This window comes from Candidatus Phytoplasma rubi (assembly GCF_026821955.1).
Classification (GTDB): domain Bacteria; phylum Bacillota_I; class Bacilli_A; order Acholeplasmatales; family Acholeplasmataceae; genus Phytoplasma; species Phytoplasma vitis.
In genome coordinates this window covers 1-115,343 of sequence record NZ_CP114006.1, presented here as the reverse complement: position 1 = coordinate 115,343, position 115,343 = coordinate 1, and the positions used below count along the sequence as shown (strand labels likewise).

110 protein-coding genes, 1 tRNA gene and 8 pseudogenes (1 of these 119 running past the window's edge) are annotated in these 115,343 nt (G+C 22.1%); 64 read left to right on the top strand and 55 right to left on the bottom strand.

The window, feature by feature from the left end:
* The 16 genes from RS022_RS00590 to RS022_RS00515 form a co-directional block, all read left to right on the top strand.
* Positions 1-282, top strand: partial view of a tRNA (adenine(22)-N(1))-methyltransferase TrmK gene (locus RS022_RS00590; protein WP_268849980.1) — the 3' portion only. It extends 162 nt beyond the left edge of the window; the window shows 282 of its 444 coding nt (coding positions 163-444); its start codon lies off the left edge, out of view; the stop codon is at positions 280-282.
* Positions 283-355: 73 nt separating this feature from the next.
* Positions 356-432, top strand: a tRNA-Arg gene (locus tag RS022_RS00585).
* 145 nt (positions 433-577) lie between these two features.
* On the top strand, positions 578-778 hold the full coding sequence (rpmF, locus tag RS022_RS00580) for a 50S ribosomal protein L32 (RefSeq protein ID WP_268849979.1): 201 nt from the start codon (positions 578-580) through the stop codon (positions 776-778).
* Positions 779-835: 57 nt separating this feature from the next.
* Entirely contained in the window at positions 836-3,469 is a 2,634-nt protein-coding gene (gene alaS, locus RS022_RS00575; RefSeq protein WP_478210013.1) for an alanine--tRNA ligase, read from the top strand.
* Positions 3,460-3,915 carry a Holliday junction resolvase RuvX gene (gene ruvX, locus RS022_RS00570; protein ID WP_420885781.1) on the top strand — a complete coding sequence of 152 codons (456 nt, stop codon included), beginning with the start codon at positions 3,460-3,462 and terminating at the stop codon, positions 3,913-3,915. The genes alaS and ruvX overlap by 10 nt, the downstream gene beginning before the upstream one ends.
* A gap of 14 nt (positions 3,916-3,929) precedes the next feature.
* Positions 3,930-4,514, top strand: coding sequence for an O-methyltransferase (locus RS022_RS00565; RefSeq protein ID WP_268849976.1), 585 nt, complete (start codon positions 3,930-3,932; stop codon positions 4,512-4,514).
* A gap of 25 nt (positions 4,515-4,539) precedes the next feature.
* Positions 4,540-5,019 (top strand): transcription elongation factor GreA, encoded by a 480-nt coding sequence (gene greA / locus RS022_RS00560; protein WP_268849975.1) that lies wholly within the window; start codon positions 4,540-4,542, stop codon positions 5,017-5,019.
* 1 nt (position 5,020) lies between these two features.
* Positions 5,021-5,581: a YqeG family HAD IIIA-type phosphatase gene (locus RS022_RS00555; RefSeq protein WP_268849974.1), complete on the top strand. Its 561-nt coding sequence runs from the start codon at positions 5,021-5,023 to the stop codon at positions 5,579-5,581.
* Between the two features lie 12 nt (positions 5,582-5,593).
* The gene (yqeK, locus tag RS022_RS00550; protein WP_268849973.1) at positions 5,594-6,181 is read left to right on the top strand and encodes a bis(5'-nucleosyl)-tetraphosphatase (symmetrical) YqeK; all 588 of its coding nucleotides are present in this window, start codon (positions 5,594-5,596) and stop codon (positions 6,179-6,181) included.
* Between the two features lie 6 nt (positions 6,182-6,187).
* Positions 6,188-6,748: a 16S rRNA (guanine(966)-N(2))-methyltransferase RsmD gene (gene rsmD / locus RS022_RS00545; protein ID WP_268849972.1), complete on the top strand. Its 561-nt coding sequence runs from the start codon at positions 6,188-6,190 to the stop codon at positions 6,746-6,748.
* 108 nt (positions 6,749-6,856) lie between these two features.
* Positions 6,857-7,063 (top strand): YneF family protein, encoded by a 207-nt coding sequence (locus RS022_RS00540; protein WP_268849971.1) that lies wholly within the window; start codon positions 6,857-6,859, stop codon positions 7,061-7,063.
* Positions 7,064-7,077: 14 nt separating this feature from the next.
* Positions 7,078-7,419: a hypothetical protein gene (locus RS022_RS00535; protein ID WP_268849970.1), complete on the top strand. Its 342-nt coding sequence runs from the start codon at positions 7,078-7,080 to the stop codon at positions 7,417-7,419.
* 53 nt (positions 7,420-7,472) lie between these two features.
* Entirely contained in the window at positions 7,473-7,892 is a 420-nt protein-coding gene (locus RS022_RS00530) for an OsmC family protein (protein ID WP_268849969.1), read from the top strand.
* A 1,491-nt stretch (positions 7,893-9,383) separates the two neighbouring features.
* Complete coding sequence (locus tag RS022_RS00525) at positions 9,384-10,577, top strand: aminotransferase class V-fold PLP-dependent enzyme (RefSeq protein WP_268849968.1); 1,194 nt, start codon at positions 9,384-9,386, stop codon at positions 10,575-10,577.
* Between the two features lie 1,155 nt (positions 10,578-11,732).
* The gene (locus RS022_RS00520) at positions 11,733-11,903 is read left to right on the top strand and encodes a hypothetical protein (RefSeq protein WP_268849967.1); all 171 of its coding nucleotides are present in this window, start codon (positions 11,733-11,735) and stop codon (positions 11,901-11,903) included.
* 156 nt (positions 11,904-12,059) lie between these two features.
* Positions 12,060-12,659: a hypothetical protein gene (locus tag RS022_RS00515; protein ID WP_268849966.1), complete on the top strand. Its 600-nt coding sequence runs from the start codon at positions 12,060-12,062 to the stop codon at positions 12,657-12,659.
* Positions 12,660-12,952: 293 nt separating this feature from the next.
* On the opposite strand, the gene RS022_RS00510 is transcribed toward RS022_RS00515, so the two are convergent.
* The 29 genes and pseudogenes from RS022_RS00510 to RS022_RS00370 form a co-directional block, all read right to left on the bottom strand.
* The gene (locus tag RS022_RS00510) at positions 12,953-13,891 is read right to left on the bottom strand and encodes an IS3 family transposase (RefSeq protein WP_268849965.1); all 939 of its coding nucleotides are present in this window, start codon (positions 13,889-13,891) and stop codon (positions 12,953-12,955) included.
* 486 nt (positions 13,892-14,377) lie between these two features.
* Positions 14,378-15,007: a phase variable surface lipoprotein gene (locus tag RS022_RS00505; protein WP_268849964.1), complete on the bottom strand. Its 630-nt coding sequence runs from the start codon at positions 15,005-15,007 to the stop codon at positions 14,378-14,380.
* A gap of 142 nt (positions 15,008-15,149) precedes the next feature.
* Positions 15,150-15,491, bottom strand: coding sequence for a toprim domain-containing protein (locus RS022_RS00500; RefSeq protein ID WP_268849963.1), 342 nt, complete (start codon positions 15,489-15,491; stop codon positions 15,150-15,152).
* 152 nt (positions 15,492-15,643) lie between these two features.
* Positions 15,644-15,919, bottom strand: a complete 276-nt coding sequence (locus tag RS022_RS00495; protein WP_268850224.1) for a hypothetical protein — start codon at positions 15,917-15,919, stop codon at positions 15,644-15,646.
* Between the two features lie 5 nt (positions 15,920-15,924).
* Entirely contained in the window at positions 15,925-16,470 is a 546-nt protein-coding gene (locus tag RS022_RS00490) for a CHC2 zinc finger domain-containing protein (RefSeq protein WP_268849962.1), read from the bottom strand.
* An 11-nt stretch (positions 16,471-16,481) separates the two neighbouring features.
* A pseudogene (locus tag RS022_RS00485) lies at positions 16,482-17,975 on the bottom strand (replicative DNA helicase).
* Positions 17,976-17,992: 17 nt separating this feature from the next.
* Positions 17,993-18,598, bottom strand: a complete 606-nt coding sequence (locus RS022_RS00480) for a hypothetical protein (RefSeq protein ID WP_268849961.1) — start codon at positions 18,596-18,598, stop codon at positions 17,993-17,995.
* A gap of 171 nt (positions 18,599-18,769) precedes the next feature.
* On the bottom strand, positions 18,770-19,378 hold the full coding sequence (gene tmk / locus RS022_RS00475; RefSeq protein WP_268849960.1) for a dTMP kinase: 609 nt from the start codon (positions 19,376-19,378) through the stop codon (positions 18,770-18,772).
* A gap of 37 nt (positions 19,379-19,415) precedes the next feature.
* Positions 19,416-19,694 carry a DUF2963 domain-containing protein gene (locus RS022_RS00470; protein WP_420885780.1) on the bottom strand — a complete coding sequence of 93 codons (279 nt, stop codon included), beginning with the start codon at positions 19,692-19,694 and terminating at the stop codon, positions 19,416-19,418.
* Between the two features lie 162 nt (positions 19,695-19,856).
* A complete protein-coding gene (locus tag RS022_RS00465; protein WP_268849959.1) occupies positions 19,857-20,498 on the bottom strand; it encodes a YqaJ viral recombinase family nuclease in 642 nt (213 codons plus the stop codon).
* 5 nt (positions 20,499-20,503) lie between these two features.
* Positions 20,504-20,752 (bottom strand): hypothetical protein, encoded by a 249-nt coding sequence (locus RS022_RS00460; RefSeq protein WP_268849958.1) that lies wholly within the window; start codon positions 20,750-20,752, stop codon positions 20,504-20,506.
* Positions 20,736-20,954: a hypothetical protein gene (locus tag RS022_RS00455; RefSeq protein ID WP_268849695.1), complete on the bottom strand. Its 219-nt coding sequence runs from the start codon at positions 20,952-20,954 to the stop codon at positions 20,736-20,738. The genes RS022_RS00460 and RS022_RS00455 overlap by 17 nt, the downstream gene beginning before the upstream one ends.
* Before the next feature lie 103 nt (positions 20,955-21,057).
* Complete coding sequence (locus RS022_RS00450) at positions 21,058-21,390, bottom strand: SVM family protein (RefSeq protein WP_268849957.1); 333 nt, start codon at positions 21,388-21,390, stop codon at positions 21,058-21,060.
* A gap of 17 nt (positions 21,391-21,407) precedes the next feature.
* Positions 21,408-21,650 (bottom strand): hypothetical protein, encoded by a 243-nt coding sequence (locus RS022_RS00445; RefSeq protein WP_268849956.1) that lies wholly within the window; start codon positions 21,648-21,650, stop codon positions 21,408-21,410.
* Positions 21,651-21,721: 71 nt separating this feature from the next.
* Positions 21,722-22,567 carry an SVM family protein gene (locus RS022_RS00440; protein WP_268849955.1) on the bottom strand — a complete coding sequence of 282 codons (846 nt, stop codon included), beginning with the start codon at positions 22,565-22,567 and terminating at the stop codon, positions 21,722-21,724.
* Positions 22,568-22,622: 55 nt separating this feature from the next.
* On the bottom strand, positions 22,623-23,189 hold the full coding sequence (locus RS022_RS00435; RefSeq protein ID WP_268849954.1) for an SVM family protein: 567 nt from the start codon (positions 23,187-23,189) through the stop codon (positions 22,623-22,625).
* Between the two features lie 34 nt (positions 23,190-23,223).
* Entirely contained in the window at positions 23,224-23,934 is a 711-nt protein-coding gene (locus RS022_RS00430) for an effector (RefSeq protein ID WP_268849953.1), read from the bottom strand.
* 66 nt (positions 23,935-24,000) lie between these two features.
* Positions 24,001-24,348 carry a chromosome partitioning protein ParA gene (locus RS022_RS00425; RefSeq protein ID WP_268849952.1) on the bottom strand — a complete coding sequence of 116 codons (348 nt, stop codon included), beginning with the start codon at positions 24,346-24,348 and terminating at the stop codon, positions 24,001-24,003.
* Positions 24,323-25,081, bottom strand: coding sequence for a coiled-coil domain-containing protein (locus RS022_RS00420; RefSeq protein WP_268849951.1), 759 nt, complete (start codon positions 25,079-25,081; stop codon positions 24,323-24,325). Before RS022_RS00420 ends, RS022_RS00425 begins: the two co-directional genes overlap by 26 nt.
* Before the next feature lie 40 nt (positions 25,082-25,121).
* Positions 25,122-25,967: a hypothetical protein gene (locus RS022_RS00415; protein ID WP_268849950.1), complete on the bottom strand. Its 846-nt coding sequence runs from the start codon at positions 25,965-25,967 to the stop codon at positions 25,122-25,124.
* A gap of 6 nt (positions 25,968-25,973) precedes the next feature.
* Positions 25,974-26,210 (bottom strand): hypothetical protein, encoded by a 237-nt coding sequence (locus RS022_RS00410; RefSeq protein ID WP_268849949.1) that lies wholly within the window; start codon positions 26,208-26,210, stop codon positions 25,974-25,976.
* Positions 26,211-26,306: 96 nt separating this feature from the next.
* Positions 26,307-27,183, bottom strand: a pseudogene (locus tag RS022_RS00405) (hypothetical protein).
* Positions 27,184-27,450: 267 nt separating this feature from the next.
* Positions 27,451-27,870, bottom strand: a pseudogene (locus RS022_RS00400) (AAA family ATPase); the annotation flags it as partial.
* Between the two features lie 804 nt (positions 27,871-28,674).
* The gene (locus tag RS022_RS00395; RefSeq protein WP_268849948.1) at positions 28,675-28,965 is read right to left on the bottom strand and encodes an HU family DNA-binding protein; all 291 of its coding nucleotides are present in this window, start codon (positions 28,963-28,965) and stop codon (positions 28,675-28,677) included.
* Complete coding sequence (locus tag RS022_RS00390; protein ID WP_268849947.1) at positions 28,943-29,077, bottom strand: hypothetical protein; 135 nt, start codon at positions 29,075-29,077, stop codon at positions 28,943-28,945. The genes RS022_RS00395 and RS022_RS00390 overlap by 23 nt, the downstream gene beginning before the upstream one ends.
* A gap of 115 nt (positions 29,078-29,192) precedes the next feature.
* A pseudogene (locus tag RS022_RS00385) lies at positions 29,193-30,023 on the bottom strand (DNA adenine methylase).
* Complete coding sequence (locus tag RS022_RS00380) at positions 29,998-30,192, bottom strand: hypothetical protein (RefSeq protein WP_268849946.1); 195 nt, start codon at positions 30,190-30,192, stop codon at positions 29,998-30,000. The pseudogene RS022_RS00385 and the gene RS022_RS00380 overlap by 26 nt, the downstream one beginning before the upstream one ends.
* Positions 30,193-30,407: 215 nt before the next feature.
* Entirely contained in the window at positions 30,408-30,752 is a 345-nt protein-coding gene (locus RS022_RS00375) for a single-stranded DNA-binding protein (protein ID WP_268849945.1), read from the bottom strand.
* 224 nt (positions 30,753-30,976) lie between these two features.
* The gene (locus tag RS022_RS00370; protein WP_268849944.1) at positions 30,977-31,603 is read right to left on the bottom strand and encodes a sigma-70 family RNA polymerase sigma factor; all 627 of its coding nucleotides are present in this window, start codon (positions 31,601-31,603) and stop codon (positions 30,977-30,979) included.
* Positions 31,604-31,869: 266 nt separating this feature from the next.
* Between RS022_RS00370 and RS022_RS00365 the strand changes: the two genes are divergently transcribed.
* From RS022_RS00365 to RS022_RS00340, 6 genes and pseudogenes are all read left to right on the top strand, one after another.
* The gene (locus RS022_RS00365) at positions 31,870-32,055 is read left to right on the top strand and encodes a hypothetical protein (protein WP_268849943.1); all 186 of its coding nucleotides are present in this window, start codon (positions 31,870-31,872) and stop codon (positions 32,053-32,055) included.
* Positions 32,056-32,168: 113 nt separating this feature from the next.
* Positions 32,169-32,441: a helix-turn-helix domain-containing protein gene (locus RS022_RS00360; RefSeq protein WP_268849942.1), complete on the top strand. Its 273-nt coding sequence runs from the start codon at positions 32,169-32,171 to the stop codon at positions 32,439-32,441.
* Positions 32,437-33,387, top strand: coding sequence for an IS3 family transposase (locus RS022_RS00355; protein WP_308738529.1), 951 nt, complete (start codon positions 32,437-32,439; stop codon positions 33,385-33,387). Before RS022_RS00360 ends, RS022_RS00355 begins: the two co-directional genes overlap by 5 nt.
* A gap of 1,271 nt (positions 33,388-34,658) precedes the next feature.
* A complete protein-coding gene (locus RS022_RS00350) occupies positions 34,659-35,255 on the top strand; it encodes a DNA adenine methylase (RefSeq protein WP_334199454.1) in 597 nt (198 codons plus the stop codon).
* Between the two features lie 249 nt (positions 35,256-35,504).
* Complete coding sequence (locus RS022_RS00345; RefSeq protein ID WP_268849941.1) at positions 35,505-35,630, top strand: hypothetical protein; 126 nt, start codon at positions 35,505-35,507, stop codon at positions 35,628-35,630.
* A pseudogene (locus tag RS022_RS00340) lies at positions 35,623-35,914 on the top strand (HU family DNA-binding protein). The gene RS022_RS00345 and the pseudogene RS022_RS00340 overlap by 8 nt, the downstream one beginning before the upstream one ends.
* A gap of 445 nt (positions 35,915-36,359) precedes the next feature.
* On the opposite strand, the gene RS022_RS00335 reads toward RS022_RS00340, so the two are convergent.
* Positions 36,360-36,737, bottom strand: coding sequence for a hypothetical protein (locus RS022_RS00335; RefSeq protein ID WP_268849940.1), 378 nt, complete (start codon positions 36,735-36,737; stop codon positions 36,360-36,362).
* 329 nt (positions 36,738-37,066) lie between these two features.
* Here RS022_RS00335 and RS022_RS00330 point away from each other — a divergent pair, with 329 nt between their 5' ends.
* Positions 37,067-37,309 carry an HU family DNA-binding protein gene (locus tag RS022_RS00330; RefSeq protein WP_268850220.1) on the top strand — a complete coding sequence of 81 codons (243 nt, stop codon included), beginning with the start codon at positions 37,067-37,069 and terminating at the stop codon, positions 37,307-37,309.
* A 1,174-nt stretch (positions 37,310-38,483) separates the two neighbouring features.
* Here RS022_RS00330 and RS022_RS00325 read toward each other — a convergent pair.
* The 6 genes from RS022_RS00325 to RS022_RS00300 form a co-directional block, all read right to left on the bottom strand.
* A complete protein-coding gene (locus tag RS022_RS00325) occupies positions 38,484-39,299 on the bottom strand; it encodes an ATP-binding protein (protein ID WP_268849939.1) in 816 nt (271 codons plus the stop codon).
* 17 nt (positions 39,300-39,316) lie between these two features.
* Entirely contained in the window at positions 39,317-40,507 is a 1,191-nt protein-coding gene (locus RS022_RS00320) for a DnaD domain protein (protein WP_268849938.1), read from the bottom strand.
* A gap of 30 nt (positions 40,508-40,537) precedes the next feature.
* Positions 40,538-41,374, bottom strand: a complete 837-nt coding sequence (mutM, locus tag RS022_RS00315) for a DNA-formamidopyrimidine glycosylase (protein WP_268849937.1) — start codon at positions 41,372-41,374, stop codon at positions 40,538-40,540.
* Positions 41,375-41,479: 105 nt separating this feature from the next.
* The gene (locus RS022_RS00310) at positions 41,480-41,812 is read right to left on the bottom strand and encodes a hypothetical protein (RefSeq protein ID WP_268849936.1); all 333 of its coding nucleotides are present in this window, start codon (positions 41,810-41,812) and stop codon (positions 41,480-41,482) included.
* Between the two features lie 116 nt (positions 41,813-41,928).
* Positions 41,929-43,623 carry a ribonuclease J gene (locus RS022_RS00305; protein ID WP_268849935.1) on the bottom strand — a complete coding sequence of 565 codons (1,695 nt, stop codon included), beginning with the start codon at positions 43,621-43,623 and terminating at the stop codon, positions 41,929-41,931.
* Positions 43,624-43,666: 43 nt separating this feature from the next.
* Positions 43,667-45,349 carry a ribonuclease J gene (locus tag RS022_RS00300; RefSeq protein ID WP_268849934.1) on the bottom strand — a complete coding sequence of 561 codons (1,683 nt, stop codon included), beginning with the start codon at positions 45,347-45,349 and terminating at the stop codon, positions 43,667-43,669.
* Between the two features lie 111 nt (positions 45,350-45,460).
* Between RS022_RS00300 and RS022_RS00295 the strand changes: the two genes are divergently transcribed.
* Positions 45,461-46,012, top strand: coding sequence for a Holliday junction resolvase RecU (locus tag RS022_RS00295; RefSeq protein WP_268849933.1), 552 nt, complete (start codon positions 45,461-45,463; stop codon positions 46,010-46,012).
* Between the two features lie 21 nt (positions 46,013-46,033).
* Here RS022_RS00295 and RS022_RS00290 read toward each other — a convergent pair whose 3' ends face one another.
* Positions 46,034-46,675, bottom strand: a complete 642-nt coding sequence (locus RS022_RS00290) for a hypothetical protein (RefSeq protein WP_268849932.1) — start codon at positions 46,673-46,675, stop codon at positions 46,034-46,036.
* A 2,236-nt stretch (positions 46,676-48,911) separates the two neighbouring features.
* Between RS022_RS00290 and asnS the strand changes: the two genes are divergently transcribed.
* From asnS to RS022_RS00245, 9 genes are all read left to right on the top strand, one after another.
* On the top strand, positions 48,912-50,303 hold the full coding sequence (gene asnS / locus RS022_RS00285; protein WP_268849931.1) for an asparagine--tRNA ligase: 1,392 nt from the start codon (positions 48,912-48,914) through the stop codon (positions 50,301-50,303).
* 31 nt (positions 50,304-50,334) lie between these two features.
* Positions 50,335-51,429, top strand: a complete 1,095-nt coding sequence (locus RS022_RS00280; protein ID WP_268849930.1) for an ABC transporter ATP-binding protein — start codon at positions 50,335-50,337, stop codon at positions 51,427-51,429.
* Complete coding sequence (locus tag RS022_RS00275) at positions 51,430-52,356, top strand: carbohydrate ABC transporter permease (protein ID WP_268849929.1); 927 nt, start codon at positions 51,430-51,432, stop codon at positions 52,354-52,356.
* Positions 52,357-52,377: 21 nt separating this feature from the next.
* Positions 52,378-53,292: a carbohydrate ABC transporter permease gene (locus RS022_RS00270; protein WP_268849928.1), complete on the top strand. Its 915-nt coding sequence runs from the start codon at positions 52,378-52,380 to the stop codon at positions 53,290-53,292.
* Entirely contained in the window at positions 53,276-54,790 is a 1,515-nt protein-coding gene (locus tag RS022_RS00265) for an extracellular solute-binding protein (RefSeq protein ID WP_268849927.1), read from the top strand. Before RS022_RS00270 ends, RS022_RS00265 begins: the two co-directional genes overlap by 17 nt.
* Before the next feature lie 117 nt (positions 54,791-54,907).
* Positions 54,908-55,855, top strand: a complete 948-nt coding sequence (locus RS022_RS00260) for a DHH family phosphoesterase (protein ID WP_268849926.1) — start codon at positions 54,908-54,910, stop codon at positions 55,853-55,855.
* Between the two features lie 41 nt (positions 55,856-55,896).
* Entirely contained in the window at positions 55,897-57,270 is a 1,374-nt protein-coding gene (gene mnmE, locus RS022_RS00255) for a tRNA uridine-5-carboxymethylaminomethyl(34) synthesis GTPase MnmE (RefSeq protein WP_268849925.1), read from the top strand.
* A gap of 125 nt (positions 57,271-57,395) precedes the next feature.
* Positions 57,396-59,327: a threonine--tRNA ligase gene (gene thrS / locus RS022_RS00250; protein WP_268849924.1), complete on the top strand. Its 1,932-nt coding sequence runs from the start codon at positions 57,396-57,398 to the stop codon at positions 59,325-59,327.
* A 172-nt stretch (positions 59,328-59,499) separates the two neighbouring features.
* Positions 59,500-60,102, top strand: a complete 603-nt coding sequence (locus RS022_RS00245; protein ID WP_268849923.1) for a nitroreductase family protein — start codon at positions 59,500-59,502, stop codon at positions 60,100-60,102.
* Between the two features lie 103 nt (positions 60,103-60,205).
* On the opposite strand, the gene RS022_RS00240 is transcribed toward RS022_RS00245, so the two are convergent.
* The 6 genes from RS022_RS00240 to hrcA all read right to left on the bottom strand — a co-directional run bounded on the left by RS022_RS00240 (position 60,206) and on the right by hrcA (position 69,168).
* On the bottom strand, positions 60,206-61,924 hold the full coding sequence (locus tag RS022_RS00240) for an ABC transporter ATP-binding protein (RefSeq protein WP_268849922.1): 1,719 nt from the start codon (positions 61,922-61,924) through the stop codon (positions 60,206-60,208).
* Between the two features lie 1,001 nt (positions 61,925-62,925).
* A complete protein-coding gene (locus tag RS022_RS00235; protein WP_268849921.1) occupies positions 62,926-63,915 on the bottom strand; it encodes a lipoate--protein ligase in 990 nt (329 codons plus the stop codon).
* Positions 63,916-64,018: 103 nt separating this feature from the next.
* A complete protein-coding gene (dnaJ, locus tag RS022_RS00230) occupies positions 64,019-65,137 on the bottom strand; it encodes a molecular chaperone DnaJ (RefSeq protein ID WP_268849920.1) in 1,119 nt (372 codons plus the stop codon).
* Between the two features lie 97 nt (positions 65,138-65,234).
* On the bottom strand, positions 65,235-67,109 hold the full coding sequence (dnaK, locus tag RS022_RS00225; RefSeq protein WP_268849919.1) for a molecular chaperone DnaK: 1,875 nt from the start codon (positions 67,107-67,109) through the stop codon (positions 65,235-65,237).
* The gene (locus RS022_RS00220) at positions 67,096-68,115 is read right to left on the bottom strand and encodes a nucleotide exchange factor GrpE (protein ID WP_268849918.1); all 1,020 of its coding nucleotides are present in this window, start codon (positions 68,113-68,115) and stop codon (positions 67,096-67,098) included. The genes dnaK and RS022_RS00220 overlap by 14 nt, the downstream gene beginning before the upstream one ends.
* Before the next feature lie 27 nt (positions 68,116-68,142).
* Positions 68,143-69,168: a heat-inducible transcriptional repressor HrcA gene (hrcA, locus tag RS022_RS00215; protein ID WP_268849917.1), complete on the bottom strand. Its 1,026-nt coding sequence runs from the start codon at positions 69,166-69,168 to the stop codon at positions 68,143-68,145.
* 333 nt (positions 69,169-69,501) lie between these two features.
* Between hrcA and RS022_RS00210 the strand changes: the two genes are divergently transcribed.
* Complete coding sequence (locus tag RS022_RS00210) at positions 69,502-72,267, top strand: S1 family peptidase (RefSeq protein ID WP_268849916.1); 2,766 nt, start codon at positions 69,502-69,504, stop codon at positions 72,265-72,267.
* Positions 72,268-72,592: 325 nt separating this feature from the next.
* Here RS022_RS00210 and RS022_RS00205 read toward each other — a convergent pair whose 3' ends face one another.
* A complete protein-coding gene (locus tag RS022_RS00205) occupies positions 72,593-73,309 on the bottom strand; it encodes a hypothetical protein (RefSeq protein ID WP_268849915.1) in 717 nt (238 codons plus the stop codon).
* A 1,205-nt stretch (positions 73,310-74,514) separates the two neighbouring features.
* Here RS022_RS00205 and ychF point away from each other — a divergent pair.
* Genes ychF through holA form a run of 5 tightly spaced genes read left to right on the top strand, consistent with a single transcriptional unit; the run spans position 74,515 to position 81,220 of the window.
* Positions 74,515-75,618, top strand: a complete 1,104-nt coding sequence (ychF, locus tag RS022_RS00200) for a redox-regulated ATPase YchF (protein WP_268849914.1) — start codon at positions 74,515-74,517, stop codon at positions 75,616-75,618.
* A gap of 54 nt (positions 75,619-75,672) precedes the next feature.
* Complete coding sequence (gene ileS / locus RS022_RS00195; RefSeq protein ID WP_268849913.1) at positions 75,673-78,429, top strand: isoleucine--tRNA ligase; 2,757 nt, start codon at positions 75,673-75,675, stop codon at positions 78,427-78,429.
* A gap of 35 nt (positions 78,430-78,464) precedes the next feature.
* Positions 78,465-79,247, top strand: coding sequence for a YitT family protein (locus RS022_RS00190; RefSeq protein WP_268849912.1), 783 nt, complete (start codon positions 78,465-78,467; stop codon positions 79,245-79,247).
* Between the two features lie 35 nt (positions 79,248-79,282).
* On the top strand, positions 79,283-80,191 hold the full coding sequence (locus RS022_RS00185; protein WP_268849911.1) for a tyrosine recombinase: 909 nt from the start codon (positions 79,283-79,285) through the stop codon (positions 80,189-80,191).
* Between the two features lie 42 nt (positions 80,192-80,233).
* Positions 80,234-81,220 (top strand): DNA polymerase III subunit delta, encoded by a 987-nt coding sequence (holA, locus tag RS022_RS00180; RefSeq protein ID WP_268849910.1) that lies wholly within the window; start codon positions 80,234-80,236, stop codon positions 81,218-81,220.
* Here holA and RS022_RS00175 read toward each other — a convergent pair.
* The 7 genes from RS022_RS00175 to rpsF form a co-directional block, all read right to left on the bottom strand.
* Positions 81,210-81,761: an L-threonylcarbamoyladenylate synthase gene (locus tag RS022_RS00175; protein WP_268849909.1), complete on the bottom strand. Its 552-nt coding sequence runs from the start codon at positions 81,759-81,761 to the stop codon at positions 81,210-81,212. The two genes, holA and RS022_RS00175, sit on opposite strands and share 11 nt — an antisense overlap.
* On the bottom strand, positions 81,748-82,824 hold the full coding sequence (locus tag RS022_RS00170; RefSeq protein ID WP_268849908.1) for a PCRF domain-containing protein: 1,077 nt from the start codon (positions 82,822-82,824) through the stop codon (positions 81,748-81,750). The genes RS022_RS00175 and RS022_RS00170 overlap by 14 nt, the downstream gene beginning before the upstream one ends.
* 48 nt (positions 82,825-82,872) lie before the next feature.
* Complete coding sequence (gene dnaB, locus RS022_RS00165) at positions 82,873-84,219, bottom strand: replicative DNA helicase (RefSeq protein WP_268849907.1); 1,347 nt, start codon at positions 84,217-84,219, stop codon at positions 82,873-82,875.
* Positions 84,220-84,243: 24 nt separating this feature from the next.
* Positions 84,244-86,757 (bottom strand): 50S ribosomal protein L9, encoded by a 2,514-nt coding sequence (rplI, locus tag RS022_RS00160; RefSeq protein WP_268849906.1) that lies wholly within the window; start codon positions 86,755-86,757, stop codon positions 84,244-84,246.
* Between the two features lie 203 nt (positions 86,758-86,960).
* A complete protein-coding gene (gene rpsR / locus RS022_RS00155; RefSeq protein ID WP_268849905.1) occupies positions 86,961-87,200 on the bottom strand; it encodes a 30S ribosomal protein S18 in 240 nt (79 codons plus the stop codon).
* A gap of 62 nt (positions 87,201-87,262) precedes the next feature.
* Positions 87,263-87,679 (bottom strand): single-stranded DNA-binding protein, encoded by a 417-nt coding sequence (locus RS022_RS00150; protein ID WP_268849904.1) that lies wholly within the window; start codon positions 87,677-87,679, stop codon positions 87,263-87,265.
* Positions 87,679-87,969, bottom strand: a complete 291-nt coding sequence (rpsF, locus tag RS022_RS00145; protein WP_268849903.1) for a 30S ribosomal protein S6 — start codon at positions 87,967-87,969, stop codon at positions 87,679-87,681. The genes RS022_RS00150 and rpsF overlap by 1 nt, the downstream gene beginning before the upstream one ends.
* 711 nt (positions 87,970-88,680) lie before the next feature.
* On the opposite strand from rpsF, the gene RS022_RS00140 reads away from it, so the two are divergent.
* The 25 genes and pseudogenes from RS022_RS00140 to RS022_RS00025 all read left to right on the top strand — a co-directional run bounded on the left by RS022_RS00140 (position 88,681) and on the right by RS022_RS00025 (position 110,506).
* Positions 88,681-89,544, top strand: a complete 864-nt coding sequence (locus RS022_RS00140; RefSeq protein WP_268849902.1) for a YitT family protein — start codon at positions 88,681-88,683, stop codon at positions 89,542-89,544.
* Between the two features lie 39 nt (positions 89,545-89,583).
* Positions 89,584-90,306, top strand: a complete 723-nt coding sequence (locus RS022_RS00135; RefSeq protein WP_268849901.1) for a TrmH family RNA methyltransferase — start codon at positions 89,584-89,586, stop codon at positions 90,304-90,306.
* A 902-nt stretch (positions 90,307-91,208) separates the two neighbouring features.
* Positions 91,209-92,387 carry an NAD(P)-dependent malic enzyme gene (locus tag RS022_RS00130; RefSeq protein ID WP_268849900.1) on the top strand — a complete coding sequence of 393 codons (1,179 nt, stop codon included), beginning with the start codon at positions 91,209-91,211 and terminating at the stop codon, positions 92,385-92,387.
* A 1,269-nt stretch (positions 92,388-93,656) separates the two neighbouring features.
* Positions 93,657-93,845, top strand: a complete 189-nt coding sequence (locus RS022_RS00125) for a hypothetical protein (protein WP_268849899.1) — start codon at positions 93,657-93,659, stop codon at positions 93,843-93,845.
* Positions 93,846-94,321: 476 nt separating this feature from the next.
* On the top strand, positions 94,322-94,927 hold the full coding sequence (locus RS022_RS00120; RefSeq protein ID WP_268849898.1) for a sigma-70 family RNA polymerase sigma factor: 606 nt from the start codon (positions 94,322-94,324) through the stop codon (positions 94,925-94,927).
* Positions 94,928-95,311: 384 nt separating this feature from the next.
* Positions 95,312-95,641 (top strand): single-stranded DNA-binding protein, encoded by a 330-nt coding sequence (locus RS022_RS00115; RefSeq protein ID WP_268849897.1) that lies wholly within the window; start codon positions 95,312-95,314, stop codon positions 95,639-95,641.
* Between the two features lie 34 nt (positions 95,642-95,675).
* Positions 95,676-95,966: an HU family DNA-binding protein gene (locus RS022_RS00110; protein ID WP_268849896.1), complete on the top strand. Its 291-nt coding sequence runs from the start codon at positions 95,676-95,678 to the stop codon at positions 95,964-95,966.
* A gap of 15 nt (positions 95,967-95,981) precedes the next feature.
* Positions 95,982-96,116, top strand: a complete 135-nt coding sequence (locus RS022_RS00105; protein ID WP_268849702.1) for a hypothetical protein — start codon at positions 95,982-95,984, stop codon at positions 96,114-96,116.
* 30 nt (positions 96,117-96,146) lie between these two features.
* Positions 96,147-96,416 (top strand): hypothetical protein, encoded by a 270-nt coding sequence (locus tag RS022_RS00100; protein ID WP_268849701.1) that lies wholly within the window; start codon positions 96,147-96,149, stop codon positions 96,414-96,416.
* A 2-nt stretch (positions 96,417-96,418) separates the two neighbouring features.
* Positions 96,419-97,018, top strand: a complete 600-nt coding sequence (locus tag RS022_RS00095) for a hypothetical protein (protein WP_268849895.1) — start codon at positions 96,419-96,421, stop codon at positions 97,016-97,018.
* A 100-nt stretch (positions 97,019-97,118) separates the two neighbouring features.
* Positions 97,119-98,296: pseudogene (locus tag RS022_RS00090) on the top strand (AAA family ATPase).
* 2 nt (positions 98,297-98,298) lie between these two features.
* Entirely contained in the window at positions 98,299-99,915 is a 1,617-nt protein-coding gene (locus tag RS022_RS00085; protein ID WP_268849894.1) for a DNA double-strand break repair protein Rad50, read from the top strand.
* A gap of 99 nt (positions 99,916-100,014) precedes the next feature.
* Positions 100,015-100,881 (top strand): coiled-coil domain-containing protein, encoded by an 867-nt coding sequence (locus RS022_RS00080; RefSeq protein ID WP_268849893.1) that lies wholly within the window; start codon positions 100,015-100,017, stop codon positions 100,879-100,881.
* 14 nt (positions 100,882-100,895) lie between these two features.
* The gene (locus tag RS022_RS00075) at positions 100,896-101,045 is read left to right on the top strand and encodes an SVM family protein (protein ID WP_268849892.1); all 150 of its coding nucleotides are present in this window, start codon (positions 100,896-100,898) and stop codon (positions 101,043-101,045) included.
* Between the two features lie 607 nt (positions 101,046-101,652).
* Positions 101,653-102,891 carry a hypothetical protein gene (locus tag RS022_RS00070; RefSeq protein ID WP_308738520.1) on the top strand — a complete coding sequence of 413 codons (1,239 nt, stop codon included), beginning with the start codon at positions 101,653-101,655 and terminating at the stop codon, positions 102,889-102,891.
* A gap of 76 nt (positions 102,892-102,967) precedes the next feature.
* Positions 102,968-103,186 carry a hypothetical protein gene (locus RS022_RS00065; protein WP_268849695.1) on the top strand — a complete coding sequence of 73 codons (219 nt, stop codon included), beginning with the start codon at positions 102,968-102,970 and terminating at the stop codon, positions 103,184-103,186.
* Positions 103,170-103,418, top strand: coding sequence for a hypothetical protein (locus RS022_RS00060; protein ID WP_268849891.1), 249 nt, complete (start codon positions 103,170-103,172; stop codon positions 103,416-103,418). The genes RS022_RS00065 and RS022_RS00060 overlap by 17 nt, the downstream gene beginning before the upstream one ends.
* A 5-nt stretch (positions 103,419-103,423) precedes the next feature.
* A complete protein-coding gene (locus tag RS022_RS04210) occupies positions 103,424-103,549 on the top strand; it encodes a hypothetical protein (RefSeq protein WP_420885764.1) in 126 nt (41 codons plus the stop codon).
* Positions 103,550-103,616: 67 nt separating this feature from the next.
* On the top strand, positions 103,617-103,910 hold the full coding sequence (locus RS022_RS04205; RefSeq protein ID WP_420885763.1) for a hypothetical protein: 294 nt from the start codon (positions 103,617-103,619) through the stop codon (positions 103,908-103,910).
* 516 nt (positions 103,911-104,426) lie between these two features.
* Positions 104,427-104,777, top strand: a complete 351-nt coding sequence (locus RS022_RS00050; RefSeq protein ID WP_268849890.1) for a nucleoside/nucleotide kinase family protein — start codon at positions 104,427-104,429, stop codon at positions 104,775-104,777.
* Positions 104,778-104,946: 169 nt separating this feature from the next.
* Positions 104,947-105,556 (top strand): annotated as a pseudogene (locus tag RS022_RS00045) (hypothetical protein).
* A gap of 16 nt (positions 105,557-105,572) precedes the next feature.
* On the top strand, positions 105,573-107,072 hold the full coding sequence (locus tag RS022_RS00040) for a replicative DNA helicase (RefSeq protein ID WP_268849889.1): 1,500 nt from the start codon (positions 105,573-105,575) through the stop codon (positions 107,070-107,072).
* 12 nt (positions 107,073-107,084) lie between these two features.
* Positions 107,085-108,416: pseudogene (locus RS022_RS00035) on the top strand (toprim domain-containing protein).
* A gap of 80 nt (positions 108,417-108,496) precedes the next feature.
* Positions 108,497-109,123, top strand: a complete 627-nt coding sequence (locus tag RS022_RS00030; RefSeq protein WP_268849888.1) for a phase variable surface lipoprotein — start codon at positions 108,497-108,499, stop codon at positions 109,121-109,123.
* A gap of 444 nt (positions 109,124-109,567) precedes the next feature.
* Complete coding sequence (locus RS022_RS00025) at positions 109,568-110,506, top strand: IS3 family transposase (RefSeq protein ID WP_268849887.1); 939 nt, start codon at positions 109,568-109,570, stop codon at positions 110,504-110,506.
* Positions 110,507-110,846: 340 nt separating this feature from the next.
* Here RS022_RS00025 and trpS read toward each other — a convergent pair whose 3' ends face one another.
* The 4 genes from trpS to dnaA are packed head-to-tail and all read right to left on the bottom strand — an operon-like array spanning position 110,847 to position 115,293.
* A complete protein-coding gene (gene trpS / locus RS022_RS00020; protein WP_420885762.1) occupies positions 110,847-111,863 on the bottom strand; it encodes a tryptophan--tRNA ligase in 1,017 nt (338 codons plus the stop codon).
* Between the two features lie 35 nt (positions 111,864-111,898).
* Positions 111,899-112,708: a hypothetical protein gene (locus tag RS022_RS00015; protein WP_268849886.1), complete on the bottom strand. Its 810-nt coding sequence runs from the start codon at positions 112,706-112,708 to the stop codon at positions 111,899-111,901.
* Positions 112,709-112,746: 38 nt separating this feature from the next.
* Positions 112,747-113,883 (bottom strand): DNA polymerase III subunit beta, encoded by a 1,137-nt coding sequence (gene dnaN / locus RS022_RS00010; protein WP_268849885.1) that lies wholly within the window; start codon positions 113,881-113,883, stop codon positions 112,747-112,749.
* 39 nt (positions 113,884-113,922) lie between these two features.
* Positions 113,923-115,293, bottom strand: coding sequence for a chromosomal replication initiator protein DnaA (dnaA, locus tag RS022_RS00005; RefSeq protein ID WP_268849884.1), 1,371 nt, complete (start codon positions 115,291-115,293; stop codon positions 113,923-113,925).
* Between the last annotated feature and the right edge of the window lie 50 nt (positions 115,294-115,343).

The following is a 115,343-nucleotide window of genomic DNA, read 5'->3' as shown; positions in this document are numbered from 1 at the left end:
CAAAATTTAAAAAATTATCCTGTTAAATTTTATTTAAGTGATGGTTTTGATAAAATAAACGATGATTTTGATTTAGCTTTAATTTGTGGCATGGGTCCGCATACTATTTCACAAATTTTACAAAGATCACCTTATAAAAAAAAATATTTTTTATTAGGCTGTCAAGGAAAAATTAATTATTTAATTGATTGGTTAAATAATAATAATTTTGATATTTTAGAATATTATAATTTTTATGATAAATTGAGCTATATTTTTTTAAAAGTTTTTCAAAAAGAATAAAAAAATCATTTTTAGTAATAATAAATGAAAAAAATAAAATTTTAAAGTATAATATAAGTTGATTTCATAAAAAGTTTGAGTAGCTCAGCTGGATAGAGCAACGGCCTTCTAAGCCGTCGGTCAGGGGTTCGAATCCCTTCTCAAACGCCATTATTTTAATTTTAATATAAAATTATTTATTTTTTAATATTGAATAGGAAAATTTAAAAAAGATCTTTTATTATCAAATAAATATTTTGTTAATATTTTGCGAAAAATTTTTATTTGATAATAAAAAAATAGGAGATATAAAAACATGGCTGTCCCTTTTAGAAGAACAGGTAAAACTGCAAAAAGAAAAAGACGTACACATAAAAAATTAAATAAACCTAACTTAATTATTTGCCCTGATACTAAGAATTTTACTTTATCACATCGTTTAACTGCGAATAGCTCTCATTATAAAGGCGAATTTATTTTAATTAAAAATAAAAAGAAACAAAAAGAAGTAGAATAAAGATATATTTTTTTATTGAAAAAAACATTATATAAAGGAAATTATGAAATGAAAAAAATGACTACCAATGAAATTAGAAAAATGTGGTTAGATTTTTTTGTTGAAAAAGGGCATCATTTAGAAAATTCATCTTCTTTAATTCCTGAATTTTCAGATCCTAGTTTATTATGGGTTAATGCGGGAGTAGTTCCTTTTAAAAAATATTTCGATGGTTCTGAAAAAGCTTTTTATCCTAAAATAGTTAGTATTCAAAAATGTTTAAGAACAAATGATATTGAAAATGTAGGCAAAAATTCTATTCATCATACTTTTTTTGAAATGTTAGGTAATTTTTCGATAAGTAATTATTTTAAAAAAGAAGCGATAGATTTGGCTTACGAATTATTGATATCTAATAAGTGGTTTGCTTTTCCGAAGGATCGTTTATATATTACTTATTTTTATCAAGATCAAGCTACATATGATTTATGGTTAAAAAAGGGAATCGATTCAGATCATTTAATTCCTTTAAAAGATAATTTTTGGGAAATAAGTGAAGGACCTTGTGGTCCTTGTACTGAGATTTTTTTTGATCGTGGAGTTGAGTATGACCGAAGAGATTTAGAATTACTTTACGAAGATATTTCTAATGATCGATTTTTAGAAATTTGGAATATAGTTTTTTCAGAATATAATAGTGAATCTGGGAAAAATAGAGAAGAATATCTTGAATTACCAAGCAAAAATATCGATACTGGTGCAGGATTGGAACGTTTAGCTTGTATTTTTCAAAACAAAAAAACTAGTTTTGAAACAGATCTTTTTTTTCCTATTATTCAAAAAATTAGTTTTTTAATTAAAGTTAAATATTCAAAAAAAAAAAAAACTTTTCGAATTATCGCTGACCATATCAAAACTTTAGTTTTTGGAATTGGGGATGGAGTTTTATTTGCTAATGAAGGTCGAGGATATATTTTAAAAAAACTTTTAAGAAGAGGTTTTACTAAAGGAAAAACATTAGGTTTTCAAAAACCTTTTTTATTTAAATTAGTTTCTGTTGTTATTGATATAATGAAAGAATTTTATCCTTATTTAATTGATAAAAAAGAAATTATTGAAAATATTATTAAAAAAGAAGAAGAAAAATTTGTATTTAATTTAAATAAAGGTCAAAAATTATTTTTCCAATTAGTTCAAAATAATATTCTTTCAGGAGAGAATTTTTTTAAACTTTATGATACTTATGGTTTGCCTACGGATATTATATATGAATATGCGAAGCAAAATAATATTCATATAGATGAACAAAAATTCCAAATTTATTTAGAAGAACAAAAAAAATTATCTCGTGGCGCCCAAAATAATAAATATAGTATGAATAAACAAAATGATCTTTTTTTAAAATTTAATGAAAAAAATGAATTTGTAGGTTACAATAAATTTTCGATTAAAACAAAAGTTTTAAAAGTTTTTGATGAAGGTATTGTTTTAAAAGAAACACCTTTTTATCCTGAAATGGGCGGTCAAATTTATGATATAGGAATAATTGATGATTTAGAAGTAGTTAAGGTTACTAAATTACCAAATCAACAAATTATTCATCAATTAGATCGTTCAATTACTCCATTAATAAATTTTTTCACCGAAGGAAAAGAAGTTACAGCTTCTATTGATACCTTACAAAGAAAAAAAACTTCTTATAATCATACAGCTACTCATCTTTTATATGATTCTTTAAAATTAATTTTAGGAGAACATGTTAAACAAAGAGGTTCTAGCTTAAATTCTAATTATTTGAGATTTGATTTTAATCATTTTCAAAATTTATCTTTTGAAAATTTAATAAAAATAGAAAACAAAGTTAATGAATGGATTCATCAAAAACATCCAGTTATTATCGAAGAAACATCTTTATTAGAGGCTAAAAAAAGAAAAATTCAATTTTTAGAAAATACCAATTATCAAGATAAAGCCCGAATAGTTAAAATTGGTGATTTTTCAATTCAACTATGTGGTGGAACGCATGCGAATAACACAAGTGATTTAAAAAAATTTGCTATTGTCAATTATAAAATCATTGGATCTGGAATTTATAGAATAGAAGCAGTTACTGATTCTAATGTTTTTTATACTTTAAATAAAAAAATAGAACCTTTTATCTTAGAAGAAAAAAAAATTTTTTCTAAAATAGAAGAAATACATAAAGATATTTATTTAGAAGAATTTTTATCAAAAATAAAAAAAATTGCTATTCAAAAAAATTATAAAGACAGTTATGCTTATATTCAAAATTATAAAAATTATTTACAAGTTGTAAGAAAAGAATTCAGTGAATTTAAAAAACAAATTTTAAAAAAAAGAAATGAACAAATTATAAAAAAATATAAAAAATTTATTCCTGACAAAATCGAGCCTTATTTAATGATTGTTGTTGATAACTATCATGATGAACTAACAAATAATGAATTAAAAGTATTATTAGATCATCTATTTAACATATTAAAAGTAGATTTTTTATGCTTATGTAAAAAAAAATTAGATCAAGTTTTTATTTTATGCAAAAGTAAAATAATTAATGTTGATAATTTTATTCAAAAAGTTGTTAAAAAAATGAATGGTAAAGGTGGAGGAAATAAAAATTTTGGGCAATTAACTATTTATGAAGTAAATAGATTTATTGAATTTGAAAATAATTGGAAAGTATTTTTATGACAAAAGAAAATGTTTTTTTAGGTTTAGATTTAGGAGAAAAAACCTTGGGTATTTCTATATCTGAATCTGGTATTATTGTTAATAATTTAAAAACAATTTTTTTTCGTAATAATCAATATCAAGAATTAATTGAACCTTTAAAAACAATTATTGAAAATTTTAAAGTTACCACAATAATTTTAGGTTATCCAAAACATATGAATAATGATGTAGGAATTAAAGCTCAAATTAGCATTGATTTTTCTAAAAGAATTAAAAAAAATTTCTCTTCTGTAGAAGTCATTTTATGGGATGAACGTTTATCTACTCAGCAATCATATCAAATATGTCGTTTAAATAATCATAATAAGAAAAAAATAAAAAACTTAAAGGATAAAATATCAGCAGGTATCATTTTACAAAATTTTTTAAATTATCATAATAATAAGTTGCTAAATAATAGTTAGAAGATTTTTATATTATGAAAAATGAAAAAGAAAAATTTTTGAAAAATATTAAAACATATGCTTTAGAAAATAATATTCCTATTATTCATGATGAAACTCTTATATTTTTACAAGATATAATTAAAAAAAATAATTTAATTAATATTTTAGAAATAGGAACTGCTATTGGTTATAGCGCTCTCGCTATGAATAATTACCAAAATAATATCCAAACCATAGAAAGAGATTATAATAAATATAAAATAGCTTTAGATTTTTTTCATGAAAAAAAATTTAATATCGAATTTATTTGGTCAGAAGCTCTTTTTTATCAACCTAATAAAAAATATGATTTAATTTTTATTGATGCTGCTAAAGTTCAATATCAAAAATTATTTGAAAAATATAATATTTTTTTAAATAAAAATAAATTTATTATATGTGATAATTTAAATTTTCATAATTTAGATATTAATAATCCTAAACTTTCGAGAAGTACTAAACGTTTAATTCAAAAAATGAATTATTTTAAATTTTTTTTAAAGAATAATTATTTTTTTGAAACAACTTTTTTAAATATAGGAGATGGCATTAGTATTTCACGTAAAAAAATATTATAAAAAATTCAATAAGGAAACAAATAAAATGAATAAAAATAAAAAAAATTATGAATTAACACAATCAGGAGTAGATGAATTAAAAGCAGAATTAGAACATCTTATAAATGTTAAAAGACATGAAAATTTAGAATCTCTTAAAGAAGCTAGAGAACAAGGTGATTTAAGCGAAAACGCTGATTATAACGCAGCTCGTGATGAACAAGCTTTTATAGAATCTCGTATTTTAGAAATTCAAAATATTTTAAAAAATGTTAAAATTATTAATACTTATAGTACAAATAAAGAAATTAATATTGGTAAAACAGTTACATTACAATTTTTAGATAGCATGACAGAAAAAACTTTACATTTAGTAGGTGTTTTAGAAGTTAATCCTTTTAAGAATAAAATTTCTATCGAATCTCCGATAGGCCAAAGTATTCAAGGTTATCAAGAAGGAGACCAAGTTTTAGTTAAAACAGAACTAGGAAAAAGTTTTAAAGTAAATATTTTAAAGGTTAAATAAAATGATAACTAAACATAAATATTTACCTCGTTTTTATTATGAATCTGTTTTTGATATTCCTTATGATAATTTTTTTTCTAAAGATAAAATTAAAGTATTGTTTTTTGATTTAGATAATACTTTATTAAGTCCTCAAGAAAATAAATTAAATTTAAATATTCGAAAATTATTAAAAAGATTAAATAAACGTTTTAAAATTGTAATTATTTCAAATGCTTCATTTAAAAAAGTTCATTATATAGCGAAAAAAAATAATTTAGATTATATATATTTAAATATTTATCACAAAAAACCTTCTATATGGGGTTTTAAAAAAGCATTAAAATTATTCAATTTTCGTTCCGAGGAAATTATGATGATAGGTGATCAATTAAGAACTGATATCGCAGGAGCTAACAAGATGAATATTATTTCTGTTTTAGTAAAACCTTTAAATAGAAAATATGAATCTTTTATAACTAAATTAATTCGTTTTTTAATAGAAAAACCTTTTATTAAAAAGATAAAAAAAATTAATTTACAAGAATATCAAAAAAAATTTCAGAATTTTATTAAATCATAAAAATTAATTATCATGAATCAATTAATAAAACAAATTTTAAAAAAATTAAAAGAAAAATTTAAAAATGATGACAAAAGATTTAATCATATTTTAAGTGTTTGCAGAAAAGCAGTTCAATTAGCTCGTTTTTATAAAGTTGATATTGAGAAAGCACAAATTGCTTCTTTATTACATGATTATACTAAAAATGAACCATTAGAATTTCATTTATCATTATTAAATAAAACGAAAATTAATAAGTATAAACAAGCTCCTTTTATTTATCATGCTTTTAGCGCAGCTATTGTTGTTAAAAAAGAATTTAATATAAAAGATATACAAATTTTAAACGCTATTCAAAAACATGTTTGGGGATCTATCAAAATGAGTAAATTAGATAAAATAGTTTTTATTAGCGACAAAATAGAAAATAATAGAGATTATCCGAATGTTGATTATTTACGAAAGTTATCTTTAGAAAATTTAAATAAAACTATTTATTATTTTTTAAAATTAACTTTTTCATATTATAAAGAAAATAATTTTACAATTTTCCCTCAACAATTAAAAGTTTTTGATTTTTTCAAGAATAAAATAAAAAAATTAATTAATAAAGAATAATAAAGTATGTTATATATTATTTCTGGAAAATATAAAGGTTGTAAAATTAATTCTGTTTCTTCTACAAAAACAAGAAGCACTTCACATGCATTGAGAAAATCTTTATTCGATACTATAAGAGAGTTTATTAACGAAAATATTGTTTTAGATTTATTTGCTGGATCAGGTGCTTATGGCTTCGAAGCTTTAAGTAGAAATGCTAAACAAGTTTATTTAGTGGATAATTTTTTACCAGCTTTTAAAATTATTAAAAAAAATATAAAAAAATTAAATTTGCAAAAAGAACAAATTAAATTATTTTATAATAATGCTTTTCAAATGTTGAAAAAATTTAATAAAGAAAATTTAATTTTTGATCTAATTATTTTAGATCCTCCTTATTTTTTTAATTCATATTTACTTTTATTTTCGTATTTAGAAAAAATTACTAATAATAAAAGTTTAATTATTTTCGAAACTCATTATAAAACTTTATTGCCTTCACGACAAGATAATTTTATTTTATTCAAAGAAAAAAAATATGGAACTAAAAAATTATATTATTATCGCAAAAATTCTTTTTGTTAATTTTAATTATTATTTATTTTTTTCATTATATTATAATAATGAGTAGATTATTTTTATTTTTTTTAAAAAAATAATATTTGAAATAAAGAAAGGTTAATATTTATTATTATGTCTTCGATTATAACTGGTTTATTAGCATTAGTTTTAGGTATTATAATAGGGGCTATATTGATGTTTTTTTGGTTTAAAAAATATTTACAAAAAAATCCTCCTATTACAGAAAGACAAATTAAAGAAATGTTTAAACAAATGGGAAGAAATCCTAGCCAAAAACAAGTTAAACAGATTATGAACAATATGAAAAATAATAAGTAAGCGAGGAAATATTTATGAGTTCTATTTGTATAATATTTTTTATTATTTTTATTATATCTATTTTAATGATTATGAATATTTTTTATGAATTTAATGAAAAAAATAAAATTAAAAAATATTTATTAAAATGTGGTAAATTAGAAAAAAATCTTTTAAAATCTATTTTAACAGAAAACAAAACAAAAGAATTCACCTTAACTAAAAATCATGCTATTACTAAAAAATTTATAAGTCTAAATATAGTTTTAAAAATTAAGGATAACGAAGTTAATAAAAATCAATTTATTTGTCGTTTAAACATAAAAGTCTTTGATTTAATTTCAAATGATTTTTATTTAAAAAAAATCTATTTATAAAAAAATTAAATATTTTTTTTAATTTTTAAAAATCAAAATAAGGATTTTAAAAAGTGAATGAACTAAAAATTATAGCTTATTATGAAGAAAAATTTAAAGATTTAGGTATTATAAAAAATGATTTAAAAACTAAGTTAGTTTCTGCTTTAATGAATAGTGAAGAAGACTACAGCCAACCGAATGAACTATTATCTTTATCTTTAATTTATTGTTTTTATAAGACAATTAAGGCTATTACATTTATTAGAAAAAAAGATGTCGCAGGAGAAATTAAAGTAAAAATTTTATGCAACACTTTAAAAGACGAAAAAGGGTTTTATTTTAAAATTGATTTATTTTGTGGCATTCAGAATTTATCTATAGCAGAGATTAAAGAACTTATAGATTTAACTCATCAAAAATGTCCTGTTTCAAGAATGTTTGATACATATCCTCATGTTAATTTAAAACCTATTTCTTTTGAAGAAATTTAAAAATATGAAATTTATTAAATAAAAATTTTTTTGTAAATTAAAGAAATTTAAAAATATAAAAATTTATTAAATAAAAATTTTTTTTGTAAAAAAATATATTTTTTGTTTATAATATTAAAAAAAAGTTTTTTGAATTATTAAAAACTTTTTTTAATATTATTAAAATATTTAAATATAGAAATATAATTTATTTTATTTTTTTATTTTAAATAATTTTAAATATTTGTTAATTTAGTAATTTTTATATTTACATTTTATGTTTAGTTTATATTTAAATAATTAATAATTAACATAATATTTAATTATTATGAAAGAAGAAAAGAAGATTTTTTCTTTTTCTCTTTGATAATAAATTATATATTTGTTATCAAAGATTAAACACCCTTTAAAACCCTTTTGAATTTTATATAAAGATTTTTAAGGGTTTTGAAGACAATTACAAAAATAAATTTATTAATTAATTCGATCATTTAATGAATTTTTTTATAAAAACTTGAGTAAAAATATTTAAATTCTATTTAAAATCGTGTTTAAAACTATTTTTTATAAATAAATATAAAAGATATTAAAGTTGTATAAGTTAAATTTTTTTATCAAATTTAAATTTTTAAAAAAAAATTTAACATAATATTTTTAATATTGAAAAATTTAATTTACAAAAATAAAATCCAGTTATTTATTAACTGGATTTTATTTTTGTAAATTATTAAAATTAAATTTATGTATATAGTTTAAAAATTTAAATATTAATCAATTTTTAACTAAAAATAATTTTATAAAAAGAAGACAATTATAATCTTAAAAAATCAAAAACTTTTCGGTAAGACTGAAAATATTTTAGAAGAAAAAAAACATAAGATAAAAATAATTAAAACTAATTATGCTAAAATCTATAAAGGAGAATGAAAATTATATAATAATATATTTAATTACCCTACACCTTTAAACATTATTAAAAAGTATAAAAAAAAATTAAAAATAACTATTTTTTATTTCGAATAAATTATAAAAATGAAATTAAAAAAAATAATGATTAAGTTTAAATTAATTCAAAAAAATAAAAAAGAATAAAATTAAAAAAAATATTATTAATTAATTATAAAAAACAATATAAATATTTTTTAAATCAGATATTATTATAAATTTTCAATCTAAATAAAATAATTACATAAATTAAATTTAAACATTTTAATTATTATTATTTAAATTTTAAATATAATTTAAATAATAATATATTTTTATTATTAAACGATAGACAATAAATTATAATAAAAATAAGTAATAAAATAATATAAAAAAATTAAAATAAATAACATAAAATAATAAAAAAGGAAATATATTAAATGTATTCATATAATTTTAACAATATTATTAATCATTATAATAATTCTCATAAAAACAAAAAATATTTAAAATTTATTTTTTATTTTAAATATTTTTTAGTTTTTTTTCGAAAAAATAAATTAAATCTTGATAATTTGAAAATTTAATATGAAAAATAATAATTATCGTTTATATTTTCCAATTTTTAAAAATCATAAAAACAAATTTATTTATTTCGATTCTGCCGCAACTTCTTTAAAACCAAAAGAAGTTATAGACGCTATTTATAATTTTTATAATTATAACGGTTTAAGTTATAAATCTTTTGGTCCTCTTTCTCTACAAGTTGAACAATTAATTCATGAAACTAGAAAACAAACAGCTCATTTTATTAATACTAGTTATACAGAAGAAATTATTTTTACTAAAGGAACTACTGAATCTTTAAATATATTAGCTCATATTTTAAGTCAAGATATTAAAATTGGTAGTGAAATTATTACTTCTGAATTAGAACATAATTCTTCTATATTGCCTTGGATGAAAATTGCTAATCAAAAAAAAGCTAAATTAGTATTTATTCCATTGAATGAAGAAAATAAAATCACTTGCAGAAATTTTAAAAAAGTTTTATCTTCGAAAACTAAAATTGTAGCTTTACATCATATTTCTAATACTTTTGGTTACGAAACTCCTATCAAAGAAATTATTAAAGAAGTTCGAAAAACAAAAGCTCTAATTATTTTAGATGCTACTCAATCTGTAAGTTTTAAAAAAATAGATGTCCAAGATTTAGATGTAGATTTTATGGCTTTTTCAGCTCATAAAATGTATGGTCCTTTTGGTTTAGGAATTCTTTTCGGAAAAAAGAATCTTTTAGAAAAGTATAAACCTTTTTTTATAGGTGGAGGTAGTGTTAAAGATGTTAATCATCAAAATTTTAATATTCAAAATTTGCCATATAGTTATGAAGCAGGAACTCCGAATATAAGTAGTATTATCGCTTTTCAAAAAAGTTTAGAATTTATCAAAAAAATAGGATTAAAAACAATTCAAAAACATAATAAACATATAATTGAACAAATAAATTTTCGATTAAAAAAAATACCCCAAATTAAAATTTTTAATCCAAACGCCGATCATATAATTAATTTTAATTTAGGAAATATTCATCCTCATGATGTAGAAGAATTTTTAATAGCCAAAAATATTTATGTTCGAACAGGAAAACATTGTGCAGATTTAGCTATTAAAAAAATAAATCAAACAAGTACAATTAGAATTTCTGTAGGAATTTATAATAATTCTGAAGATATTGACATTTTAATAGATGCATTAAAAAAAATAAATAATTTTTTTTAATTAATTTATTAAAAATAAGATTAATTTTAAATTTATTCTTATTAAATACTAAAAATGATTTTTATAAAATTATATAAAAAATTAATTAATGATTTTTTTGATTTTAAAGATTAATTTTTAAAATAAAAAGGGATAAAGATAATATAAAATATTTTTCATTTGTCAAAACAGATTTTAAATTAAGACATTATTGCAAAAATAAATTTTATCATACTAACTAAAAACCCTCTTTTATTTAATTTGTTTTGATATTTAAGGATTGATAAACAGCACCTTGATCAGAATTAAAAATACATGTTCCAGTAATTATTGTTAATTTTGTAGATTATTTTTAAAACTAATTCTTTATTTTGTTTATACAGAGATATACCAAACGATAATTTGTTTATTAAAAGAATTGATAATACAAGATAAATATAAAAATCCTTAAAAAGTTTTGAAATAAGCAATATTATTAAATAGTTTTTGAAGGGATTAAATTGATATAAAATTTTGATTAATTTAAATTATTAAAATTAATTAAGTTATCATAATTATCATAATTAATATTTATTTTTTTGATTCTTAAATGACAAAAAATTCCATTTTCTTTCATAATAGTGAAAATTTTTTCTTTTTGTAATTAATTCATTAAAAGTTTTTGAGTATAAAACAATAATTTTGTAATGACCGAAAAAATATTAATAGTGTAAAAATAAAACTTCGATTTTTTTGTTGTAATAGGTGTTTTATTCTTTTTCTTATATTTTGTTTTTTTATTTTTATTCCTTTCTAAATAAAAAAAGACCAAAGAATTTTCGGTCTTAGATTATTCATTATGTTAATTGAGTAATTTTAGTTGAAGTTGTTTCGAATTGAACTGTTCCGTTTTTTCATACAACTTTTTATTTTAAAATTGTTCTTTAAGACTAAAAATTAATAGATAATTTACTATCTTTTCAAACTAAAAAAATGTTGTTTTCATTCAAAAAAGTGTCTAAACTTTTTTCATAATTCTTTCGTTTCAAAAGATATTTTTTTTTAATATTTTATCCTTACACTATCTAGTTAGGTAAAAAAAGTGAAAAAGTAGTCAACAAAATGAAAGAAAATAATCTTTGTTATCAATTTAACATTTTTCTTTAAAAAAATGCGTAGAAAAGTAACCTTAAGACGTTGGAAGAAAGAATAAAAGAATTCAAAGAAAACAATCAAACCTTAAAACAAAACAAAACTCGTTGGGAGAAAGGAGTAGATATAGCCAAAACATCATATAGTTTATATGGTAATATAGCGTCTGGAGTAACTATAGGTTCTAGTATGATGCCAGGAGTCGGTACTTTTTAGTAGGAGGAGCTGTAGGTTTAGGTATTGGAGTTGTTAGTAATTGGGAAAGAATCAGGAATTCATTTTAAGTAAAAAAACAATTATTCATAAGATATTATGTTAAAATAAACAATATTTCTTATAATAAAACATTTATTCTAAAAAGGAGATTATATTATGTTTTCCAATTTTCAAATTATTATTCTAGTTATTGAAACTCTTGCCTTATTAGTATTAGGACCTTATTTAATCATTCGTCATAACAAAAAATTAAATCAAAATCAAAGCTCAAAAACAAGTCCTAAAAGGAAACTTATTTCTTATTTGATTCTTAGTGTTATGATTATATCATTTCAGGTTTTTACCATGTATACAGATAATATAACGGAAGTAAAAAAAGAAAGTAAACCTATTCCTGAACCCCAAATAGAAACTAAAGCCGAATATTATTATAAAAAAAATGAATACGGTCACGATATAACATCAATTAAATACGCTTTAACTGAAGAAGATAAACCTTTTTGTAATTCTCAAGGCAAATGGATGTTAAATAATGTAAGCGGTGAAATATCAGAACCCATCATTGAAAGAAAATATACTTTCTTTGGTTTCAACGGTTTAGATAATTGTCAATATAAAGATAAAGTTCCCAAAGATTTAGCGCCTTTTATTAGAGAACCTTTTAATAATTGGTATTATATAGGGAAAATGAAACCTTATAAAGATCATGGGGGAAGTGTGAGCTGTTCCGTTTTTTCATACAACTTTTTATTTTAAAATGACTCTTTAAGACTAAAAATTAATAGATAATTTCCTATCTTTTCAAACTAAAGAAATATTTTTTCGTTTAAAAAAGTGTCTAAACTTTTTTTGATAATTCTTTAGTTTCAAAAGATATTTTTAAATATTTTAACCCTTCACTATCTAGTTAGGTAAAAAAAGTTAAAAACTCGTCAACAAAATGAAAGAAAATGATATTTTTTTTAAATTTTACTATTTTTAGGTAAAAAAAGCGCACTAAAGTAACCTTTTTCAAGGTTATATTATTTTATATTAAATCAACTAAAAATTTATCTTAGATTTTGAGAATATTGAGTTGGAGTTGAATAGTTTAATTTGCTTAAAATCCACTTAGTATTCCAAAATTGAGGAAATTGATTGATTAATTTTTTCATTTTGTTAGGAGATTTTTGAAATAAAAATGGATTTTGATGTTGTAAGATCGTTTTCATTTGGCCGAAAAAGTTCTCAATGACCGCGTTATCACGAGGGGTGGCTTTTCTTGACATGCTGATTAAAAAACCTTTTTTTGTTAAAGTTTTTTGAATTTTGAGCGATTGATAAACTTTTCCTTGATCGGAGTGAATGATACAAGGATTAATAATTTTTGGAAGTTTTTTAATAGTATTTAAAACTAAATCTTTATTTTGTTGGTTTGAAACATGTGAAGCAATTATTTGGTTGTTAAAAGAGTCGATAATACAAGAAAAATAGAGAAAACCTTGATTAGTTTTGAAATAAGTGATGTCAGTAAATAGTTTTTGAAGAGGTTTGGTGGCCATAAAATCTTGATTGATTAAATTAGGAATTATTTGGAGATTATTTTTTAAATTACGGTAAGTAAAATTTTTTTTGATTCTTAAACGACAACTAATGTCGTTTTTTTTCATGATGAGATAAACTTTTTTCTTGGTGATAAATTCATTAAAGGTTTTTTGGTATAAATCAGTGATTTTTCGATGACCGTAAAAATATTGATAATGGAGACATAAAGCTTTAATCCGTTTTTGTTGTAAAAAATATTTTTCTTCTTTTTCTTTTAGTTTATTTTTTATTTTTAACCAATAATAATAAGTACTTCTTTTAATTTGAATTGTTTTTAAAATGGTGGTTAAATTAAGAGTTTGATTGAATTGGTTGACTAAATGAAAAACAATCTTTTTATCAATTTTTTTAATTTTTTCAATCATTTTTTGTAATAATTTAATTTTTTGTTTTAATTTTTGCATCTTAATACCAATTATCTTTATAAATTATTTTAAATATATCAACTATTATAACTCTAAAAGATTTTTTATTGGATAAATAAGCGCTTCAGCGCGTGCATCTTTTTGTTTCATAGATAATATTCATTACTTGGGAAGGCAGTTAATTTAAAAATTAAAGTTGATTTAATGATTGCAATAAATTAAAAAAATAAAATTACCTAAAAAAAGAGGTTTTTATGATATCGATAAATAATAATGATATAAAAAATGATAATGCGATAATATCAAATATCGAGTATCATTATCATTATCGATATAAAATATCAAATATCACTCCTTCAATGAGTTAATCTTTATATAGATTATTTTCAAAGACAAATGATGATAAAAAGATGAGCGAAGTATGATAAAAAGATGAGTGAAGTATGATAAAAAGATGAGTGAAGGATGATAAAAAGATGAGTGAATGATGATAAAATGATGATTTAAAAAAGAAAGTTAATTATTTTATGATTTTTCTTTTTTTAAATATCTTTTATAATCAGGACGTAACTTTTTCACCCGATAACCTTGTTTATCTTTTGTCAAAAAAGATTGAATGTATTTTAAATCTTCTTTTCGATAATAGATGATGTTTAACCCTTTTTTATAGTTAGTTTTCATGGGTTTATGGTATTTATCTAGTTTTTGAGGGTCTAATTGATATAACTGTAAAGTTTCTAACTTATTGATATCAATTTTTCCAATTAATTCTTTGATGATATTTTTAAATTCATTTTTATAATTGATTTGGAAGATATTAAATAAGTGTTTAAGGGGGTTATTTTGGCTTTTAAGCGGGGTTAAATCTGAAAGTAATAGTTTACTATTACTAGAAGAGAAATTATCATTAATTAAGGTTATTTTTGTTTGTTTCATTTCTTCTAAGATTTGAGGATCGACAAAAAGAGTTTGGTTTTTGGGGCGGTAATTGGCTTCTTGGTAGGTATTTTTCTTTTTAGAATGAGAAATAATGGCGAGATTGATTAAATCTTCTTTTAATATTTTTAAAAAGTTTTTAATTTGGGTTAAATCGTTCGGGGTGGTTTTCGTGCGCCAACCCCCGATTCTAATTTCTTGACTAGTGTCATTTTTCATTTTTTTCTCCTTTTTATTTGATTTTTTGTTATAAAAATAAAAACCCTAAATAGTTAAATTTAGGGTATATATATTTTTTTATGAGAGTGTGTTAATTTTTTTATATGTGTAGATATTATATATTTTGGTGTAAAAAAATAATTTAACTAATTACTTCAACTTTGTCTTCACCAAAGAAATGAACAGCTAAATCGACGATGATTTTCTTTTGGGCCTCTTCATAAGAGAGGTAAGGATCTAAAAAACATTTTTGGTAAGCTTCTTTTCCGTATTGACGTAATAAATCATCAACATCTTTACAAGTTTGATCGTAAGGAGGCAAAATCCTTCTGATTTCGTATATAATATTTGCTTCTTTGAGTTGTTCACCTAAGGCTTCACTGCGTTTTCGCCCTGTTTCGTCGTTATCTAAGGCGATAATGACTTTGATATTTTCTTTTGGAGAATTTCTAGTTGAGATTGGGAAAGTAATTGGGCGACACAAATGAGACCGACAACATTTTTAATATTGTTTTGCCAACAACTAATGACATCAAAAAACCTTCATGAATGATGATGGTTTTTGTTTTTTAATATATGGTAATGCTTCAAAAAACCGATAACTGAAATGAAAGGTCGGCGTTTGACTAAAATTAGTTAAAGCTTGGTATTTGGGTTGAAAGTAAGAAACTTCGCGGAAATGGTTTTGATAAAAATGAAAAGTTTGATGATAACCGTTTTCGATGGGGATAATAATGGAACCATGAAAAGCATCATGAAAATATTTTTTATTTTGTTGACTGGTTTTTCTTTGATAAAACCATATTCTAATAATTGATCGATATTAATATTTTTCTGTTGACAGTAATTTATGAGACGAAAAGATAGTGGTTTATCCATTAAAGGAGCGTAACCAAGTTTAAATTCTTTGATGGTTTTTAAAGTAAGTTTTCTTTTTGAGTTAAATAAGTTAATCCTGGTTGACTTTCGTTATTTTGGTTAGAAGTCAATAAATAATGATAATAATCTCTAATTTGGTTGAATAAGGGTGAGATTTCTTTAAATAATTGTTTCTTTTTGATATTAATTTCCTTTTCGTCAATTGGCTTTTTTGATTTAATAGGTTGATATGATTGTTGAAAAGGGTTAGTAGTTATTTTTGTTATTTCTTTTTCTTGTCGTCTTAAGGTTTTAAATTCGAAAGAATTCATAAATCCTTCTATTCTTTGAATCGCTTCATGAAAGGATTGAATCTGACGGATAGCCATATAAACATCAATAATATCGTAATCTTTCCCACATTTCCAACAATGAATTTTATTAGTTGAAGTGAAATGACAACAAGTGGGATTCTTTCCTTGATGGATGGGGCAAGGGAAACGGTGGTGGTTATTAAAATTTAGAGGTAAAATTTTTAATTTTTTTAATAAAACTGACATGGGGAAATGAGTTTGAATGTGTTTTATTTTATTTTGATAATTCATTGATGAACTCCTTAATAATTTTCTAATGGATAAGGCAAAACATAACCGATTTCTTGGAAGGTTTGAGTGGTCATTTCAAAATGATAAATTAAGTTTTTTTTGGTGCCATTTCGATTCTTTTTAATAGATAATTCAATAATTTTTTGAGATTCGTTATTTTTTGATTCTAAATATAATTTATTTAAATCTTGATTATAGATATTTAATGGTTTTTCTTTGTCTTTGGATATTTTGGGTTGGAATTTAGACATCATTAAGACGATATCTGAGTTAGTTTCAATTCCGCCACTTCCTTTTAAAGCTGTTATTTCTGGTGATTTACCTTGGTAATTGCTGTATGTATCTCTTGAAAATTGAGATAAAATGATAATAACGATGTTTAATTCAATTGCTAATTGTTTGAGTTTCGTCATAATTTCGTCAATGGCTAAACGGTCATTTTCTAAATGATTAGTCGATTTGGTAATTTGGAGATGGTCGATAACGATGATTTCAACTTTTTGTTCCAAATAGAGGCGATAAACTAAATCAATGATATAATCTATTTTTTTACCTTGATCATAACTAAATGATAAGTTAAGCTGGGAAAAGAATTGTTGAGTGTCATTCATCCTTTCCATGTAGGTATGTGTGGTGATGTTTGATTCTTCCCAATTTTTATCTAAAATAACATCTAAGGGAATTTGAGTTTGGTGGGCTAATAAACGACTTAAATTTTCTTCTAAGGTCATTTCATAAGAAAAAACTAAGAGATGGGGATGATGATGAGTTTCTTTGTATTTAGTTTTAGTGATATCTAACAAAAGATTATAAACAAAAGTGGTTTTTCCTAAACCAGTATAGCCCCCAATGGTGATGATTTAACCTTTTTTAAAGCCTTTTGTGGCATGATTTAATCCTTTGAAAGTTTCCGATAAGCGGTAATATTCTTCTTGGATTTTTTGTTTGGCTTGTTGATTGAACTCGAAAAATTCAGGATGACAAGAAGCCATTTGATTTAAAGTTAACAAAGTCTTATCGGAGGGATGAGGTATAAAGGACATAAATTTCCTTAATTTATCAAAGATTTCTTGGTAGTATAGATGTTTATGATAAGGATCTTTGTTTTCAAAAGAAGGACTAATGATTTTTAAGAGTTGTTGAAATAGTTTTTCTTGGGTATAAGTATGTTTTAAGTTATCTAAGAAATCAAGGTTATTTTCCTTACTAAAATCATTACTTAAAAAAGATAGTGATTCTTTAGTAAAGTGATCTTGGGGAAAATGAGTTTGAAGATAAGTGATTAATTCTTTGATAATTTCAGTTTGAGATTTGATTTTATCAAAGGGATGATTAGTTGTTTTTTCTAAAATTAAATATTTTAAGGCCTGAAAGATTTTTATATGTTGTTTATCTAAAAAAGATTGTGGATCAATGAGCTGAAAATAAAAATTTAATTGGTCAGCTTTATTTTGGTTCATATAGAAAATGATTTGTTTTAACGCTTTTTGTTCGTTGGTTAACATTTTAATTAACTCCTTTATTATTTTTTAATCATGTTAATATCACTAAAAGGGAGGAATTGGTGAGTAAGTAATTTTTGTAAAAAGATATTCGCTTGAGGCGAAAAACAATCAATGACTTGGTTAATTCCTGGGATTTTCCCTTGAGTGATTTTCTTGTTTAATCTTTGAGTTTCCACAGTGTTATTAGTTAATAAATAAAATTCAAAACGAGTATCGAGTTTTTTTAATTGTTGGGCTTCTACCATGGCTTGTTTATAGCGATCACGAAGACATATTTTAAAATTAAAAGCGATAATCCTTTTATTTTTTGTAAATAACACTAAATCAAATTTAATGTCGGGGATAAAAAATAAATAAGCTTGAGGATATAAATGAATGATTCCTTGGTTTTGAAAATAGAATAAAATAAGATATTCATTGATTTTACCACGGATCACTTTTTGACTTTGAGAGTGATAGTTGTTATTAGTTAAATATTGATCTAGTAAATGGTGATGATGATTCATATATTCATGAAAATTAAGTGAAAATGATGATTTATGAAAAAGTTTTTTTAAAATATTAACACATTGAGTGTTAATGTTAAGTTGTTTAATGTGGTAAAAATCTTCGTTAATTAACATTTTTTATTTCCTTTCTAAATAAAAAAAAGAACTCGTTTTAAGGTCTTTTCTTCTTAATTTTTTTCGTTTTCCAAGTAATGGTTCCATCAGGTTTGATGGTTTTGATTTTTCCGTTATGGTAATAAAAATAAAGATTACCGTTTTAACATTTTTTCTTAATAACAATAGCCATTATCTTTCTCCTAGATATTTCATAATTTTTTGAATATTGAATGAAATGGGATCACTTCCGTTTAAGATTAATTTCTTAATGTCGTTAGTATAATGAGTTAAATAATGTTCGTATCCTTGACGAACAGTTTGAAAATAAGTTAAGGATTGTCTTTCAATCAGATCTCTTTGATGGTTTTTTTGTTTCTTCTTTCTAGTTCTTCCGATGAGAGGATCAATATCTAAATAAATTAATAAATCGGGTTTTTTTAAGATAATTTCATGATTCAGCTTAAAGATCTTTTTTAAAGGGGAAAGTTGTTTCTTTTCGTTTGAAAAGGGGAATAATTGGTAAGCATAAGTGGATGGTAACCAACGGTCTAAAATAATTAATTGGTTGTTTTTTAATAATTCCGCTTGGATTTGGGCCATATTGGCGAGACTTAAATAAAAACGAGTGAGGTAATCTACTTGTTGAAAATTTAAAAATAAATCTCTAATTTCCTTTCCAAGTGAACTACTCCCTAAGCCTTGATAAGTTTGAAAGGGAGTTTTTAAATGGGGTTGAAGGGAATTGATAAGAGAAGTTTTTCCGCTCCCATCAAGTCCTTCAAAAACGATTAATTTCATTATTGATTTCTCCTTTTATTTGGTTTTTGTTGGATTTTTAAAAGTTAATGATATCACTAATTGTTCCATCGAGATTGTAATATGTTGTTGTGATTGGTTCTTCATCATAATCGTATTCGCTTATTTCTTTAAAAGTTATTCCATCAGGTTGATATTCAATATATTTAAACATGTTACGATACTTTTTATCGTATTCATATGCATAGTCAATAGTTTTTCCATCAAGTCGATACACAGTTTTTTTAATAATATTGCTAGTAGCTTTGTCGTATTCATCTATGTAATGAATAGTTTTACCATCAAGTTGATAAAAAATGTCTTTAATAGATGTACCAGTATCTTTATCGTATTCTTGAATAACTTTATATCCGTAATTGTCAATAAATTCTTTTTGGTTGTTTTCATTGTTTTCTCATTTTAATCTTAATTTGGGCATAAAAAAAGACCTTCAATTTGAAGGTCTAAAAGTATTAATTAATTATTTGATTTTCCTTAATTGTTTTAAATAAGTAGTTTTTTCTAATTCTTCTTTGGATTTGGTTAAAAGGGCTAAGTATTTTTGACTATCTTTAATCATTTTAGAAATAAAATGATTATCTGGATAAATTCGTACTACATGATAATTAGTGTCATGAAAATAAACTAAAAAGTAAGCAAAGTGCGCTTGAGAACAATAGAGTTGACATTGAACTTGGGCCCAGTAGTATTGAGGGATATTTTCGAGTTGAGGATTGGTTAAAAAACTAGTCCAAGTGGATGAAACTTCTTGGTTTTCATTAACAAAAGGACATTTAATTTCTAAAACAGCTTGATTTTGTTCATTGTAGCCGTCTAAAGATGCTGAAAAAAGGTTAACTTGATCATCAGTGAAAATGGTGTCTTCAAAAGTTAAATTAGTTTTTTGTATGAAAAATTGACGTGCGATTGGTTCCATTTTTTGTCCATGAAGCGTATATTGATTAGCGGTAAAAGTAGTTCCAAAAAGCTTATCATGAACTAATTGTTCCATGGAACGAAAGGGATCTAACCCTGTAATGGAAGCGATTTCGGAAGCGTTAATATATTGTTTGCGGTGTTGATACCATTCTTTGGTGCGTTGATTTAAGTTTTTAATTCTCATAGTAATCATTCTTTCTTAAATATTTTCTTTAACAATAATAAAAGATATTTTCCTAAATAATAAATAAACCGTAGAATGTGATAAAAACATTTAAAAAGAAAATCAATTAAATACAAAAGATGAGGAAGAAATAATAAAATAATTATTAATAAACCTAAGTTTAACCATTGATTTTGATAAGTAAAGAAATAACGACTGATAGTATTAAGGCTATTATTTATCTTGGTTAACCAAGTATTAATGAAATTCCACATGATGATTGGATTGTTGCGTGGTTAAATGTTGATAAAATTGAACCACTATTCCTTGTTTTAATTGGTGAATACTTAGTTTGACGGTGAAAAGATAGAATTTAATGACATAATAAATGGTTATAATTGGAATAAATGAAAGTAGAGTGATGATGAAAAAGATGAGATTACTAGGTAAAGATTGAAAGATTTTTTTTATGAACATGGTTTTTGGTTTCCTTTCCAGTTTTGCATGTGTTGTTAAATAAAAAAAGACCCTGAAAGGTCTTAATTAAAATAGTAAAATTTTATATTATATTAAATTATTTTTATAAATCATCAGGTTTTTTTGAAGAAGAACCTTTTTTTTGGTTTTGTTCTTCTTTAGCTTTTTCTCTTAATGTTTTTATTATTTCTGGATTTGATAACATTTGAATAATTGTATTTCTGTCTTCTTCTGAACAACTTTCAAGATTATTATATAATTCATAATAATTTTTCACATCTTTTTTATCTTCTTCTTTTGAAGAAATTATATTTTTTCCATGATCTTTTTTAGGAGCAGCCATTAATTGATGAACATTATTAGTCATTAAGAACATCCCTAAAATTATAAATACAAATATATTTAAAAATAATAAATTATTTTTAATTTTAAACATAATTTAAATCTCCCTTTTTATTTTTTATAATCGTTCTTTTTAGAACTTTCTGGTTTATCATTTGGACATTTAGAAGTGCTTTTCATTAAATTCATAGGCTGAAGTTCATCATCTGATAATTCGTTTTCATCATCATTATTTATTGCAGAACTGATGTTTCGTCTAGAACTTTCTGGTTGTTCACCATAAGTTGTTGATAATTGATTATTGTTTTTTCGAATTGTTAAATGTGTAATAAAAATAAATTTTTCAACTTTCATTTTTGAAACTAGAAATAATATTTATGACACATAATAGTTAATATTATATTTATTTTTTGTTAGTTATTTTTTTATAAAATAACACAATCACATTTAAATTTTTTAATTATTTCTATTTGTTCTATTTGTTCTATTTGTTCTATTTGTTCTGGTTGTTCTGGTTGTTCTGGTTGTTCTGGTTTAAGCGAAAGTTTTTTTTGATCAATTAATTTTTTCAGTATTTTTTGAAAATCTCCAATTTTAATAACTTCTCTTTGTAATAATTCATCAGCAAGGGGAGATAAAAATTCTTTATATTGTTGAATTATTTCTTGTGTTTTTGTTTGAGCAATATTTTTTATTTTATCTTTTCTTATTTCTAAAGAATCTGTTGATAAATATAAATCACCTAAAAACCATCCTCTTTCTGTGATATATTGAGCCGTTTTTTCGATATCTTGTTCATCATGTTGACCTCTATTTTTAATTTCTTCTATAGTTGTTGTGATAGTTTTTTCCACCTCTAACCCACCATAATAAACAGATAATGCAAATAAATGTCCAAACATATTGTTTATATCAAAAGAAAAATCGGTGCTACCATCAATTGTTTCATCATTCTGTTTTAATTCTATTCCTTTAAATTTTATAAGATTTGGATATTCTCTATGTCTTTGACTTAATTCAAAAGCAACTACAGCATGCCCTATTTCATGTAAAGACACAAATTTTTCTTTAGTCATAATATTTGTTTTACTTATATTATTTGTTATTTCTTCATTTTCTTCTGACTCTGTCTCTGTAATTTCTTGAATTTCTTCATGAAATAAACCTTCCATAGCCATTACTTGATGAACATTATTAATAATTAAAAATAATCCTAAACTAATAAATAAAATAATATTAAATAATAGTAAATGTTTTTTTAATTTAACCATTAATTAAATCTCCTTTTGATATTTATAATAAAAATAAAGCATATTTTAAATTATTTTAACGTCTTCTATTATTATTTGGTCGATTTTGGTTATTTTGTATTTGATTTCTAATGATATTTATTTGTCTTTGATTTTGATCTATTCTTGTTTGAATATTTCTTAAAGTATTTATTTGTTCTTCCGAAGCATAAAGTGGTGTATTATTAATGGCTGAAATCATCTCTTGTGTTAACAATAAATATTCCCTTTCTAATTGAACTCTTGTCATATTATTATCAAAATTTCTTAACATTCGTTCTTGATTATTTAGTTGTCTTTGTTGATAAGTTATTATTTGTTGGTGTATTTGTTGTAGTTGATTCGAAAAAAAATTAATTTCCGTTTCTGAGCTATGATTAAAAAGAGCATTAATCAATTGTTGAGATATTCTACCTTGGGTTAATAATAAGTTTCTAAAAATATTATATTCATCTATATGATTATCAACAACGGAATTATTTTCAGATATGCCATCGTTATTATCCATTCCCATTGTTTGTTGATTATTAGTAATGAAAATTAAACCTAAACCAATAAATAAAATAATATTAAATAATAGTAAATGTTTTTGTAATTTAAACATTAATTAAATCTCCTTCAATTTTGATTCTTTTTTATCACCAGTCATCGCTGGTTCTTTTGTTATTTTCGGCTTCTTTGGTTTTATCGTTATTGTGTTTATCTTGGTAAAGCGATAAAGTTTTACGGACAGGATTGAAGTGGAGGTGGAAATGAGTTAATTTTAAATTGGAGTTGGAAACATGTGCGCGACCAAGGTAATAGTCCTTGTCGTCGTCTAAGAAGTATTTAGGGCCTTTGTATTTAATGATTAAACAGTTACCACTTGAGTTTTCTTTGAATTGTTTTTCTATTTTAATATAACGCCATAAATAACTGTCATCTTCAGTATCAAAACGAGAATATTCAAATCCGTTCGCTGAGTTTTCCTTCCAAAGGTCGAAGGGATAACGGTCTTCGATGTAATAAGCTAAGTTAGAGGGTTCTTTTTGGGTTTCGAGGCGTTCTTGAGCGATTGAAATATCGTTATGACTACCTTTTTTTTCTTGAAGTTGTTGTCGATAATAGCCGATGCCATTAAGGCCATCGAAGGTGTATTTGGCTTTAATCATGGTACATTTGTTATTATTGTCATACCATTCTTCATGAATTTCCATTTTGGGTTCATTTAAAATAGGAATTTTTTCTTTTGGTAATTTATTGATTTTTTTTTCGGTTAAAACAATAAAACCAATAAAAACGATAATTAAAAAAAGAAATATCCCTAATATGATAAAAAACCATTTAATGATTTTTTTAATATTAAACATGATTAATTCCTTTCGAGTAATTTATAACATACCAACATTTTAACACATTTAACTTTTGAATTTTAATTAAAACCAACTTTTGAACCAAGAAGTTACTTTTTCAACTTTTTCCTTTATACCTTCAATTCCTTGTTTTACATCTTCTTTAATTTTTGTCGTCAAAGGTTGAATTGCGGTGCTATAGTTGAGTTTTTGATTTTGGATTATTAAATCGATTTTTGTTAATTCTTTGTGTTTTTCGATTAATTCGTTATTTTTTATTTTTAAATCAGATTTAGTTGCTTCATGGGCTTTTTGTTCGTCTTTTATTTGTTCTTTAAGTTTGTTGATTTCATGACGGAGTTCTGCGTTTTCTTCGAGATATTTGCCAGAGACGTTTTCTAAAGCTTTAATGGTTCCTTCTAAAGCATTCAATGTGAAGACCTTGTTGCACCCATTTGTCGATTTGTTGTTCTAATTCCTCGCTTAAACGGTTAATTTCATTTGCTTGTTCGTTGATGATTTGGTTTAAGTGGGTGATTTCTTGGTCTTTTTGGTAGATAGTTGCTTGATATTCTTTTTCTTTTTGTTGAAAATTAGTAGTTAATTGATTGATTTCCTTTTGGAGTGCTTGTTTTTCTTGTTCTGATAAAGCTTGATTAGTTATTAATTCTTGATTTTTAGTTTCAATTAAGACTTTTTGTTCTTGGAGTTGGTTTTGGAGTTGTTCGGTCATTTGATTTTGTTCGTTGATTCGGTTGATTAATTCATTAATTTGTTTTTCTTTTTTGGTGTTGATCGTTTTTTCTTGGTGAAGGTCAGTTTCTAATTGATTAATCTTTTTATCTTGGGTAAAAATTTCGTTTTCTTTAGAACGGATTTTATCATTTTGTTGATTAATTTCTTTTTGAAGTTCTTGTTTTTCTTGTTCAGATAGTTTTTGATTGTTTTCTAATTCTTCTTGTTTTTGAGTTAAATCATGTTCTAAATTGGCTTTTTGAGTTTCTAAAGTTAAACTATTAATTTTTTCTTTTTGAAGTTGAATTTCTAATAAGTTTTTGGCTTTGATGATTTCTTCAGGAGTTAGTTGTTGCGTTTCAGTTGTTTTGTTAGTTTCTTTTAATTCCTCGCCAAGGGGTGGTGTTTGTTGGAGTTGTTCTTGTTGCAATAAGATAGGTTCAGTTGGAGATTGTTCAACTGAACCTTTATCAGGGATTGTTAAGGTTACCAGTTTGACTTTCTTCTTGATTTGTTTCTGTTTTATCTTCGTTATTATTAGTTAAAGTTGATTCTTCATTTTCAATAATAGTTGGATTGAATGATTGTTGAATAGATGGTGTTTGTAAGATTGGTGTTGGGGGATTTTCCATTTTATGGGTTAATTGTTGTGGTGGATTAGGGATTTTAGTTTCTTCGTGATAAAATTGGTAAAGTTCGTAAGCAGTTGAAACTAAAGAAACCCAAAATAAAGCTTTACTACAAATTTTAAGGATTTTACCACCGACATTAGCTATTTTGGAAGTAGCTTTTTTTTGAATGATGGCTTTAGTTCCTTTTTTGATAGTCTTTTTCTTCCCGCTTTTTAACCAATGACCGACTTTTCCAATTCCCAAACAAATCCCAATGACACTTAAAGTAGTCGCTAGATAATAACCTAATTTATTTTGTGGTGAAGGAGTATGATTAGGATCTTTATCGTTTCCTGTTATTTTATTATAAATATACTCGATAACTTGACGAATTGGTTGAGTGGCTTTATCATATAACACTTTAGTTTTAACCGCAGCGTTACTGGTAAAAGCGGTGATTTGGTTTAAAGCTTCAGGGAAGAATTTGAAAAGGGTCCAATAAATCGCCCCACTAATTAATAATAATGGGATGCACCAAACGAGGATATTAAAGAAAGTTTTAATGATTTTAAGAAACCATTTTTCTTTTTTAGTTTGAGTTTCGATAATTATTTTAGGAGTTTGAGTTTTTCTTTTGATAATTATTTCGTTAGATTTATTGTTTTTTGATTGATTTTTAGTGTTTTTATTTGTTTTTTTAGCCATATGATTTTACTCGCTTTCTTGATTGGATTTATTTTGATTTATTATAATTTTTTCTAAATTATCTATATTTTCATCTAGTTTATCGACTTTTTTATTAACTCGGTCAATATTTTCGTTTAAATTATCGTTTTGAAGGTTAATATATTCTTTAAAATGATGATTAATGAAAATATAAATTATGTTTGTTATTAACATAATGCCCATTAATGTAAATAGAAATACAATTCCTTTAAATTTTTTCATTTGTTTTTTCCTTTTTTAGTTTTTTTAAAATTAAAAAACTCGCTAAAATGAGCGAGTTTTATTAATTAATTTTGAATAATTAAAAGTTAATTTTTTTTAGAAATAGTCCAGGCCGTTTTTTTTGTTTTCGGCTTCTTTGGTTTTATCGTTATTGTGTTTATCTTGGTAAAGGGATAAAGTTTTACGGACAGGGTTGAAGTGGAGGTGTGAATTGGTTAATTTGAAGTTAGAGTTGGAAACATGTGCGGCGACCAAGATAATAGTCCTTGTCGTCGTCTAAGAAGTATTTAGGGCCTTTGTATTTAATGATTAAACAGTTACCACTTGAGTTTTCTTTGAATTGTTTTTCTATTTTAATATAACGCCATAAATAACTGTCATCTTCAGTATCAAAACGAGAAAATTCAAATCCATTAATAGAGGTTTTCTCATAATTAAATCCTCTATTGTTCCAACGGTCGAAAGGATAACGGTCTTTGATGTAGTTAGCGAGGTTTGATGGTTCTTTTTGAATTTCACGACGATTTTCGACCAGCTTTAATTCTTTTCTTAATCTTTCTTCTTGAGTTGGAAGAGTTTTAAGTTTATTTTTAATATCGATTATTTCTTGGTTTTTATCTTTAATGGTTTGTTCGTATTTGTCAGGCGTTTGGTTTAAAGTGATTAATTCTTGTTCTAATTGTGGAATTTTGTTTTCTTGGTGGATTTTAGTTAATTGCTGATTAATATCATTTAATTCAGATTGGATTTGAGAATAGCGACGATTGTAATAGTTAATTCCGTTTAAACCATCAAAAGTAAAATTGGTTTCTATTTTGGTTTCATCTTTGGGTTTATCTAAATATTGAAGGATTCCTTCGCGCCATTGGGCGTATTGGTTTTCACAAGCTGTTCGGCGTTGTTTTACTTGTTGATGATCGGGTTTTATTTTTAATTTTAGTTGTAAAACTTCTTCGATATCCGAAGGCAACATGACTTCATGGGTTTGAGGATTTTGTTTAGCCCATTTAGCGGTTTTTTTGTAAGCTTCTTCAATAATTGTCGTTAAATCACGGTTAGAGAGGTTTTTACCTTGACATAATTGGGTAATATCTTTTAAAGCTAAGAAAGTATGATAACTAATTTGATAAGGAACAATAATATGTTTTAAATAACCTTCAATTTCGGAATCTTTTAAATGACCGATATAGATTTCTTTACTGAAACGACTGCGTAAAGCGGAATCAATTTTGTGAAGATTGTTAGTTGCTCCCATTAAAACAATTTTTTTATTACTGCTATTAAAACCATCTAATTTATCTAATAAAGTATTAATAACATTAACTCCTCCTGAAGAAATATTGGAATCATTACGATTTTCTAAGCCTTCGATTTCATCAATAAAGATAATGGTTTTATCATGACTTTCGGCTTCTTGCCAAACTTTCTCCACTTCTTTTTCTCCTTCACCGATGTATTTTTGGCGGAATTTAGAAGGAATTAAATTAATAAAATGGACGTTCGCTTCCCCACAAAGCGCTTTGATTAAAAAGGTTTTTCCTGTTCCTGGAGGGCCATAGAGTAAATAACCTTTGGGGCGGACTTGATCGAAGTTAATTAAGGATTGGTTCGTGCGAAAATAAGTTAATAAGTCTTCTAATTCTTCTTTTTCGGTTTCCATGCCGTAAACATCTTTGAATGTCACTTGTTTTTTAGTATGAGGAAGAGGTTTGTTTTCTTTTAAATGATTTAATTGGATAGTTAAATTTTTCTTTTGTTTTTCAAAAGCTAATTTTTGATCGGTTAAGAAAAGTTGAAAATCCTTGAAATTTTTTAATTCAGTTTGATTTTTTTGATATTCTTTTTGAGTTTTTAATTCTTCAATTCTTTTTTGATTAGCTTCGACATAATTAAGGGCTTGATTTAATTGGGAAATTTGTTGTTGGAGGTTTTCTTGGGTTTGAAGTTGGGCTTTTTCTTGCGCTAATTTTTCTAATTCTTCTTGTTTTTCTTTTTGATTTTGGTTTAAAGCTTTTCTTTGTTCTAATAAATTATCGACTAATGTTTGTTGGGTTTGTTGTTGATTTCTTAGCTCTGTTAATTGTTGTTGTTTTTGGTTTTTAATGGTTGGATTTAATTGCGGATTATTAGTTAATTCGGTTTGCAGAGTTTTAATTTTAGTAATAATGTCGGTTAAAGTTTTAACATTTTCATCAATTTGGTTTTTTAAGGTTTGATCTTGTTGTTGGAGTTCTTGGATTTTAGCTTGTTCTAATTTGATTTGGTTATCGATCTCTTGTTGTTGTGTTGATGGAGGTTGATTAGTTAATGTTGGATTTTTAGTTGGTGGACGAGAATTAATAAAGCCAAAAATTAATAAAATCAAGAAACCTAAACTCAATAATCCGATCAAACTCAAATAAATTTTTTTGTTTAATGACATAGATAACCTCCTTTCTTAGGTGTTTTAAAGAAAATCATTTGGTTATTTTAAAATTAAAGTTTTCACTTTGTCTTTGATGGTTTTAGAAAGTTTGAAAGTGACTACTGTTTTGGCAGGGATTTTTAATTTTTTCTTTGTTTTAGGGTTTCTACCGATGTAGGCTTTTCTTGATTTTAATTTAAATTTGCCTATTTTAGGAAATAAAACTACTTCTTCGTTCTTAGTGATAGCGTTGATTAAATTATTTTCGAAGATATTATAAAATTCTTCAGTTTTAGTTATGGAAGTTTTGTTGGCTAAAGCGATTTTTTTAATTAATTCTTTTTTTGTCATTTTTGGGTTTCTCCTTTTTGTTTGATTTATTATTATTTTTAGTTTTGGGTTTTAATTTGCTGCGGTCCTTGAAGTAAGTGCCGCGCGAAATTTCAGTCATGGCGTCGCTCATATGATTTTTTATTCTCCTTTTATTTTGGTTTTCTTTTGAAAATTACTGTTATTTAAATTAAAATAGAGTTTCGCTTAAAATTTAATGTTCTGACACGATGGTAAAAATTTTAATTCTATTCATAATTTTTAATAATTATTTCTTGATTGATGTTTTTATTGGTGAGACGATGACTTGTTGTTGTTTTTGTTTTAATGATGTTACAGTTTGAAAATAAATTAAGAATTGGGGTTGTTTCGTAATTGGTATATAACCATTTAACACCCCTTTTGGTTGCTTGGCATAATTCCAAGGCTAATTGTTGATGATCAGTAAATGAAAATTGTTTTTGGTAAAATTCTTTGTCTTTAATTCCTTCATAGTAATATGGCGGATCGATAAAAAGAAAATCGCCTTTTTGACTATTGGCGATAATTTGACGAAAATCCATACAATATAAAACATGTTTTTTCTTTTGGAAATGTCTTTGGAATGTAACTAATTCGTTTAAATTGATGATGGGAGTTTTTTGTTTGGGTTTATACCCAAAATTTGTTTTTAAATTATTTTGCTTATCATAACAAGTAATACCGCGAAAAGCGTATTTATTTAAAACATAAAAGATAGCTGACATGGTTAATTTTTTTCTTTTTTTGGCATTTTGATTATATTGGTTTAATAAATGCTTAAAAGCTTGTTTTTGATTTTGTTGATTGTGATATTGAAAAATATAATTTTCCATGGCTTTGACCTTGTTAACAAAATGATGGGGATTTTGGAGACTTTATTTCCACATAGTGATTAATTGGTTATCATTATCGTTTAAAATCGCTTTTGATGGTTGTAAGTAAAAATAAAGCACCCCACTTCCTAAAAAAGGTTCGTAATAGGTTTTAAATTTAGAAGGCAAATGAGCAATAATTTGTGGTAAAAGTTTTTTCTTACATCCAATCCAATTGATTTTCATCTTTCTTCTCCTTATGCCATAAATAAAATAAAAAGAAAATATCAGAAAAGATGGCGTTTGTAGCGTTAAATTTTAATCCTAATTCAAAATTGAAAAATAAAGCCATAATATTACTAATGATGAAAAATAAATAGGAAATGGTTAATAAAATAGGGTATCTTTTTTTCATTTTGTCTCCTTTATTTTTTTATTTCTTTTGGTATCCTTAACAATAATTGTGTGTTTTTTTCAAATAAAAAACCCCTTTTGAAAAGGGGTTAGATGATTAAGTTTATTTAGTTGTTAAAGATTTGACACTAATGTTCTTTTATTTTAAAATAAAAATAATGGTAGAAAAAAATACCATTATTACAGAAATAGAGCCTCCGCCGAGGTTTTATTTTTTTAAAAAGGTAAAGATTCATGAGGTTTATTGTCTAAAGGTTTATTATCTAAAAAGATCACGTTTTGAATAATAATTTTAGTGTTGATTTTGGTTTGACCTTCATTATTCGTGTATTTTTGGATGGATAAAGTTCCTTCAAGATAAATTTTCGAACCTTTATGTAAATATTTCTTCATGTTGTCAGCTTGTTTTCGAAAAGCGACACAGGGGATGAATTGGATTTTATCTTTATTATTAACCGCTAATTGAAAATCAATTTTAGGGATTTGTTCGTTATTACTGTTAATGTATTGTTTTTCTAAATCATGGCTTAAACGGCCGATTAATTGAACTTTGTTTAACATAATTTTATTTTTCTTTCTTTTTGATATATATTCTTTTTATTTATTCATAGATAAAATTTTTGAAAACGAATGTATTAAACGACTAATTTGATTGATTGATGTTGGAATCGTTTATTACTTTTGTTTCAAAAGTTTTATGCTTGATTTTGATATAAAAAAAAGATTACTTTGAAAGTAATCTGAGTTTTCTTGTTTTATTGTTTCAAATAACTAGTTTAACGTCATTACGGACGAACGATAGGTTTTAACGTTTTTTTTAATTTTTTGATAGCGATGTTTTTAATATTTTCTACTTGTTTTAAAGATAAATTGAGTTTTTCAGCTATTTCGGTGTTGGTATAACATCCTTGATAATCTTCGTTAATATTTCCTAAAGGAACACCAAAACTTAAATAGATAATTTTGAATTCGTTTTCACTTAATTTAGCTTTCATTTTTTTTAAAAAAATTTCATGATTAACTTGTTTTAACCATAATTGATGAGGGTTTAAATTATTTATTTGATATGGTTCATAAAATTCTTCTTGAAAAGAAAGATTATCGGTTTTATGATTTTTTTGGGGGATTGAAGGGGAATGACTTTTTCTAATGAGTTCTCTGATTTCCGATTTGATGATGGGAGTGGCGTAAGCGATAAAGTCATAACCGAAATCTTCGTAATTATTGAGAGATTTGATTAATCCTAAAATCCCTTCTTGAGATAAATCTTCTTTGGTTAAAACTCGAGGATAATATTTAAATTGATAAACTAGTTTTTTTACCAAAGGTAAATGAAGTTCAATTAATTGTTCTCGTATTTCTAAATTCTTTTTATTTTTTAAAAAATCTTTAAATAATTCTTGTCTTAACATTAGAATCCTTTCTAAAAACGTTTTTTAGAAAAGATATGAAATTATTTTTTTAGTCTTTAAAACAAAAAAAAGACTAACTTAATAGTTAGTCTTAAAGAATTTTTAAAAAGTAAAAAGTGTCTAAAGTTTTGGAACAGGGCAGTGAATGATTTACTTTATAAGTTCGGGGTTTTAATATAGATAACTTAAGCAATAAAGAATCTAAATTCAGACCAACAAATAGTGGTTTTAATAATTCTTTTGTCGCCAGAAATCATACTATCAAAATGGATTATGAAGGCTATAAATACTTACTAGAAGAAGATAAAGACTTTTATGTTAACGAAGTCGAATGTCCTTTACAAGAAGAGAAAAGATTTGAAAGTAAAAATAAAACTTACTACCTTCACTTCAATCCAAAACAAAAATATATTACCCTTTATACTGAAAAAATGAATACCAAAGAAAATTAAAAAAAATTTACCACAAAAAGAGAGATGAAAAAAATAACTTTTAATCAAAAATTCCTTTATAATAGAATTTATAATAGAAAAAGATTTTTGATCTAAAAGAGAATTGGAGCTTTTTGTGGCTAATCCCACTGAAAAAAAAGAAATATTATGATTTCGAAACTAAATTTCAAGTAATTATCGCTAAAGAAAAAGGAATGTCTAATAAAGAAATTCAACAAAAATTTCAAATTGTCGCTGTTCAACAAATTTATCGTTGGGTGAAATGGTTTAAAGAAAGAAAATTTTTTCATCTTCAACAACAAATAGGCCATAATTATACATATAAAAAAATTATTTTTTATGGCAACAAAAAGACAAAAAATTACAAGTCATTAAAAAAAAATTAAACATCCAAATACAATTATTAAGAAAGAAATTTATTTTCAAATTATTCATCAATACCGAAAAGAAGTGTCCTTAGTTAATTTAATTAAATTTTTGGGTCTTTGTAAAGCTTCTTATTATCGTTGGGTAGCTAATCAAAAAGAAAAACCTCAAATAATATCTTTTTTAACTGATTTAGAACTAAAAATTCGAAAAATTTGTTTTCAAAACAGATATCAAAATTATCAAGGAAAAAATTTTTTTGTTTTAGGTCATCGTAAAGTTTATCAAGAACTTTTAAAACAAAAAGTTAAAGTCAATCTTAAAACAGTTTATTTGAAAATGAAAAAAATGAATTTATTATGTCAAACGCGAAAAAATCGTTATTTAAAACGTTATCAAAATAGAAATTACATTCCTCTGTCTCAATTAAATCTGTTAAAAAATAACTTTCAAGCCAATCGTCCTTTTCAAAAACTGTGTGTGGATGTTACTTATTTAATTTATGAACAAAAACAAATTCTTTATTTATCAGTCATCATGGATTTATATAATCTAGAGATTATTAGTTATTATCTTTCTAACAAAAAAGATATTAATTTAGTTTTAAGAACTTTAAGTAAATTACCTACTTTCAAACAACCTGGTTTATTTCATTCTGACCAAGGAGCCGAATATACTGGAAAAATAACACAAAAAACTTTACAAGCAAAAAACCTCATTCTTAGTCTCTCCGAAAAAGGCAGTCCTGCTCAAAACGCTTGTGTAGAAGCTTTTTTCGCTAATTTTAAATGTGAAACCGTCTATTTAGAAAAAAGAAAATATTTAACTAAAGAACGATTAACTCAAATCGTTAATACTTTTATTGAAAATTATAACAATCAAAGAAGAATGCAATATTTAAATTATCTTTCTCCTTATCAATTCAAAAATCAAAAAGAAAACCAAAAACCTACTCTCAGATCATAATGAGAGTTTGACTTGTTGGTTTTCTTTTTGAAATAATTTATGGCCTCAATGATAATTCAAATAATTTTTCAAAAATTTAGAAACCATAAAATAGAGTTTGAAATGAACCTTAAAATGCTCTATAAGGTATCAAATAGCTAAAATAAGACATTTTTAATGACTGAGAATAGAAATTTTTTATACTACTCACTATTTTTTCATAATGAATAGATGCCTTATACGTTGTCATTTTTTCTTATTTTGTTAAATTAACCTGGGTTATTAAGCCTTTTTGAACTATTTTTTTTATTTATCTAAAGATTTTTCATCAAAAAATTTATAAAATTAATTTATAAAAAATTTTTAAAATCTTGTATCTTGTAATCTTGTTTTTAATTTTTAAAATTTTTAAAATCTTAAATCTTTAATCTTATTTTTAATTTTTAAAATTTTTAAAATCTTAAATCTTTAATCTTGTTTTTAATTTTTAAAATTTTTAAAATCTTAAATCTTTAATCTTATTTTTAATTTTTAAAATTTTTTATTTTTTTAAAAGACTTGAAAAAATATTATTTTTAGATTATAATAAAATTAAAAAAAGAAAAAGAAAAGAATCAAAAGAAAAAGAAAAAAATAAGATTTAAGATTTAAAAAATATTATATATAAAAAAAAAAATAAGATTTAAGATTTAAGATTTAAAAAATATTATATATAAAAAAAAAAATAAGATTTAAGATTTAAGATTTAAAAAATATTATATATAAAAAAAAAAAAAAAAAAATAAGATTAAAGATGTAAGATTTTAAAAATTATAATATATGTTTTCTTTTTTTCTTTTTCTTTTGATTCTTTTCTTTTTCTTTTTTTCTTTGTTTAATTAAATTTTTAAAAAAAATAAAAAACTTTGTAAATTTAACTTGATATATTATTTTTTTATGTTACGATTAATTTACAAGCTATAAAAATCATTTTGTTTTAAAATTTTAACTTTTTTCAGTTGTCTCATTTCGATGAAACACTGCCTTATGAAAAAAGTTTAGACACTTTTTTGAATGAAAACAATATTTCTTTAGTTTGAAAAGATAGTAAATTATCTATTAATTTTTAGTCTTAAAGAACAATTTTAAAATAAAAAGTTGTATGAAACAACGGAACAGTTCACCAAATTATTTATCATTTACCTAAAAAATTTAATACTTACTATGAATCTTTTTTAGGAAGTGACGTTCTTTATTTTTACTTACAACCATCAAAAACGATTTTAAACGATAATGATAACCAATTAATCACTATGTGGAAACAAAGTTTCCAAAATCCCCATCATTTCGTTAATAAGTTTAAAGCCATGGAAAATTATATTTACCAATATCACAACCAAAAGAACCAAAAACAAGCTTTTAAGACTTTACTACATCAATATAATCAAAATTCAAAAAAAAGAAAAAAATTAACCAGGTCAGCTATCTTTTATGTTTTAAATAAATATGCTTTTCGCGGCATTACTTGTTATGATAAGCAAAATAATTTAAAAACAAATTTTGGTTACAAACCCAAACAAAAAACTCCCATAATCAATTTAAAAGAATTAATCGCCTGCCAACATCACTTCCAAAAGAAAAAACATGTTTTATATTGTGTTAATTTTCGTCAAATTATCGCCAATAGTCAACAAGACAATTTTCTTTTAATGAGATCCTATCAACAATTAGCCTTGGAATTACACCAATCAATCAAACGGGGTGTCAAATGGTTATATACCAATTATGAAACAACGCCAATTCTTAATTTATTTTCAAAATGTAACATCATTAAAACAAAAACAACAACCAACCATCATCTCACCAATAAAAACATCAATCAAGAAATCATTATTAAAAATTATAAATAGAATTAAAATTTTCACCATTGTTTCACATCATTAAATTTTAAGTAAAAATCTATTTTGATTAATAAAAGGAAAAAAAATGAAAAAAGACATTGAAAAACAAATAAAAGAATTAGAAGCAAAAATAAAATAATACGAAGCATAATCACAAATGTTAATAAAAATATCACAAAATTTCCAACAGAAGCTCAAACAATTCAGAACAAAAGAAAAAAATACACAATAAAAACAAAAAAACAAGCATTAGGACAAATGTTTTCAGTAGCATCCAAAGATTATAAAACGCAAGCACGAAAACGAACAGCAGAAGTCCAAGATTACAAAGACAAAATAAAACAACTCAAAAACCAAATAAAGGAGAAAAATAACTATAACTAAAAAAGAATTAATCAAAAAAATAGCTGAGGCCAAACAAACCTCAATTTCAAAAACAGAAAAATTTTATAATATATTCGAAAAGACTTTAATCGAAGCCATTACTTCTAATGAAGAAGTGGTTTTATCACCTCAAATTGGTAAATTTAAATTAAAATTAAGAAAAGCCTACATCAGCAGAAACCCTCAAACAGGCAAAAAAATAAAAATACCCTGCAAAAACGGTTGTTAGTTTTAAAATGTCAAAACCAATCAAAGATGAAGTCAAAAAACTAAAATTAAAATAAAAAAATAAAGAGAATAAATAAAAGAATGAATTCAATCCCAAGAAAAAATAATTTTTGACATTAATTAAAAAATACTTTATCAAATATATTGTTAAAAAAATAATTAAATTTATAATTTTTTCTTTTTTTATGGAATTTTTCTTTTGTTCATAACTTATTTTATATTTAAAAGATTTTATTAATAAATACTAAGAAGTTTCTATCCAAATATGAATTTAATAAGAATTATTAATTTTTTTTAATTCGAAATAATATCTAAAAACAATAATTATTTCATCGCGATATAAATAAATACCAGATTTTATTTTTATATAACTTTTTGCAAAATAAACTTTTTGATTTAAAAAAGTATCAATGTTTTTTAAAATTATTTAATTTTTTTGAACATCATAAATAAATCCCTTGTCGTGTAAGGTAATATTGAAGTTTTTAATAATTTGTTCTTCTATTTCATAAAATCACTAACGCCTGAAAAATATTGATTTGATTTATTTATTTTTTGTAATTCTTTTTGGTTTATTAAATTTTGAGGATGAAAATTAGTTTTAAAATATCTTTCAGAAATTATAAAATTATTTATTTGAGAATCTATTTTATTTGCTGTATTTATTATTTTATGAGGGAACAATAAAATTATATAGAAACAAAAAAACATAAAAATTATAGAAAAAATATAATTAATGATTAATCTCTTTTTTAAATTAACTTTTTTAATTCTATTTTTATTCCTTTGTTTTTCTATTAAAAATCTTATTAAAGGAAATATTAAATTTATAATAAAAACAAAAATAAGGCAAAATATTTGAAAATTAAGCAAATTCATAAATTCTCCTAATTATTTTAATAATATTTATTAATAGCATTCTATCAAAATATCTTATCATTTAAAAGAATTTCTTTATGAAATAGATAAAAAATTTAGCTATTTCATGTATGAAGTTAGAAATGAATTTGAGGAATTAAACAAACAAAAAGAAAAAGAATATCAATTAACTGAAGAAAAATTAAAAGAAATTTACGAAAGTGAATTTCAATAAAAACCCCCACATTTAAATGAATAACCAACAAAAAATTAATGAAAAAGTTAAAAAAAGTATTGATGAAAACCAAAAAGAATTAATCAAAAAAATAACTGAGGCCAACAAAACCTAAATAACAAAAACCGAAGAGTTTTACAACTCATTTGAGGAATGCTCTAATCGAAAGAGAATCAAATCAAACGAAGAAGTAGTTTTATCACCTCAAATTGGTAAATTTAAATTAAAAACTCGAAAAGCCTACATCGGTAGAAACCCTAAAACAAGGAAAAAACTAAAAATCCCTGCGAAAACAGTAATCACTTTTAAATTATCTCAAACCATTAAAGACCAAGCGAAAACTTTAATTTTAAAATAACCAAATTATTTTGGAATACCTAGATTAAAATATGTTTTTAATTCAATAAAAACAAATTTAGTAGTATCATAAAAAGATATTAATTTTAAAAATAAAGGAACTAAAATATCTATTCTATTTAGTTTAATTTTTACTTCATGTTCAATATTAATTAAATATTCATATTTTTTTTATTAAAATTAGCAATATTATATGATAAAAGAAATTTATCTTCGTTATTACCAACAGTTTTATTTACTATAAAAATAGGGAATTTATCGCTAATCGAATTTTGTCTATTCTTTATTTGACAAAGAAGTTTTCTAAAAGGAAAAATAAATGCAATACTAAATAAATAAAAAGAATAGAAATAGTTATAATTATTTTTATTTTATATTTTAATTTAAAAAATTTTATCATTTATTTTTTTATTTTATCTTATATTGATAATAATTTATTAACAATTAAAATTATTACATAAAAAAAACAAATTTTAAGTTCTTGAAAATAAAAATTAAAATTTAGTATTTTATTTTCTTATATAAAAAACTTTTTAAATTCTTTTTTATTTATTTTAGATATCGCTATTCTAAAAAAACATAAATTATTTACCAAAAATTATTGAAGAAAATTTTTTTATCTTCTTTTTTATCTTCTATTACACAAATGCTTTATAGCTTTTATACCTGTTAATTTTAACTTGATTTTAATTAAGTTATTTTTATGATTCTCAAATTTTTGTCTATAATATTCCTTAATAATTTTGGTTCACTTTAAACAATATTATATTCTTCTCAATGAGATGTCTAAATTTTGTTTGAAAATCGCTTAAATTGTAAATTAAAATACTGTTTATTATAATAATTTAAAGAATAATTTTGCCATATCTCTTTAAAATTTCCAGCCTTAGAGTATCATTAACTTTATCTCGAATTTTTAAATAAATAAGTACTTTTAACGATGAGATATTTACACCTTATCTTTTTATCTTAATCTTGAAATAATTTCTTGACTAGTTAATTCGTCTTAATCCGTTTTCATGACTGTTACAATTATCTTGTTCTTTCGTCCAGAAAATCATTGGAATTTCTCCTTTTATGTTATTTCATATTATCATTGCAAGAATAACAATTGGCTAAATTATATCATTATATTGTATCTTTTGCCCTCAAAAATTAAATAAGTTTTTTTTATTTTAATAAGAATCAAAATTATAAAAGTCAGTTAATTGCTTAATAATCCTGATTATTTTCAAAGTTTTGATATCATTATGAAAATCTTTATTATAATTAAAATAATTTTGTAATTCTTTTTCATCAAAATTACTACTAAAAAAAATTGGTAAATTATGTTCATAACGATAATATAAAAGAGGTAAAAAAATATCATCTCTAAAAAAAATATTCATATTTTCAGAACCAAAATCATCTAAAATTAAACAAGGAATATTTTTTAAATAATTAAATTTACTTTCTAAAATATCACTATTATTCCAAGTATTTTTAAATTGTCTTGTTAAATCCGGCATAAAAATAAATAATACAGGAATATTTTTTTTAATTAAATTTTTAGCTAAACTTTTAAGAAGAAAAGTTTTCCCTGTACCAAATTTTCCGTGAAAATAACATCCTTTTTTGATATTATAGAAATTTTTCATTATATTTTTTATTTGCATCAAAGCTTTTTCTTTATTTGGAAAATTTTGTGTTTCAAAATTTTTTAATTCAATATTATTTAAATTTAAATTTTGATGAAATAAAATATTTTTTTGGTATAAATTATTTTCTAAATTAATTTGTTTAGATTTGGAAGTTTCTTTATAAATAATTGAAATATAAGGTTTTGTTTTTAAAATCATTTGATAACCAAAATAATTTTTTTGATCTTTGTTTTGTAAATAATTATAAACTGTGATAACATCTTCATCATTTATTTTTAAATTTTTAGTTTCTTCATGTTGTGTAACGAATGCTTTAATTTTTTGAAAATCTAATTTTTCGAAAGTAGACATTATATTTAAACACCTTTTTAATCATCCAAACCTAATTCTTTTTCTACTTCATCTAACCATTTAGGACGATTTTGTTTATAGGTTTGTGTATTTTGAAATTTATTATCTTCCATTAAAAAATCATAGGCTGTTTCTGCCGAAATAATTCCTTTTTTAGACCATGAATTTAAAATAGTTTTAAAATAATTAAAAGTAGGAATAAAGTTTTTATTTGTATTTTTTTTTATTTTTAAAACATACATAAGTAAAGCATTAATAACTCCAATATCGGTATTTGTTTGTTCTATTAATTTAAAAACTATATCAATTAAATCAGAATAAATATGAGCACTTGTAGCAAAATTTTTTATAATTCTATTTGGTTCTGTATTTTTTAAGTAAAGAATCATTTCATTTTCTTCATTTATACTAGGAACATTAGTTAATGTTATTTTTTTAAAATATTTTCTAGTTAAAATTATTTTTAAATCATTTAAATCTATATTTTCATTATTTTTATTAATAAAAGTTTTTTGATATAAAGATGCCATTTCTTCAGGTTTTAAACCATAAACAAAACTTAATTTCGTAATATATTCAATACTTTTCCATTCTAATAAAAAAGGTTTTTTGAAACGTTGTGGTAATTTTTCAATAAAAATTTCATAATTAAAATATTTTTGTAATGAAGAGGAGGATTTGTTATTTTTCAAATGTTGAAAATTATTAATTGTTTTTGGTAAATTTATTTTTTGAAAACAATAAATATCTGAAAAATTTTTACTTATATTTTCGTAATTTTCTAATATTTTTTGTTCTCCGTCACTAGCAAAAAAATTATGTAATTGCGAATAAAGTTCTTCTCCTATTTCGCTTAATAAATATTGATTTAAAATTGGGTCTTGAAAAAAATTAATATAATTTAAAGGAGATTTTAAAAAATAAAGTTTTTCTTTTTCTTTATTTTCAAAAGTTTGTAATAAATTAATTACTTCAAGTTTTTCTTTATATTGGATAAAAGTATCTTCATCAATATTTAATAAATCAAATAAAAATTGATGATTATAATTAAATTTTGATTTATAATTTTGATTTAAAAAATAAAAAGTATTATAAAGGCTTAAAGCCCCTAAACCTATTAAAGGTTGATAAAGTAAATATAAAATTTTTTGTTCCTCATTATTCAAAGTATAATTGTTTTTGATATTAAATTTTTGTAATGTAAACAAAAAAACACCTCTTTTTATTTATAATAGTTGTTAATTGTGTTTTTGGCATCGAGAACAAAAATAAGAACTTCTTCCGCCTATTTTTATTTTGTTAATTTTATTTTTGCATAAAGAACAATTTTCTTTATCTTTTTTATAAACTAAAAGTTGGTTTTGATAAGAACCTTTAACCCCTAAAGCTTCAAAACTACTAATAGAAGTGCCGCCATAAGAAATTGCATTTTTTAATATTTTTTGTGCTATTGAGATAATGATTTCTACTTGTTTTAAAGTTAAAGAATCTGTTTTTGTTTCAGGATGAATTTTAGCCAAAAATAAAATTTCACTAGCGTAAATATTACCAATTCCCGATATTACTCTTTGATCTAATAAAATTTTTTTAATCACTGTTTTCTTTTTATGAATTTTGTTAAAAAGAGTTAAAGCTTCTATTGAAAACGGATCTTGAGCTAATTGATTTAATCCGCTTTCTTCTAAATATGTTTCTTTTTTGTATAAATAAAAACGACCAAATTTTCTAAAATCATAATATCGGAAAATTTTATTATTATTTAAAAATATTCGAAAATTTTCATATTTGTGAATTGTCTTACATTCTTCTAAAGTATGAATATATATCTTGCCCTCCATCCGAAAATGTCCTACTAAAACCCAATCAGAGCTTAAAAAAAATAATAAAAATTTACCTTTTCTTTGAATATCTAAAAAAGTTTTTTGTTCGAGATTATCCAAATTATGAATACTTTGTAATGAAGGTTGATGAAAAATTTCTATTTTTTCTATTCGAGAATCAATTATTTTTTTTCTTAAATTACAAATTGTAATTTCTACTTCTGGTAATTCTGGCATTTTTTCACTTATTTTCATCAATTTTTTATAATATTAAATTTTTTTAATAAAAAAAGAAAACCATCTATAAATAAGATAGTTTACAATATGAATTAAAAATTAAAGCAGAAAACTAAAAATTTTTTATTTTTCTGCTGCTTGTCGAAATTTATAAACTGTTAAAATGTATTTATTTCCAGAAGATTCTTCCATTTCTAATTTACTTTTAATAATATGAATGATTTGTTCTGGTTGCAAAAAAAACTCTGGATTATCTTCATCAATATGATCAAATTTAATTATTACTTCTGATAAATAATAATCTTTATTTTCAAAATTAAATTGAAAATTTTCAAAAAACCATTCTCTTTTTTTATTTTTATTTTTTTGTGGAATATATCTATTCTGAATTTCAATATTAAAACTATTTAAGAAAATAGGTTTTTTTAACTTATTATATCTTTCCTTAAAATCCATAATCAAAAATATAAACTCTTTTCATTTTATTTTTCTAAAAAATAAATCAATATATTAATATTATATAAAAATATATAAATTATTTTAAATATAAAATAAAAGTAATTTTATATTTTTTATATTGTTAAAATAATAGGAATTATAATTGGGTTTCTCAAAGTTAAGTCATAAATTTTAGGAGTTATAAAATCAACAATAATCTTCTTTAATTGATTTTTATTTATTTTGTCATTTTTATATAAATAATCTTCTATTATTTTTTTAATTTCAAAAGAAAATTTTTTCATTAATTCTTTGTTGCTTTTCATGTAAATAAAACCACGTGAAAAAATAATTGGTAAATTTAATATTTTATTATATTTTAAATTAATACTTGCGATAATAGAAAATAAACCCTCTTCGCTCAAAATTTTTCTTTCTTTTAATACACAATTACTAAGATCGTCTGTTCCTGATTCATCAATGAAAATATTATTTGCTACAATTTGATTATCTAATTTTTTAACAGATTGCTCATTTATGCCAACTACATCTCCATTATCTAAAATAAAAATATTTTCAGATTTAATACCGCAATCAATAGCTAATTTTTTATGAGCCATTAACATTATATACGATCCGTGTACAGGAATAAAAAATTTAGGTTTAACTAAATTTAATAATAATTTTAAATCGTTTTGGCTCGCATGTCCTGAAGTATGAGTATTAACAACGTCTCCATGAATAATAACATCTACATCCATTTTAAAAAGTAAATCTAAAACTTTATTTATACTATCTTGATTGCCAGGTATTGGAGAAGAAGAGAAAATAACCGTATCTTTTTTAAATAATCTAATTTGTCTATGAATTCCATGTGCCATTCTGCTAAGAGCGGCCAATGGTTCTCCTTGTGATCCAGTACAAATTAAGGTGATATTGTGATATTTTTCTATATTATTTCCATTTACAATTGTATCTTTTGGAATATTTAAATAACCATTTTTAATTCCGTTTTCAACAGCTTTTTCCATACTACGTCCAAAAATAGCAATTTTTCTTTTTGTTAAAATACTAGCTTCAATAATTTGTTTGATACGATAAAAATTAGAAGCAAAAGTAACGATTATAATTCTTCCTTTGATTTTATAAAATAGTTGATCAATAGTTTTTCTTATTTCATTTTCTGAAGGAATACTTTCTTTATTTTGTGCATTTGTAGAATCAGACAAAAGACATAAAATATTTTTTTTATTTAATTCGAGAAGTTTTCCATATTCTGCTAAAGGTCCAACAGGTGTATTATCAATTTTAAAATCTCCTGTATAAAAAATAATTCTATCTTTATTATTAAATACTATACCAAAAGTATCAGGAATAGAGTGATTCATTCTTATGAAAGAAATTTCTGTATTTCCGAATTTAAATTTAGAATCATTATTGTATTTTGTCATGATGCGTATATATTTATGTAATTTATGTTCAATTAATTTGGATTCAATTAAATTGAATGCTATACCAGAAACAAATATATTATTAATTTTAATTTTTTTTAATAAAAAAGGAATACCGCCAATATGATCTTCGTGACCATGTGTAATAAAAAGACCGACAATTCTATGTTCGTTTTGCAATAAATATTCATAATTAGGAATAACATAATTAATACCTAAAAAAGAATCTCCAAAAAAAGAAATACCTGAATCAATGATAAATATTTTTTGTTCGATTTCTAAAATATACATATTTTTTCCGACTTCGCCTAGGCCTCCTAGAGCGTAAAAAAATATATCAAAATTTTCTAATTTAGGATTTTTATTTAATAAATCCATTTGTTTATTTCCTTTGTAAATTTTATTAGTTTTGGTTTTAAATTTATGAATTGATAGTTATTAAAATAGGTATGATAATTGGTTTTTTTTGTGTTTTTTTAAAAATTAATTTTGATAATTCTTCTTTTAAATAATTTTTAAAATCACTCCATTTGGTTTGTTTATTTTTTGTTAAAAAATCTTCAATTAATTTAGAGAAAAAAAATTTTAATTCTGATACTAATGAAGTAATTTTCATTTTATCTAAAAAACCTTTATGAATTAATTCTATATTATTACCTACATTTTTTTTAAATCTTAAATCTAAATTACAAGCTATTATAATAACACCATCGTTAGCTAATAATTCACGATCCTTTATAATGTAATCGTTGCCTTCTAATACTGGTGTACCATCAATTAAAAATTCTCCTAATTTGTTAAAAAAATTTTTATTAATATAAGGAGTATTTTTAAAATTACAAGTCCAATTATCAGAATTTTCAAGCATAAAAATTTTATTTTCAGGAAAATCAAAATTTTTAGCAATTTTTTTCATTTGGTATTGGTGACGATATTCTCCTGCAATTGGTAAAAGATATTTAGGTTTTAATAAATGTAAAATTAACTTAAAATTTTCTTCATAATTATAAGAAGCTGTTAATAAATCTTTTACTAATAAGTCAACGACAAAACCATTACGAGCTAAAGAATCTAGGGTTTTAGTTTGAATTTTATCAATACCAGTTATTTCAATCGATAATAATAAAATTTTATCTTTAGGATTTAATACCATTAATCGATCTGTTTGTTTGGACATTCTTTGTAAGCGATAAAGAGGTTCAAAACGTTTTCCGACTATAATTACTACTAAATTTTTATATTTTAAATAATCTTGCATTCCTTTTAAATTTACTAAAAAACCACTAGGAATTTTTAAATATCCTTTTTGAATAGCAATATCTACAATTTTTTCATTTTTTCTTCCTAATAAAGCTATTTTTAAATTAAATTCTACTGCGATATCAATAATTAATTGAATTTTTAGTAAATCTGGAATTAAAAAAGAAATAATAATATTATTTTGGATACTTGCAAAATAACTACTTAGAGAATATTCTAAAACTTCGCTTTTGTTTTGTTTTGTAATATGGAAAGCTCCTTGAGAAGCGATCATTAATGCTAGAACTTTTTTAGAATTTAATTTAGATAAAGCTAAAAAATTAGTTTGAAATTTTGGATTTTTAGATTGTAAAAAGTGCATTTCACTAATATATACTAGATAACCTTCAGATGTTTCAAAAGATAAACCTAAAGTTTCTGGTAAAAAATCAGCTACTCCGAAAAAATTTACTTTTGTATCTATGAAATTAATTTCAGAATTTTCATTTACTGTTTCAAAATCTAATTTTGATACATCTAAATTTTTATGATTTTCTAAATTAGATTTTAGAATATTTATAACAAAATCAGAAGCATAAATAGGAGCTTGTAAATATTCAATTAAATAAGGAAGAGAACCAGAATGAGTTTCAAAAGCGGAAGTTACAAAAACACCTTTAATTTTTTTTTTTATTTTTTCTAAAGCGGTATACTCAGGAATTATAGAATCTATTCCGCTCATAGAAATATTAGGATATTTTAATCCTGAGTCTAAAACAAAATAAGAGGAATCAATTCTTAATAAATATAAATTTTTTCCATTTTCGCCTATTCCTCCTAATACAGAAAAACCAATTTCTTGCATATGCAATAAAACTCCTAATAAAAAATTTTTTATAATATAAAATATTATTATTTGTTATGAATAAAAAACTGACAATATTTTAAAAAAATATAGAGAAAGTAAAATATAAAAATGCTAAAATATCCTTTTCAGAAAAAAAACATAAATAAAGCAAATTTAGGTAGTAATTTAGAAAAAGATATTAATTTAACTAATCTTTTTTATCAAGATAAAAAAATTGCTTTAATTTATAAAAAAGAAATACTGATAAAAGTCATTAAAGTTGATTATTCTTCTAGACAAAGAGCTAAAATTATTGAAGTTTATTATCATTCGAAATCTTTTTACCTGATTATCAAGGACTTTATCGTGGTAAATATTTATGTTTTGATGTTAAAGAAACTAATAATAAAACTAATTTTTCTTTATTTAATATACCCTCATCAACATCAAATACAAAAATTACAACTTATAGAAAAATTTAATGGCATCGCTTTTTTTATTATTCATTTTAAAATTAAAAATAAATATTTTTATCTTCAAATTGATTTTTTGAATAATTATATCCAAAATTCTAAAATGAAAAGTATTAATTATAAAATTTTTGAAGAAAACTTATATCAAATTCCTTTAGCTTATTCACCTATAATAAATTATTTAAAAATAGTAAATAATTTCATATAATAATTTACAAATTAATAAAATTTATAGATTAAAATAAAAAATTTCATTTTCTTTAACAAATTTTTTTATAAAAAAAATACAAATACTAATAATTAAATTAGTTATTATAATAGAAACAAAAAAATATAAAAAAATAGCTATATTTCCCCTGTCATCATGATCATGAAAAATATGTTCTAAAATATGATTAGAATTTATTTTGGGATAAAATACAAAACTAAATACAGCATAAGAAATAATTTGAATAACTGTGATTAATAAAAAACTATTTACAATATCTTTATTTTTGCATAAATTATTAGAATTGCTTGATCGAAACAAACCTGTTAAAGAACAAACAATATAAGGAATTATAAATAAAAATAATAAAATGCCTATTATTAGTGTTTTATCATGATTTATTTCTTGTAATAAATTATATCCCTGAAAAATATGTGAACTTTCTAAAATAATATGTATAAGAACAAATAACAAGTTAGAAAAAATACTATATTTAAAACCAAAAAAAAACCCTATTAATAAAAGTGGTAATAATTCTAATTTTATTAAAGAGTTTTGACAATTATGACCAAAAATTGGTTTAGTTATTATAAACTCCATAATTAAAGAAATGGATATAAGAAAGGAAATTATAATTATTTTTCTTAATGAAATTTTATTCATTTTTTTAATTATTCCCTTTCTTAAATATATAAAGTACTTATTAATATTTTTTATTACAGTTTAAAAAATTCAAACTTTATATTATTAAATAAACAGAATCATATATTTAAATTCAATAAATAATTTATTATTATTTTTTGAATTTAAATATTATTCTTTTGTATTATTTTTTACTATTTTTACTAAAAAATTAAAATAATTTCATAAATTTTTTTAAAAAATTATATTTTATAAGATAGAATTATATTTTTCAATTTCTTAAATATTATAACAAATATAATGGTAAATGTAAAATAAATTCGCTAACTTATTTATTTTTTATAAATAATAAATCAAATTTTAAAAGTTTTTTATGTTTCAACCATTTTTGGATATAATAATTTCTTCTTCGTTTTTCTAGTGATTTTTATATTTTGTAAATTTATATGATTATAATAACTTTTAAAATAGATTCTTTTTCCGCCATTGTAATAAAAACAATAAATAATTTTGATTTTTTTATCATTTTGAAGTTATAATTCATCTATATATTCGATTTTTTTCATCTAGATAATTTAATATTTTTTATTTTCGTAATGTTTTAAAAAAATGTAAATATTTTTTTAATTCATTTTTAATGACTAATTATTTTTTTGATTTTTATTATAATCCAAAATGCTAAAATTTAAATTTTTTAAAAAAATATTATTTCTTCTAAACTATTAAATGACACCAAAAAAAATGATAAAAAACAATCTATTTTTTATCATTTTTTTTATTTTTATTGAAAAAATTACAATAATAAAGAATTTTCATAAGTTGTCAATTTTTTTCTTTTTTTGAAATAGTGTTGAAAAAATAATTTTTAAGAAATTAAAAACAATTAATAAATAGCCAATTATTAAAATATTTAAAAATAACCAACAAATTACAAATTATTTTTTAAAAGATTTTAAAGGATGTTAATTTTTATATGTTTTTTTACTTAGTAGTATATATGGGATCCATTACTTGTTAAAATACCTATTTTTGAGCCTGATTTTATAACTTTTATATTTTTTTTCCAATTTTCGTTTTTAATATCTTTATCTTCTATAAATAACCAATGAATAATTTCTAATTGACGAGTTAATTTATAAATTAACTTACTTTTTAACTTACTTTGAATAATAATACTTTTTCTTTATTTTATTACCTCTATATCTGTATTTAGATGATTATGGTAATTACATTATTTCTATTTGCTTATCATTTTTTTGAATAGTAATACATAATTGATCTTTTTGATTTTAGACCAATATAACCCTTAATTAGAGGTAATTTATTTTTTTATATTTATCTTTAAATTCATCAATTAATTGTAAAAAATCAGCAACATCTAGGCATTTTTCTATAGAATATTTTATTTTTTGTTTTTCTTTTTTTCTCTTTATTTATTTTCTTTATATATTTAAAACATATTAAAATTATTGAATTTTTTACATGCTGATATTGTAATGATATTGTAATACATTTTTCGAAAAATAACAATTTTTTTATTAAATTATTAATTTGTTTTTAAATTTTTTTAATTTGATTTTCAATTGTTTGTACCTTCTGTCTTTAAGTTTATAATTAAGATGAAATAAAATATTTAAATTTTTTTATTTTTTTTCTTAATATACATTTTGTTTTAAATATTTAGATTAATTATAACGTAATTTTTTAATAAATATTTTAACTATTTTTTTAGTTATTTTTATATCTTTAACTTCTTAAAAAAGTTTGTTATCTTTATTATAAAGTTAACTAAATAACCTTAATTTTAATTTAAAAAATTAAAAATAGCTTTATAACAAGCTTTATATTTTTGTTTTCTAGAAGATGTTTTGTAATATCTACAATTTTACTTTCATTATTAAAAAGTTTAGGACAAATATAATTTTCTTTATTTCTGTAAACAATTAAACAAATATTTTATATTAATATCTTTTTAATATACAATATTTTTATTTTTAAATAAAATAAAATTAAAATTAATGAAGATTAAAATTTATTTAAAATATTATAAATATTGATATAATAATACTATCTAATTCAAAAAATATTAATTCTTAAAAATAATTATTTTATTGTAAAAAAATTTAAATTTTTAAATAAATTTTATTTTTTTAATTTATTATTTTTTTAAAATATCTTAAAATAGAAAATTTATTGATTTAAATTTCAAAAAAAGATGTAATTTAAAAAAAATAAAAATTTATTCAAGAGGGAAATAATGTGTTCTGTTAAATATCTTTATAACAATTACATTTCAAATGTAAATAAAAAAATTTTTATTAATGGATGGATTAAAAATTGTCGTTTTCAAAAAAATTTATTTTTTTGTGATTTAAGTGATGGTACTTTTGTCAAAGAATTACAAGTAGTTTATAAAAACGTTCAAGAAAATTATTTTTTAGAAATCAAAGATAAATTACAAGTAGGAGTTTCTTTATATTTAGAAGGTAATTTAGTTCTTAATTCTAATGCAGCTCAACCTTTTGAATTATTAGCTGATAAAATAATTATTTTAGGTAAGAATCATGGTTCTTATCCTATTCAATCTAAAAAACATTCTAAAGTTTTTTTACGTCAAGTAGCGCATTTAAGATTTAGAACGAAACTTTTCGGAACTATTTTCAGAATTAGAAATACAGCTAGTATGGTTATTCATGATTTTTTTCAAAAAGAAGGGTTTATTTGGGCACATACCCCTATTATTACTACAAGTGATGGCGAAGGCGCAGGAGAATTATTCCAAGTAACTACTTTAGATTTAAATAAAGTACCTTTAGATAAAGATAAAAAGGTTGATTTTAAACAAGATTTTTTTGAAAAACCAACTTTTTTAACTGTTACCGGCCAATTAGAAGGCGAAGCGATGGCTTTAGCTTTTAAAAAGATTTATACTTTTGGTCCTACTTTTAGAGCTGAAAATTCGAATACTTCCAAACATATATCAGAATTTTGGATGATCGAACCAGAAATGGCTTTTTGTGATTTAAAAAAAAATATGCAAATAGCTCAAAAAATGCTTAAATATATTATTAAAAATTGTTTAGAAAAAAATAAAGAAGATTTTTTATTTTTAGAACAAAATGTCGAAAAAAATTTAATTCAAAGATTAGAAAAAATAGCTAATTTAAAAGAATTTAAAAAAATTAAATATGCTGAAGCAATTGAAATTTTATCAAAAAGTAACATTGAATTCGAAAATAAACTTTTTTATGGTTCAGATTTATTTACAGAACATGAAAGATTTTTAACTAATTTTTTTGATGAACCTGTTTTTGTTATCGATTGGCCTATTGAGATCAAAGCTTTTTATATGAAAAATAATCCAGATAACAAAACTGTGGCAGCTATGGATTTATTAGTTCCTAAAATTGGAGAATTAATAGGTGGTTCTCAAAGAGAAGAAAATTTAGAAGTTTTAAAAGATAAGATGCATAAATTTAATATTTCTCAAACGGAATTGGAATGGTATTTAGATTTACGTCGTTTTGGCGGTTGCATACATTCAGGTTTCGGAATAGGATTCGAAAGATTATTACTTTATTTAACTGGTTTAGATAATATTAGAGACGTTATAGCTTTTCCTAGAACTTCTAAAAAAGCTTTTTTTTAAAATAATAAAAAATTATTAGAGGATTTTAATTATGGGAATAATATTAAATAACATTTCTAAAGTTTTTATAAATAAACAAAATAAAAAAAAATCTTACGCCGTTGACAAAATTAATTTAGAAATTCCTACTGGTGAGTTAGTAAGTCTTTTAGGACCTTCAGGATGTGGCAAGTCCACTATTCTTTATATGATTGCCGGATTATCCAAAGTTACTGAAGGTAAAATTTTTTTTGATGATAAAGATGTTACCGATCTTCCTCCTGAAAAAAGAGACATTGGTTTAGTTTTTCAAAATTATGCATTATATCCGCATATGACTGTGCTTCAAAATATTATTTTTCCTTTACAAAATTTAAAATTTTCAGAGGAACAAATTGAAAAAGAAGTTAAAAGAATTTCTATTTTAGCTTCTATTGAAGAATATTTAGATAAAAAACCTTCGGAACTTTCTGGAGGGCAACAACAAAGAGTCTCATTAGCTAGAGCTTTAATTAAAAATCCGAAAATTTTATTATTAGATGAGCCTTTATCTAATTTAGATACCCGACTTCGTTTAAAAATGAGAGAAGAAATTAGAAGAATTCAAAAAAAAACAAAAATTACAGCTATTTTTGTAACTCATGACCAAGAAGAAGCGATGTCTATTAGTGATAAAATTTATGTCATGAATAAAGGTGTGATTCAACAAAAAGATATTCCGAAAAAAATTTATGAAGACCCCGTTAATTTATTTGTAGCATCTTTTTTAGGCGTTCCACATATTTCTATTTTTAACGGACAAATTAAAGATAAAAAATTAATGATAGGCGAGACAGTTCTTTTAACTCATTCTCGATTTCATAATCTTAATCAAGAAGTTCATGTTGCGATCAGACCAGAAGGATATACTATAGAAAATAATGGTCTTTTTGAAGTAGAAGGCATAGTTTTAGAAAATATTGGCAGAGAATTATTTTTATTAGCCAAACATCCTCATTCAGTTCATAAAACCTTTCAAATTATTATTCCTACTTATAAACAGAAATTATTAGATTTATCTTATGTTTATAAAAAAAAATTTCGTTTCAATATTGTTGAAAATAGATTTTTTATTTTTGATAAAAAAAGCGGTAATAGGATTTATTAAATGTTCAATATTATCAATAAGAAAAAAAATAATCATTGGTTTTATTTAACTCCTGCTTTGATTATTTTGACTATTTTTACTTTTTATCCTTTAGTTAAAGTTTTCATTATTTCTTTTACTCATTATAATAAATTTAGTGATACTTGTGATTTTCCTATCAGTTTTATTAATTATCAAAAAGTTTTTCAAGATACAGAATTTCTTTACGCTTTGAAAAATACTTTAATATTAATTATTGTAGTAGTTCCGATTTCTATTTTTATTGCTTTAATGATCGCCTTAGCTTTAAATAATGTTAAAAATTATTTTTTTAAAAATACTTTTAAAACTTTTTTTTTCTTGCCTTTAATTTCTAATAATGTAGTTATGGGAATGATTTTTGGTATTTTCTTTTATTATAATTTTGGCATTAGTTCTAATAAACCCAATGGTTTATTCAATACATTTATAGGAAAATTAGGTTTTGGTTATAACCATGAATGGATTAATAGAACCGCACCTTATAATCACAAAATGTTTGTTTTAATTTTATATAATATTTGGAATAGACTATCGTTTAAAATTTTTGTTTTTATTTTAGCTTTACAAGACATTGATAAATCATATTATGCTGCTGCTAAAATTGACGGAGCTTCTAGATGGCGTATTTTTACTAAAATCACTTTGCCTTTAATTAAATCTGTTATTTTTTATCAATTTATTATAGAGATGTTAGCTGTTTTTAAAGAATATGAATCTGTTGTAGGTTTATTTGGACATAATCATAATTATAAAATAAGAACAATCGTGGGCTATATTTATTATCAATTATCTAGTTCGACTTTTAAATCTTATACTAAAGGAACAACAGCGGCGATTATATTATTTATGATTTCTATTTTATTTACGATCACAAGTTTTATCTTTTCTAAAAAGAAAATAAATTAATTTAAAGGTTATAAAAATATAATGAATAATATAAAAAAACATTTATTAAATATTTGGCATAATTTAATAATGAAAATTAAAAAAATTGATTTTTTATCTCTTTTGAAATATTTATTTTTGTTTTTAGTTACTTTTTTATTTATTTTACCTTTTTACTTGATGTTCATTACATCTACGAAAACACCATTAGAAATTATTCAAGATAATAATGCCTTATCATTACCTAAAAGCGGATTAAATTTTCTAGAAAATTACGGAAAAGCTTTCCAAGGACAATTTAAATTTATACCTTATTTTTGGAATACTTTGAGAGTTACTTTTTTATCTACTTTATTAGGAACTTTTTGTTCTATTGTGACCGCTTATGCTTTAAGTAATATTTTTCATTTTCATTATAAATCTGTTATAAAATTGTTATTATATTTAGCTTTAATGACAACAAGTGAAACATTAACCATCATTAATTATAGAATTGTTTCTAATTTAGGTTGGGTTGATTATGGTAGAGGTCCAAGAGTTATGTTTGGGACGGATTACGCTTTAATTTTTCCTTATTTAATTAATATCGTTCATATTTTGCATTTATTAATAACTTTTAATAATGTTCCTAAAGAATTATATTATAGCTCTAAAATAGATGGTGCTAGTAATTGGAAGTATCTTTGGAAAATATTAGTTCCTATTACGAAATCGAGTATTATTGTAACTGTTATTTTTAGAATAGTGGCTATTTGGAACGCTTATGCTTGGCCAGAATTAATGGGAGCTAAATTATTAACTAATATGGCCAGAAAAACTTTTGATAATGAAATAGGGGAAAATATAAATATTCAAATGGCGGTGGCTTTTTTAATTAACATACCTTTAATTTTGATTTTTATTTTTTTTAGAAAATATATTGTTTCAGGAGAAAATCAAAGTGGTATCAAGGGATAAAATTAAAAATTTTTTATTTCTTTTCGGTTATTTTTTATTGTTATTTCTTATTGCTTGTATATTTAATATAATAGCTATTTCTAACAAAAACAATTTCAAAGAAAAACCTTTTATATTAAAAGAAGGACGATTAAAAGAAGCTCCAGAAGATTTTAAAAATCGTAAAGAAAAGGTTAAAATTACTTTTTGGCATAATTTATATGATAAAGAAGCCGCAGTATTAAAAAAAATTATTAAAGACTTTGAAAAAGATTATCCTGGTATCGAGGTTTTAGCAGATAATAAAGGCAGTTGGGGACAAATTTTTAAACATGTTTCTAACGCTTTAACTGTGGATAAACAACCTAATTTAGTTGTTTCTTATCCGGATCATGTAGGCTTTTATCACAAATCTAATAAAGTGCTTCCTTTAAATATTTTTATAGAAAAAGATGAAAAATTTCAAAAAGAACAAAATAATTTTTTAAAATTTTATTTTGAAAAGATCAAAATAGAAGATAAAGAAGAAAATTATTATTTACCTTTTTTAAAAACCACAGAAATTATGTTTTATAATAAAGATTTATTAAAAAAAGCAAAAGAATCTTGTCAGAATAAGGAATTGGATCAATTAATAAATGATAAAGGCGAAATTACAAAAGATTCACTGACATGGGATGAAATGTATCAAGTATCTAAAAAATTAAAAGATTTAAATAAAAAAGATTTTATACCAATAGTTATTGATAGTGAATCTAATTTATTTATCATTTCTACGAAACAAAAAGGAATAAATTACCCCATAACAAAAAAAGACACTAAAAAATTTTTAAAAGAACCTAAAGTTAAAAAATTATTAAAAAATTTTAAAGAAAAATATGATGAAAAATATTTCACTTTAGGAAAATTAACTGGCGAAATAGATAAAATTCCTGAACTTTTTATGAACAACAATATCGCTTTTTATATTACATCAACAAGAAGATTAGAAACTTTATGTATCAAAAATGATTTTATTCCTAAATTAGGTTATACAAATATACCTACTTTTGATAGTAGTAATTTAAATCAAAATATTTTACAAGGTTCAAATGTTAATTTATTTTATTCTCAAAATGAAGACGAAATGTTAGCTTCTTGGTTTTTTTTAAAATATTTAACTTCTGAAGATGTTTATAAAGAATTTTTAAAAGAAAATAAATTTTTTAATATTACACGTCAAGTTCCTAAAAAAAAAGAAAAAATTAATGAGATATATAAGAATCTAGAAAAAACAAAATCAAATGAAGAGACAGAATTACAAAAATTAAGAAAAGATTTTTTTGAAAATTTTATTTTAAAGAATGCAAAAAGAAACAATTTTTTTACTACTTCGATTTTTGAAAATTCAGATTTTTTTAGAAATATTATAGAAGATTTATTTATAGACATTTTAACGATTGATGCCAAAGATGTCAATAAAGAAAAAAAAATTGAAGAATTATTAAATGAAGCTATTCAAAGAACATTAACAAATTAAAAAAATCATTTAGATATGAAGATATTTTAATAAATATCATTCTTTCATTCAATGAAAATTTTTTAAAAATCAAACAATTAATAATTATAAAATTTTATCAAAAAGGATGATATTAAGATGAAATTTATTAAAAAACAAATTGAAATGAATGATACAATTATTATTCATGGTCATAAAAAACCTGATGGAGATTGTTATGGTTCTCAATTCGGTTTAAAAGATATAATTATGACCACTTATCCCAATAAAAAAGTTTATGTTGTTGGAGAAGAAGAGCCTAAATTATCCTTTTTAGGTATCAAAGATAAAATAACAGATGATACTTATAAAGAAGCTTTAGTATTTGTTGTCGATTGTGGACAAAATTCAGTGATCAGCGATCATAGATATAAATTAGGAAAAATGATTATTAGAATTGATCATCATTTATTTATAGAAAAAATTGGTGAATATGAATGGATCGATAGTAATTTCGCTTCTTGTTCAGAAATGATTTATCATTTTAAAGAATATCATAATTTAAAATTAACTAAAAAAGGAGCTTTACCTATATATACAGGTATAGTCACTGATACAGGTAATTTCCGTTTCTCAAGAGTCAATTCTAATACTTTAAAATATGGAGCTAGTTTATTAGAATATGGTTTTGATGTTTTTGAAATCGATCAAAAAATAAATTTTAAAAGTTTAGATTTATTAAAATTTCAAGGCTATGTATGCAATAATTGTGTTACTGAAGAAGGTTTAATTTATTTTAAATTTTCTAGTCAAACCATTCAACAATTTAAGATAAATATTGAACAAGCTTTTTCCATTTTAAATATTTTAAGTTATGTTGAAAATAATCCCGTATGGGCATTTATTTTCGAATTACCTAATGGTAATTTTAAATTGAGTATTCGTACTCAAGGCCCAGAAATAAGTGATATCGCTCATCAATTTGGTGGTGGTGGTCATAAAAAAGCTTGTGGAGTTATTCTTAAAACAAACGAACAATTAAATGGAATTATTCAATTAATAAAAGAATCTATTAAAAAATTTAATTTTGAAAATAATCCAAAATAATTTTATTTATGTTGATTCAAATGAGGTAAAAAATCAAGATTATGTTTGATCATGATAATATCGCTGCTATCGCTACTCCTTTAGGAACCGGAAGTATCAGTGTAATAAGGGTTAGTGGATCGGAAGTCATACAAAATATTAATAAAATTTTTAAAAGTGCTAAAAAAAATTTTGATTTGTTAAAAGCGTCTTCGCATACTATTCATTATGGTTTTATTTTAGATCAAAATCAAAATATTTTAGATGAGGTTTTAATTTCTGTTTTTAAAAAACCTCATTCTTTTACTGGTGAAGATGTTGTTGAAGTTCAGGGTCATGGTGGTATTTTAATAACGCAGTTGTTATTAGAGAGAATTTTATCTTTAAATATTAGATTAGCTCAACCAGGAGAATTTAGCAAAAGGGCTTTTTTAAATAATAAAATAGATTTGATTCAAGCAGAATCCATTATGGATTTAATTTTTGCTCAAAACGAAAATATCGTTAAATTATCTAATTTAGGTTTGCATAAAAAAAATTCTCAATTGGTAGAAAATTTAAATAAAAAAATTATGAAAATAATAGGGCAAATAGAAGTTAATATTGATTATCCTGAATATTTAGATATTGAACAAATGACTAATGAAATTATTTTACCTCAAGTTCAAGAATTGATTACTCAAATGGAAAAAATTTTAAATTTATATTTTAAAAATCGTTTTTTAAAAAACGGCATCCAAACTTTAATTATTGGAAAACCAAATGTAGGCAAATCTAGTTTATTAAATGTTTTATTAAAAGAAAAAAGAGCGATTGTGTCTGATATCGCAGGAACTACCAGAGATTATGTAGATGGCTTTTTAAATATTAAAGGTGTTTCTTTGTTTTTAATCGATACAGCAGGAGTTCATGAAACTAATGATCCAATAGAAAAAATAGGAGTTGAAAAGACTAAACAACTTTTACAAAAATCAGATTTAGTTTTATTATTGTTAGATAAAAGTAATTATTTAGAAAAAGATGATGAAATATTACTTGAATTAACTAAAAAATATCCTAGAATTATAATAGGTAATAAATCTGATTTGCCTTCAAAAATTAATTTGGAGCCAAATTTAAAAGAAATGGTTTCCATTTCTAATCATACTCAAGAAGGCATTGAAGATTTAAAAAATAATATTTTAAAAATTTTTCAATTAGATCAAATTAAAGATAAAGATTTCAATTATTTATCTAACGCTAGACATATTCAACAAATCAATATCGCTTTAACATCTTTGAGGAATATTATTTTAGATATCGAAAATCAAATGCCTATAGATATCCATACCATTAATTTAAAAGAAGCTTATGACGCTTTAAATAATATTTTAGGTAAAAATATTCCAGATGGATTACTAAATGAATTATTTTCTAATTTTTGTTTAGGAAAATAAAAATATTAAAATTAATAGTAAATATAATAATTAATTAAAAATTTGTTTTTTATTTTATTTAATATTAATTTTATATATAATTTCTCTTATTCAGATAAAAATAAAAAAGGAATTATAAATTTAAAATGATTAATATCAAAATTAAAAATGATTTAACTAGAACATTTTCGGGAGGAATTAATGTTTTAGAAATTATAAAAAAAAATAAAATGAATTTTTCTCAAAAACCAATAGCAGCTTATTTCAATAAAAAACTAATCGATTTAAAAACAAAATTATATACTGATGGAGATTTAGAAATTATAACTTCGAAACATACAGAAAGTTTAAAAATTTTGAATTATAATACGGCTTTTTTAACATTACAAGCTATTAAAAAAATTTATCCCGATTCTCTTTTAGTTAAAATATCATGTCATAAAGAAGGTTTTTATTGCGAAGTAGATTTTAAAGATATTGTTTTTGCTCATAATGATTTATCTGCAATAGAAAACATGATGCAAAAAATTTCTCAAGAAAAATTAGATATTATTAAAAAACAAATAACTCATAAAGAAGCATGTGATAAATTTACTTTCAATAAATATAAACTATCAATATTAAAAAAAAATAAAGATATTGATTTAATTGATATTTATTCTTGTCAAGATTTTGAAGATTTACATTTAGAAAATGTTCTTTTGACTAATACTAATATTATGAAAAATTTTAAATTATTAACAATATCTGGTTCTTATTTTAAAAGCGATGTTAATAATCCTTCTTTAACAAGAATTTATGGAATTTCTTTTTTTAATAAAAAAGATTTAAAAAAACATTTAAATTTATTAAAAGAAAGAAAACAAAGGGATCATAAAAATATTAACAAAGAACAAAATTTTTTCATGTTATCACCAGAAGTAGGTTTAGGACTTCCTTTTTGGTTACCTAATGGGGCTACTGTCAGACGTATTATAGAAAGATATATTATTGATAAAGAGCTTAATTATGATTATCAACATGTTTATACTCCTATTTTAGCTAACACTAAATTATATGAACAATCTGGTCATTTAGAACTTTATAAAGAAAATATGTTTCCTATAATGGATCTTACTAATAAAGAAAAATTAGTTTTACGCCCTATGAATTGTCCTCATCATATGATGATTTTTAAAAAACAATTACGTAGTTATAAAGAATTACCTTGGAAAATTGCAGAATTAGGAATGATGCATCGTTATGAACATTCAGGAGCTGTTTCTGGTTTACAAAGAACAAGAGAAATGACTTTGAATGATGCTCATATTTTTATTCACGAAGAGCAAATTAAAGAACAAATTACTCAAATTATTAATTTTATTTTAGAAGTTTATAAAGATTTTGATATTACAGAATATAGTTTTAATTTAAGCACAAGAGATGTTTTAAATAAAAATAAATATTTTGATAATGATTTAATATGGAAAAAATCAGAATCTATTTTAAGAGAAATATTAGTAGAAAATAAAATTCCTTTTAAAGAAGTTAAAGGAGATGCTGCTTTTTACGGTCCTAAATTAGATATTCAAGTTTTAACTGCTTTAAAAAATGAAGAAACTTTATCAACTATTCAATTAGATTTTTTATTGCCACAAAATTTTAATTTAAGTTTTGTAGGTTCTGATAATAAAAAAATTACCCCTATTGTAATTCATAGAGCTATTATTTCTACTTTAGAAAGATTTATTTCTTATTTGATGGAAAAAAATAAAGGAGTTTTCCCTTTATGGCTTGCTCCTATACAAATTATTTTAATCCCTGTGAATAATCAATTTCATTTAGAACACGTTCAAAAAATTAAAAATTTATTAATTAAAAATAATTTCAGAGTAAAGTTAAATGATAAAGAATTAAGTTTAAGTTATAAAATAAAAGAAGCGCAAAAAAGTAAAATTCCTTATCAAATAGTTATAGGCAATCAAGAAATCAAAAGTAATTTGTTAACTTTTAGAAAATATCAAAGTAACAAACAAGAAACATTGTTTGTTAATGATTTTATTCAAATGTTAAATAAAATTATTATAGAAAAAAAATAAATTTCTCAATTATAAAAATATTTTTGTATTTTATTAAATTGATGAAATTATTTTTTTTAAAAAGCGTTTTAATTAAGTGATTTTTTAATTTAAATTGTTTTGTTTATTTAATTTTTTATTATTTGATATTTTAAGCAAAATAATAAAAAAAATATTTAAAGGAAAATATTTTATGCGTATTGAAACAGTTAGAATATTCCAAAAAAATCATAAAATAACTTATGATACATGGTTAAAAATTTTTAATGATATTCGTTATACTCCTTCTTCTTTTAATTTACAACCTTGGCGTTTTTTTGTTTTCGAAAGTAAAGAAAATAAAAAAAAATTAAAAAAAGTTATTCAAGGTAATTCGGTTCAATTAGAAACTAGTTCTGCTATAGTTTTGGTATGTGGAAATTTAAATAAAAAAAATTCAGGAGAATATATTTATAGTCAAAAAGTATTAAATAAAGAAATGACTAAAGAAACTAAAGAACTTATAATGAATAAAATAAAGCATTATTTTGATAATATAAGTTTTAATCGATTGCAAAATGAAATTTTTTTAGAAGGTGGAATTGTTTCTCTTAATTTTGTTTTGACTCTTCAAAATTTTGGATATAATTCTTGTTTTATGGGTGGATATGATTTTACAAAAATAAATGCTCTTTTTGATATTCCTGATTTTTATACTCCTATGATTTTGATTGCTGTGGGGAAAGCCGAAAAAAATGTTATAAAAAATAAAAAAACTTTTAAATTAAATCCTAAAGAATTTGTTTCTTTTTTATAAAAAAAATACATAATCGAGAGTATATATTTTTTTCATTCTTAATTTTTTTAACTTGATATATAAATAAAAAACCACTAATTAAGCGGTTTTTTTTATAAAATAATTATCTATTATTTAAAATATCAATTGGTTTTTTTGTAGACCATTTATAAATAATAAAAGATATAAAACAAATTGTTATAAAGAAAACAAAACTAAAATTTAAAAGAATGAAATATAAAACTCTTAAAATAGGATGCCAAATTAAAAAAGGCAAAAATAAATTTCGAAGAAAATTAACAAAATAATTAGATTCATTTTTATCTAATAATATTTCGGGTTGACATTTAACTGCTTTACAAATCAAGTCATCAAGTTCATCTATATGGTTAATAAAATGATTATTTATATCTTCTTTTTGTATCGGTTGTATAGAAATAGAACTAAACATCAATGGAGATGCAAAATATAATATTAAAACAAAAATAAAAAGTGTTTGTATAAGTGCGAAGATAAAACCTTCTAAAATCAAAATTTTCCCTACATTAATACCATTAGAACCTAAAGATCTTAAAATTCCTATTTTACCTTTTTGTAGTTTAATACTCATATGAAAATAAAGCCAAATCGTTATACCAGGAATAAATATAATCCAAAATAAAACCCATTTATTAATAATATTATCAAACAATAAAAGAACTCCAGTAGAAATTACCTTCATTTTTAGTTCCAAAAGCAACTCTTTAGGTATTTCAAAGTTATACTTGACATTAAGTTCATCCGATGTTTGCGTTTCCCATCTTTGTATTGTTTTCATATGAGTAATGAATCCATTACTTTTTAAAGCTAAAAAATAAAAACACATACAACCAACAAAAATAAATGTAAGAAATACAGTTACTATAGTGGCTAAAACTAAAAAAAATTTTTTATTTTTAAAACTTTTCCAAGCATTTTTAAAAATAAAATTCAAAGGTAAACAGCTAGGAAAAGAAATAAAGTCGTGTCTTTCTTGGATAATTTTATTTGAATCAGTTGGCGAGAAATTATTTGAAAAATGATCATTTTGATTTATCCGTTGTTTTTGTAAATTATTTAACATTTCTTTAGTTAAAGTTTGCCCTACTTTCAAATAATTTTCTTCTTGTACTTTATCTTTAATATTATGTTTGCGTATGAAATCAGATATTATTTTACCGTCTTTCATTTCAATTATACGATCTGCGTATTTATAAGCATTTTCATTATCATGAGACACAACAATTACTAATTTTTCTTTAGATAAATCTTTTAATAAATCAAAAACTTGACTAGATGATTCACTATCAAGATTACCAGTAGGTTCGTCTGCAAAAATAATATTAGGGTCTTTTACTAAAGCTCTTACGATCCCTACTCTTTGTCTTTGCCCTCCTGAAAGTTGATTTATTTTACGATTCAAAAAACTTTTATCTAAATCTACTTTTTCTAATAAACTGTAAATTAAATTAATATCAGGTTTTTTATTTTGCAATTGATTAGTCAAAATAATATTTTCGAATACGGTCATATCTTCAATTAAATTAAATTCTTGAAAAACAAAACCAATCATCCCATTACGATAGTTATCTAAAAGTCTTTGATTAAAATTAGTAATATCAGTTTTAGCAACACTAACTTTTCCATCACTAGCAGTATCTATTCCAGTTAAGATATTAAAGAAAGTAGATTTTCCAGAGCCTGATTTACCTAAAATAAAACACATTCCTTTATCAGATAAGGTAAGCGAAATATTAGATAAAGCTGGCGTAATAAAACCACCTTTAGCAATATAACTTTTATTTAATTTATTTATTCGAAACATATATAATTCATTTCTTTCCTTTATAAAAATAATTTTTTTATTATATTGAGACGTTATCAACTTAATAAAAAACTTAATAAAATATAAAAAAATAATATAGATACATAAAAAAATTTGTGCGCAATGTTATAAATTCTTGTAAATAAATTCATTTTTTAAATAAATAAAAACATATTTATTAAAAAAAATATCCATTAATCGTGAATATTATAACATAAAAATATGTAAATTCAAATTCTTGAGACTCAGAATTAACAAATGCTTGTTGATATAATCTTTCCATTAAAAGCGACCATATTATTTATTTCAAGTTCTTATTTCAAATATAAAATTTTCTTTAGAAGATAAAAAATATATTTCTTATCCATTCGAAAATTAATTTGAATTTTAAAAAGTAGAATTTTTATTTTTTTTAACATCATAATAATTTCATAAAGGGAATCATAATTAAAATATAAAGTTTGATTATCCAAGTTATAATTAGTTTTTTTTGATTAAATAAAAGAATTTTAAAATAATTATTTTGAATCCAAAAATTAATTATTTATTTTAAATTAAAAATTTTTTTCATTTTTTAAATCTTTTTTTTAAGTTTAACCATTTAGAAACAAAAAAAATAAGTCAAACTATTTTTTTTAATAAATAGTTTAACTTAAATATAACTTTTAACTTGTTCCATCTGAATGGATAATGACATATTTTAAAAAATATATTTTTGTTTTAATATAAAAAAATAATGTTGAAATATAAATGAATTCTTTAACCAAACTTTAGAAAGTTATTTTTTATTTAATATTTTTAAAAAAATAAAACTTTTTGAAATTGAAAACACTACTTTTAATTTGAGGAAAATTAATTTATTTTTATTTATATAAATAATTTTTTAAAAATTGATTAAAAATAGATGTTTTTTATTAATTAATTATTAAGTTTAATTAATTATTAAATTTATTTAAAAAAATTTATAAAAAAATCTTTAAATTTTAAAAAAATTTATTTTTTTAATAAAAAATTCCTTCTTCTAATAAAGATAGTAAATCTTCATTAGAGGCATCGATAATATAATTTTTGATATCAATATTTTTCAAAAGTTCTTTTAAACTTTTTTTGTTATAAGAAACATTGATAAATTTTTCTAAAAATTCTGATAAATTATTTTCTTTATGAAAAAAATCTCCTTTAAAAATTATTTTCAATATTTTGCCGTTTTTTAAAGATAAGAAAATTTCTAAATTACCCCAATGAAAACGTTTTTTTAATCTTTTATCATATTCGGGATGTTCTCCAAAAATCCATTCTTTAGAAGAATATTTTTTTGCCATTTTTTCAATTTTATATATTTCATCTAAAGTTAAATTATATTCTTCATTTGTTAAATAATTATTTAGATAATCCATCAATTTTTGTTGAGACATTCCATTTAAATGTTCTTTTAAATTAATAACTCTTGAAGAAACACTTGTAATTCCTTTAGAAATTAATTTTTCATTATTAGCGGTAATACATCTTACCATGGTATAAATATCACAGTCATACAATAAAGTTCCATGAATTAAAATACCGTTTTTATTTTGCATAAAGGCATTTCCTGAAACTTTTTTTTCATTTAAAAGAATATCATTTCTACCACTAAAATATAAATTAATTCCTAATTTTTGAAAAGCTTCGATAATTTTTCCTAAATATTCTCGAAAATTAAAATTTTTATCTTTTTTAGCAGTAATAATACTAAAAAGAGGTGTTTGAGGATCATTATAAACGCACCCTCCGCCAGTCGGTCTTCTAAATAATTTAATTTTATTTTTTGTAGTAAAATTAAAATTTACTTCATTTTCAATAATTTGATTTTTCCCTATAACTACACCTTTGATTTGCCATTGAAAAAAAAACACTTCGTCTTTTTTTAAAAGATTATTCAAAATATATTCTTCTAAAGCGAAATAAAAATAAGGCTTAAAATCTTTTAATCTATTATATTTTACTAAAATCATTGATTTTCCTTTCAAAATAAAAAAAGAATATTATAAAAAAATTTTAATTTTTTATTTATTATATTGATAAATAAAATTTTTTGAGAAAAAAATTTTATTTTCCTTAAAAAAACCAAGATTTATTTTTTTTGATATTTTCGTTAAATGTGTCCAATTCTTTAATTTGTTCAATAAGTTTTTTTTGATGACTAGATAATTTATTAGGAGTTTTAATTTTGACAATAACAAAATGATCTCCTTTACGAAAATTGGAATGTAAATAAGAAATACCTTTATTTTTTAATTTAAATTTAGTATGAGTTTGTGTTCCTTCTGGTATTTTTAATTCGACTTCGCCATAAATAGTAGGAATACTTAATTCTTTTCCTAAGATAGCATCATAAAAATTAATCCAAACAGTGGAAATAATATTTTGTTTTTCTCTTTCAAAAATTTCATGAGGTCGAATTTTAAAAGTTATATATAAATCACTATTTTTTGAATTTAAGTGTCCTCTGTGTCCTTGTTGATCAAGTTTCATTGTCATTCCATCTTCAACTCCAGCAGGAATATCAATGCTTATTGTTTTAACATTTAAAACTCTTTTAGAAGATTTACAAAATGAACATTTTTTAGCAATTATTCGACCTGCTCCTCTACAATAAGAACATACTTGTTGGGTGCTGATATTTCCTAAAAAAGTTCTTTGATATTTTATAATATGCCCTGTTCCATTACAATAATTACAAATTTTAACATCTGTTTTATTTTGTGCTCCTGTTCCATGACATTGTTTACAATCTTCTTCAAAATCAACCTTAATTTCTTTTTTTCCGCCTAAACACGATTCTAAAAAATCAATAACACATTCTACGTATTTATCTTTAATATTATTTGTATTTTTTTGTTTATTAGTTCTATTTTCTCCAAAAAAACTTCCAAAAATATCATCAAAATTACCAAAATCGGAACTACTAAAACCTTGGTTAAATCCTTGAAAACCACTATTATTAAAATTACTATAGTCTTGGTGCCCAAAACGATCATAATCACTTCTTTTTTGCGCGTTACTTAATACTTGATAAGCTTCTTGAACTTCTTTAAATTTTGTAGCAGCATCATCTTCTTTAGATACATCAGGATGATATTTTTTAACAAGCCTATGATAAGATTTTTTAATTTCTGTATCACTAGCATTTTTAGAAATTTCTAAAACATCATAATAATCCCTTTTAGATTTCATAATAAAACCCCTCTAGTTTTATATTAAATTTTATAGTTAATAAAGAAACCAAAAAAAGATTAATTTCTTTTTTTGGTTTGCATTCTGTCAAAGAAAATTATTTCTTCTCTTTAAATTCGGCGTCTACTACTTCATCTGGGTTAAAAGTTTTTTCATTTTCTGGTTTAGAATTATCATGAGTAGAATTTTCTTTTGATTTTTCTTGAGCTTTTTGATAAGCTTTTACAGCTATTGATTGAGTTTCTTTTTCTAAAAGACTCATTTTTTCTTTAATAATTACGACATCTTCTTGTTTTAAAGCTTCTTCTAAATCTTTAATTTGTTCTTCAATTTTATTTTTTTCTTCTGGTTGAAATTCATCTTTTAAAGTTTCTAAAGATTTTCTAGTTTGGAAGATTAAGTTATTAGCTTCATTTAAAGTATCAATTTTTTCTCTTTTAATTTTATCAGCTTCTGCATTTTCTTCGGCTTCTTTAATCATTCTTTTGATTTCGTCTTCTGATAAAGAACCGCTTCCTGAAATAGTAATTTTTTGTTCTTTGTTAGTTCCTAAATCTTTAGCTTTAACAGAAACAATACCATTAACGTCAATATCAAAAGTAACTTCTATTTGCGGAATGCCTCTTTGTGCAGCTTGGATGTCATCTAAACGGAAATTACCTAAAGTTTTGTTTTCTCTTGCTAAAGGTCTTTCTCCTTGTAACACATGAATATCAACTGAAGTTTGGTTATCTTCTGCAGTAGAAAATACTTGTTTAGCTGTTGTCGGAATTGTTGCATTTCTTTCGATTAATTTAGTAAAAACATTTCCTAAAGTTTCGATTCCTAATGAAAGTGGAGTAACATCTAAAAGAACGATATCTTTAACATCTCCTGATAAAATACCACCTTGAATAGAAGCTCCCATCGCAACTACTTCATCGGGGTTAATACTTTTATTTAAAGTATTTTTATTTAATTCTTTTTTAACTAATTCTTGAACAGCTGGAATTCTAGTTGAACCGCCTACTAATAAAACTTGATGAATTTCTCCTGGAGTCATATCAGCATCTTTCAAAGCACGTTTTAAAGGAACTAAACAACGATCAACTAAATCTTGAGTTAATTCATTAAATTTAGCTCTTGTTAAATTATATTCGAAATGAATAGATTCACCAACAGAATTTCCTTGTTCTTGTCTTTGGATCATTGTTAAAAATGGTAAAGAAATTTGAGCAGACATAGCATTACTTAATTCTTTTTTAGCATTTTCTGCAGCGTTTTTTAATCTTTGCATTACAGCTTTATCTTTACTTAAATCTACTAAATGTTCTTTTTTAATTTCTTTTAGTAAAAATTCAATGATTTTGTTATCAAAATCATCTCCACCTAAAAGATTATCTCCAGAAGTTGATAAAACAGAAAAATTACCTTCTGCTAAATTTAAAATAGAAACGTCGAAAGTTCCTCCGCCTAAGTCAAAAACTAAGATATTTTGTTCTTTGTCACTTTGCTTATCAATACCGTAAGCTAAAGCAGCAGCTGTTGGTTCATTAATAATTCTTTTTACTTCTAAACCAGCAATTTTTCCAGCATCTTTAGTAGCTTGTCTTTGAGCATCATTAAAATAAGCAGGTACAGTAATAATTGCATTTGTTACTTCTGCTCCTAAATAATCTTCAGCTTGTTTTTTTAAATTTCTTAAAATCATTGCGCTTATTTCTTGAGGTGTATATTTTTTATCTTTAATATTAACTGTAAAATCTTTTTCTCCCATATGTCTTTTAATAGACAATATAGTATTTGGATTAGTTAACATTTGTCTTTTAGCAACTTCACCTACTAAAATTTCATCATTTCTGAATGCTACAATTGAAGGTGTAGTTCTTCCACCTTCTGAATTAATAATAACTTTAGCTTCTTTGCCTTCCATAACAGAAACACAAGAATTAGTTGTTCCTAAGTCAATTCCAATAATTTTATTTGTTTTCATTTGAATTATCACTCCATTCGTTTATTTTTACCATTGCTGGTTTAATAACTAAATCTTTATATAAAAAACCTTTTTCTATAACTGCTAAGTTAATTCCGTTTGGTTTATTTTTATCTGATATTTTTTCAATTGCATGATGAAATTCAGGATTAAATTTTTCGCCTAAAGCTTTAATTTCTTGAACACCATCTTTCTTCAAAATATCTTTTGTTTGTTTAAAAATCATTTTAAAACCTAATAAAAAATTTTTTAATAAAGGTTCTTCAGTAGTCATTTCTAAAGCTTTTTCTAACTGTTCTAAAGGGGTTAACATTTCAGTAATTAAATTCATAGAAGCGTATTTTAAAGAATGAATTTTTTCTTTTTGAATTCTTTTTTGAAAATTATCTAAATCTGCTTGATATTTTAATTTTTCATTATCATATTTTTTAGTGATTTCTAATAAATTTTCTTGTAATTGTTTTTTTTCTATTTTTAATTTTTCAATTTCTTCTTTATTGTTAACTGATTCAAAACAATCATTAGTGCATTTTTGATCATCTTTATTTTTATTAAAAAGACATTTATTATTGTCTTTACAACAGAAATTGTTTTCGCATGAATACTCTTGCTCACAAGTTCCTTTTGGACAATTGTTTGTTTGACATTCGCCTTTGTCACAAGTATCTTCTTGACAACTTCCTTGTGCACAATTACCTTTCGGACAATTTCCTTTTTGGCCATTTTCTTGCTCACAAGTTCCTTTTGGACAATTGTTTGTTTGACATTCGCCTTTTTCACAAGTATCTTCTTGGCAAATTTCTTGTGCACAATTACCTTTCGGACAATTTCCTTTTTGGCCATTTTCTTGCTCACAAGTTCCTTTTGGACAATTGTTTGTTTGACATTCGCCTTTTTCACAAGTATATTCTTGGCAAATTTCTTGTGCGAAATTTTTTATATTCTCGTTTTCTTTAGTTTTATCACAAGAACAGTTTTGGCAATTTTTATCTTTTTTTTCATTCATTTTAACTAAAATAAAACTCCTTTTTATTTATTTTTTTTCATATAAATGAGATATATGAGCTGATAAATATTCTAAAATAGGTATAATTTCTGAATATTTAATTACGTTAAAACCTAAAACAGCTATAAATCCTTTTTCATTTTCGCTAATATTGTAAGGAATAGAAACAAAAATAAATTTTTTATAAGGAATTAATCTAATTTGATTAGCTAATTTACAAATTACTTCCTTCGAATCGTAAAAAAAATTAATTAATTTTTTTGTATTTAAAATTTCGTATATATCTTTAATATTTATAATTTCTTGTTCTGTTTGAGAAGTTAAAAAATTAGAAATACCATAAAAAGAAGTATTATTATTATAAAATTTATAAAAAGCTTCTAAAAAAAATTGTATTAATTCTTCTTGATATTTAATATGTTTTTTGATTTGTTCTTGACAAAGATCGCTTTGAATAATTTGTAAAGCTTCGTTTAAATATTTATTGATTAACAAATTATTAAAAATATTTACAATTATTTTTAAATCTTCTACTTTAAATTCTTTATCTTCATCTAAAAAAATATTTTGATGTTGCAAATGACCTTTATTTGTAAGAACAAAAATAACTGCTTGCCTAGGATTAACAAAAATTAAATCAATTTTTTTAATTTTACTTGTTTTTAAAATATCAGGTTTGATATCTATAATAGCATGATTTGTTAAATTGCATAATAATTTTAAAACTTCTTGAACAATTTTTTCTTTATTTAAATTTTTTTTTTGAATTATTTTTTCAAATAAAGTTAAAATTTCTTTAGTTTCTGGCTTACGAGTCATTAAATTATTAAGATAAAAAACATAACCTTTTAAGGAAGGAATTCTACCACTAGATTTATGATTTTTTATTAAATAACCTTTTTCTTCTAATTGCAACATATCATAACGGATAGTAGCGCTGGAAAATTTTAAATAAGGTATTTTAGATAAAAAATCAGAACCTATAGGTTTAACTTCTTTAGAATAATTTTCTATAACAGCCTTTAAAATTAATCTTTTGCGATTTGAAAGCAATGCTCATACCTCTAGTGTCGATCAATTCTAGCACTCATTTATAATGACTGCTAATATTATTATATTATTTTTTTTATAAATTACAATAATAAAATTAATATTTTTAAAAAAATAAATAAAAACTTTTTTAATTCATATATTATTAATAAGTAGAGTATTTTGTAATTTTTAAATTAATTATTAATTTATTTATATTTTTATAATTGTAAAAAAATATTATTGTATAGATTTTTAAAATTTAAAACAATAATTTAGAAAATGAAAAAACACTTGAAAAAAATAGATAGTATCATTTTATCTTTTATAAATAAAAAAAGATTTCTATTATTTTTTTTGATATTTTTATTATTTTTATTTTTTTATTATAAATATTTATTTATTAAATATCAAAATCAAATTATTCAAAATGATTATAAAAAAAACCAAATTACATTTAATTTAAAAGATAAAGTTTTAAAAGAAAAAATTCAAATGATAGAAGACATGCAAAAAAAAATTCAAAATATCTTTGATTTTAAAAAAGATAAACCATCCTTTATTTTAAAACCTCATCGTTTTAATAAAGGAGATGTAGTATATGCTTTTACTTTAGATATTGTATCTCATATAGAACCTTTTCAAGAAGGTATTGTAAGTAAAAATTATGATTTAAGCGATAAAGAATATTTGCCTATTTCTATCAAAGGAGAAAAAAATAAAATATTTTTCAATACTAAAGGAGAATTTATAGGTATTTCTGTACCAAATCAAGATCCGAATATTACAATTAATCATATAATAACATCTAATTCTATTTTTTATTTTCTTAAATGTCAATTTAATTTAAAACAACCAGAATCATCTTCTGAAAAAGATATTGATATTACAAATAAATATTATTTTTTGCTAGAATTAGATAAAAAGAAATATAAAATTTTTTTAAATCAAGAAGGATTGTTTTTAGGGTTGTATAATAGTGAATCCAAAATTGATTCTAAAAAAAATTTTTTAAATTATATTTTCGATCAGATAATATTATATAAATGCCAAATAAATCAATTGAATATCGAAAAGAAAAATTTACAACAAAACAATAACCTAGAAAATACAAAATTAAATTATCCTTTCGATGAGGAAATAAAAAATTTAAATAAAATCACTTTTTTGATTAAAGTCGAAAATTTTATGAAAAATAAATTTTTTAGTTTAGGTTCTGGTTTTATTTTTTGTGTTAAAGAAATAATGGAAAATAATGAAATATTTTATGATTATTATGTTTTAACTAATAGACATGTATTTAGAAATGTATTAAAAAAAGATTCAGAATATTCATCAATAAAAATTGAACTTTTTAACATTTATTTTCAAGAAGAGGCGGAAATATTTGGTTTTATAAATAATCAAGATGTATATGATGATATAGCTATTTTAACTTTTAGAAATAAAAATAAAAAAAATTTTGAAGAAATAAAAACAATTTTAGATAAAGTTTTGCCTAAGAAAAAAATAAATGTTTATCAAGGTGAAGTTGTTTATAGTATGGGATCTCAAATTTCTCAAATTAAATTAAAAAAATTAACTTTGGATAATTTCGATACTTTTTCGAAAGATAAAGATATAGATTTATCTTTAAAACCAAATATTATTTGGGGAGTTAATTTATTAAAAAAAGGTAATATTGTTGATTATAATGAAAAAGAAATTTCTTTTGATATCCAAATTGATTCAGGTAATAGTGGAGGTCCTGTTTTTAATACTCATTTCGAAATTATAGGCATAAATAAAAGTGTTATTATGAGTGATTATATGCCAGATAGAACTTCTCAATGTCTTAATATTAATCATGTTAAAAAAATATGTAATAGAATAATTGAATTGCATAAAAAAAATCCAATTAAAAAATTTTTTAAAATTTTACCAGAAGATTATAATTATTTAAAAAACGAATTAAATTCATTTCCGCCTTTTAATCAAAATCAAAATTCTTTAATAAAAACTAAAAATAATATTACTATTAAAATTGAAGAATTATTAAATTATTTTCGAAATAACAAAATAAAATCAATTACTTCTGAGTTAATAAAAGAAGAAAAAGAATTAAAATTAAATATTAAATTAGTAGTTATTTTTTATAAAAAAGAGCAAATATTTTCTTTAAACCCCAAAAAAGAGCAAATAAAAATCGCTTATAATGAGGAAACAAATGACATTATTTTTGAAAAAAAAGATTCAAATAATTTAAATGAAATTAAAATTTATAATATCGATGATATTCGCTTAAAAGAACAACATGAACCCTTTATATCTTTAGAATTGGTTTATCCTTATGAACAAAATAATGATAATATGGAAATAAATGAAAAATTTCAATTTGATAATTTAAAGAAAATAAAAAATTCTTTAATTTGTTGGGATAAAAATAAAGAAATTAGTGGTAATGGAATTGTTTTTCAAAAAAAATCTTTACCAAATAATAATTTTTTATATTTTGTTTTATCTACTTATACAAATAATAAGAATAAATTATTATCATTAATAGAATCGATTAAAAATATTTTTTCTAATGAAATTCAAATAACTATTTTTCATAATGATAATTATGAAAAAGAAAAAGGTCAAATTAAAAGTTTTTTATTAGGAAATAATAATTTGATTTTAATAACTTTTGAATCTTCCAATAATTACGATATTATTCCAACCAGATCTTCTAAAAATTTAAATTTAGGAGAAGAAATATTTTTTTTAATAAATAACTATAATGATAATTATTTTCCTCAAATGTTCAAAGGTGTTGTAAGTTATAAAAAAGATGATTTTTTCTTGTGTGATTCTGTATTTGATTTAAAAAATAAAAATAAAATTGATAATTCTAAATTTAATTTTTTATATTTTGACAATAAAGGTAATTTTCTAGGATTTAATAATATTTTGGAAGAATCTAATAATTTACCACATAATTTTATTAAAGTTTCTTTATTAAAAGAAAAAGATATATTTAATTTTTTTAAAATATACAAATTAAAAGAAAATTTGACTTTAATTTTTTCTTTTTTATTTGTTCTTATTGTTCTATTTATTGTTATTATTTATTCTAATAATCGTATAAAAAAAAAATTTTGATAATATTATACTTTCAAAATATTGTCTTAATGCTGAAAATTTTTTATTTTTGTAAATTATCTTTTATTTGTTCAAAATTTTTTAATTCGAAATTCATTATATTATAATTTTTATATTGTAATAATATAAATTTTTTTAAATAAATGTTTATAATTTATTATTGTAGAAAATAATTATAAACTAGTTTATAAAGAATTTATTTTTCAAATCATAAAATAAAAAAAGGATTTAATTCTTCTTTTTTTTATAATATTTTTTAAAAAAAATAAAAAAGACCTTAAAAAGTCTTTTTTTTATTTAAAAATTTTTATCTAGAATTTTTTTGTTATTTCCAAACAAAAAAACCAACAGATCCAATTATAATAAGTATTATTATCGTACATAACCATTTATTTTTTAAAAAAGAAGTATTTTCTTTATTTGATTCTGTAACGATTTCAGAAGTTTTATTTATATTATCATTTATATTTTCTTTTTTTTCAACAGTAAAAGTAACTTCTACTTCTCCTGTATAATCATTATTATTAGATTTAACTATAGCTTTATTTTCTTTTGGATCATTATCTATTCTTAAAAAATTTGATTCTTTCAAACTATTGTTCAATTTTTTTACTTGATCTATAACTTCATCTTTAGTAGGTTGTTGACCTTTTGTTGTTATTGTTCCTAATTCTCTATATGTTAAAATATCGGATAATGGTTTTTTGTATTTTTCAACAGTAAAAGTAACTTCTACTTCTCCTGTATAATCATTATTATTAGATTTAACTATAGCTTTATTTTCTTTTGGATCATTATCTATTCTTAAAAAATTTGATTCTTTCAAACTATTGTTCAATTTTTTTACTTGATCTATAATTTCATCTTTAGTAGGTTGTTGACCTTTTGTTGTTATTGTTCCTAATTCTCTATATGTTAAAATATCGGATAATGGTTTTTCTTTATCTGCAAAAATTAATGAGTTATTAGAAATTAATAAAATAATTGGAATAAATAAAAAGAATAAACGTTTTAAATTTATTTTATTTTCAATTTTTTGCATTTGTGTTATATTTAAACCTTTCATTAAAATGTATTTTGAAATAATATATTAAATAAAATTTTTATTATTTTAAATATTTTAAATAAAAAATTTTTTTATAATCAAACGAAAAATAAAAAAATAATATAATTTATGTCTATGTTATTAATTATAATTATTTTTTATAAATAATAATTTAAATTATATTTTTTTAATTATTATTATTTTTATATAATAAATTAAAAATTGTATTTATAAATTATTTTATCTTTTTTCGCAAAAGAAATTCCTCTTTATTATCTTTTTTTAACAACCGATTAATTATTTTTAATACAAAATATTTGTTTTTTTAAAATTTTTTCCGAATTAATTATTCTTCGATAATAATATCTTGATTAAACATTTTGAATTCAATATTTTATATTAATATTTTTTTATTTATTTCTTCGTTACTATATGATTAATTAAAAGTGTTTTTTATTATAAAAATAATAAATTTTTTTAGTAAATAATTGATTTATAACAAATCATTCATGTTCATATTTATAAATTTAATTATGAAAATTAAAATTTATTATAATTACAAATCTATTATATTTTTTAAATTAATAATTTTATTTATTTTTTAAAATAAAATGAAGTTTTTATCTAATAAAGTTTATTTTATTTAAATAATATATTAAAAAACAAAATAATGATGAAGAACCAAAACTCAAAAAACCTAATAAAAAATATTTATTTTTAATTACCATATTCATTTTTAGCCTTTTTTATATTTATTTTTAATATATTTAAAATATAAATTAATAATAAATTAAACTAAAAATAAAATAAAAAAATAATTTAAATAATTTTTAAGATAAGAAATAATACTTAAAAATATTTATCTAAATTATTATAATAATAAATTAAACATATTATAATATCAAATTAAATAAATTTAACAAATTTTAAAAAATTTAATTAATTTTAAATATTTTTAAAATTAAATTTAAAAAAATATTATAAATATAATAAATATAATTAAAAAAATATTTTTTAAAGTAAAATATGTATATATATTACATATTTTAAATAATATAAATTATTTTAGAAACTAGTTCGAAAAAATATTAAAATATAGTAAAAAATAAATTATTTATGTTTATTATTTTTTAAAAAAATAATAAACAAATTAACAAAATAAAAAATATATTTAGAAATTAAAAAGGTTAATAATTAAAATTATGAAAGTCGGAATAGTAGGTTTACCTAACGTAGGAAAATCAACTTTATTTAACGCTATAACAAATATGAAAGTTTTAGAAGCTAATTATCCTTTTGCTACTATTCAACCTAATGTCGGTGTTGTAGCTGTTCAAGATAAACGTCTTGATTTTTTAGCTAATTTTTCACAATCTCAAAAAATTATAACAACTCAAATCCAATTTATAGATATTGCAGGTTTAGTTAAAAACGCCTCTAAAGGAGAAGGTTTAGGAAATCAGTTTTTAAAACATATTAGAGATGTGGATGCTATTTGTCATGTAGTTAAATGTTTTGAAGATCCAAATATTATTCATGTTAATGATAAAGTAGATCCTATTGAAGATAGTTTTATTATTGAAACAGAATTAATTCTTTCTGATTTAGAACAAATCGCAAAACGTTTATCCAAAATTAATAAACAAAAAAAATCTTCTTTAAATAAAGAAATTTTAGAGGAAGAAGAAATATTAAATAAATTAAAATCATATTTAGAAAAAGATATTAATATTTCTCAAATTAGTTGGAATAAAGAAGAATTAAAAATAATGAAAAATTTTAATTTATTATCTTTAAAACCTATGATTTATATTGGTAATTTTCAAGAAAAAGATTTATCAGATTTAAAAAATAATATTTTTTTTAAAAAAATGTACATGCATAGTAAAACAAAAGGAAGAGAATTTATTCCTGTTTGTATTTTATTAGAAAAAGAATTATCTCTTTTAAATAAAGAGGAACAAAAAAATTTTTTATCTATGTATAATTTAAAAAATAGTGCTTTACAAGAAATTATTCAAAAAAGTTATAAACTATTAGGTTTAAACACTTATTTTACTTCAGGAAAAAAAGAAACAAAAGCATGGCCTTTTTTAAAAGGCATGACTGCTCCAGAATGTGGCGGTATAATTCATAGTGATTTTCAAAGAGGGTTTATTAAAGCGGAAATTTGTAATTATGTAGATTTAGTTAACGCTCCTAATTTTATCAAAGTTAAAGAAAAAGGTAAATTAAGATTAGAAGGAAAAAATTATTTAGTTCAAGATGGAGATATTATTACTTTTTATTTTAATGTTTCTAAATAAAAAATAATAAGATATCTATAAATTTTTATACAATTTTAATTAAAAGAGAGTATTATGATAAATAAAGATTATAAAAAAACTTTGTTAATGCCTTTGACAAATTTTCCTATGAAAGGTAATTTAAGTAAAAAAGAAATTGATATACAAAATAAATGGAAAAATATTAAATTATATGACAAGGTTTTAGAAAAAAATAAAAATAATATTTCTTTTTTTCTTCATGATGGTCCTCCTTATGCTAATGGAAATATTCATATCGGACACGCTTTAAATAAAATTTTAAAAGATTTTATTATACGTTTTAAAACAATGCAAGGTTTTTATGCTCCTTATGTTCCAGGATGGGATTGTCACGGTCTTCCTATTGAAACAGTTATATTAAAAAAATATTCTAAAGATAAATTATCTTCTAAAAAAAATTTTTTAAATAAATGTCAAGAAATAGCTATAGATTTTGTACAAAAACAGAAAAAAAATTTCCAAAGATTAGGTATTTTAGGTCAATGGGAAAAACCTTATTTAACTTTAAATAATTCTTTTATAGCTGACCAAATAAATATTTTTGGTAAAATGATTGCTAAAAAATTAATTTTTAAAAAATTAAAACCTATTTATTGGTCACCTTTTTTACAATCTGTTTTAGCTGAATCAGAAATAGAATATAAAAATCATAAAACACTTTCTATTTTTGTTCTTTTTCCTCTTATAAAATTAAATATAAAAGAAGATATTTTTCAAGATGCTAAATTATTAGTTTGGACAACAACTCCTTGGACTTTACCAGCTAATGTAGCTATTTGTGCACATCCTAATAAAGATTATCACTTAACAAAAATTAATAATGATAAATATATTATAGGAGCTTCAGTTTTAAATAATTTAAAAGAAAAATTTAATTGGCAACAAATAGAAATAATAAAAACTTTTAAAGGTAGTTTTTTAAATAATTTTATATATGAAAATAAACTTTTCAATAAACAAAATAAAATTGTTTTAGATACTTTTGTTTCTGATACAGAAGGCACAGGTTTAGTTCATATAGCTCCGGGACATGGTCATGATGACTTTTTATTAAGCGAAAAATATAAATTAGATATTTTATTAAGTATTGATAAAAAAGGATTAATGACTGAAATTTCAGGAAAATATAAAGGTCTTTTTTACGAAAAAGCTAATAATATTATTGTTTCAGATTTAAAAAAAAATAATCTTTTAATTAATTCAACAATATTAAATCATTCTTACCCTCATGATGAAAGAAATAAAAAACCAGTTGTTTTTTTAGCTATTCCTCAGTGGTTTTTAAATATTGAAAAAATTAAAGAACAATTATTATCTGAAATTCAAAAAATTAAATGGATTCCTAAATGGGGTAAAATTAAAATACATAACATGATTAAAGATAGAAATGATTGGGTAATAAGTCGTCAAAGAAATTGGGGTGTTCCGATTCCTATTTTTTATACAGAAGATGAACAACCTATTTTAGATGAATTTTTAATTAAACATGTTTCTGATTTAATAAGAAAAAATGGTAAAGAAATTTGGTTTGAATGGGAAGCTTCAAAATTATTACCTCCTAATTATAAAAACAAAAAAAGCCCTAATAATATTTTCAGTAAAGAAACAGACATTATGGATGTTTGGTTTGATTCAGGAACTTCTTATAGTACTTTTCAAAAAACAAATAATAATTTCATAACTTCTGATGTTTATTTAGAAGGTGCAGATCAATATCGCGGTTGGTTTAATTCTTCTTTAATTACTTCTGTAGCTGCTTTTCAAAAAGCACCTTATAAAACAATTATTACGCATGGTTTTGTTTTAGACGGAAAAGGGAAAAAAATGAGTAAATCATTAAATAATGTCGTTGATCCTTTACAAATTATAAAACAAAAAGGAGCGGATATTTTAAGATTATGGGTAGCTAATATTAGTTATAATGTAGATGTTAAATTAGATGATGCTATCTTAAAACAAATAGAAGAAAAATATAAAAAAATCAGAAACACTTTTCGTTTTATGTTAGGTAATTTAAATAAATTCGATCCTTCTAAAAAATGTTATATTTCTTTCGAAAAAAGACCTTTATTTCATAAATTATTTATTTTAGAATTTAAAGATATTTTTCTTAAGATAATAGAATATTACGAAAATTATAATTTTGATCAAATTTTAAGTTTATTATATCCATTTATTTCAAATAAAATGAGTGCTTTTTATCTAGATTTTAGTAAAGATATTTTATATATTGAAAAAGAAAATAATTGGGAAAGAAATGTAATTCAATCTACTATATACGATATTTTAATGTCTTTTTTAAAAATTTTAACTCCTATTATTCCACATACTACTTCGGAAATATATCAAAATTTATCTTTTGCTCAAAAAGAAGATATTTATTTAGAATCAATTCCTCAAAAAAAAGAATTAGAAGAATGGATATCTCTTTATTCCCAAAAGATAAACATAGAACAAAAAAAAACTAATTATAAATTATTTTTTATTTTTAGAGAACAAATTTTAAAACAATTAGAAGAATCAAGAATAAATAAAATCATTAATAAATCTTTACAAGCTAAATTAATTTTAAAATTACCATTAAAATATATTGAAATGCTGAATGTTTTAGAAATTAAAGATAAACTGCATCAATTATTAATCGTATCAAAATTAGAAATAATAAAATCCGAAATTTTTGAGATTAAAATAATACCAGCCTTAGGAAATACTTGTCCTAGATGTTGGAATGTTATAGAAAATAAAGATTTAGAACAATTGTGTAATCGTTGTTTAAATTTTTTTAAATAATAAAATAATTAGAATATGGAAAATATAAAATTAATATGTTGGAAAAAGGCCAAAATATTACAAAAATGAATATAAATCATGATGATAAATTTTTAACAAAATATAATATCATAATAATTCTTATTTCGTTATTTTTAATGTTTTTATATACTTTTATTGATGTTATTTTGATGAGCGGTGATTATGATATTAAGTTGTATACTACAGGTATTCATGGTATTGGAGATGCTATTGCCAAAATTTTAAAAAGTATTTTTCAAATTCAAAACGAATCTTTTAATGGTTGGTTTGCAGCTTGTTTTTTTGCCGTTGTAAATTTATTTTTATTTATTTTTATTTCTTTCCCTAAATTAGATTTGAAATTTAGTTTAAATTCTTTGATTAATATTATTGGTTTTTTTGTTTTTTTATTTATATTAACTTATTTAATAAATAATCCTAAAGGAATGTTAAAATCTTGGAGTTATTGTTTTGGTTGGATATCAAAAAATTGTGGAATTTGGAAATCTTTATTAAGAGTTATGATTGTATCTATTTTTTCGTCATTTACCATTGGTATGTGTATCAATATTGGTAGTTCCACGGGAGGAATAGATATTATTGCTAAATATTTAGTTATTTATAAAAATAAAACTATATCCACATCAATTAATGTATTAAATTTTTTTATAGCTATCTTTTCTATTATTTTTTTATCTATTTGGGATAGAAACATACATTTAGTTTCTTTATTATTAACTTTTATTAAATTAGCTGTGAACTCACTTGTTATATATATTACATTGAATAAAATAAATTTAAAATTTATTAGAAAATAATAAAATTTTCGATATTAAAGAAAGTTTATATAATAATGAAAAATTTTTTATTAGAATTTAAATTATATATCAAACATGAATTATTATTATCTTCGAACACTATTGAAGCTTATGCAAATGATATAAATCAATATTTAAATTTTATGATAATAAATTTAAATATTAAAGATCCTAATCAAATAACTCAAAAAGATATTTCTCTTTTTTTAGAAAATATTGTTAATTTTTATAATATCAGTAGCAAAAGTTTAGCTCGAAAAATTATTGTTATTAAAAAATTTCATTATTTTTTGTTTTTAGAAAAAAAAATAAAATATAATGTGGCTCTTATTTTAAAAATTCCTAAAATAGAAAAAAAATTACCTTTAGTTTTATCTTTAAAAGAAGTTTTTTTGTTTTTAAAATGTATTCCTGATAAAAATAGCTTGATTTCTTTAAGAAATCAAGCTATTTTTGAATTAATGTATGGTTCAGGTTTAAGGATATCAGAAATTTTAAATTTAACTTTGTCTAATTTATATTTAGAAAAATCTTATATTATTATTATAGGAAAAGGAAACAAAGAAAGAATAGTCCCTGTTACAAAATATTCTTCTAAAAAATTAAAAAAATATTTACAAAAAGGACGTTCTACTTTTTTAAAAAATAAAACAAGTTTATTTGTTTTTTTAAATAAAAAAGGAGAACGTTTATCAAGACAAGGATGTTATAAAATTTTTAAAAAAATAACTAAAAAAGCTAATTTAAGAAACGAATGTTCCCCTCATACATTAAGACATTCTTTTGCTACTCATTTATTAGAAAATGGAATAGATTTAAGAACTTTACAAAATATTTTAGGACATGAAGATATTTCAACTACTCAAATTTATACTCATATTAGTCAAAAATATTTAAAAAAAACATATTTTAAATACCATCCCAGAGCTATTAATAATTTTTAAATAAATATTCTATTAAAAAAATTTATTATTAAGAGGTTTATTATGAAAATTAATTCTTTAAATTTATTTATTTATGAACAAAAATTTTTTTTAGAGCAAACTAAAAATAATTTAAAGAGTTTATGTTATAAAAAAAATTATAATTTTTTATTTTATTCTATTCAAAAAGATAATTATACCGAAATGGCTAAAAATATTGCTAAAGAATTATATACTAGTTGTTTTTTTTATGATAAAAAAGTACTTTTTATCAAAAATATTTCTTTTTTATTTTCAAAAAAAAATATAAATTTAAATTTTTTATTAAATTTCTTCAAAGAACCAATAAAAAATATTATTCTTTATTTAGCTGAAGAAAAAGATAATAATTTTCTTCCAGATATACAAGAAAAAATAAATAATTATTTTATTATTAAAAAACAAAATAAATTATCATATCAAAATTTAATTAATCATACTAAAAAACTTTTTGAAGAAGATGGATTTGTTGTAAATTCTGAAATTATTTATTTTTTAATTAAAAACACTCAAAATAATTTATTATTATTAAAAGAAGAAATAAAAAAAATTAAATTATATTATTTATCATGTTCAAATAAAAATATTGAAAATATAGAAATAATTAAACAATTAGTTGGTTATAAAGACAACATTATATTTTTATTTATCAATTCAATTATAAATAATTCAAAAATGAAAGATAATTTTGATTTATTAGACCATTTGATAAATCAAAAATATAATTCTATGTTTATTATTTATCAAATTTTACAAAAATTACAAGAAATGATTTTAATTCAACATTTAATAAATGAAAAAAAAACAGAAGATGAAATATCAACTCTTTTACAATATTCTTTGCCAAAAATTTTTAATTTAATTAAAGAAATTAAATTATTACCTATGGATAAAATAAAAAATTTATTTTTAATTCTTTTTAGAATATATTACAAAGTTAAACAAGGATTTATGGATCCTGAAAGCGCTTTAAAATATCTTTTGATAAAAAAAAAAATATTTAATCTATAATTTTATTTATCATTGATAAAGAAATAGAACCTTCTCTTACCAAAAACCATTTAGGAGAAGTGGTATCTATAACAGTAGAACTTATATTTGATAATATTTTATTATTAGGATAAATATAATCAACTTTATTTTGATATTGTTTTTTAATCTCTAAATAATTATTTAAAGGTGATTCTCCACTTTTATTAACAGAAGTCACTTTTAAAGGTCCTTTTTTGTTTAAAATTTGTAAAGCTAGAGAATGATTTGGAATTCTAATTCCTATTCTTTTTTCTTTTGTTTTATCATAATATTTTTTTGTTGTCGGTATAATAATAGTTAATGGTCCAGGCCAAAAAGAAATAGCCAATTTTTCAACTTTGTTATCTATTATCGCTATTTCTTTTATTTGTTCTAAAGAAGAAAACAAGACACTTATTGGTTTATTTTTATCTCTTTTTTTAATAGTATAAATTTTTTTTAAACTTTCCTGATCATATATGGAACAACCTAATCCATAAACAGTATCTGTAGGAAAAATAATTATTTTAGATTTTAACATATTTATATTTTTTCTTTGATAATTTTTTTTCTAATTCGTTATTTAAAAGTTCAATAACTAAATCTATTTTTCCTTCCATAAAAAAATCTAATTTTTGTAAAGTTAAATTTATACGATGATCAGTAATTCTATTTTGAGCATAATTATAAGTTCTTATTTTAGCACTACGATCGCCCTTACCAATTAAATTTTTTCTAATATCGTTTTGTTGTTGTTGTTTTTGTAATATTAACTTATTATAAATTTTATTTTTTAATAGTTGAAAAGCTTTGTCTTTATTTTGATATTGACTTTTAAATATTTGACAGGCCACACTATCACCAGTAGGTAAATAAGTCAAACGAACAGCTGATTTAGTTGTATTTACTGATTGTCCTCCTGGACCACTTGAATTAAATGTATCTACTCTAATATCATTCCAATTTAAATCTATTTTTTTTTCTTCTTCATTAAGAGACACTAAAATTTTAATCGTAGATGTATGAATTCTTCCACGTTTTTCTGTTTCAGGAACTCTTTGAACTCTATGTATTCCTGATTCATTTTTAAAAAAAGAATAAACATTATCTCCGTAAATAATCATTTCAACAGAAGAAATTCCATTTTTAGCACTATTTACTAAATTAAGGACATTTATTCTCCATTTTTTACTTTCAGCATATTTAACATAAGCACGGAATAAATCAGCCACAAACAGATTTGATTCGTTTCCTCCGGCCGCTGCTTTAATTTCGATAATAGCGCTTTTGTTATTATCTTTTTTTTTAAATAATAATATTTTTTTTAATTGATTTAATTTTTCTGTTATTTCAATTTCTAAATTTTTTTGTTCTTCTTTAAATAAAACAATAAATTCATTTTCTTCTTTTTTTATATTATTTTCAGAAATTAATTTTGTAATTTCATTTTTTTCTTTTTCTAAAATAAGATATTCATCATAAATAGAAACAATTTTATTTAATTCATTTATTTCTTTTAAAATTTCTATATTATTTACAGTTTTCAACATTTTTTTTTGTAACAGTAAATATTTTTCTTTTATTATTTTAAGTTTTTCTAGCATTTTATTATACTCCTGTGTTAAACAAAAATGAATCAATATTTATGAATTTTATTCTATTTCAAAAAAAGAAAGACAATTTAAATTAAAATTAAATTTTTTAGTTCCTGTCGCTCCTTGTCTATTTTTAGCGATAATTAATTCTGTATAACCTAAATTTGATAATTCATTTTTTACATCTTTATTATAATAATTAGGACGATATAAAAACATAACGATATCAGCATCTTGTTCAATACTTCCAGAATCTCTTAAATCAGATAAAATAGGTCTTTTTTCTTCTCTTTTCTCAACTTCACGCGATAATTGTGATAAAGCCAAAACAGGAATTTTCAATTCACGAGCCATTTGTTTTAAACTTTTAGAAATATCAGCGATTTCTTCTTGACGATTATAAAAAGATTTAAAGTTATTTTTATTAACTTTTCCAATTAATTGTAAATAATCAATAATAACAAAATCTAATTTGTTTTGATTTTTTAATTTACGACATTGAGCTCTAATATCTAAAACATTAGCACTTGAAGAATCATCGAAATAAATATTTAAATTTTGTAATTTTTCAGAACTTGCTTTTAATAAACCAACTTCTTGTTCATTTAATATTCCTAATTGAATTTTTTTATGAAAAATTTGACTTTCAGAACTTAATATTCTTGTTCCTAATTGTTCATTAGACATTTCTAAACTAAAGATAGCAATCGAAGCTTTATTATTTTTCTTAGCTATATTAAGAGCTAAATTAGACATAAAAGTACTTTTTCCCATCGATGGTCTGGCAGCTAAAATAATAAGTTCTTCTGGTTTCAAACCTAAAGTAACATCGTCTAAATTACTATAACCAGTACTTAAACCAATAAGTTTATTTTCTCTTTTGTTATAAATAGTTCTATGTTCAATTTCTTTTAATAATGTTTTAATTTGGAGAAGATTATTAGTTTTTTTCTTTTTAGAAATTTGAAAAAATTTTTCTTCGGTAATATTTAAATAATTAGAAAAATCAATATCATGATTACTAATACCTTCATTATAAATGGCTGAAGCAGTAGTAATTATTTCTCTTTTTAAAGCAGCATCACGAACAAAATCGATATAACTATCTAAATGATAAATAGAAGGAATACTATCAGTTAATTGTAATAAATATTTTTGTCCCCCTGCCAAAGTTTGTTTTTGTTTTTTAAGAATACTAAAAACAGATAAATAATCAATATCTTTGTTTTCTTTAGATAAAGTTTTCATAGCTTCAAAAATATATTGATGTTCAATGTTGAAAAAATCTTCTGTGTCTAATCTATCCATTGTAGTTAAAATTTTTTTAGGATCTAAAAAAATAATTCCTAAAATAGATTGCTCTGCATCTAGATAAAAAGGTAATTTTATATTTTGATAATTCATATTTTTTATTTTAATAAAAAGTAATTATTTTTTTTCTATATCCTGAATATTTATGATAAAAGAAGCTACAATGTCTGGAGTTAAAAAAACATTAGCTTTATATTTGCCAAGTGAATTAATTTCACTTTCTAAAAAAATTTGTTTTTTGTTAATTAATATACTATATTTTTTATTAAATTCTTCTATAATTTGATTTAAAGTTATTTTACCATACATTTTTCCTTGAGGACCTATTTTAACTATTATATCAATTTTTTTATCATCAATATCTTTTTTTACTTGTTGCATTAATAATTTATATTTTTTATTTTGTTCTTCTTCCAAAATTTTTTCTTGTTTTATTTTTTTGATATTTTTATCATCAGCTAAAATTGCTTTTTGTTCTTTAATTAAAAAATTACCATAACCAGAATTTATCTGAATAATATCATTTTTTTTGCCTTTATTTTTAATATCTTCTAATAAAATAATTTTCATATTTTTTAAACTTTCTTTATATTCTAAAAATAATATATTTTTTAATTGAAGAATAATTTCATCTAGATTATCACTTTCAATTTGTGTAGCGGCACTATTAATATGCCCACCGCCTCCTATTTGTTCCATAATCATATGAACATTTATTTCACCATAAGAACGAGCACTTATTCCTATTTTATTGTCTTTTAATTTGGAAATTGTAAAAGCAGCATCAATTTTTTGAATATTTAAAACATTTTCAGATATTTTAGCTAAAAAAGAACGATCGTTACAAATTTTGTTATTTTTTACAATTGCAAATCTATCCATATAAATTTCCATTTTAGAAATTAATTCATTCATTTCTAAAATTTGATTTAATTCTTCTCTTAGCCAAAATTTAACTTTAGAACTATCGGCTCCTAAATAAATTAATTGCGCAGCCGCTTCTAAAGTTCTTGAATTAGTACGGGAAGTAAAATAATTAGTATCTATTACCATTCCACCATACATTAAACTAGCTTCAAAAGGAGTAATGTTAATATTATATTTGAAAAAATTAATAAGTTCTATCAAAATTTCTACAGTGGAAGAAGCTGTAGAATTAACATATGAAAATTTATTATTAATGATTTCTTCGGTTGCTCTATGATGATCAAAAATAATTACATTGGAAGTTAAATTTAATAATTCAGGACTGTTAACAATATCAAGATTTTGAGTATCTACAATAACCAAAAGAGAATTCTCATCTATCATTTTCATCGCTTGTTCTGTTGTTATAATTATATTGGTTAAACTTTTTTCTTCTTTATGTAAATCTTGATAAATAAATTTAAAATTAGAATCTGTTTTGGGTTCATCGATAATTAAATAATGTTCATAATTTTTATTAATAGCTAAAGCAATTTTATAAAAGATTATCATTGAACCTAAAGAATCTAAATCAGGATGTATATGTCCCATAATAAAACAACTTTTATGTTTTAAAATAAAATCTTCGATTATTTCAGAATTAATACGAGCTGATATTTTAGAATCAGTTCCTAAAGATGTAGTAGTCGCACCAAAATATTGAAGTTTTTGATTCTCTATATTGACAACTACTTGATCTCCGCCTCTTTTTTGAGCTAATTCTAAAGCATTCTGAGCATAATTAGAAAGATGATTATAAGGTAAATTATAACAAGCAACACCCATAGACAAAGTAATTTTTAATTTATATTTATTAGATATATTACGAATTGTTTTTAAAATAGAAAATTTATCAGCGATTATTTTTTCTAATTGATGATAATTTAATAAAATTAAAAATTTATCATCTGTTAATTGTTTTAAATAACTTTCGTAAATTTCAAAAAAATCTGATAAAGAACTTAAATATTCTACTTTAATTTGAGATTGTTCTGAAAGATCTAATTTTTTAAAAGAATTATCTAAATTATCAAAAGATAAAAAAATAAGAGTAGGAGTTTTTTGATTATAAAGTTTTTGAATTTTTTCTCTTTCGGTAACATTGAAAAGATAAAATACATTAAATTCTTTTTTATATATGCAATCAAAATCTTCTTCTCCTATATGTAAAACAATGTTATTATAAGAAGAATTTAATAAATCTGCCATAGAAGAATTAACATCTCTTAAAAAAGTATTTAAAACAGGATTTTTTAAAATATTACTAGCATAATTATTAATCCATTGAATTTTATAAAAAATATTATCTATTAAAATAATCCCGATAGGTAATTCATTAAAAACTTCTTCTCCTACTTGATTAACATAATAAGATAAATTAGCCCATAAATTTAAACGATTTTTTAATCTTTTAATTTCAATTAAATGATGAACATTGAAATAAATACAAATAACAACAAAAAGAATTATTATTTTACCTACAACGCTTATAAATAAAAGTACAAAAGTTGATTTTATTTCTTTAAAAGTATCATTTGGTTTTTCTAAAATTGATTTAATATTTTCACTATCATATATTATAGTGCATATAAAAAAAAGAATTAAAAAAATTATTAATATATTTTTTTTATATTTAAAAAATATTTCTCGAATTTTTTTATACATAATTGTTATAAAAACTCGTTTCTTATATTGATTTTTAGATTTTATAATTTCATTTTTAAAAAAAACGAATAAAATATTATTTTGAAAAATTTTAGTTTTTTTATATTTGTTATTAAATAAAAAAGAAAACAAGCTATTGATATTAAAAAAATATAAAAGCTTGTTTTTTTATAGCTATATTTAAACTATTTTGATAATTTTAGTTAAATATTTTTTTCATTTTGTTTTTTGATAGCCATATGACGAGCTATTTTTATAGCTTTAGCTAAACGTTTTTGCCATTTAACTGAAGTTCCTGTAATTATACTTGGTAAAATTTTCCCCCTATTAGTCATAAATTTACTTAATAATTCAATATCTTTAAAATCGATTTTAGTAAATTTATTTTCAGTAAAAAAACAAACTTTACGACGTTTTTTAAAATATTTTTTGATTCTTTGCATTTCCTTATTTATATCCTTTATTTATACATATTTTTTTAATAAATATTTTTTATAATTTAAATTTAAAAAGGTAAATCCTCATCATCATCAAATAAACTAGTGTCTTGGTTTTCATTATTTTTTTGATTATAATTATCTTCTTTTTGAAAATTAGAATTATTTTTTTTAGGTTCTAAAAATTGAATTGAATCACACTTGACTTCTGTAAAATATTGTTTTTGATTATTATTTTCAGAAATATTAATTCTTATACTACCTTCAATACCTAACATAGAACCTTTGGTAATATATTTAACTAAATTTTCTGCTTGTTTATTCCAAACTGTACAACTAATAAAATCAGTTTCTCTTTCGCCTGATTTATTATTAAAATTTCTATTTACTGCTAAAACAAATCTAACTAAAGGAACATCGCCATTAATGAAACGTAATTCAGGATCTTTAGTAATTCTTCCCACTAAAATCACTTTATTTATCATTATTTGTTTTCTACTTTTAATATAATATAACGAATAATTTCTTCTGTGTTGATATTCATAAATCGGTTAAATTCTTTAACTATATCATTATTAGCTTGTACTAATAAACTATTATAAAAACCTTGATTAAATTTTTTAATAGAATAATCTAATTCTTTTAATTCTGCTTTTTGATATTCCAAAATTTGACCTTCCTTTTCAAAAATACTATTAATATTTTTATTAACAGTATCAATTTGTTTTTCATTCAAAACAGGACTCAAAATATACATTATTTCATATTTTCTCATTTTTTTAAAATACTCCTTATGGCCTTTTGTTCTTATTTATATTAAATAAGAAAAGGAAATTGTTTATTATATTCAATAATTTCAAATTAAAATAAAATTTAATTTTATTAATAATAAAAATTTAGACTTTATATTTACTAATTTTCATAATTGATTAATTTATCAAGATTATTTGATTTTAATTTAACAAATAATAAAATAAAAATAAAATTTTATTAATAATAATAAACTATTATATATATTTTATATTTTAACAAAATTTAAATAAATTATATTAAATAATATAAAAAATTATTTAATATAATTTTAAAATTAGATTTTATCAGTGTTATTATTAATGTTTAAATGAACTTTTTTGATATAATATTAATTGTGTAAATACTTAAATTGAATTTAGTTTTTTTAATTGTATATCAATTGAATTTTATCATAAAATTAAAATTTTTTTTAAATAATTAATTTTTTTAAATATTTCTTAAAAAGATAAGTTGTTTAAAAAGAATTTTATTATTAAAAACTTTTTTACAAAAAATTTTTAATAAATTTGAAACGAACAATTTTAATATTGTAAAAATTTTATTATCATATATAAAAAATTAATATAAAATGTTTTTTTACTATTTTATAAATATGTAATTCGGAATCTATTATTAAATAATTTTTTTTCATCTTATAAAATTGATAAATAAAAGAAAGTTGAGGAATAATAATATGGAAAAAAATAAGAATAAACATAATAAAAAAACTCAATTTGTATTTTTTTTATTTATAATTTTATCATTTATTATGTTGATTTTAGGTTTTTTGACATCCGATTTATTAAAATTAAATAATGTTTGGTTTTTACAACAAATGGAAAATTTTATTGGAATGTTATTATTAATATCAGTAATTTATTTTTTTGTTTTACCTGAAAAATTTATTATAGGCGGATTAGAAAGTAATCTAATTTTTTTAGATCAAATATTTTTTTTTGATAAAAAAAATCAAAAACAAAAATATTTTTTTAGCCAAAATAATAAGATTATTATTATAAGAAGTTTAATTTTATTATTCGCTGTTTTTAATGCATTTAAAGAAACACCAAATTCTACAAAGATTTTAATTTCATCTATAATATTTAGCGTTTTATTTTCTTTTATACTAAAACTATTTAATCATTATAATATTAAGCAAAATCTTATTCTTAGAAAATTTCCTGAATTTATTCAAAAAAATATATATTTAAGATTATTTGTATCTTCTATAATAACTAGTTTAACTTTGGGTATAACTTGTGGTATTATTTTCAAAAATCATTATAGTACAGCTGGAACTGAAGTTATTTTTATGTATGTTAGTCATCTTTATAGATGGCCCTTATCAACAATATTATTTATTATAGATGGTTCATCTATTTTATTATCTTTTATAATGAATTTATCAAGATCGATAAAGAAAAATAATAAAAAAAATATTAATAATAAAAAAAATTTTAGTAATACAAGAAATGTTGTTATTAAATATTTTTTCTCTATCTTAATTTTTTTAATAACTATATCTATTATCCGTTTTAGAACAATCAAAAAAATTTAAATTTAAAAAAATTATTTTTTAAAATTAAGAGAGAAAATAATGATTTCATCTAAAGAAAATATTAAATTTAAAAAATTAAAAAAACTTTCTTTGAAAAAATATCGTGATTTTTTCAAGGAATTTTTAGTTTTTGGCGAACATTTGGTTAAAGAAGCTTTAGTTAAAAAAGCTGTTATAGAAGTTTACACGATCAATCCAAATCGAGAAGGAATTTTAATTTCAAAACAATTAATGAAAGAATTAAATAATAATAAAATTCTTTATTCTGTTTGTGCTCTTTGTAAAATAAATAATGAACCTTTAAAAAGTAATCAAATATTAGTTATGGATGATATTCAAGATCCAGGAAACGCAGGAACTTTATTGAGAAGCGCTTGCGCGTTCGGTTTTAAACATATTTTTAGTAGTGAAAAAACAGTAGATTTTTATAATGAAAAAACTATAAGATCTAGCCAAGGTGCAATATTTCATTTATTTTTAGAAAGAGGAAATATATTAAAATTTTTGGAATTAGCCAAAAATAATAATTATACTATTTTTAATGCTTCTGTAAATAAAAAAAATGTAAATTTAAATGATAAATCTTTTTTTAAACAAAAAAATAAAAAAATTTTAATATTAGGTAATGAAGGAGCAGGAATTTCTTTTTCGATTCAAGAAAAATCTGAATATTTTATTCATATTGATATTAATGACATAGAAAGTATTAATGTTGGAGTTGCAGGAAGTATTTTAATGTATCTTTTAAGGAATGAAATATAAGATATTATAATTATTCATTTAATATATCTTTGAAATTAATTAAGTGTAGATATTTTAAAATCAAACAAAAAAATAATAATTTATTAGATTTTTTATAACTACTAAAATATTAAAAATAAATTATTTTTTTATTTAAATGATTATAAAAAAGATTATTATAATAAAAAATATTTTTTATTAACTTGGAGATTGACTAATTTTTTTAAAGTAATTAAAGATATCAATAAGCTTAAACGCTTAAAATAAAAAATATTAATCCAAAAGTTATGTAAATCAAAATATTATTATTTATGTTTTAATATTTTAATAATTATTATTATGAGTAAAAAAAGATATAAAAAATATAATTAATTATCGAAAGTAAAAGTAAAAATATTCAATATTAAATAAATGGGTAACATTAAACAAAAAGAAATTTCTTCTTCAAATATAAATTTTATTCCTTCATTTAATGAATTAGAACAATTAGCTTTTAATTAAAAAATTTATTTTTAATTCATTATTTTTATTGAATAATCAATGTAAATAAATTTTTATGATAAAATTCAAAAATTAAAATTTTTATTTTCTATAAACTAAATTTTTAAATTTTATTAATTAGTTTGTTTGTTTTTAAAAAAACAAAACAGGGAAAAATTAAACATTTTTGAAATTATAATTAGTTATGATTATATAATGTTATATAGAAGATATTTATTTATAAATATTTTAAATTATTACTTTTTTTATTTTATTTAAAATTATTTTTTTTAATAAAATAAATATAATTAATTTGAAATAAAATATTTATTTTCGAAAATTTAGAAATTTATTTAGATACTTAAAATTATCAATTATTTATATTAAAATATATTTTTTAATAAAAAATAAAATATTAAAATTAGTTGGATGGTTTAAAATAAATGTCTTTAAATATAAAAGAAGAAGCATTAAAAATTCATGAAAAAAATAAAGGTAAATTAGAAATAAAAAGTAAAATACAAATTAATAATCTAGAAGAACTTTCTTTAATTTATACTCCAGGAGTAGCAGAACCTTGTTTGGAAATTGCTAAAAATCCAAAAAATGCTTATAAATACACAACTAAAGGAAATAATGTTGCTGTTATTACTAACGGAACAGCTGTTCTTGGTTTAGGAAATATAGGAGCATTAGCTTCAATTCCAGTAATGGAAGGAAAAGCTAGTTTATTTAAAACATTTGCAAATATAGATTCTTTTCCTATTTGTATTGATTCTGAAGATCCAGAAGAAATTATTAATATTATCTCTAAAATATCTCCAATATTCGGAGGAATTAATTTAGAAGATATTAAATCCCCAGAATGCTTTTACATTGAAAAAAAATTAAAAGAAAAATTAGATATTCCTGTTTTCCATGATGATCAACATGGGACAGCTATTGTTGTTTGTGCAGGAATTTTAAATGCTTTAAAAATAGTTAAAAAAAATATTAAAAACGTAAAAATAGTTATTACAGGCGCAGGTTCAGCAGGAATAGCTGTTGCTAAAATGCTTCTTTTATTAGAATTTAAAAATATAATTCTAATAGATAAAGAAGGGGCAATCAAAAAAGATTGTACTTGGTTAAATGAAGAACAAAAAAAAATGGCTTCAGTAACTAATTTAGAAAATGAAACTGGATCTTTAAAAGAAATTATCAAAAAAAAAGATATTTTTATTGGTTTATCAAAACCTAATATTTTAACTTCAGAAATGGTTTCGACTATGGCTCAAAATTCTATAGTATTTGCATTAGCTAATCCTATTCCTGAAATTATGTATGATGAAGCTAAAAAAGGAAATGCTAAAATAGTTGCTACAGGGCGTTCAGATTTTCCAAATCAAATTAACAATCTTTTGGCTTTTCCTGGTATTTTTCGCGGTGCTTTAGATTCGCAAACAACTCAAATTACAGAAGAAATGAAAATAGCTGCTGTTTATGCTTTAACTTCGATTATTCCAGAAAAAGAATTAAATGAAAATAATATAATTCCTTCTATTTTTGAAAAAAAAGTTACCAAAATAATATCTGAAGCTGTCGCTAAAGTAGCTATCGAAACAAATATGACTAGAAAATAAATTAAATTTTTATTCTATTTAGAAAGTTATCAAAATATATAATTTTGATAATTTTTATTTTTTTTCAAATTAATAAAATAAAATATTTTTTTTAATTTTTTCTTTTTCAAAATTATTGAAAGTTTTATTTTCGTTAATTAAATTAAATATTTTTTTGATCATGAAAAGATAATTTAATATCCTTTTTATTCATAATTAATTTATCTAAATATAATATTTGTTCGTTATTATTTTTTTATATTTAAAAACCTTTTACTTTTTTTCGTTTTTTTATATATAAAATGTTTTTTATATATATAGCTTAAGATTTTTCGTAAAAACTTCCAAAACCTCAAACGTATAAGTAACATAATCAAATAAGATAGGCTGTGTGGGTATATTTTTAAAGTATATTCATGTTTTTTAAATAACTTTTTAATGATGAAATAAATATTTTATTTATTTTTTATTTATTTTTTATTTATTTTTTATTTATTTTTTATTTATTTTTTATTTATTTTTTATTTATTTTTTATTTATTTTTTATTTATTTTTTATTTATTTTTTATTTATTTTTTATTTATTTTTTATTTATTTTTTATTTATTTTTTATTTATTTTTTATTTATTTTTTATTTATTTTTTATTTATTTTTTATTTATTTTTTATTTATTTTTTATTTATTTTTTATTTATTTTTTATTTATTTTTTATTTATTTTTTATTTATTTTTTATTTATTTTTTATTTATTTTTTATTTATTCTTTTTTATTATTATTTTTTTGATTTTTAAAATCCAACTTCTTTTAATTGAAAAAGATAAAATCGGTTTTTTCTAAATATTCTTTAGTAAATCAAGATTCTTTTAATTCTTTTGCAGTATATTTTTGATATTTTAAATCCCAAAAACAGTATATACATTTTTTAATTCTTTTAATTCTTCTGAAGTATATCCGAAAATATTTTAATTCTCTTAAAGTAAATTTTTCGCCTACCAATTATCTTAAAGTAAATTCAACTTCTTTGAATTCTTTTAAAGTATATCCTTCTTTATGTAATTCTTCTAAATCAAATCCGTCATCTGCTAATGACTCTTGCTTTATATCCTTTATTTTTTAATTTTTTTGTAGTCCATCCATATCTTTTAAATTCTCCTGCATTACGTCCTGTCCCACTCCATCAAAATGAAACCAGTTAAAAAGTTAATTTAAGTCAAACTATTTTTTTTAATAAACAGTTTGACTTATTTTTTTTGTTTCAAAATAGTCAAACTAAAAAAGAAGATTTAAAAAATGAAAAAAATTTTTAATTTAAAAGAAATAATTAATTTTTTGATTCAAAATAATTATTTTAAAATTCGTTTATTCAATCAAAAAACTAATTATAACTTGGATAATCAAACTTTATATCTTAATTATACTGACCTTTATGAAACTATCATGATGTTAAAAACAATAAAAAATCGACCTTTTAAAATTTAAATTAATTTTCTAATGGATAAGAAATATACTTTTAATCTTTCAAATAAAATTTTATATTTAAAATAAGAACCTGAAATAAATAAGATGGTTATTTTAAATGAAAAAATTATATCAACAAGCATTTGGTAATTCTGAGTCTCGAGATGTTTATTCTTATTTAATTGAAAGAACTCAAAAAAAACTTTTTGGAAATAATGATTTCTGATGAAAAAAACACAAAATAATCAAATATCATCTTTACTTATCAAAAAGAAATTAAAAATAAAATAAAAAATTCACCAGAATTAAAATGTTTGATGGTAGGGGGGGTGGGGTGGTGATGGTGGTGGTGGGTGTTCCCCGTTCCAAAAGTTTGGACACTTTTTACTTTTTAAAAAATTTTTAAGACTAACTCTTAAGTTAGTCTTTTTTTTTTTTTTCAAGACTAAAAAAATAATTTCCTCTCTTTTCTAAAAATGTTTTTAGAAAGAAATTAAATGTTAAGACAAAAATTATTTAAAAATTTTTTAAAAAAGAAAAAGAATTTAGAAATAAGAGATCAATTAATTGAATTTCATTTACCATTAGTCAAGAAGTTAGTGAAACAATTTAAATATTATCCTCGAGTTTTAACTAGAAAAGATTTATATCAAGAAGGGATTTTAGGATTAATCAAAGCCCTCAATAATTATGAAGATTTAGGTTATGACTTTATTGCTTACGCTACTCCAACTATCAAATCGGAAATCACAGAACTTATTAGAAAAAGTCATTCTCCTTCTCTTCCACAAAAAAATCATAAAGTTAATAATCTTTCTTTTAAAGAAGAGTTTTATGAACCATATCAAATAAATAATTTAAACCCACATCAATTATGGTTAAAACAAGTTAATCATGAAATTTTTTTAAAAAAAATGAAAGCTAGATTAAGTCCAAAAGAATTTCAAATTATCCATTTAAGTTTTGGGATTCCTTTAGGAAATATTAACGAAGATTATCAAAGATGTTATACCAACACCGAAATTACTGAAAAACTCAATTTATCTTTAAAACAAGTAGAAAATATTAAAGAAAAAGCCATTAAAAAATTAAAAAAACGTTAAAATCTATCGCTCGTCCGTAATGACGTTAAACTATAAGTCTTTGACGTTAGACCAAGAGGATGGGCGAAAATTTAAAGTCCCATATAATGTACATAAGGTAACAGTTACACCAGTAAAAGATAACTGAGTTAACGGAAAAATTCCGCTTTCCATGGATCAATCAATTATTAAAAAAATAAAATTTTAATTTAAACAGAAACAAGATTACTTTCAAAGTAATCTTTTTTTGTATCAAAACCAAGCATAAAATTTTTGAAACAACAAGTAATAAACGATATTCCAACATAAAAATCAATCAGATAATCATTAAATACATTCATTTTCAAAAGTTTTATTGATGAAGAAATTAAAAAAAATATATCACAAAGAAGGAAAAATAAAATTATGTTAAAAAAAGTTCAATTAATCGGCCATCTAAATCATGATTTAGAAAAACAATACATTAACAGTCATAACGAACAAATCCCTAAAATTGATTTTCAATTAGCGGTCAACCTCAAAGATAAAACTAAATTTATCCCTTGTGTTGTTTTTCGTAAACAAGCCGAAAACATGAATAAATATTTACATAAAGGTTCTAAAATTTATCTTGAAGGAACTTTATCCATCCAAAAATACACAAATAATGAAGGTCAAAGCAAAATCAACACTAAAGTTATTCTTCAAAACGTGATCTTTTTAGATAATAAAACTCAAGAAAATTTACCTTTTTAAAAAAATAAATCCATAAATAAAGGAGAAAATAACCATGAATAAAAAAGAATTAATTAAAAAAATCGCTTTAGCCAACAAAACTTCCGTTACTAAAATGGAAAAATTTTATCACATCTTCAAAAATACTTTAATTAAAGCTATTACTTCTAACGAAGAAGTAGTTTTATTCCCTAAAATTGGTAAATTTAAATTAAAAACTCGAAAAGCCTACATCGGTAGAAACCCTAAAACAAGGAAAAAACTAAAAATCCCTGCGAAAACAGTAATCACTTTTAAATTATCTCAAACCATTAAAAACCAAGTGAAAGCTTTAATTTTAAAATAAAAAAAGAGAGATTTTATGAAAAACCAATCAGCTGAAATCATTTTAGTAATAGTTTCAACAACTATTCTCATTATTGTTTTGTTGGTTACCTTTTTCACCTTCCAAGAAAAACTCAAAAATGATAAAAATAAAAAATCAACAAAAAAATAAATAATTTCAAAAACTTAAAGGAGAAATAATATGTCAAAAATAATTATCAAAAAAACTAAAAACAAATCAAAAAACCAAGAAAAAACTAATAACAATTTAACAACACCAACAACGAAAGAAACAAAAATGTTAGCAACCCAAAAATTACCTTTGTTACAAAAAATCACTTATACTATTATCATTTTAAATTCACTTTTATCTTTATTAAATCTTTACTACGAAAATAAAATTCCTTGGTTTACTACAGGAATTAATAACTTAATTAATTTAATTAAATCAATTATCCTAGGAGGAAAATAATTATGAAAATTCAAAATAAAAATAAAATTTTCACCACTTTAGTGGTTTTTATCAGTTTATTTTTTACCATCGCTTCACTTTATGCCTTAAAAAATTACTTCGCCCAAAAAAGAAAAGAGAAAATTCAATTGATAAATAATTATCCTTCTTTTACTATTGAACGAACAGGCGGAAATAACGAAGACAAAATCCTTTTACCTATTCCCATTCCGAACTTAAATCAACAAAAATATCAACATTTAATTACAGTTGAACATGAAGCCACTTTGAATTCAAACGGGTTGGAACTTACCGTTCCTTTATATTTAAAAATATCTACTCGCTATGATACTCAAACAACTTTTAATCATCCTGAACAATATTTTAATTTATCGTTAAAAATTAACGATCATGAATATGAAGCTAATAAATGTCCTTTAATGACTTTAGAAAATGGGATTGGAAATATGAAAATTCAAATCAGCATCGAACAAAAAGAAATTATAAAAGAAAAAGATCCTCAATTAAAATTAATTTGTGATTACGAATTAATTGATTCCCAAGGGAAAACTTTCAGTGGTGGCAGTCAAACCATTGAAAACAAAATCGCTCAATTAGCGTAATTTATCAATAAAGACTAAGTTTTTACTTGGTCTTTTTTTTATTGAGAAAGGAAGAAAAATGAAAAAGAAAATCAACCAAAAGCCATTATCAAAATATTTAATGTTAACTATTATCATTTTATTTATTTCTTTTGTCTAGGAAATTATGTATGGATCCATCATCAAACTTTAATAGAAACTGAAAAACAAATCACCAATCATCATAAAAGACTAGAAAATCAAAATATTAACTTACAAGAAACCAAAAAACAAATTCATCAAAAACAAAATGAATTAGAAAAAAAAATAACCTTAAAACAAAATGAATTACAAACCGAATTTCATAACCAATTACAATCTAATTTAGAATCATTAATAACACAAAATCAAAAACCGCATCTCGACGAAAGATTAATTAAACTATCTAATCCTCAAAAATTCTTATCTTTTAATCAATTAATCGGTTTTAAAGAGGAGTTAAAAGCAGCGGAAGGATTTATGGATTATTTAAAAAATAAAACTAACTATCAAGGAATTGGTGAGATAGAACCACCATTAGGCATTTTAATGCATGGTTGTCCAGGAACAGGTAAAACTACTTTAGCACGTGCTTTGGCAAAAGAAACTAAATTACCTTTCTTTGAAGTTTCTAGTTCTTTATTCTCCCAAAAATATAAAGGCGAAGCCCCACAAATGGTTAAAGATTTATTTGAAACAGCTAGAGAAGAAGCGGATAAAAAAAACGGCGCTATTATCTTTTTATATTAATTTTAAACTATTTTTACTGATTTAGGAACATTAGAAGCTGGTTCAGAAATCGCCAATGTGGTTAACCAATTCAAAACTGAAATGAAATCAGTTGACAATAATCTTGAAAAACCAATTTTTGTCATTGGCGCAACAAATCATATAGAACAAATTGACGAAGCAATCAAATCAAGATTTACTTACAACATCGAAGTGAAACCTGGCAATAAAGAAGAAAGAAAACAATTTTTAGAATTCATGATTAAAAAACGTCAAAACCCTTATAGCCAAGAAACCCAACAATACTTATTGGAAATTATCAACGAAGCTTTAGAATATTTACCACAAAATCATCAATTCTTAAAAGCTAATCGTACTTTAGAAAACCTTTTAAAAACAACTGTCAACGTTTTCGCACACAATCGCGGAACTGACGAAAATAAAAGAAACGAAATCAACAAAGAAGATTTAAAACAAGCTTACCAAATGATCATTTCTCAAAAAACAGAAATATTAGATCAAATCGAAAACCAAAAGAAAGGAGGTGAATAATAATGTTATCAACCTTAGACTTATTTAAAAGTTATTTTACTTTTCAATCTTATTTTACTTGGTTTTTACTAGCTAGTATTCTTTTTGGTGGTTTTCTTTTCTTTAAAATAAAAAATTATCGCACACATACAACAACTTGGAAAGGCTATTTAATTTATTTTTTAATTATTATTGGTTGTTTGAGTTTTATTTATCTTTGTTTCTTTCATCAACCAAAAGAGTCATCCTCTAAATATCTCGGACAATTAATCAATGAAATCGATAAAGCCATTGACAAATACGACAAAACTATTAATAACTACAAAGGACTCAAATCAGATTGGGAAGGGGAATTAAGGAAATGCGAAGAAGAATTAAAAACATTATATGAACAACAAGTAATTAACCAAGAACAAAAAGAAAAAATCAAAAAACTTTTAGACCAAACTGAATTAAAAATAACTGATATCAAAACTCAACAACAAGAAACTGAAAAGAATATTAATATTTTAAAAGAACAACAAAAACAAAAAGAACAAGAAAAAGCCGAAAAAGAAAAAGAAATTGCCAAAAAACAAGAAGAAGAAAAACTAGCTTCGTCTGATGATAAAATTAGACTAAAAACTGAAATTGGACAATTACAAGATGAAGTTATTGAATTAGTTGGTCAAATCTCTTATATTAAAAGAGATATAGGAAATTTAGAAGCTGATCAAAGAATGTATGAAAATATGTTATCAAACGCTATCATATTAAGAGATTCCTTGCAACGTGATTATGTACAATTAACTTCTGACGAGAAAAAATTATTCGCCAAAATCAAATCTGTGGAAGAACGTAAAGCCGAAATTCAAAAAAATATCGATGAAATAAACCAAAAAATCAATGAAATAAAAATCGAACAAGTTTTATACAAAAGTTTCAAAGAAAAATATAAGGCAATGCATGTCCGTATGATGACTTATGAAAAAGAAAATGAATTTTCTTTCGGTAATGCCTTTAAATTTGGTTTCAAAACTTTCGATAAAGTTGCCGATTTAATTCCTGCTAAATTCGGAATTAAAACATTAGGTAAAACTGTTAGCGTTACTAGAAAATATGCTCAAACCATGGGTAAAGTTACTTTAACTCTTCACGAAGGCCACCGTTTATGGCATATGTACAACGAAGTAACAAACGAAACCAAAGAAACAACGCCAATGATTACCAAAGAAGCTTTAGAAATGTATAGCAAGGATATTGACCGCGATTTAGCCAAACTTGACGCTGACAAAAAAGATTGCGAAAAGAAAATAGAAGAATATAAAAATCGTCGTGATAATAATGTTCTTTTAAGCACTGAAACTTTAGAAGAGGAAATTCAAGAAGAACAAAGAAAAAATAGAAAAATATCAGTTATTGATGAATATGAAAAAATTATTAACGAATTACATAAAAAAAAAAATGAAATAAAAGATATTTCAAAATTAGAAGAAAAACACGATAAATTAGAAGAAGAAATATATACCAAAAAAGAAGAAATTAACATTAAAAAAGAAGAACTAAAGCAAAAATCTCCTAACTACGCTCGCGCTCAACAAAAATTACAACAAAAACGTCAAACTAAAATTCCTGAAATGATTATGATCCCTAATAAATAATTTTTTTTAAACATATCATAAATAAAATTGTATAATAGTGATATATTCAAATTTCAATATTTGATAATAATCACTATTATCAGAAGGGAAATGAAATTGATGAATAATAATAATTTTTTCAAAAAACATTTAGTAATTATTATTATTATTATTATCGGATCGGCAATTATTATTTTTTATCAAGGAAGAAACGATATAAAAAAAGAAAAAGAAGAATTATTTTCGCCAGAAAAAGAAATAGAAAATAATGATTCAAGTTCAAGTTCTTATAGATCTAAACGAAAAACTGAAAAACCTAAATTCACAATTACTGAAGCTCGTTTTGACAAAATAAAATCTTATGTATTATCAGAAAACAACAATCAAACTTTATTACTCAATGATCTTTCTGAAATAGAAAAAATTGAAATTGAAAAAATAAGAGAATGTCGAAAACAAACTTTAGGTTTTATAAAGAGACATAAAAATACAATTAATGAAAAAAATAAAGAATGCAATAATTTAAGAGAACAACTGCAACCATTATATCATCAAATCGAAACATTAAAAAAACAATTAACTCCATTAGAAAAAGAACAAAACTCCCTAGAGGAAAAAATAAAAAATAAAAAATATCGAAGAGCTGAAATTTCACCTATTTATCATAAAATTTATGAACAAAGAAATAATATTAAAGTAACAAATCTCAAACCATTAAATGAATCAGAAAATAAAAAATTAGAAGATGAAATTGGACGATTACAAGATGAAGTTATTAAATTAGTTAGTCAAATCTCTTATATTAAAAGAGATATCGGAAATTTAGAAGCCGATCAAAGAATGTATGAAAATATGTTATCAAACGCTATCAAATTAAGAGATTCCTTGCAACGTCAATACTATAAAAGCGAAAAGGAATATCAAAATCAAATTAACTCTTTACTTAACTCCCTCTACGAAATCACCTCAGTTGAGGGAAAAAAATAAAGGAGATTTTATTAATGTTTAAAATCCAAAATAATTTATTATTGTTGAATGTATTTTTGATTATTAGTTTAAATTTTTTGTTTATATTTGACAATCATAAAGTTATGGCTATAAATAACAATCATTCTAACGGTCATGTATCTCAAAATAACAAACCACAATAATAATTATACTAATTTTCAAAACTAAGCTCGTATTTTACAAAATTTAACTTTTGAACAAGCTAGAATAGTTCAACAAATTTTTAATGCTAGAAATGATAAAGCTTCCGAAGAAGTTATTAACAATCTTGTGAGGTAAAATGTTGAATTAAGTAATCGTATTGCTGCTCAACAAATTATTATCCACAATTTCATGCCACAACAAAATAATCAAAATAAACTAAATAATCCTAGAAGACGTTAAAATAATTAAAATTATATAAAAACAAACCAAGACCCTTCAAGGTCTTTTTTTATTTTACAAACAACTTTTTCACTAGTAAGGAAAATAAACTACCTTAACTGACAAGGCCATAAACAAAACTAGATAATATGTTCATTAAAATTATGAATACAACTGTCTCTTAAAAACTATTTTACAACCCACATTAAATTAGGAGGTAACCAACAATGTTAAAATTAACCAAAATTCCCTTTATTTAAAATTATTATTATTTTTTTTATCATTCTTTTTAACTTATCTTCTTCCATCTCTGCTCATTCTTTCTTTCATTTTAAAACCAAATCAACCATTAAATTATTAGACTACCAAACTCTCCAACAAAAATGGTTGGCAACTCAACCTCAATTCATCCGTCATGATATTCAAGTTTTTTCTAAAGAAAGTATTCCTGAAATCTTAAAATATTTTGATATCAAAGCTTTTCTTTATGATATTTCATCTCCTTCCTATAACCCCTACGGTTATACTTTCTTTGATCCCAAATTAAAAAATCCTCCTCAAGGATTAATTGGAGTTTATTTCAAACCTAGAATCAATCCTTTTAACGAAAAATATCCTGATGAAGACAATGAATACACCTTAGAAGGCCTTTTAAAATACAAAATCGCCATCGAAGAAGCTTTTATCTTTTGGAACGCCCAAGAAAAACCTCAGGAAATCCAACCTAAAATAACTTTCGTATTTAGAGATATTTTCACTGATCAAAAAAAAGAAGAAGAGATCAATAATTATTTAATTGAAAACAATCTAATAAAAGAACCAAAATTGATTAAATTAGGTTGTTATAACGCAACTTTACATACTGGTTTGGTATTACCTTTACCATCGAAAACTTTTCATGATGTTCCAATTGACGCCATTTATTTTGATGATGGCATTCGAATTCTCTCTGAAAATCAAAAAACACAATCTCTTAGAAGAAAATTAGAATGGAGAATCCAAGATTTATTAAAACTTTCCAATGGCGCTAAAAATATTTATCTCTTTATTTTTAACGTCCAAAAAAGAAATAAAATTATTGAATTACCTGACTCTTCTGAACCTTATACTTCTATTCGTGATTGGAAATATGAAAATAATTTATATACTTTCCCACCATTAATCAAAGAAGGTAAATACGATGAAGAAATTAAAAAAGTTGAAATTTCTTTTGAAATCACTTCTCCTTCATATAAAAAAATTAATATTCCTTTTAAATTTAAAATCATTTTCCATCTTTTCGAAACTGATAATACAATTTATTTAATTCTTTGTAGTGATAATTCTTTCAAAATTAAATTAGCTGAACAATATAGAATTAATTATATTAAATGGTTAAATCAATGTCCAATCCAATATGGTTGTTATTATACAGGTAATGAAATTCGTGACAAATTAGGTCGTTATTCTAAAACTATTTATGATCAAAACGGAAATACTCATTTTTATCGATATATCGAAGGCTTTTTTATTGACGATTGGGGCATTGATGGAGATTATTTTAGGACTAGAAATGAAATAAAATATATAAGTTATTTTTTAAATACTACCCCGCCTCCTCAAAAACCAAAAGAATTAAATCTTTAATCAAAACAAACTCGCTCAATTTAGCGAGTTTTTTTATTTAACAACACATACAACACTGGAAAGGAAACCAAAAACCATGTTCATAAAAAAAATCTTTCAATCTTTACCTAGTAATCTCATCTTTTTCATCATCACTCTACTTTCATTTATTCCAATTATAACCATTTATTATGTCATTAAATTCTATCTTTTCACCGTCAAACTAAGTATTCACCAATTAAAACAAGGAATAGTGGTTCAATTTTATCAACATTTAACCACGCAACAATCCAATCATCATGTGGAATTTCATTAATACTTGGTTAACCAAGATAAATAATAGCCTTAATACTATCAGTCGTTATTTCTTTACTTATCAAAATCAATGGTTAAATTTAGGTTTATTAACAATTATTTTATTATTTCTTCCTCATTTCTTATATCTAATTGATTTTCTTTTTAAATGTCTTTATCACCTTTTTCGTTTCTTTTATTATTTAGAAAAATATCTTTTATTATTATTAAAGAAAATATTTAAAAAAGAATAATTATTATGCGCATCAAAAACTTAAATCAACCCACCAAATTATGGTATCAACATCGAAAAAAATATATTAACGCTTCTGAAATTGCTTCCATTACGGGGTTTAGATCCCTTTTCGTTCCATGGAACAATTAGTTCATAATAAACTCTTTGGGACAACCTTTACCGCTAATCAATATTACACACCCTCCATGGTCAAAAAATGGAACCAATCACGCGTCAATTTTTCATGCAAAAAACCAATTTAACTTTTGAAGACGCCTTTTCACTGATGATCAAGTTAATCTTTTTTTCTGCATCTTTAGATAGCTACAATGAACAAAATCAAGTTGTCTTAGAAATTAAATGTCCTTTTGTGAATGAAAACCAAAAAGACTCATCCACTTGGACTAGTTTTTTAATCAATCCTCAAATAAAAAATATCCCTCAATACTACTTGGGGCCCAAGTTCAATGTCAACTCTATTGTTCGCAAACTAACTTCGCTTACTTTTTAGTTTATTTTCATGAACAAAACTATCATGTTGTTCGGGGATTTATCAAGATAAAACATTTATCATTAAAATGATTCAAGATAGTCAAAAATACTTAGCCCTTTTCACCAAAGCCAAAAAAGAATTAGAAAAAACCACTTATTTAAAAAAATTAAGTAAAATCAAATAATTAATTAATACTTTTAGACCTTCAAATGAAGGTCTTTTTTTATGCCCAAATTAAAAATCAAAGGAGAAAACAATCATGAAATTAATTGTTTTTGAAGGATTAGATGGTAGTGTGGGAAAACTTCTCTTATTCATCACCCTTCAATATTAATTAAAAATCCCGCATCAACTTTATCAAGATTTAGGAAGTAATTCTTTTGGAAGGGAAATTCGAAATTTATTTTTAAATTTTCAACAAGTAGATTATCTCACTCGTTTTTATTTAAGTCTTGCGAATATGGCTCAAATCCAAGAGGAATTAATTTTTTCACCCAATTAAAAAATCACCAATTAATTATCTTAGACCGTTGGTTGCCATCTACTTATGCTTATCAATTATTTCCTTTTTTAAAAGAAAAGAAACAACTTTTACCTTTAAAAAAAATCTTTAAGATAAATCATGAAACTATATTAAGAAAACCCAATTTATTAATTTATTTAGATATTGACCCTCTTATCGGAAAAACCAGAAAGAAAAAACAAAAAAAACATCAAAGAGATCTGATTGAAAGACAATCATTAACTTATTTTCAAACCATTCGCCAAAGATACTATTATTATTTAACTCATTACGCTAATGGCATTAATAAATTAATCTTAAACGGAAGCGACCCAATTCCATCCAATATCAAAAAAATTATGAAATATCTAGGAGAAAGATAATAGTCATTGTTACTAAGAAAAAATGTCAAAACGGTAATCGCTATTTTTATTACCATAATGGGAAAATTAAAAAGATTAAACCTGATGGGACCGTTATTGGAAAACGAAAAAAATTAAGAAGAAAAGAACTTAAAAAAGGTCTTTTTTTCTTGAGAAAGGAATTAAAAAGATGTTAACTAACGAAGATTTTTACCACATTAAACAATTTAACACTAACACTCAATGTGTCGTCGCTATTTTAAAAAGATTATTTGTTAAAACCGGTTTTTTACTAGCTTTTAATGAATATATGAATCATAACCATCCATCTACTAAATCAATATTTAACTGATAACAACTATTACTCTCAAAGTCAAAAAGTGATCCACGGTAAAATCAATGAATATCTCATTTTACTCTATTTTCAAAACCAAGGCATCATTCATTTATATCCTCAAGCTTATTTATTCTTCATTCCTGAAATTAAATTTGATTTATTGTTATTTACCAAAACAAAAAGAATCATCGCCTTTAGTATTAAAACTTGTCTGCGTGATCGTTATCATCAAACGATTATCGAAGCCCAACAACTGAAAAAACTCGATACCCATTTTGAATTTTATTTATTAAATAACAACACCGTGGAAGCTCAAAGATTAAACAAGAAAATCAATCAAAGGAAAATCCCAGGAATTAACCAGGTGATTGATTGTTTTTCACCTCAAACGAATATCTTTTTAAAAACATTGCTTACTAACCAATTCCTCCCTTTTAGGAATATTAAAATGATTAAAAAATAATAAAGGAGTTAAAATCATGAAACTTTTAACCAACGAACAAAAAGCTTTAAAACAAATCATTTCCTATATGAACCAAAATAAAGCTAACCAATTAAGTTTTTATTTTCAACTGATTGATCCACAATATTTTTTAAATAAACAAAATAAAAAAATATTTACAACCTTAAAATATTTATTTTTAGAAAAACAAACAACACATCCCTTTGATAAAATAAAATCTCAAACTAAGATAATCAAAGAATTACTCACCTATCTCCAAACCCATTTCCCCCAAGATAACTTTAATAAAAAATCATTATCTTTTTTAAGTAATGATTTTAGTGAGGAAAATAACCTTGATTTCTTAGATAACTTAAAACATACCTATACCCAAGAAAAACTTTTTCAACAACTATTAAAAATTATTAGTCCTTCTTTTGAAAATAAAGATCCTTATCATAAACATTTTTATTACCAAGAAATCTTTGATAAATTAAGAAAATTTCTTTCTTTCATTCCCCACAAATCAGACCAAAACTTATTAACTTTAAACCAAATGTCCTCTGTCCATCCTGAATTTTTTGAAACCGATCAGCAATTCAAACAAAAAATCCAAGAAGAATATTACCGTTTATCAGAAACTTTCAAAGGATTAAATCATGCCACAAAAGGATTTAAAAAGGGTCAAATTATCACCATTGGCGGGTATACAGGATTAGGCAAAACCACTTTTGTTTATAATCTGCTGTTAGATATCACCAAAACTAAGTATCAAGAAACTCGCCATCATCCTCATATCTTAGTTTTTTCTTACGAAATGACTTTAGAAGAAAATTTAAGTCGGTTATTAGCCTGCCAAACTCAAATTCCATTAAATGTTATTTTAGATAAAAATTTGAAAGACTTAAACATCGCACCACTCAAATACACGGAAAGGATGAAAATAGCAAAACAATTTTTTGCCAACATAAATTTATCATTTAGTTATGATAAAAGCAAAAATATTGATTATGTAATTGATTTAGTTTATCGTTTTTCTTTGGAACAAAAAGCAGAAATTATCGTCATTGACCACCTTCAAATAACCAAAACCACAAACCACTTAGAAAATGACCGTCTAGCAATTGACGAAATTATGACTAAATTAAAACAATTAGCCATTGAATTAAACATCGTTATTATCATTTTATCTCAATTTTCAAGAGATACATACAACAATTACCAAGGTAAATCACCAGAAATAACAGCTTTAAAAGGAAGTGGCGGAATTGAAACTAACTCAGATATCGTCTTAATGATGTCTAAATTCCAACCCAAAATATCCAAAGACAAAGAAAAACCATTAAATATCTATAATCAAGATTTAAATAAATTATATTTAGAATCAAAAAATAACGAATCTCAAAAAATTATTGAATTATCTATTAAAAAGAATCGAAATGGCACCAAAAAAAACTTAATTTATCATTTTGAAATGACCACTCAAACCTTTCAAGAAATCGGTTATGTTTTACCTTATCCATTAGAAAGTTATTAAGGAGGAAACTCAATGAATTATCAAGAAAAAATAAAACACATCCAAAACCATTTTCCGATGGTGGTTTTATTAAAAAAATTAAATATTTTACCGCTAAATTTCAACATCAAACAACGTTTCCCTTTTTTGCCCCCTTCATCAAGGAAAGAATCCTACTTATTGTCATTTGACTTCAACTAATAAAATTCATTGTTGGAAATATGAGAAAGATTTCGATATTATTGATTTTTATATGGCTATCCGTCGAATTAAATCCTTTCATGAAACAATTCAAAAAATAGAAGGATTTATGAATTCTTTCGAATTTAAAACCTTAAACCAACAAAAAAAAGAAATAACGAAAATAACTACTAACTCTTTTCAACAACCATATCACTCAATTAAATAAAAGCACCTAGTTTACGAACAGGAAATTAACTTGAAAAAGAAACAATTATTTAAGGAAATCTCACCTTTATTTAACCAAATTAGAAATTATTATCATTATTTATTAACTACTAATCAAAACACAACGAAAGTAAACCAAGATTAACTTATTTAACCCAAAAAAGAAAATTAAACCTAGAAACCATCAAAGAATTTAAACTTGGTTACACCCCATTAACCGATAAACTTTTATCTTTTCGACTCGTAAATTATTGTAAAAAGAAAAATATTAATATCGATAAATTAGTTGAATATGATTTTATCAAAAAAAAAACCAGTAAACAAAATAAAAAATATTATCACGATACTTTCCATGATTCCATCATTATCCCCATTAAAAATGATTATCATCAAACTTTTCATTTTTATCAAAACCATTTCCGGGAAGTTTCTTACTTTCAACCTAAATACCAAGCTTTAACTAATTTTAGTCAAACACCAACCTTTCATTTTAGTTATCATTTTTTTAAAGCTTTACGTATATTAAAAAAACGAAAACCATCATCATTCATGAAGGTTTTTTCGATGTCATTATTTGTTGGCAAAATGATATTAAAAATGTGGTTGGTCTCATTTGTGTCGCACAATTACTTTCCCAATCTCAACTAGAAATTATTAAAAAAGAAAAAATTAAGATGATTATCATCTTAGATAACGACGAAAAAGAACAAAAACGAAGCAAAGCGTTAAGAATACAACTCAAAGAAACAAATTATTATATACGAAATTAGACGTATTTTTTCTCCTTATGATAAAACTTGTAAAGATGTCAATGATTTATTACGGCAATACGGAAAAGAAGCTTATCAAAAATGTTTTTTAGACCCACATATCACTTATGAATAAGCCAAAAAGAAAATCACAGTCGATTTAGCTGTTCATTTCTTTGGAGAAGACAAAATCATCATCGAAGAATAAATTAGTTATTCATTTTACCTAAATTTAAACATTTAGGGTTTTTATTTTTTATCTAACAAACAACCTAAAAGGAGAAAAAAATGAAAAACGATACCAGTCAAGAAATTAGAATTGGGGGTTGGAACACAAAAACCACTCCTAACGATTTAACACAAATTAAAAACTTTTTAAAAATATTAAAAAAAGATTTAATCAATCTCACTATTATCGCTCATTCTAAAAAGAAAAATACCTACCAAGAAGCCAATTATCGTCCTAAAAACCAAACTCTCTTTGTCGATCCTCAAATCTTAGAAGAAATTAAACAAACGAAAATCACCTTAATTAATGATAATTTTTCTTCTAGTAATATTAAACTATTACTTTCAGATTTAATCCCTCTTAAAAGCCAAAATAACCCCCTTAAAACCCTCTATTATTTATTTCAAATCAATTATCAAAACGAAACTAAAAATCAGCTTAAAGAATTAATTGGGAAAATTGATGTCAATAAATTAGAAACTTTACAATTATACCAATTAGACCCTCAAAAACAAGATAAATATAATAAACCCATGAAAACTAACTATAAAAAAGGGTTAAACATTATTTACTATCGAAAAGAAGATTTAAAATATATTAAATCCTTCTTAACCAAAACAAAACAAGGTTATCGGGTGAAAAAACTACATCCTATGTATAAATATTTAATAAAAAAAGAAAACTAACAACTTTATAACGCTTTACTAACAATTTTATAACACTTTACTAACAATTTTATAACACTTTACTAACAGTTTTATAACAGTTTGTCTTTTAAAATAATCTATATAAAGATTAACTCATTTAAGAAGTGATATTTGATATTTTATATCGATAATGATAATGATACTCGATATTTGATATTATCGAATTATCATTTTTCATATCATTATTATTTATCGATATAATAAAAACTTCTTTTATTAATTTTATTTTTTTAATTTATTTCAATCATTAAATAAACTTTAATTTTTAAATTAAAAACCTTATCAAGTATTGAAAAATATTTATATATTAAACAAAAAAATTAATGTGCTGAAGCACTATTGATTAAATAAAAAATTTTTTAGAGTTATAATATTTGATATATAAATATATCTAAACAATTTATAAAAATAATTGGTATTAATATGAAAAAATTAAAACAAAAAATTAAATTATTACAAAAAATCATTGAAAAGATAAAAAAAATTGATAAAAAAATTGTTTTTAATTTAGTTAATCAATTTCATCAAACTCTTAATTTAACCACCATTTTAAAAACAATTCAAATTAAAAGAAGTACTTATTATTATTGGTTAAAAGTTAAAAATAAAATTAAAGAAAAAGAAGAAAAATACTTTTTACAAGAAAAAAGAATTAAAGCTTTATGTCTCCATTATCAATATTTTTACGGTCATCGGAAAATTACTACTTTATACCAAAAAACTTTTAATGAGTTTATCACCAAAAAAAAAGTTTACACCATTATGAAAAAAAATGACATTAGTTGTCGTTTAAGAATCAAAAAAAATTTTACTTATCATAATTTAAAAAATAATCTCCAAGTGATTCCTAATTTAATCAATCAAGATTTTATGGCCACCAAACCTCTTCAAAAACTTTTTACTGATATTACTTATTTCAAAACTAATCAAGGTTTTTTATATTTTTCTTGTATAATCGACTCTTTTAATAACCAAATTATCGCTTTTCATACTTCGAAGCATCAAAATAAAGATTTAATTTTAAATACTATTAAAAAACTTCCAAAATTAAAAGAACCTTGTATAATTCACTCCGATCAAGGAGCAGTTTATCAATCGCCAAAAGTTCAACAAACCTTAACGAAAAAAGGTTTTTTAATCAGTATGTCAAGAAAAGCTACCCCACGAGACAACGCCGTCATTGAAAACTTTTTTGGTCAAATGAAAACAATCTTAAAACACCAACATCCTTTTTTATTTTTAAAAACTACTGAAAAAATAAAAAAATTAATAAATCATTTTACTCAATTTTGGAATAATAAATGGATTTTAACCAAATTAAACAATTCAACTCCATCTCAATATGCTCAAAATCTAAGATAAATTTTTAGTTGAATTAACATAAAATAATATAACCTTGAAAAAGGTTACTTTAGTACGCCTTTTTTCAAGAAAAATGTTAAATTTATATCAAAAATTATTTTCTTTTCATTTTGTTGGCGAGTTTTTCACTTTTTTTACCTAACTAAATAGTGTAAGGATAAAATATTAAAAAAAATATCTTTTGAAACAAAGAATTATTAAAAAAGTTTAGACACTTTTTAATTCAAAAAAATGTTTCTTTAGTTTGAAAAGATAAGAAATTATCAATTAATTTTTAGTCTTAAAGAACAATTTTAAAAATTAAAATTGTCTAAAAAAACGGAACAGTTCAGTTTTAATTTTAATTTATATCTATTCCTAATTTTTTCCTAACTTCTTTTATTTTACGATCGGCTATTATTGTTGCTTTTTGAGTTCCTTTTTGCAAAATTTGTTCTAAATTAACATTTTTTTCTAAATCATAAAATTTTTCTTGAATAATTTTAATTTCTTCTACTAATGAATCAGCAATTTCTTCTTTAAGCATTTTATAAGAAAAATTTTGAAAATATTTTATAGTATCATTTAAATCACAATTTTTCAAAAGTGAATAAATATTTAAAAGATTACTTAAACCAGGTTTTTGTTCTAAATCATATTTTATATCTTTTCCTGAATCAGTAACTGATTTTAAAATTTTTTGCTTTATCATATTTAAATTTTCTAAAATATAAATACAACCTTTATCATCAGAACTATTTTTATAAGAACTTTTACTCATTTTTTTTTGAGGATCAGTTAAAGATTTAATCATAGAACCTAATTGTAAAAATTTAGGAACAACAAAAGTATTACCATATAAATTATTAAAACGATTAGCTAAAATACGAGTTAATTCTAAATGTTGTTTTTGATCTTGACCTAAAAGAACAAAATCAGCATCATAAAGCAAAATATCCGAAGACATTAAAATAGGATAAATCATAAGAGATGTTCTAACTTGTTTCGAAGAACTTTTCTTCTTTTTAAATTGAATCATTCGACTTAATTCACCTAAATAAGTATTAGATTCCATTATATAATTTAAATAAGTATGTTGAAGAACTTCTGATTGAATAAATAAATTTGTTTTATTTAAGTCTAAACCTAAAGCTAAACAAAGATATATCATTTCACGAATATTTTTTTTTAATAAAGATGGTTCTTGAAAACTAGTTAAAGCATGCAAATCTGCAATAAAAAAATAAATATCATATTCATTATGATATTTATTCTGAAAAAGAATCAAAGGTTTTATTACACCTAAATAATTACCTAAAGTTAAAACTCCTGTTGGTTTAATACCTGTTATTAATCTTTTTTTTTCTTTAAAAATCATTTTTTTAATATTAACCTTTTTCAATAATTTAAAAATTAATTTCTTTTTTTAAAAACTTTTTTTCTAATTTTTTTATTAAATTTTCTTTTGCCAATAAAAATCAAAACAAAAAGAATAGAAAATAAAAAAAATAAAATCGATAACCTTACAAAAACAATAATTAGTTTAGAAAACATACTTCCATATTCTTTATTTTTAAATAAAAACCATCCGTGATTAGGACATTGAATGTTAGGATAAGGAAACCAACATTTTTTCAAATCTTCTTCACATTCTCTGTAAAAACAAGAGATTATAAAAAAAGTAAATAAATATAAAATAGGATGAAAAAAAGAATAATAAATTTCTTTAATTTTTTTTAAATCTAAAGGAATGTAAAAGAAAAAAAGAAAAAAATAAATTAAAGGAATAAAAATATGTTGTAATGAACTAATAAAATATTTTAGTTCTTCTGGTTTACTTGAATTAATAAACTTGATTATAATAAATTTTTCACTATCATAAAAAGGAAATAATAACAAATTATAAACAAAAAAAGTTAATAAACCATTAACTATAGTTCCGTAAATAAAAAAAGAATATTTTTTTTTATTTTTAATTTTTACAAAAAAAGAAAATAAAATAAATAAAATAGAAAAAACTGTTTGATTAGTAAAATATTTAAATCTACTATAATATCTATATAATTCTATGTCTTTTCCAAAAGTATATAAATAAATATCAAATATAAATGTAAAAAAAGTCAATATAAGCAAAAAAAGAAAATAAATTTTTATTTTAAAATCAAATTCTGAAAATAAAGAATTTATTTTATTATTTTGTTTTTTTGATTTTTTTTTAATCATAATTATTAAAATCCTTTTTAAAAGGAAAATGAAAAAAATTATTTAAAATAAAAAGGGAAAATTAAATATAAAATTGTTTCATCCTCTTCATCCATAATAACAAAAGGTTTTGATGAATTTTCAAAAAAAAATGTAATTTGATCACTAGTAAAAACTTTTACAATTTCTTCTAAATATTTAACATTGAAAAAAGATTTTATTTTTCTATCGAAAGAAGATTCTAAAATTTCCATTTCTTCTAAAGCATGTCCTATTTCTTCACTATCAGAAGAAATTTCTAATTTATAATTCGAATGAATTTGAAATTTTATAGAATTATCAAAAATATTTTTATCTTTTGGCAAAAACAAAGAAACTCTATCTAAAACTTTAATTAAATTGTTTCTATTTAATTTAAAAAAATTAATTAAATTTTCTTTTTTAATCGGTGGATATTCTGGATAATTTCCTTCTAAAAGAGGTGATTGAAAAAATAAAGAATTTGTTTTTAAAAAAAATTTTTGTTCTGTGATAGATATTTGAAGAATTTCATCTTTTTGTTGTTCCAAAAGTTTAAGTAATTCTTCTAAACTTTTTGCAGGAATAATAATATTAAAATCATAATAATCTATTTTTAATTCTATTTTTTTTTGACCTAAACTAAAAGAATCAGTAGCTACAGCAATTAAAAAAGGAAATTTATAAATTAAATTGATTCCTGTTAAAATATTTTGTTGTTTATCTTTGGAAGAAACAATAATCATTTCTTTAATTAATTTTTTAAATAATTCTATTTCTATTTCAAAAAAATTTTGATAATCAAAAATGAAATTAAAACAAGGATAATTATCTAATTCCATTAATTTTAATTTATAATGTGAAGAATCAGTTTTAATAATTAAAAATTTATCTTCTAAAAAATCAATTTTAATAAGATAATAATCTATTTTTTTAATAATATCAATAAAATTTCTTCCTAATACAATAAAAATTCCTTCTTCATATACTTTTAAACTTTCGTCTTCTACTTTTATTTTTACAACAATATGACTATTATTAACTTCTAAAAATAAAACATCTTTTTTAATATCTATTTTTATGTAGTAATATATAGGAAAAAAAGTTTTTTGAGGAAGTATTTTTTGAATTTGGTTCAAATAATGCAAAAAAACTTCTTTTTTTATTTCGAAATTCATATTTCAATTTCTTATTTTCCTTAAAATAATTTTATTTTTTTAATTATTTATTTTTTTCAAAATAAATTCCACAACTTTTTTTAATTCTTCTTTTTGTTCTATTTTTTCTTCAATTCTTTTATAAGCCTTAAAAATGGAAGAATATTTTTTATTAAAAATAAAACCTATTGTTTTAAAAGAAATATTATTTATTTTTTTTAAAAAATAAATAGTGATATGCCGTGGTAAAGTATATTTAGAATTTTTTTTGTCACCAACCAAATCCCTAATATTAATATTATAAAAATTACTTACTATTTTTTTAATTTTTTCAGAATTTATTTCTTCTTCGGATACATTTTTCTTATTTTTTAATAAAGGTTCTAAAACTTCTTTAGTATTTTTTAAATTAATTTCTAATTTATAAATTTGAAAATAATTTAAAAGTCTAAATAAAGCCCCTTCCATTTCTCTTATATTATCATAAAAATTAGAAGAAATAAAATTTAAAATTTCTTTTTTTAATTGAATGTTTTCACCCTCGCCTTGAATTGAAAATATTTTTTTTTTTAAAATATCAAGACGATGTTTAAGATCTGGTTTTTTAATATCTACTACTAATCCTGCTTTAAATCGATTAGTTAATCTTTCCATAATATTTTTTAATTCTAAAACGTTTTTATCACTTGTAATCACTATTTTTTTTTTATTCAAATTAAGATAATCAAAAATTTTAAAAAATTCCATTTGAGTTCTAGTTGCTTCTGACATTATTTGAATATCATCTACTAAAAAAACATCAATACTCCTATACTTATTATTAAATTCATCTATTTTTTCTTTTCTTAATTTATTAGTAAAATCTTCTATAAATTCATCTGCTTTAATATATAAAACTTTTTTATTAGATTTTTTTACTAAAATGTGATTTCCAATAGCTTGCATTAAATGTGTTTTTCCTAAACCAACAGAACCAAAAATATACAAAGGGTTTATTTCTATTTTTTCTGAATTAGCAATTTTCTTGGCCATCTCAAAAGCAAACTTATTACTCGTTCCAGGAACAAAATTATCGAAAGTATATTTAGATTCTAAATTTCCTTGATAATAATCACTTGAATCAATTTTTTTATTTTCTTTTTTTTTTATTTTTTTTTCTTCTTTTAGAATTTCTTTTTCAGAAATAAATCGAAAAGATATTTTCTCTTGAGAATATTTTTTAGAAATATTATCTATTTTATTTAAATAATTATTTAAAATTTTATTTTTAATAAATTCATTATCAACTAAAATAAAAAAAATTTCATCTTCTATTTTATATAATTTAATATTAGAAAAAGTTTCTTCGAAAACTTTTTCACTACAAATAAAAGATAAATCTTTCAAAATATTTTCCCAAATTTCGTTTTTTGACAATTTTTTTTCTTCCATTTAATTTACCTTTTAAAAAATATTTATATATAAAAAAGGTTTTTTTAAAA

What these genes read in the sequence shown, in the direction of transcription:
- rpmF (WP_268849979.1), top strand. Translation starts at nt 578, where the DNA reads ATGGCTGTCCCTTTTAGAAGAACAGGTAAAACTGCAAAAAGAAAAAGA.
- alaS (WP_478210013.1), top strand. Translation starts at nt 836, where the DNA reads ATGACTACCAATGAAATTAGAAAAATGTGGTTAGATTTTTTTGTTGAA.
- RS022_RS00565 (WP_268849976.1), top strand. Translation starts at nt 3,930, where the DNA reads ATGAAAAATGAAAAAGAAAAATTTTTGAAAAATATTAAAACATATGCT.
- greA (WP_268849975.1), top strand. Translation starts at nt 4,540, where the DNA reads ATGAATAAAAATAAAAAAAATTATGAATTAACACAATCAGGAGTAGAT.
- RS022_RS00555 (WP_268849974.1), top strand. Translation starts at nt 5,021, where the DNA reads ATGATAACTAAACATAAATATTTACCTCGTTTTTATTATGAATCTGTT.
- yqeK (WP_268849973.1), top strand. Translation starts at nt 5,594, where the DNA reads ATGAATCAATTAATAAAACAAATTTTAAAAAAATTAAAAGAAAAATTT.
- rsmD (WP_268849972.1), top strand. Translation starts at nt 6,188, where the DNA reads ATGTTATATATTATTTCTGGAAAATATAAAGGTTGTAAAATTAATTCT.
- RS022_RS00540 (WP_268849971.1), top strand. Translation starts at nt 6,857, where the DNA reads ATGTCTTCGATTATAACTGGTTTATTAGCATTAGTTTTAGGTATTATA.
- RS022_RS00535 (WP_268849970.1), top strand. Translation starts at nt 7,078, where the DNA reads ATGAGTTCTATTTGTATAATATTTTTTATTATTTTTATTATATCTATT.
- RS022_RS00525 (WP_268849968.1), top strand. Translation starts at nt 9,384, where the DNA reads ATGAAAAATAATAATTATCGTTTATATTTTCCAATTTTTAAAAATCAT.
- RS022_RS00515 (WP_268849966.1), top strand. Translation starts at nt 12,060, where the DNA reads ATGTTTTCCAATTTTCAAATTATTATTCTAGTTATTGAAACTCTTGCC.
- RS022_RS00510 (WP_268849965.1), bottom strand. Translation starts at nt 13,891, where the DNA reads ATGCAAAAATTAAAACAAAAAATTAAATTATTACAAAAAATGATTGAA.
- RS022_RS00505 (WP_268849964.1), bottom strand. Translation starts at nt 15,007, where the DNA reads ATGAAAAATGACACTAGTCAAGAAATTAGAATCGGGGGTTGGCGCACG.
- RS022_RS00490 (WP_268849962.1), bottom strand. Translation starts at nt 16,470, where the DNA reads ATGAATTATCAAAATAAAATAAAACACATTCAAACTCATTTCCCCATG.
- RS022_RS00480 (WP_268849961.1), bottom strand. Translation starts at nt 18,598, where the DNA reads ATGTTAATTAACGAAGATTTTTACCACATTAAACAACTTAACATTAAC.
- tmk (WP_268849960.1), bottom strand. Translation starts at nt 19,378, where the DNA reads ATGAAATTAATCGTTTTTGAAGGACTTGATGGGAGCGGAAAAACTTCT.
- RS022_RS00465 (WP_268849959.1), bottom strand. Translation starts at nt 20,498, where the DNA reads ATGAGAATTAAAAACTTAAATCAACGCACCAAAGAATGGTATCAACAC.
- RS022_RS00460 (WP_268849958.1), bottom strand. Translation starts at nt 20,752, where the DNA reads ATGTGGAATTTCATTAATACTTGGTTAACCAAGATAAATAATAGCCTT.
- RS022_RS00455 (WP_268849695.1), bottom strand. Translation starts at nt 20,954, where the DNA reads ATGTTCATAAAAAAAATCTTTCAATCTTTACCTAGTAATCTCATCTTT.
- RS022_RS00450 (WP_268849957.1), bottom strand. Translation starts at nt 21,390, where the DNA reads ATGTTTAAAATTAAAAATAATTTATTATTTTTAAATATATTTGTATTT.
- RS022_RS00445 (WP_268849956.1), bottom strand. Translation starts at nt 21,650, where the DNA reads ATGAAAGTTGAAAAATTTATTTTTATTACACATTTAACAATTCGAAAA.
- RS022_RS00440 (WP_268849955.1), bottom strand. Translation starts at nt 22,567, where the DNA reads ATGGTTAAATTAAAAAAACATTTACTATTATTTAATATTATTTTATTT.
- RS022_RS00435 (WP_268849954.1), bottom strand. Translation starts at nt 23,189, where the DNA reads ATGTTTAAATTACAAAAACATTTACTATTATTTAATATTATTTTATTT.
- RS022_RS00430 (WP_268849953.1), bottom strand. Translation starts at nt 23,934, where the DNA reads ATGTTTAATATTAAAAAAATCATTAAATGGTTTTTTATCATATTAGGG.
- RS022_RS00415 (WP_268849950.1), bottom strand. Translation starts at nt 25,967, where the DNA reads ATGGCTAAAAAAACAAATAAAAACACTAAAAATCAATCAAAAAACAAT.
- RS022_RS00410 (WP_268849949.1), bottom strand. Translation starts at nt 26,210, where the DNA reads ATGAAAAAATTTAAAGGAATTGTATTTCTATTTACATTAATGGGCATT.
- RS022_RS00395 (WP_268849948.1), bottom strand. Translation starts at nt 28,965, where the DNA reads ATGACAAAAAAAGAATTAATTAAAAAAATCGCTTTAGCCAACAAAACT.
- RS022_RS00390 (WP_268849947.1), bottom strand. Translation starts at nt 29,077, where the DNA reads ATGAGCGACGCCATGACTGAAATTTCGCGCGGCACTTACTTCAAGGAC.
- RS022_RS00380 (WP_268849946.1), bottom strand. Translation starts at nt 30,192, where the DNA reads ATGAAAAAAAGATACCCTATTTTATTAACCATTTCCTATTTATTTTTC.
- RS022_RS00375 (WP_268849945.1), bottom strand. Translation starts at nt 30,752, where the DNA reads ATGTTAAACAAAGTTCAATTAATCGGCCGTTTAAGCCATGATTTAGAA.
- RS022_RS00370 (WP_268849944.1), bottom strand. Translation starts at nt 31,603, where the DNA reads ATGTTAAGACAAGAATTATTTAAAGATTTTTTAAAAAATAAAAAGAAT.
- RS022_RS00365 (WP_268849943.1), top strand. Translation starts at nt 31,870, where the DNA reads ATGGATTATGAAGGCTATAAATACTTACTAGAAGAAGATAAAGACTTT.
- RS022_RS00350 (WP_334199454.1), top strand. Translation starts at nt 34,659, where the DNA reads ATGTGGAAACAAAGTTTCCAAAATCCCCATCATTTCGTTAATAAGTTT.
- RS022_RS00345 (WP_268849941.1), top strand. Translation starts at nt 35,505, where the DNA reads ATGTTTTCAGTAGCATCCAAAGATTATAAAACGCAAGCACGAAAACGA.
- RS022_RS00335 (WP_268849940.1), bottom strand. Translation starts at nt 36,737, where the DNA reads ATGAATTTGCTTAATTTTCAAATATTTTGCCTTATTTTTGTTTTTATT.
- RS022_RS00325 (WP_268849939.1), bottom strand. Translation starts at nt 39,299, where the DNA reads ATGTCTACTTTCGAAAAATTAGATTTTCAAAAAATTAAAGCATTCGTT.
- mutM (WP_268849937.1), bottom strand. Translation starts at nt 41,374, where the DNA reads ATGAAAATAAGTGAAAAAATGCCAGAATTACCAGAAGTAGAAATTACA.
- RS022_RS00310 (WP_268849936.1), bottom strand. Translation starts at nt 41,812, where the DNA reads ATGGATTTTAAGGAAAGATATAATAAGTTAAAAAAACCTATTTTCTTA.
- RS022_RS00305 (WP_268849935.1), bottom strand. Translation starts at nt 43,623, where the DNA reads ATGGATTTATTAAATAAAAATCCTAAATTAGAAAATTTTGATATATTT.
- RS022_RS00300 (WP_268849934.1), bottom strand. Translation starts at nt 45,349, where the DNA reads ATGCAAGAAATTGGTTTTTCTGTATTAGGAGGAATAGGCGAAAATGGA.
- RS022_RS00295 (WP_268849933.1), top strand. Translation starts at nt 45,461, where the DNA reads ATGCTAAAATATCCTTTTCAGAAAAAAAACATAAATAAAGCAAATTTA.
- RS022_RS00290 (WP_268849932.1), bottom strand. Translation starts at nt 46,675, where the DNA reads ATGAATAAAATTTCATTAAGAAAAATAATTATAATTTCCTTTCTTATA.
- asnS (WP_268849931.1), top strand. Translation starts at nt 48,912, where the DNA reads ATGTGTTCTGTTAAATATCTTTATAACAATTACATTTCAAATGTAAAT.
- RS022_RS00280 (WP_268849930.1), top strand. Translation starts at nt 50,335, where the DNA reads ATGGGAATAATATTAAATAACATTTCTAAAGTTTTTATAAATAAACAA.
- RS022_RS00275 (WP_268849929.1), top strand. Translation starts at nt 51,430, where the DNA reads ATGTTCAATATTATCAATAAGAAAAAAAATAATCATTGGTTTTATTTA.
- RS022_RS00270 (WP_268849928.1), top strand. Translation starts at nt 52,378, where the DNA reads ATGAATAATATAAAAAAACATTTATTAAATATTTGGCATAATTTAATA.
- RS022_RS00260 (WP_268849926.1), top strand. Translation starts at nt 54,908, where the DNA reads ATGAAATTTATTAAAAAACAAATTGAAATGAATGATACAATTATTATT.
- mnmE (WP_268849925.1), top strand. Translation starts at nt 55,897, where the DNA reads ATGTTTGATCATGATAATATCGCTGCTATCGCTACTCCTTTAGGAACC.
- thrS (WP_268849924.1), top strand. Translation starts at nt 57,396, where the DNA reads ATGATTAATATCAAAATTAAAAATGATTTAACTAGAACATTTTCGGGA.
- RS022_RS00245 (WP_268849923.1), top strand. Translation starts at nt 59,500, where the DNA reads ATGCGTATTGAAACAGTTAGAATATTCCAAAAAAATCATAAAATAACT.
- RS022_RS00240 (WP_268849922.1), bottom strand. Translation starts at nt 61,924, where the DNA reads ATGTTTCGAATAAATAAATTAAATAAAAGTTATATTGCTAAAGGTGGT.
- RS022_RS00235 (WP_268849921.1), bottom strand. Translation starts at nt 63,915, where the DNA reads ATGATTTTAGTAAAATATAATAGATTAAAAGATTTTAAGCCTTATTTT.
- dnaJ (WP_268849920.1), bottom strand. Translation starts at nt 65,137, where the DNA reads ATGAAATCTAAAAGGGATTATTATGATGTTTTAGAAATTTCTAAAAAT.
- dnaK (WP_268849919.1), bottom strand. Translation starts at nt 67,109, where the DNA reads ATGAAAACAAATAAAATTATTGGAATTGACTTAGGAACAACTAATTCT.
- RS022_RS00220 (WP_268849918.1), bottom strand. Translation starts at nt 68,115, where the DNA reads ATGAATGAAAAAAAAGATAAAAATTGCCAAAACTGTTCTTGTGATAAA.
- RS022_RS00205 (WP_268849915.1), bottom strand. Translation starts at nt 73,309, where the DNA reads ATGCAAAAAATTGAAAATAAAATAAATTTAAAACGTTTATTCTTTTTA.
- ychF (WP_268849914.1), top strand. Translation starts at nt 74,515, where the DNA reads ATGAAAGTCGGAATAGTAGGTTTACCTAACGTAGGAAAATCAACTTTA.
- ileS (WP_268849913.1), top strand. Translation starts at nt 75,673, where the DNA reads ATGATAAATAAAGATTATAAAAAAACTTTGTTAATGCCTTTGACAAAT.
- RS022_RS00190 (WP_268849912.1), top strand. Translation starts at nt 78,465, where the DNA reads ATGTTGGAAAAAGGCCAAAATATTACAAAAATGAATATAAATCATGAT.
- RS022_RS00185 (WP_268849911.1), top strand. Translation starts at nt 79,283, where the DNA reads ATGAAAAATTTTTTATTAGAATTTAAATTATATATCAAACATGAATTA.
- holA (WP_268849910.1), top strand. Translation starts at nt 80,234, where the DNA reads ATGAAAATTAATTCTTTAAATTTATTTATTTATGAACAAAAATTTTTT.
- RS022_RS00175 (WP_268849909.1), bottom strand. Translation starts at nt 81,761, where the DNA reads ATGTTAAAATCTAAAATAATTATTTTTCCTACAGATACTGTTTATGGA.
- RS022_RS00170 (WP_268849908.1), bottom strand. Translation starts at nt 82,824, where the DNA reads ATGCTAGAAAAACTTAAAATAATAAAAGAAAAATATTTACTGTTACAA.
- dnaB (WP_268849907.1), bottom strand. Translation starts at nt 84,219, where the DNA reads ATGAATTATCAAAATATAAAATTACCTTTTTATCTAGATGCAGAGCAA.
- rplI (WP_268849906.1), bottom strand. Translation starts at nt 86,757, where the DNA reads ATGTATAAAAAAATTCGAGAAATATTTTTTAAATATAAAAAAAATATA.
- rpsR (WP_268849905.1), bottom strand. Translation starts at nt 87,200, where the DNA reads ATGCAAAGAATCAAAAAATATTTTAAAAAACGTCGTAAAGTTTGTTTT.
- RS022_RS00150 (WP_268849904.1), bottom strand. Translation starts at nt 87,679, where the DNA reads ATGATAAATAAAGTGATTTTAGTGGGAAGAATTACTAAAGATCCTGAA.
- rpsF (WP_268849903.1), bottom strand. Translation starts at nt 87,969, where the DNA reads ATGAGAAAATATGAAATAATGTATATTTTGAGTCCTGTTTTGAATGAA.
- RS022_RS00140 (WP_268849902.1), top strand. Translation starts at nt 88,681, where the DNA reads ATGGAAAAAAATAAGAATAAACATAATAAAAAAACTCAATTTGTATTT.
- RS022_RS00135 (WP_268849901.1), top strand. Translation starts at nt 89,584, where the DNA reads ATGATTTCATCTAAAGAAAATATTAAATTTAAAAAATTAAAAAAACTT.
- RS022_RS00130 (WP_268849900.1), top strand. Translation starts at nt 91,209, where the DNA reads ATGTCTTTAAATATAAAAGAAGAAGCATTAAAAATTCATGAAAAAAAT.
- RS022_RS00125 (WP_268849899.1), top strand. Translation starts at nt 93,657, where the DNA reads ATGAAAAAAATTTTTAATTTAAAAGAAATAATTAATTTTTTGATTCAA.
- RS022_RS00120 (WP_268849898.1), top strand. Translation starts at nt 94,322, where the DNA reads ATGTTAAGACAAAAATTATTTAAAAATTTTTTAAAAAAGAAAAAGAAT.
- RS022_RS00115 (WP_268849897.1), top strand. Translation starts at nt 95,312, where the DNA reads ATGTTAAAAAAAGTTCAATTAATCGGCCATCTAAATCATGATTTAGAA.
- RS022_RS00110 (WP_268849896.1), top strand. Translation starts at nt 95,676, where the DNA reads ATGAATAAAAAAGAATTAATTAAAAAAATCGCTTTAGCCAACAAAACT.
- RS022_RS00105 (WP_268849702.1), top strand. Translation starts at nt 95,982, where the DNA reads ATGAAAAACCAATCAGCTGAAATCATTTTAGTAATAGTTTCAACAACT.
- RS022_RS00100 (WP_268849701.1), top strand. Translation starts at nt 96,147, where the DNA reads ATGTCAAAAATAATTATCAAAAAAACTAAAAACAAATCAAAAAACCAA.
- RS022_RS00095 (WP_268849895.1), top strand. Translation starts at nt 96,419, where the DNA reads ATGAAAATTCAAAATAAAAATAAAATTTTCACCACTTTAGTGGTTTTT.
- RS022_RS00085 (WP_268849894.1), top strand. Translation starts at nt 98,299, where the DNA reads ATGTTATCAACCTTAGACTTATTTAAAAGTTATTTTACTTTTCAATCT.
- RS022_RS00080 (WP_268849893.1), top strand. Translation starts at nt 100,015, where the DNA reads ATGAATAATAATAATTTTTTCAAAAAACATTTAGTAATTATTATTATT.
- RS022_RS00075 (WP_268849892.1), top strand. Translation starts at nt 100,896, where the DNA reads ATGTTTAAAATCCAAAATAATTTATTATTGTTGAATGTATTTTTGATT.
- RS022_RS00065 (WP_268849695.1), top strand. Translation starts at nt 102,968, where the DNA reads ATGTTCATAAAAAAAATCTTTCAATCTTTACCTAGTAATCTCATCTTT.
- RS022_RS00060 (WP_268849891.1), top strand. Translation starts at nt 103,170, where the DNA reads ATGTGGAATTTCATTAATACTTGGTTAACCAAGATAAATAATAGCCTT.
- RS022_RS04210 (WP_420885764.1), top strand. Translation starts at nt 103,424, where the DNA reads ATGCGCATCAAAAACTTAAATCAACCCACCAAATTATGGTATCAACAT.
- RS022_RS04205 (WP_420885763.1), top strand. Translation starts at nt 103,617, where the DNA reads ATGGAACCAATCACGCGTCAATTTTTCATGCAAAAAACCAATTTAACT.
- RS022_RS00040 (WP_268849889.1), top strand. Translation starts at nt 105,573, where the DNA reads ATGAAACTTTTAACCAACGAACAAAAAGCTTTAAAACAAATCATTTCC.
- RS022_RS00030 (WP_268849888.1), top strand. Translation starts at nt 108,497, where the DNA reads ATGAAAAACGATACCAGTCAAGAAATTAGAATTGGGGGTTGGAACACA.
- RS022_RS00025 (WP_268849887.1), top strand. Translation starts at nt 109,568, where the DNA reads ATGAAAAAATTAAAACAAAAAATTAAATTATTACAAAAAATCATTGAA.
- trpS (WP_420885762.1), bottom strand. Translation starts at nt 111,863, where the DNA reads ATGATTTTTAAAGAAAAAAAAAGATTAATAACAGGTATTAAACCAACA.
- RS022_RS00015 (WP_268849886.1), bottom strand. Translation starts at nt 112,708, where the DNA reads ATGATTAAAAAAAAATCAAAAAAACAAAATAATAAAATAAATTCTTTA.
- dnaN (WP_268849885.1), bottom strand. Translation starts at nt 113,883, where the DNA reads ATGAATTTCGAAATAAAAAAAGAAGTTTTTTTGCATTATTTGAACCAA.
- dnaA (WP_268849884.1), bottom strand. Translation starts at nt 115,293, where the DNA reads ATGGAAGAAAAAAAATTGTCAAAAAACGAAATTTGGGAAAATATTTTG.